Here is a 115,343-nt window from a genome sequence, read left to right on the forward strand (position 1 = left end):
CTCATCGTAGGATCACCGATCCGTCAGCCTACGAATCCGGGCATTTCTGGCACTTCTGGGCCCAGTTCGGCCGGTTTCGTGGGCTGAGGGCCCGATCAGCGGGCGATCGCGCCGATCACCCGCAGAATCGTGCTCATGTCGTCGGCGGCAGCGTCGTCGTTCGCCGGCGCGAACGAGCAGATGCCCGCCCCCACCAGGTCGAATCGGGCCCGAAGTGCCTGGATAGTTGCGATCAGCGTTGCTGGCTCGAGGCCGAACGGTTGTGGGTCGAGGAGTCCGGCGAAGGCAGCGGGGTCGAGCACGTCGAGGTCGACGTGGATGTAGACGGAGGTCGCACCGGTGGCAGCGACAGCCTCGACGACCTCCTCGGGGACCAGGTCGAACGCGCCGACGGAACGCATGCCGGTGGCCTCGACGTAGGAGTCTTCGGCCTCGTCGAAGCTTCGGGCGCCCGCGAGCACGACTCGATCGGCCGAGAGTTGCACGCGCGGCGGATCGATCCCGATCGAGGCGAGCTCGATGTCGGCGCGACCGAGTAGTGCCCCGAGCACCATCCCGCTGAACGCTCCGCTTTCGCTCGTCTCGGGCGAGTGCACGTCGGGGTGGGCGTCGAACCAGACCACCGCGGTGTCGTCACGGAGAACGGTGCGCACCGCGGCGAATTCGATGCCGCAGTCACCGCCCACGACCAACGCTGGGTCGTCGCTACGGGAGAGCTCGTCGGCGAGAGCCCGAGCGACCGCGGACACGGCCGAGAGACGGTGGATGCTCGTGCCCACACCGTCGCCAGCACCGGGCGGTACCTCGATCACCGACGTGACTTTGGCGGGCAGATCGCCGAGGATGGCGTTCGCTCCATCGACCAGCCTCATGGCTCGCGACGACGGTGAACCCTGCCATTGCGGAACTGCGACGAACCTCATGCGGCCAGTGTGGCACGGTGCCCTCGGACGAGCCGAGTCCGGCTCGACCGAGGCACAGAGAAATTCAGGATCCGAGCGGCTTGCTCTCCCAGTGCTCGACCGGGGCGGCGCCACCACCGAGCTTGAGCTGCGCGAGTCGCGCCTCCACCTCAGTCTCGGCGCCGAGGTCGTCGAGGCTCTCGAACTGCGCGTCGAGGCTCGACGCCTGCAGCTCTTGTTGGCCCATCACCTTCGCCTCTTCGCGACGGATCTTGTCTTCGAACCGCCCCAGGTCGCTGGTGGGATCCATCACGTTGATGCTGCCGATAGCGTCGTTGACCTTGCCCTGTGCTTCGGCCATCTTCGAGCGAGCCACGAGCTCGTTGCGCTTGTTGCTCAGGTCGCGGAGCTTCTCTTCCATCTGCGTGAGGCCGGTCTTGAGCTTGGCCACGACCTCCGTCTGCTGCGCGATGGTGGGCTCGGCGTCTTTGGCCTCTCTCTCTGCCGACATCTGGCGCCCGATGGCGACCTTGGCGAGGTTGTCGAACTTGTCGGCTTCGGTCGAGTTGCCCGAGGTGCGGAGCTCGTCGCCCTTTTTGCTGGCGGCGAGGGCCTTCGTGCCCCAGTTGGCAGCCGCTTCGACGTCTTCGGTGTGATCCTGCTCGAGGAGACGCAGGTTGCCGATGGTCTCGGCGACGGCGCTCTTCGCGTCGGCGATGCTGTTCGTGTAGTCGCGAACGAGCTGGTCAAGCATCAGCTTGGGATCTTCAGCCTGGTCGATGAGGTTGTTGATGTTGGCCTTCGTGAGCTGCGCGATGCGCCCGAAGATCGACTGCTTTGCCATCCTGGTTCCCTTTCGTGGTGCCTCGCGATCGCGAGGCCGTTTGTAGTGTCGCTTGCTTTACTTTTGGCAGTGCTGGGTCTGGGAGTGTGTGGTCTGTCGGTGCCGGGAGTGTGGGCGCCCGGTCAGAAGCGACCTCCGCTGGATTCGCGGCCGCCGCCGCCGCCGCCTCCGCCGAAGCCGCCACCACCCCCGCCAAAGCCGCCGCCGCCTCCGCCGAACCCGCCGCCCCCGAACCCGCCGCCGCCACCGTTCAGCAGCCCGCCGATGATCACGCCCGTGAGGATGCCGCCGAGGTTGGCTCCGCCGCCGCCGCGACCGCCGAGGAGGCCTCCGCCTCCGCCCAGCATGCCCTGCTGATAGCTGCCGACCTCGGCGTCGGCGTCTCTCACTGCCGCGTCGGCCATCGCGGAGGCCTGTTGCGCCTCCGCCACGGCTGCCTGTGGGTTGGCGGGTGCCTGCGAGACCGCACTCGACAGGTGACGCTCGGCCTCCGAGAGTCGGGTTCGCGGCCCGGCGCTGATTGCACCGCGCCGGGTCTCGATGAAGTCTCGGGCGGCGCTGACCTGGCTGCGGGCGGCGAGGAGAGCCTGGTCGAGAGTGGCCTGCACCCGCTGCTGCGCGACCGCGGTCTCACGGATCTGCGCCATGGCCGCGTCGATTCGGGTGTTCGCCGTCGTAAGTCGATCGAGCACGGCAAGAGGGTCGTCACGAGTCGCCTCGGCGTAGCCGAGAGCCTCCTTGACGTCGGCGACCGCTCCGGGCAGGTCGACAGCGGAGCTCGTCGGGCCATTAGGCACCGTGGCGGCCAGCTGGAGGTCGGATCGCAGGTCGGCGCTGGCAGCATCAATGGTCGACTGTGCCGTTCGCAACGTCTCGCCGGCGGTGTCGATCGCTGTGAGCAGCTGGTCGATCTGGGCGAGTGCCTGCCGGCCGGCCTGCACCGAGCCGACGGCCTCACCGGGGTTGCCGGCAGCGATGGATGCCTCGGCCTTGGTTGCGGTGTCGGCGACGAACTCGAGCAGGCGGTCGGCCTGATCGGGGTTGCCGGCGATGCTCGAGACGGCGCGGGCGCTGTACGTCGTCGAGAGCGCGGACAGCGTCGTCTCGGCTGCCTGGGCACGATCCCGGAGTGCCGCGGCGTCGGTGCGGAGTCGCGCGGTGTCTTCGGTGACGGTCGCCTCCGAGGCACGGAGCTTGTCGTACGCCGCCGACTGCGCCTCGATGTCGGCGTGGGCGCTTTCACAGAGCTCGATGATCTGTGTGGTCCACTCGCGCTTCTGCTCCGGAGTGTCGGGCACCTCGTCGTCGAGCTTCTGTCGCAGCTCGAACGCCTGCGCCGCCTTGGCCTTGGCCGACTGCACCGCCTCGGCGAACGGCTGGGCCGCCGAGTCGCCGAACTGGGCCGCCGCGAAACCGACCTCCTGCGACGCCTGGGTGATCTGATCGTCGATACCGACGAGCAGGTCGCCGGCGCGCCGGTCGAGGGCCGTCTGCTCGGCCTGCTGCTTCGCGCCGAGGGCCTTGGCTGACCGTCGACGACGAATCAGCACGAAGACCACGATGGCGGCGATAACAAGCACAACGATGAGGAGCGCAATTGGGATCCAGCTGAGATCGGCTGGGCCTTCCGATTTGTCGATGCCATTCGCCATCGCAACGGCGGCTGCGGCCCACTCGCCGCTTCGGAGCTGGGGCACGAGGTCATTGGTCTCGATGTCGCCGAGCTTTGCATCAGTCAGGGTCGAATTGGAGTCTTTCGAGACGTCATAGAGCTTGTCGTCGACCGCGACCGACAGCAGGATGTCGTTCTCTCCGAGGGAGTTCTGCTGCGCTGTTGCGGCCCCCCATTCGACGCGGTCGGTGGGGCTGGTGAACTCGGGCACGAAGGCGACGAGTAGGTTGATGCCCGTGTCGGCCTGCAGCTTGTCGACGGCCGCCGTGATCTCGCTGGTATCGGCGGAGCTGAGCACCCCGGCCTCGTCGACGACGTAGGCGCCGTTGAAGTCGACCGGAGCGGTCGCCTCAGCCGCGAGGGCCGGGCCCAGTGCTACACCGAACACGCCGAGCACGAGGCCGACAGCGACCAAGGGCACTAAACGGCCGGTACGACGACCCCGACCGAGACGAAGACCGGTGCTGCTGCTGGTGGTACCGAACACGTGACTCCCCGTGGGTCAGACCGCCCGGCACACGAAAAGAGCCGTGCGCGGGCAGTCACTTCGTTGTAAACATGCCGCTTTTCGGAGTCTAGCGACGCCCCCCGACGCCGGTATGCGTTAATTGACAGGTGCCCCGCGTACCCGCTCCACTGCTCGCGGTGACCGCGATTTTTTCCGTCCAATTCGGCAGCGCGGTGGCGCGCACCCACTTCGACGAGGTGGGCCCGACCGGCGCGGCAGCCCTTCGTCTGGGCTTCGCGGCGGTCATCCTTTTGATCGTCGTCCGGCCTCGAGTTCGGCACTGGTCGGGCACGCAGTGGCTGGCGGCGATCGTGCTCGGGATCGCCCTCGCGGGCATGAACTCGCTCATCTACCTTGCCCTCGACCGGATCCCGCTGGGAGTCGCGGTCACGCTCGAGTTCACCGGGCCGCTCGTGCTCGCCCTCGTGCAGACGCGCAGGATCCGCGACGCCGCATGGGCGCTCATCGCCTTCTGCGGCGTGCTGCTGCTGGGGCTCGGCTCCTCGGGCAGCGTCGCTCTCGGGGGAGTCGTGCTGGCCTTCGGCGCCGCCGCCTTCTGGGCCCTCTACATCGTCGCCAACAGTCGCGCCGGCAAAGCTATCGCGGGAATCGACGGACTCGTGGTGGCGGTCGTCGTGGCTGCAGTCGTCGTCATTCCCTTCGGCGCGGGTCGAGCCGCGACGGCCATTGCCTCGGATCCTCGTCTCGTTCCGATCTTCATCGGGGTCGCCGTGCTCACCTCGGCCCTGCCCTACGCGCTCGAGATGATCGCCCTTCGGGCGCTGCCCACTCGCGTGTTCGGCGTGCTGTCGAGCCTCGGCCCGGCAGTGGCGGCCCTGGCCGGTTTCGCCGTCATCGGGCAGGCCCTCACTCCGCGTGAGATAGTGGCGATCGCGCTCGTGACGATTGCCAGCGTCGGCGTCACCCTCACCGTGAGGCGAGTCGGGCCACCGGTCCCGCCCCCAACCAGCCCTTGACGGAGTGCCCAGCGCGAATTGTCACCCGAATCCCGCCCATACACAGCGTTTTCCGTGGAGATCCGTAGAGCTGTGTACCCCGGCTCGGGAGTAGCCTTAGCCATAGACGGTCCTGCAGAACACGGGACGGACAACGTTGTTGAAGGGAACACCATGGGAGCTGTTCTGGAACGCACATCATCCGCCGAGGTAGTTCCGCTCGGCGAGGGGTACAGCCGGGTGTCGACGCCGACAGCCGGAGTCATCGGATTCATTCGGGAGAACGATGGTCGCTTCGAAGTGCTTCGGGGTCGAGTTCGCAGTGCGACACGAGCCGAGGGTGCCTACGGGAGCCTCGACGTCGCCGTGATCGCTCTGACGTACAGCTGATCTGAATCGCTCTACCCCACGAACGGCCCTCGCTTCGGCGGCGGGTCGTTCGTCGTTTAACCCCGGGCCGCGCCAATTTGCGAGCGATTCGCCTCGACGCGCCGAGGCCGATGGTGCTGGGAGCCCGGATCGCTCGCAAATCGGCGCCCGGTGCGCGAGTGCCCGCCCCGGAACTGCTAACGTTGTCCACGCTCCTGGCCCCCATAGCTCAGGGGATAGAGCACTGCCCTCCGGAGGCAGGGGCGCTGGTTCGAATCCAGCTGGGGGCACCACCTCGTGTTCTCGGTGTTTGTTCGCTGGCGCTCACTCCCAGCGACGAAGCGGTGCGTGCTTGTTCGCGCGTGTCGTTCCGCCACGCGGCGCTAGCCAGGCCATGCGGGTCGTTCCTCCACGCAGCGCTTGCCAACCGCGAGGGTGTTGGCTCGACGCATGACCACCGACGACACCCCCTCCATTCGCCAGCTGCTCAAAAGGGCCAAGAAGTCTTCCCCTGATGTGGCCGGGCTGGATCCTGAATCCGTTCCCGAATCGCCGATGGACCTGTTCGTCGACTGGCTCGAGACGGCAGTCGAGGGGGGCGTGACCGAACCGCAGGCGATGACGCTCTCGACCGTCGACCACGCCGGGACGGTCAGCGCCCGAACCCTCCTGCTGAAAGACGTCGACGACGCGTTCTGGTTCGCCAGCTCATCGCTGAGCCCGAAGGGGCGGCAGATCCGCGAGAACCCCCGGGTCGCATTGACTCTGTACTGGCGGGAGCAGGGGCGGCAGGTCAGGATCCTGGGCGATGCCGGCCCCGGCCCTCGCGAGACGTCGGTCGCCGACTTCACCGCGAGACACCCCGACTCGCGCGCGGTCGCCATTGCCATGCCGCAGAGCACCCCCGTCGACGACGACGACAAAGCCCAGCAGGCTCTCGACGCCGCAAAGGCCCGCATCGCCGACGACGACGAGTTCGCCCCCGACGACTGGACGGCCTTCCGGGTGGTGCCGACCTGCATCGAGTTCTGGCAGGCGACGACGGGACGCGACCAGGTACGAGTGCGCTACGACCGGACCGCGCCCACGACCTGGACCCGCAGCCGCCTCTGGCCCTGAGCCGCCCCCTCTGCCAGCCAGGGCCGTTCCGAATTTGAAGGAAAAACGGGCGAGCGGCAACGAAGTCATGCGGATCCGGCCGGGTACGCCTGCACTTTCTCCTTCAAATTCGGTGGGCGCCCAAACTTGGCGGGCGACGCACCAGCGCCCCAGGCGTAACAGGACGACACACCCGCGACACGAGCGCCGCCCCTGTCGCAGAGTGGAGCCATGAACACGCTCGCCGTCATCGAGGTCACGCGCTTCCGGCCGCACGCGCCGGAATACCACGCGTACGTCGACACGCTGAACGGTCGCGTGCAGGGTCTCGCCGCGGTCACCGGCTGGGAGGCGACGCGCTACGGCGCCGCCGACCTGGGCGAATCGACGCTCCTGCAGCTGACCGACAGCGCCGACGCCGTCGTGCTGATGGGCGGCGAAGACCTCGCCCCCGAGTGGTACGGCGGCGAGAGCGGTTACCGGCGCGAGGGTCGCCACTACGAAGAGGCGGATGCCGCGCAGATCGCGCTCGTGCACCGCGCCCTCGATCGTGGCACTCCACTGCTCGGCATCTGCCGCGGGCACCAGCTGATCAACGTCGCGCTGGGCGGCACGCTGATCCAGCACCTCGACGGCGACTCGGCGCACCTGAACACAGGAGCCCCGGTCGAGGAGCTCATGACGACGCACCGGGTCGAGCTCGAGTCGTCGAGCGGGTTGGCCCGGATCCTCGGCGATTCGGTCGACGTGCAGAGCGCCCACCACCAGGCCATCGACGTGCTGGCGAACGGCCTCGGCATCGTGGGGCGAGCGGTCGACGGCGTGATCGAAGCCGTGGAGCACCGCGACGCACCGATCACCGGCGTGCAGTGGCACCCCGAAGACCGCAAGGCCCCGCCCGGTCAGCTGCTGCGCCTGCTCGACGGGCTTGCGCCCACTGCACGCCCGGAGCGCGTCGCCGCCTGACACCGTCTCCCGAGACGGCAGAGACCACTCGGCCAAGACCACACAGCAGACATCCCACGGCGAAGACCAGACCCGAGGATCCGGCCCGACCTACTTCAACCCGGCAATTGCCGCGTCGACCAGCGGCTCGGCCCCGCCGGGTTCGCCGAACACGGCGTCGTCAGACGTCGCGACTATCCAGTACGACCCGGTGAAGGCCTCGGCCGTGCCGACCCCGTCGATGAGGTCGAAGTAGCCTTCGCCGTCGTACGTGGGCACGGCGTTGCTCGACGTGATCAGGCTGTTCTTGAGCCGGGTGAGGCTGTCGTCGTCGAATCGGCCGACGGCAAGGGTCATCGAGCTGCCGGTCGTGCTGGTCCAGCCGCAGACGGTGCCGTCGTAGCCGCCGATGACCGCGGCGTCGCTGGCCTTCGGGGGAGTGGGCTTCTCCTCGGGCGTCATGCCGGGGTACGCGGCGCTGACCGTGGCGTCGGGGGCGATCGTCTGGCAGTCGACGGTCAGCGGCGTGGCCGTGAGGGCTCCCGCTCCGCCCGTCGGGGTCGCCGAGGCGCGGGGCGCGGTGGGGGAGCTCGACGCGGCGGGCGCCGCGCCGGTACAGCCGGCGAGGAGGAGCACCGCGAGGGCAGCGGGCAGGGTGCGGGCAGCGAGGAGACGCGGGGCCGTGAGCATGGTCTCCATCTTCGCGGCATTCACCTTGGTGGGAGATTCGGATCGCCGTCGGCGGCCCCGGAAGAGGCGGGCGACGGCCCGGTAAGCTTGACGACCGTGACTCCCGCCGAACTCTCCGCCTCTCTGCTCGCCATCGTCCAGGGGATCGCCGAGCGACGCCGAGCAACCGCGACCGCCGACGACGGAGCCGCAGCGGCACCGGTCGAGATCACCCTCGCCGACGCCGTGCTCGAGCGCCCCCGCAACCGCGACCACGGCGACTGGGCCTCGAACATCGCCATGAAGTTCGCCAAGCGCCTCGGGTCCAACCCGCGCGAGCTCGCGACCGAGATCGCGGGCGAGCTGACCGAGACCGACGGCGTCGCGAGCGTCGACATCGCTGGGCCGGGCTTCATCAACATCACACTCGAAGCGGCTGCGGCCGGGGCCCTCGCGAAGGCCATCGTCGAGAGCGGCGGGGCCTACGGCAACGGCGACTACTACGCGGGTGTCACCATCAATCTCGAGTTCGTCTCGGCGAACCCGACCGGCCCCATCCACATCGGCGGTGTCCGCTGGGCTGCCGTCGGCGATAGCCTCGCCCGCATCTTCCAGGCGGTCGGCGGTGTCGTGACGCGGGAGTACTACTTCAACGACCACGGCGCGCAGATCGACCGCTTCGCCCGCAGCCTGATCGCCTCGGCGCTCGGCGAGCCCACACCGGAAGACGGCTACGGCGGCGTCTATATCTCCGAGATCGCGGCGCGCGTCATCGAGACCTTCGACGGCGACGTCCGAGACCTGCCGCGCGACGAGGCGCAGGAGCTCTTCCGCGCGGTCGGAGTCGACTTCATGTTCGCCGACATCAAGAAGTCGCTGCACGACTTCGGCGTCGACTTCGACGTCTACTTCCACGAGAACTCTTTGCACGAGTCAAAGGCCGTCGAGCGCGCCATCGCCCGGCTGCGCGAGCTCGGACACGTCTACGAGGCCGACAACGCGACCTGGCTGCGCACGACCGACTTCGGCGACGACCGCGATCGCGTGATCATCAAGAGCGACGGCGAGGCCGCGTACATCGCGGGCGACCTCGCCTACTACCTCGACAAGCGCGAGCGCGGATTCGAGCGGAACATCATCATGCTCGGCGCCGACCACCACGGCTACATCGGCCGCATGATGGCGATGTGTGCGGCGTTCGGAGACACTCCGGGCGTCAACCTCGAGATCCTCATCGGCCAGCTGGTCAACCTCATGCGCGACGGCGAGCCCGTGCGCATGTCGAAGCGCAACGGCACCGTCGTCTCCATGGAAGACCTCGTCGATGCGGTCGGCGTCGACGCGGGGCGCTACTCGCTCGTGCGGTTCTCCGCCGACTCGATGATCGACATCGACCTCGACCTCCTCACCAAGCGGAGCAACGACAACCCGGTCTTCTACGTGCAGTACGCGCACGCCCGCACCCAGGCCGTCGCCCGCAACGCGAGTGCCTCCGGCGTCGACCGCAGCGAGTTCGACGCCTCCCTGCTGACCCACACGACCGAGGCATCGCTGCTCGGAGCCCTCTCCGAACTGCCGCGAGTCGTCCAGCAGGCGGCCGAGCTGCGCGAGCCGCACCGCGTCGCCCGCTATATCGAAGAGGTCGCTGGCACCTATCACCGCTGGTACGACGCGTGCCGCGTGACGCCCCTCGGCGATGAAGAGGTCACCGACCTCCACCGCACACGCCTCTGGCTGAACGATGCCGCTGGGCAGGTGATTCGCAACGGCCTCGGCCTCCTCGGCGTGTCCGCACCTGACAGGATGTAGGGCATGAGCGTCTCGAAACCCGACGATCTCGACGCCTTCCTCGAGCCGAACCACAACGTCAAGAAGCGCCGCGGGTTCACGATCTTCATGATCGTGCTGATCTCGCTAGTGGTGATCGGCGCGATCCTCGCTGTGGTCGCTGACATCGTTGCGCGCAACTACGCCGAAGGTCGTGCGGCAGAAGAGATCGAGTCGTCTCTGCCGGCCGGGTCGTCCGGTCAGGTCGATGTCAAGATCCACGGTCTCTCGGTGATCCTGCAGGCACTCAGCGGTTCGCTCGACGACGTGACTCTCTCGTCGTCGAACCTCGTGGTGCAGAAGATCCCCCTCACCTTCACCGCCGATGTCAGTGACGTCCCCCTCAAGGTGGGCGGCACGACGGGCCCGGTCGAGGCGTCGATCCACGTGACCGAGAAAGCCGTCAACGAGACCAAGGCTGTCAACGGTCTGGGCGGTTCGATCTCTCTCGGTTCGGGCGACTTCGCGTTCGACAAGACGCTGACGGTTCTCGGCCAGTCCATCGCGACCCAGATCACGGCGACCCCGAAGCTGGCAGCGGGGGGTTCGAAGTTGTCTGTCGTGCCGAAGAGCGCCTCGGTCAACGGTGCCGCACTGCCGGCCGTCTTCGCGCCGGCCCTTCGAGCAGCGACGCAGACCGTCTGCCTGGCTGGCTACGTTCCGAAGAATGCCCGGGTGACCTCGCTGACGGTCAAGCCCTCCGGCGTCACGATCGATTTGCGCTCGGCCGGTCTGCCATTGACGAAGACCGGCCTCACCGCAACAGGGAGCTGCTCATGACGACCACTGCCAACCCGCTCGCACCCGCCTGGCTCGACGTTCCCGTCGATGCGAATGACCTCGTCGCAAGCATCTGGCCGTCCTCGGCGGGTCGTGACGATGACGGCGCGCTGACTTTCGGCGGCGTGTCGGCCACCGAACTCGCGGCTCGGTTCGACACCCCCCTCTACGTCGTCGACGAGGCCGACTTCCGCGCGCGTGCCGTCGGCGCCCACGACGCCTTCGCCGCCGAGGCCGCTCGCATCGGCACCCGAGCCAAGGTCTACTACGCGGGCAAGGCCTTCTTGTCGGTCGAGATCGCGCGCTGGGTGAGCGACGCGGGCCTCTTCGTCGACGTCTGCACCGGGGGCGAGCTCGCCGTGGCCTTGGCCGCGGGCGTCGCACCCGAGCGGATGGGCTTCCACGGCAACAACAAGTCTCGGGCCGAGATCGACCGGGCGGTTTCGCTCGGCGTGGGCGCAGTCGTGATCGACAGCCTCCTCGAGATCGACCGCGTCGCCGAGGCGGCAGAGCGCCACGGCACGGTTCAGAACGTCAGGATCCGAGTCAACAGCGGAGTGCACGCCTCGACCCACGACTATCTCGCCACCGCGAGAGAAGACCAGAAGTTCGGCATTCCCCTCGCCGACACCCCGGCCGCGGTCGCAGCCATCCGTTCGCATGCGGGTCTCCGGCTGCTCGGCCTCCACAGCCACATCGGCTCGCAGATCTTCGGCACCGACGGCTTCGCCGAGGCTGCGCGTCGACTGCTCGAGGTGCATGCGAGCCTCCTGGCGGGCGGCGACCTGCCCGAGTTGAACCTCGGCGGCGGGTTCGGCGTCAACTACACCCGGGTCGACGACGCCGCGCCGATCACCGAACTCGCCGCGGGGATCGCCGACGTCGTCGCGGCGGAGTGCGCCCGACTCGACATCCCGATTCCGGTACTCGCGGTCGAGCCCGGCCGGGTGATCGCCGGGCCCGCCGGCGTCACTCTCTACACGGTCGGCACCATCAAAGACGTCGAGGTGTCGCTCGACGGCGGAGATACCAGCGCCGACGGGCCCTCGAGCGCCGTCCGCCGCTACGTGAGCGTCGACGGCGGGATGAGCGACAACGCGCGCACAGCGCTCTACGCGGCCGACTACTCGGTCCGGCTCGCCTCGAGGGTCTCCGCGTCGGATCCTCGTCTCGTCCGCCTCGCGGGCAAGCACTGCGAGTCGGGCGACCTCGTCGTTCTCGCCGACTACCTTCCGGGCGACGTGGCACCCGACGATCTCGTCGCCGTTCCCGTGACCGGTGCCTACTGCTGGAGTCTCGCCAGCAACTATAACCACGTGGGCCGCCCGCCGGTCGTCGCGGTGCGCGACGGTGTCGCCCGCGTGATCGTCCACGGCGAGACCATCGACGACCTCCTGGCACGTGACACGGGGTTCGACCCGCAGCACGACGCTCGACCACACGAAGCAGAGAGAACCGCATGATCGAATACCGCAACGTCCGCGTCGCCCTTCTGGGTGCCGGGTCCGTCGGAAGCCAGGTGGCCAGGCTCCTGCTCGAGCAGGCTGACGAGCTGGCCGGCCGGGCCGGGGCCGGCCTCGAACTCGTCGGCATCGCCGTGCGCGACCTCGACGCCGAGCGCGACGTCGACCTGCCGAAAGAGCTGTTCACCACCGATGCCGAGTCGCTCATTCTCGGCGCCGACATCGTCGTCGAGCTCATCGGCGGCATCGAGCCCGCCAAGACGCTGATCCTCCAGGCGCTCTCGTCGGGGGCCGATGTGATCACGGGCAATAAGGCGCTGCTCGCGAGCCACGGCCCAGAGCTCTTCGAGGCGGCCGAGCAGGTCGGCGCTCAGCTCTACTACGAGGCCGCTGTAGCCGGGGCGATCCCGATCATCCGTCCCCTGCGCGAGAGCCTCGCGGGCGACACCATCGTGCGGGTGATGGGCATCGTGAACGGCACGACGAACTTCATCCTCGACCGTATGGACACCCTCGGCGAGTCACTCGACGATGCTCTGTCTATCGCGACCGATCTCGGTTACGCCGAGGCCGACCCGACCGCCGACATTGAGGGCTACGACGCGGCGCAGAAGGCAGCGATCCTCGCGAGCCTCGCCTTCCACACCAGCGTTCCGCTCGTCGCGGTGCACCGCGAAGGCATCACGGGGGTGAGCCACGAACAGGTCGAGGCCGCCCGGAAGGCCGGATACGTCGTCAAACTCCTGGCGATCTGCGAGCGGATCTCGGACGACGACGGCAAGCTCGGGGTGGCAGCGCGGGTCCATCCCGCTCTCGTGCCGCTCGGTCACCCTCTGGCTGCCGTCCACGGCGCCAAGAACGCCGTCTTCGTCGAGGCCGAGGCCGCCGGCGATCTCATGTTCTACGGCGCCGGTGCCGGGGGAGTCGAGACCGCGTCCGCAGTGCTCGGCGACCTCGTGTCGGCGGCACGGCGCCACGTGATCGGCGGGCCCGGTCTCGCTGAGTCGAACCACGCCGACCTCCGCGTGCTGCCCCTCGGCAGTGTCTCGACGAGCTATCAGATCACGCTCGACGTGGCCGATCAGCCCGGGGTGCTCGCGACGGTCGCCGGGATCCTTGCCCAGCACGGCGTCAGTGTCGAGACCGTGCAGCAGACCGCGGGCGTCACACGCGGCGACGAGGGGCCGGCCACCGCTACGCTGATCATCGGAACGCACCGTGCCCGCGAGTCTTCGCTCGCCGCCACGGTCGACGCTCTCACCAACGCCGCAGTCGTGAACTCCGTCACGAGCGTGCTCAGAATCGAAGGAGCCTGATGGCCCACCAGTGGCAGGGTGTCCTGCGCGAATACGCCGACCGTCTCGATGTCACGGAGGCGACGCCGATCGTCACCCTAGGTGAGGGCGGCACACCGCTGATCCCGGCGCGAGCTCTCTCCGAGCGCACCGGTGCCAACGTCTACGTGAAGTACGAGGGCATCAACCCGACCGGCTCGTTCAAAGACCGCGGCATGACCATGGCGATCTCGAAAGCCGTCGAGCACGGCGCAAAGGCCGTCATCTGCGCGTCGACCGGCAACACGTCGGCGTCGGCCGCCGCCTACGCCGCTCACGCCGGCATCACCGCCGCGGTGCTCGTGCCCGAGGGCAAGATCGCCATGGGCAAGCTCAGTCAGGCTGTTGCCCACAACGGCCAGCTGCTGCAGATCCAGGGCAACTTCGACGACTGTCTCGACATCGCACGCGACCTCGCCAAGAACTACCCGGTGCACTTGGTCAACTCAGTCAACAACGACCGCATCGAGGGCCAGAAGACCGCCGCCTTCGAGGTCGTCGACGTGCTGGGCGACGCCCCCGACTTCCATTTCCTGCCGGTCGGCAACGCGGGCAACTACACCGCGTACACCCGCGGCTACCGTGAAGACCTCGTCGTAGGCCGCACGACAAAGCTGCCGCGCATGTTCGGGTTCCAGGCCGCGGGCAGCGCCCCGATCGTCGGCGGCTCGGTCGTCAAGCACCCCGAGACGATCGCCAGCGCGATCCGCATCGGCAACCCGGCCTCGTGGCAGTTCGCCCTCGAGGCGCGCGAGCTCACCGACGGCTACTTCGGTGCCATCGACGACGCCAAGATCCTCGAGGCGCAGCGCATCCTCTCCGCCGAGGTGGGCATCTTCGTCGAGCCCGCGTCGGCCATCAGCGTCGCCGGTCTCCTGGAGCGCGCCGAAGCCGGTCAGGTGCCGAAGGGCGCCACGATCGTGCTCACGGTCACCGGTCACGGTCTGAAAGACCCGCAGTGGGCCCTCAAGACCCCCGAGGGTGGCGAGGTCACCCCGACGGTGGTCGGCGTCGACACCGACGAGGTCGCCGGAGTCCTCGGACTGGTGCGAGCGTCGGCGTGACAGCAGAGCACGCCTCGCTCGCGGGGCGTTCCGTGCTGGTAAAGGTGCCCGCCACCTCCGCCAATCTCGGGCCAGGGTTCGACACGCTGGGAATCGCGCTGTCGCTGTACGACGAGTTGATCGTCACGGCGCGCGCGGATCCTGGTGTCTCGGTCCACGTGACCGGTGTCGGCGCCGGTGAGGTGCCGACCGACGAGACCAATCTGGTCGTCCGAGCCATCGCGTTCGCTTTCGAGCAACTCGGGCAGCCCCTACCCGGGCTGACCCTGTCGGCGACGAACGTCATTCCCCACGGGCGCGGATTAGGATCCAGCGCAGCCGCGATTGTCTCGGGCATCATGGCCGCCAAGGGCCTGCTCGACGGCGTCGTCGAGGTCGATTCACCGACGCTGCTGCGACTCGCCACCGAGCTCGAGGGGCATCCCGACAACGTCGCGCCGGCCCTGTTCGGTGGTCTAACGATCGCCTGGACCACGAAGGACGGCCCGGCGCACAAGCGGCTTCTGGTGCACCGGGGTGTGTCACCGGTGGTCTTCGTGCCTGAGACAACCCTGTCGACGAAGCTCGCCCGGAGCCTCCAGCCGGCCTCCGTGCCGCACGAAGACGCCACGTTCAACGTGTCGCGCTCCGCCCTGCTGGTCGCCGCGCTCATTCAGAGCCCCGAGCTCCTGCTCGCCGCGACCGAGGATCGTCTGCACCAGAGCTACCGCGCGAGTGCCATGCCCGAGACCGACACGCTGATCCGCATGCTCCGCGACGCTGGGCTGGCCGCAGTCGTCTCGGGTGCAGGTCCGTCGCTCCTCGTTCTCGGAAGCGACCCCGCCCAGAGGCTGTTCGCCGCGGATCTCGTCGGGGAGCATTCCGTCACGACATGGCGCGCGCTCATGCTGGCCGTCGATCTCAAGGGTGCTACAGTGGTGCCGCACCCGGTAGAAACTCCGCTTCTTTAGAGGCGGTTGCCTGTTTCGGCAGTGACCTCGTCACGGCAGGAGCGGATTCCCGGGTTGCACGTAGTTCCCATCAGTGCTTCTGCAATCAGTGCTCTTACCCCGCGCATCTCGCCTCCGTGCTGTGCATCCGTACACGTCCGGAGAGAGTCCTCTGCGCAGGCCGTTGCCCAAGGCACGGCCAGCTCACCCCCGCCTATCTGTGCGGGGGAGCGAAAGGAAACCATCCCCGTGACCGACATCACCTCCGATCCCTCCGCAGACCTCTCGGCTCTGCGTCTTCCGGCGCTCCAGGCTCTCGCCTCCTCGCTCGGAATCTCCGGCATCTCGAAGCTCCGCAAGGGCGACCTCGTCGCCGCTATTGCTTCCGCGCAGGCGGCAGCGCCGGCCGAGACCGCTGCCGCCGCGCCGGTTGCCGAGGCTCCCGTCGCCGACGACGCCCAGTCCGCTGTCGTCGACGCGCCTACCGCCGAGGCCGTGCAGCCCGAACTCGCCCTCGAGCCCGAGCCTGCAGCTCCGGTCCGCGCCAAGCGCGCACCGCGCCGCGCTTCCGCCGCAGCCGCCGCCCCGAAGGCCGCCGACGCCCACGCCAACCAGGGTGCCTCCGGCGTCCTCGAGATCCCCACCGAGACGCCGAAGACCGAGACCGCCGCCGCCGCGCCGGTCGAGGTCGCATCGACCGAGACATCGTCGACTGAGGCAGCGTCGACCGAGGCTGCCGCACCCACCGAGACCCCGACGGAGCAGTCGGAGCCTCGGGAGGGTGGCAGCCGCCGTCGCCGAGGATCCCGTCGCGCGAGTGACAAGGGCGGCGCACCCGCCGACGTCACCCCCGAGACCACGACCGAGGCGCCGGCCGAGAAGCAGGCTGACAAGCAGGGTGAGAAGTCGGGTCGCTCCGAGCTCACCATCGACCTCCCGCCGCGCCAGTCGCGTGCCGACCGCACCCGTGCCGAGCAGGCCCGCCTGCGCGCCGAGCGCGACGCCGCCGCACCGGCCGCCGACGAGGCCGCTGCGGCTCCCACCTCCGCGGCCGAGCCGACCGAGCAGGGCGACTCCGGCAAAGACGAGCAGGGCCAGAACGACCAGTCGCAGCAGCAGGGCGGCGGCCGTCGTGGTCGCAACCGCAACCGCGGCGACCGCCAGAACCGCGAGCAGAACGGCAACGGCCAAAACGGCAACGGTCAAAACGGCAACGGCCAGCAGCGCGACGGCCAGGCGACCGTCGTTGAGAACGGCAGCGCCCAGCAGCGCGAGAACCAGCAGGCGAACGCCCAGCAGTCGAATAACCAGCCCTCCGGCGGCAACGACCGTCGCAACGAGGCCGACCGCCAGAGCGACTTCGACGACGACCGTCAGAAGCAGGGCGGTGGCCAGCAGGGCAGCCAGGCCCAGCAGCAGCGCGACGACAGCGAGAACGGGCGTGGGCGCAACCGCCAGCGCGACCGCAAGCGCGGGCGCGGCAACCAGAACGACGAGTTTGAGCCCGAGATCACCGAAGACGACGTGCTGATTCCGGTTGCCGGGATCCTCGACGTCCTCGACAACTACGCGTTCGTCCGCACCACCGGCTACCTGCCCGGTGCGAGCGACGTCTACGTCTCGCTCGGCCAGGTCAAGAAGTACCACCTGCGCAAGGGCGACGCCGTGGTCGGTGCCATCCGTCAGCCGCGTGAGGGCGACAACCAGCAGGGTCGCCAGAAGTACAACGCGATCGTCAAGATCGACTCGATCAACGGTCAGACGATCGACGAGGCGGCCAAGCGTGTCGAGTTCAGCAAGCTCACGCCGTTGTACCCGCAGGAGCGCCTGCGTCTCGAGACCGAGTCGTCGAAGCTCTCGACCCGCATCATCGACCTCGTGTCGCCGATCGGCAAGGGCCAGCGCGGACTGATCGTGTCGCCGCCGAAGGCCGGCAAGACGATGGTGCTGCAGTCGATCGCCAACGCCATTGCCCAGAACAACCCCGAGGTCCACCTCATGGTCGTGCTGGTCGACGAGCGCCCCGAAGAAGTCACTGACATGCAGCGCACGGTGAAGGGCGAGGTCATCGCCTCGACCTTCGACCGCCCCGCCGAAGACCACACCACGGTCGCCGAGCTCGCCATCGAGCGCGCGAAGCGCCTGGTCGAGCTGGGCCACGACGTCGTCGTGCTGCTCGACTCCATCACACGACTCGGGCGCGCCTACAACCTGGCCACCCCGGCGTCGGGCCGGATCCTCTCCGGTGGTGTCGACTCGTCGGCGCTCTACCCGCCGAAGCGCTTCTTCGGTGCCGCTCGCAATATCGAGAACGGCGGATCGCTCACGATCCTCGCCACTGCCCTGGTCGAGACCGGCTCCAAGATGGACGAAGTGATCTTCGAGGAGTTCAAGGGCACCGGCAACATGGAGCTCCGCCTGTCGCGCCACCTGGCCGACAAGCGCATCTTCCCGGCGGTCGACGTCAACGCGTCGGGCACCCGTCGCGAAGAGATGCTCCTCAGCCCCGACGAGGTCAAGATCACCTGGCGTCTGCGTCGGGCCCTCGCGGGCCTCGACCAGCAGCAGGCTCTCGAGATCGTGCTGCGCAACCTCAAAGAGACGCAGTCGAACGTCGAGTTCCTGGTGCAGGTGCAGAAGTCCGTGCCGGCCACCGGCCACAAAGAAGACTGATCATGTTCGAGTCGGTAAGCGTGCTGCTGGCTGAGCACGACGAACTGCAGGTTCAGCTCTCCGACCCTGCAGTCCACGCGGATGCGGCCCGAGCGAAGAAGATCAACCGCCGCTACGCCGAGCTCAGCCGCATCGTGGCTGCCTACTCGGCGTGGAAGCAGGGAGAAGACGACCTCGAGGCCGCGCGCGAACTCGCGGGTGAAGACGCGGCGTTCGCCGACGAGGTACCCGCACTCGAAGAGACGCTCGACCTCGCCCAAGAGAAGCTGCGCCGTCTGCTGATCCCGCGCGACCCCGACGACGGGCGCGACGTGATCATGGAGATCAAGGGCGGCGAGGGCGGAGCCGAGAGCGCGCTTTTCGCGGCCGACCTCCTGCGCATGTACTCGCACTACGCCGAGTCGAAGGGCTGGAAGACCGAGCTGCTAGACCGCGACGAATCCGACCTGGGCGGCTACAAGAACGTCCAGGTGGCGATCAAGTCGAATTCCTCCGACCCGGCACAGGGCGTCTGGGCACACCTGAAGTACGAGGGCGGCGTGCACCGGGTTCAGCGGGTGCCCGCCACCGAGTCGCAGGGGCGCATCCACACCTCGACCACCGGCGTGCTGGTGTTCCCCGAGGTCGACGAGCCCGAAGAGGTCGAGATCAATCAGAACGACCTCAAGATCGACGTGTACCGCTCGTCAGGGCCGGGCGGCCAGTCGGTCAACACGACTGACTCCGCCGTGCGCATCACCCACCTCCCGACCGGCATCGTCGTGGCCATGCAGAACGAAAAGTCGCAGTTGCAGAACCGCGAGGCCGGAATGCGGGTGCTTCGTGCGCGCATCCTGGCTCGTCAGGCCGAAGAGCAGGCTGCTGTTGCCTCCGACGCCCGCAAGAGCCAGATCCGCGGCATGGACCGCTCCGAGCGGATCCGCACGTACAACTTCCCCGAGAACCGCATCGCCGACCACCGCACCGGGTACAAGTCGTACAACCTCGACGCGGTGATGGACGGAGCCCTCGAGCCGGTAATCGAGTCGTGCATCCAGGCCGACGAAGAGGCGCGGCTCGCCGACATCGGTGACACGGGCGAGTGACGCGGTCGATCGCTGACGCTCTCGACGAGGGGCGCAGGATCCTCGTGGCCGGCGGCGTACCCGACCCGGCCGTCGATATCGAGTTGTTGCTTGCGCACGTGCTCGACATCGGCCGCGGCGAGGTCGCGGTGAAGGCGATCACCGGGGGAGTCCTTGACGAATCTCTCGGCGTTCGCTTCGACGAGCTCGTCGCGCGCCGAGCCGAGCGTGAGCCGCTCCAGCACCTGACCGGACTCGCACCGTTCCGCTCACTCGAGTTGCACGTGGGCCCCGGGGTGTTCGTCCCGCGTCCCGAGACCGAGGGCGTGGCGCAGATAGCCATCGACGCGCTCGACGCCCGAGCCGACGAGTCGCCGATCGCAGTTGACCTCGGCACCGGAAGCGGCGCTCTCGCTTTGGCCCTGGCCACCGAGGTGCAGGGGTCGCGGGTGTACGCCGTCGAGCTGTCGCCCGAAGCCGCCCTCTGGACGCGCCGCAACATCGAATTGACCGGAGCACACGTCACTCTCGTGATCGGCGACATGACCGATGCACTCCCCGAGCTCGACGGCACCGTCTCGGTTGTCGTGTCGAACCCTCCCTACATCCCGACCGGGATGATCCCGCGCGACCCCGAGGTGCGCCTGTTCGATCCGGCCCTCGCGCTCTACGGAGGGGAAGACGGCCTCGACCTCGTGCGGGCGCTCTCACAGAGGGCACTCGCACTTCTCGTACCGGGCGGAACGCTCGTGATCGAGCACGGCGAAGAGCAGGGGGCGGCGATCCGGGAGCTGCTCGCGCACGACGGCTGGCGCGGGCCCGCGACGCATGAAGACCTGACGCGTCGCGACCGGGCGACGACCGCGACTCGCTGAGCCGTCGGATCCTGCGGGCGCGGCGTCGAGACCCCTCAGGGCGTCGCACTACAATCGGTGAGTCATGGCCTCCCTCTACGACTGCGCGAGCGACGCAGAACTCCTCACCGGTATGCGCTTGGCGCGCGCCGCACTCGGGCGCGGTGAGCTCGTCGTCGTGCCGACCGACACCGTGTACGGCATCGCCTGCGACGCGTTCGACCCCGAGGCCGTTCAGCGCCTGCTCGATGCGAAGGGACGCACGCGCCAGTCGCCGCCACCCGTGCTCGTGAAGTCGCAAGAGACCCTCGCCGCCCTCGCCGAGAGCGTCCCCGACCTGATCAGACCGCTCCTCGACGAGTTCTGGCCCGGTGGGCTGACCGTGATTCTGCGCGCTCAACCATCGCTGGCGTGGGATCTCGGCGAGACACGGGGCACTGTCGCCCTCCGTCAGCCCGACAACAAGCTTCTGCTCGAACTGCTCGAAGAGACCGGCCCGCTGGCCGTGTCGAGTGCGAACCTGACCGGCAAACCCGCCGCCATGAGCGCGATGGATGCCCTCGAGATGCTCGGCGACAGCGTCGAGGTCTATCTCGACGGCGGCCCGGCGGGCACGGCGTACGAGCCCCGTCCCGGGGCGAACAGTGGGTCGACCATCGTCGATGCGACGGCCGCGGCCGACGGGGTGCTCCGCATCGTCCGTCACGGGGTCATCTCCGACGACGAGATCCGTCGCGTCGTGGGCGACGACGTGGTCGTCTGAGGCTCGCGCGATGAGGTATTACCTGCTGGCCGCGGCCGTCTCGGCCGTCGTCAGCTTCGCCTTCTCGGTGCTCGCCTGGCGCCTCGGCACGAAGTACAAGCTGGCCCCCAAGATCCGCGACCGCGACGTGCACACGAACCCCACGCCGCGGCTCGGGGGAGTGGCGATGTTCATCGGCGTCGTCGTGGCCCTGCTGTCGGCGTGGTTGATCTTCCCGTTGATATCGGGAGTCGACTACTTCCGTCTCGTCTTCTCGGAGCCCGGCCACATCCTCGCCATCTTGGCTGCCGCGTTCATCATCGTTGTAGTCGGCGTGATCGACGACCTCTACGACCTCGACTGGATGACCAAGCTCGCGGCCCAGATCATCGCGGCGGGTGTGCTGGCCTGGCAGGGCGTGGCTCTCGTCTCCCTGCCGATCGGTGGTCGCACGGTCGGGTCGAGCTACATGTCGCTGATCCTGACCGTCCTGGCCGTCGTCCTGGTGATGAACGCCGTCAACTTTATCGACGGTCTCGACGGCCTCGTGGCGGGTGTCACGATCATCGCCAACGGCGTCTTCTTCATCTACAGCTTCGTACTCGCCAGCGGCACCGAGGGCGTGGAGTACTTCAACCTGGCAGCTCTCGTGTCGGCGGTGCTGATCGGGGCCGCCGTGGGCTTCCTCCCGCTGAACTGGCACCCGGCACGCATGTTCATGGGCGATGCCGGCGCGCTCCTGACCGGCCTTCTGATGGCCGTCAGCGCGATCTCGGTCACGGGCAACATCGACCCGACGACGACCGACCGCAGCACGCTCCTCCCGGCGTTCATCCCCATCGTCCTGCCGTTCGCGATCCTCATCGTGCCGCTGCTTGACTTCGGTCTCGCCGTGCTTCGGCGGGTCAGTGCCGGCAAATCGCCGTTCAGCGCCGACCGCAAGCACCTCCACCACCGCCTGCTCGACATGGGGCACTCGCACTTCCACGCCGTGCTGATCCTCTACGGCTGGACGGCCGTCGTCTCGATCGGCTGCCTGCTGTTCTACTTCCCGATCCCGACGAACTGGGTGATCATCTTCCTGGTGGTGGGGCTCGTCGTGTGCGCGGCCCTCACCCTGTCGCCGCTCAGCCGCCGCAAGCGGGTCGAGATCGCCGTCCAGAGCGCCCCCTCCGCCAGCGCAGCCGACGCCGGGGTCGAGCGCTTCGACGCCCTCGATCAGGCCGGTCGCTCCGTGGTCGGCGCGCCGAAGCCGACGGCCGCCGAAGAGCGCTCCGCAGTCGAGGGCTTGCGCGGCACCGTGTCGTCGCACCGGACGCCCAAACCGGGATCAGCCCTCGGTCTGAGCGCCGTAGAGCCCTCTGCGAACGCGCCCCGCGACTCGAGCGCGACCGGGCCTTCGCCCTCGACTCCCACAGGATCCACCGCCTCGCGGCCCGCAGAACCAGCCCGCCCCACCGAGACAGAACGGCACGCATGAACCCCGAGAACAACCGGATCTACACCAGGATCCTTCGCTACGGTGCGTTGCTGGCTCTGGCCATCGCCGTTATCGGCTGCCTCGTCGGCGGCCTCACCGTGGGTCCGACCGGTGTGGCCGGCGCCCTGGTCGGCACCGGCCTGGCGTTGCTCTTCACCGGAATGACGGCCGCAAGCATTTTGCTCGCATTCAAGGCGTCGGGCGGCAACATGATCAGTGGAGCGTTCTTCGGCATTGTGCTCGGCGGATGGCTGCTCAAGTTCATCATCTTCATCGTTCTGGTCGTGCTGTTGAAAGATGTCGAGTGGGTCAACCGCTACGTGCTGTTCTTCGCCCTGGTCGCAGGCGTCGTGGGCTCGCTCGTCGTCGATGTCGTCGTCGTGATGCGATCGAGGCTGCCGTACGTGAGTGACATCCAGCTTCCCGGTGCACGAGACGCAAATTCCGACAAATAAGCGGCGTGACGGCCCGGAATGGTTCGTCCGGCGGCCAATCTGTTGATAGGCTGAACTTGTTCGTGTCCCCGGCCTGTTTAGTGCCGAAGGGTCGCTTCCCCACAGATCATCGCCGCGTCTCGCGGTGGCGGGCGGGGCTGTTGCACGACAGGCGTTGTCTTAATTGGCTCGTCGGTCGCGCCGTGGTTTCGTTCGGCGCCGAGTGTCCGCGTCCCGAATCAGGAGATAGCGCTGTTAGCTAACGCCATCACCCTGTTGCATCCTCTCGCCGCAGCGAGTGATAGCAGCGGAGGTTTCCAGGGCCCATCGATCGACGAATTCTTCCCGTCGGTCCTTCTCTTCGAGGGCACTCCTTTCGAGATCACCCGCATCACGCTGGCACGATTCTTCGTGGTCATCGTCCTCTTCCTGATCTTCTGGATCGGCACCCGGCGCATGAAACTCGTGCCCGGTCGCTTCCAGAGCGTCGTCGAGATGGGTCTCGACCTCGTCCGAGTCAACGTCGCCGAAGATCTGCTCGGCAAGAAAGACGGCCGTCGCTTCCTGCCGTTGCTGACGACGATTTTCTTCATGGTGCTGTTCATGAACCTCACGGGCATCATTCCCGGGTTCAACATCGCCGGAACGTCCGTCATCGGCATTCCGCTGATCCTCGCGGTCGTCGCGTATGTCGCCTTCATCTATGCGGGCCTCAAGAAGCATCCGGGTACGTTCCTGCGCAATGCGCTGTTCCCGCCCGGTGTGCCGTGGCCGCTCTACATCATCGTGTTCCCGATCGAGCTCGTCTCGACGTTCGTGCTCCGGCCGATCACGCTGACTCTCCGGCTGCTGATGAACATGGTCGTCGGGCACCTTCTTCTGGTCCTCTTCTTCACGGCGACGTCGTTCTTCTTCTTCGAGTCGGGCAACCTCTTCGCCCTCTTCGGAATCGGCACGATCGCCTTCGGCTTCGTCTTCACCCTGTTCGAGATCCTCGTGGCCGTTCTTCAGGCCTACGTCTTCTCGCTGCTCACCGCTGTTTACGTTCAGCTCGCTCTGAACGACGAACACTAATAACGGCCCGGGCATCCGCCCAAGCCGCCATCACGGAAGGAAACACACGTGGACGCAACAACCGTTCTTGCTGAGATCAGCGGAAACATCGCGACGGTCGGTTATGGCCTCGCGGCAATCGGCCCCGCCATCGGCGTCGGTATCGTCGTCGGCAAGACCATCGAGTCGGTCGCCCGCCAGCCCGAGCTGCAGGGTCGCCTCACGGTGCTCATGTACATCGGTATCGCCTTCACCGAGGCGCTGGCGTTCATCGGCATCGCTACGTACTTCATCTTCACCAACTAAGGAAGACGCATGAACAGCGCACAAATGATCGTTGCGGCGGGTGAGGAACACAACCCGTTGCTGCCCGCGACACCCGACCTCGTTTGGGGTGCTGTGTGCTTCATCGCGATCCTCCTGATCTTCTGGCGCCTCGTGCTTCCTCGCATGAAGGCGACGCTCGACGAGCGTGCCGAGGTCATCGAAGGCGGCATCAAGAAGGCCGAGAACGCTCAGGCTGAAGCGGCTGCCGCCCTCGAGGAGTACAACAAGCAGCTGGCCGACGCCCGCTCCGAGGCTGCCAAGATCCGCGAGCAGGCGCGCACCGACGCGACCCGCATCGCCAACGATGTGAAGGCTCAGGCGCAGACCGATGCCGACCGCATCACGGCGAATGCGACCGCTCAGATCGAGGCAGAGCGTCAGAGTGCTCTGGTCTCGCTGCGGAGCGAGGTCGGATCGCTCGCGATCGACCTGGCCTCCGGTGTCATCGGCGAGAGCCTCAGCGACGACGCCAAGGCCTCGGCCATCGTCGACCGCTTCCTGGCCGATCTCGAGGCCGACGAACAGTCGAAGGCAGGCAAGTAACCGTGGGTTCGATGTCGAGAGAGGCACTCGCGTCCGCGCGAGGCGTGCTCGCCGACCTCGGCGACGCGGCAGACCTCACCACGGGTGAGCAGTTGCTCAACGCGGGTCGCATCATCGGCGGCTCCTCGAAGCTTCTCGCCTACCTGGCCGATCCGGCTGAAGACGTGGTCGGCAAGAAGGCGTTCCTCGATCGAGTGTTCGGCGAGTTCACGCAGTCGGCTCGCGCGCTTCTCACCTCGATCGTCGGCAGCCGCTGGTCGTCTCATGGCGACCTGCTCGCCGGCATCGAAGAGATCGGCATCCGGACGATCGCGAAGAGCGCTCCTGTCGGTCTTTCGATCGAGGGTGAGTTGTTCGCCTTCGGCGAGGTTGTCGCCTCTGACGCCGGGCTCGAACTGGCTGTCGGCACCAAGTTGAGCGACGGGCCCGCGAAGTCGGGTCTCGTCGAGCGGCTCCTCGCCGGCAAGGCCTCGCAGCAGACGATCTCGATCGTCTCGCAGCTCGTCCAGCAGCCTCGTGGCCGCCGGATCGGCGAGCTCATCCGCAACGCAAGCGCCATCGTGGCCGACCAGTCCGATGAACTGGTGGCAGTCGTCACGAGCGCAGCACCCATCGCTCAGGAGCAAGTGGCCCGACTCGAAGCCGGTCTCGCCCGGCAGTTCGGTCGTAGCCTTCGAGTCAATCTGGTCATCGACCCGTCCATTCTGGGCGGTCTTCGGGTGCAGGTCGGCGACGAGGTCATCGACGGGACCGTCTCGACGCGTCTCAGCGATCTCCGACTGCAGCTGGCCGGCTAGGCACCACCGACGCAACGGCTCGCCGCACACACCAGCGGGCTCACCCACCGACTCGAGGCGAGTGCCTCGGTTACTGTGACAAGACATAACGACAAAGGAATCCCAATGGCAGACATCAAGATCAGCCCTGATGAGATTCGCGACGCCCTCAAAGACTTCGTCTCGGCGTACGAGCCCTCGCAGACGTCAACAACCGAGGTCGGCCACGTCATCGACGCCGCCGACGGTATCGCCCACGTCGAGGGTCTCCCCGGCGTCATGGCCAACGAGCTCATCCGCTTCGACAACGGCGTTCTGGGCCTCGCCCAGAACCTCGACGAAGACGAGATCGGTGTCATCGTCCTCGGCGAGTTCAGCGGCATCGAAGAGGGCATGGAGGTCACCCGCACGGGTGAGGTCCTCTCCGTTCCCGTGGGCGAGGGCTACCTCGGTCGCGTCGTCGACCCGCTCGGAAACCCGATCGACGGTCTCGGCGAGATCGAGACCTCTGGCCGTCGCGCCCTCGAGCTCCAGGCTCCCGGTGTCATGCAGCGCAAGTCGGTGCACGAGCCCATGCAGACCGGCATCAAGGCAATCGACGCCATGATCCCGATCGGCCGTGGCCAGCGTCAGCTCATCATCGGTGACCGCCAGACCGGTAAGACGGCCATCGCGATCGACACGATCATCAACCAGAAGGCCAACTGGGAGTCCGGCGACACCAACAAGCAGGTTCGCTGCGTGTACGTCGCCATCGGTCAGAAGGGTTCCACGATCGCTTCGGTCAAGGGCGCCCTCGAAGACGCCGGGGCCATGGAGTACACGACGATCGTCGCGTCCCCGGCTTCCGACCCCGCCGGCTTCAAGTACCTCGCTCCGTACACCGGCTCGGCCATCGGTCAGCAGTGGATGTACGAGGGCAAGCACGTCCTCATCGTGTTCGATGACCTGTCGAAGCAGGCGGAGGCCTACCGCGCCGTTTCGCTGCTTCTTCGCCGCCCGCCGGGACGCGAGGCATACCCGGGTGACGTCTTCTACCTGCACTCTCGTCTGCTCGAGCGTTGCGCGAAGCTGTCCGACGAGCTCGGCGCCGGCTCGATGACGGGTCTTCCCATCATCGAGACCAAGGCGAACGACGTCTCGGCGTACATCCCGACCAACGTGATCTCGATCACCGACGGCCAGATCTTCCTGCAGTCCGACCTCTTCAACGCCAACCAGCGCCCTGCTGTCGACGTCGGAATCTCGGTCTCGCGAGTCGGCGGTGACGCGCAGGTCAAGTCGATCAAGAAGGTTTCCGGCACGCTGAAGCTCGAGCTCGCTCAGTACCGCTCGCTCGAAGCCTTCGCCATGTTCGCTTCCGACCTCGACCAGGCCAGCCGCCGCCAGCTCGCTCGTGGTGCTCGCCTGACCGAGCTGCTCAAGCAGCCCCAGTACTCGCCGTTCCCCGTCGAGAAGCAGGTCGTCTCGATCTGGGCTGGTACCAACGGAAAGCTCGACGAAGTTCCCGTCGCCGACATCCTGCGCTTCGAGGCCGAGCTGCACGACTACCTCGACCGCAACGGCGATGTCCTGACGACCCTTCGCGAGAAGAACGTCCTCTCCGACGAGATCGTCGCCGAGCTCGACTCCTCGATCGACTCCTTCAAGAAGGAGTTCCAGACCGGCGAGGGCAAGCCTCTTGCCTCGGTCGGACGCGAAGAGTTCACGGCCACAGACGCCGAAGACGTCAACCAGGAAAAGATCGTCAAGTCGCGCTAGCGGCTGACCGACCTTATCCTCACACGACACCAACAGGAGACACATGGGAGCGCAACTTCGGGTCTACCGACAGCGCATTCGCTCTGCCCAGACGACCAAAAAGGTCACCCGGGCCATGGAGCTCATCTCGGCCTCGCGGATCCAGAAGGCCCAGGCGCGCATGGTCGCGTCCGGTCCGTATTCGCGTGCGGTCACCCGCGCCGTGTCAGCCGTGGCGACGTTCTCGAACGTCGACCACGTGCTGACCACCGAGCCCGAGTCCATCGACCGAGCCGCCATCGTCCTCTTCACCTCCGACCGGGGCCTCAACGGGGCCTTCTCGTCGAACGTGCTGAAGGCGGGCGAAGAGTTGGCCACGTTGCTCCGGAGCCAGGGCAAGGAGGTCGTCTACTACCTCGTGGGTCGGAAGGCGGCCAGCTACTTCGCCTTCCGCCAGCGTGACGCCGAGCAGGGATGGACGGGCAACACCGACCAGCCCCAGTTCTCGACAGCCAAGGAGATCGGCGACGCCGTCGTTTCCAAGTTCTTGACCGACTCGGCCGAGGGCGGCGTCGACGAGATCCACGTCGTCTACAACCGCTTCGTGAGCATGGTGACGCAGACCCCCGAGGTCGTCCGACTCCTGCCTCTTGAAGTCGTGGAGGGTGTCGAAGAGCCCGAAGAGAACGCGATTCTGCCTCTCTACGAGTTCGAGCCCGATGCGGAGAACGTCCTCGACGCGCTCCTCCCGGTGTACATCGAGAGTCGCCTGTTCAACGCGATGCTGCAGTCGGCCGCTTCCGAGCACGCCGCTCGCCAGAAGGCGATGAAGTCCGCGAGCGACAACGCCGACACCCTGATCCGCGACTACACGCGTCTTGCCAACAATGCGCGCCAGAGCGAGATCACGCAGCAGATCTCCGAGATCGTGGGCGGCGCAGACGCCCTGAGCTCGGCCAAGTAGCCTGCCTTCCACAGAGGCAATGAGAAGAGAGAAAAATGACTGACATCGCCACCGCGCCAGTCGAGGCCGACAAGGCTCCCGGTGTCGGGCGTATCGCCCGCGTCACCGGTCCTGTCGTCGACATCGAGTTCCCGCACGATGCCATCCCCGGCGTCTACAACGCGCTCAAGACGTCGATCACCATTGGTGACCAGCACGTCGACCTCGTCCTCGAGGTCGCACAGCACCTCGGCGACGACCTGGTCCGCGCCATTGCCCTGAAGCCGACCGACGGACTCGTCCGCGGCCAGGAGGTCACCGACACCGGAGCGCCGATTTCGGTCCCGGTCGGAGACGTCACCAAGGGCAAGGTGTTTAACGTCACCGGCGACATCCTCAACGGTGCCCCCGGCGAGACGGTGGAGATCACCGAGCGCTGGCCGATCCACCGTCAGCCGCCGGCGTTCGACCAGCTCGAGTCGAAGACTCAGCTGTTCGAGACGGGTATCAAGGTCATCGACCTCCTCACGCCTTATGTTCAGGGTGGAAAGATCGGCCTCTTCGGCGGTGCGGGCGTCGGAAAGACCGTCCTCATCCAGGAGATGATCCAGCGCGTTGCGCAGGATCACGGTGGTGTCTCGGTCTTCGCCGGCGTCGGTGAGCGCACCCGTGAGGGCAACGACCTCATCATGGAAATGGAAGAGGCGGGCGTCTTCGACAAGACCGCCCTCGTCTTCGGCCAGATGGACGAGCCGCCGGGAACGCGTCTGCGCGTGGCCCTGTCGGCACTGACGATGGCGGAGTACTTCCGCGACGTGCAGAAGCAAGACGTGTTGCTCTTCATTGACAACATCTTCCGCTTCACGCAGGCGGGTTCCGAGGTCTCCACGCTGCTCGGCCGTATGCCGTCCGCCGTTGGGTACCAGCCGAACCTCGCCGACGAGATGGGTGTGCTCCAGGAGCGCATCACCTCGACCCGCGGTCACTCGATCACCTCTCTGCAGGCGATCTACGTTCCCGCCGACGACTACACCGACCCGGCTCCCGCGACGACGTTCGCCCACCTCGACGCAACGACCGAGCTGTCGCGCGAAATCGCGTCGCAGGGTCTCTACCCGGCCGTCGACCCGCTGTCTTCGACAAGCCGTATTCTCGACCCGCGGTACCTGGGCGAGGACCACTACAACACGGCCATCCGCGTCAAGGCGATCCTTCAGAAGAACAAAGAGCTCCAGGAGATCATCGCGATCCTGGGTGTCGACGAGCTCTCCGAGGAAGACAAGATCACCGTTTCGCGTGCGCGCCGCATTCAGCAGTTCCTCTCGCAGAACACCTACATGGCGAAGAAGTTCACCGGTGTCGAGGGTTCGACCGTGCCGTTGAAAGACACGATCGAGTCGTTCACCGCTATCGCCAACGGCGAGTTCGACCACGTCGCAACGCAGGCATTCTTCAACGTCGGTTCCATTTCTGACGTCGAAGAGAAGTGGGCACAGATCCAGAAGGAGAACGGCTGATCATGGCCGCTCTCACAGTGAACGTCGTTTCCGCGGATCAGCAGATCTGGACGGGCGAAGCCGCGCAGGTCACGGCTCGCACCACCGAGGGTGAGATCGGAATCCTTCCGGGTCACGAGCCAGTTCTGGCGATCCTTGCTTCCGGGCAGGTTCGCGTCCGCCAGGCAAGTGGTGCCACGGTTGAGGCTACGGCCGAAGACGGGTTCCTCTCTGTGGAGAACGACACGGTCACGATCGTCGCCCGGAACGCCTCGCTGGTCTGATCGTTCCAACCCAGCCGTAAAAGCCCGGGCGGGTAGTGCACTCTGCACTTCCCGCCCGGGCTTTCGTCTGTCCGGGGTCGGTCGCCCCGGCTCCTCACCCATGTCCACGTGATGTGCGACGACGAGTCGTCGCTTGCTTTCGAGATGCTGATGCCCCTCCTTTTTCTTCTTCCGCCGTCCGAGACGAAGCGCGACGGAGGATCACCCGACTCCGTTCTCGACTTCGCAGCGCTGTCCTTTCCCGGTCTCGACCGGCAGCGGCGCTCGGTCACGGCTGCGCTGCATCGCCTGAGCCGCGACCCCGAGGCAACCATGGCAGCTCTGAAGATCGGCCCTCGTCTCGCGACCGAAGTCGAGCGCAACCGTCTCGTGAAGAAGTCACCCACCCTGCGGGCCCTCGAGAGGTACACCGGAGTCGCCTACGATCCCATTGGTGCGTCGGAGCTTCCGCCGGAGGCATGGGCCTGGGCTGGCGAGCACCTCGCCATTCATTCCGCCCTCTTCGGCCTGGTGGGGGCGACGGACCCCATTCCGGCGTACCGCCTCTCTCATGACTCGCGCCTGCCGGGAGTGGCGCTCAAGGCGCACTGGTCACGCGCGGTCGCCCGGGTGTTGGTGGATGCCGCAAGACCGGTGATCGACCTCCGAAGTGAGGGCTACGCCGAGCTCGGCCCGGCGCCCGCCGGCAGTGCCTTCGTTCGCATCGTGTCCGACGAAGGCGGTCGACGGCGCGCGCTCAACCACTTCAACAAAAAGACCAAGGGCGTGCTCGTTGCACGGCTCCTGGCTTCGCGCCCGAGGCTCGAGTCGATCGAGGATTTCGTGGGGTGGGCACGAGATGACGGCATCGTCGTCGACACTTCGGGCGCTGAGCTCGAGATCGTGTCGGAGTCCGTCCTTCGCGGGTGACCAGTGGGATCCTCGGGGCCCGTTTAGAAGGCGCAAAACCCGTGACGGTCGTGCCGGCGTGGGCACGGCGACCGGGCACGCGTCAGGCGAATGCCTCCTGCTCGTGTCGGAGCAGCCAGCGTTTCGTCTCGATGCCCTCGCCGGGTGTGTAGCCGGTGATACGACCATCGGAACCCACGACACGGTGGCACGGGATCAGGATGGCGATGCGGTTTGCGCTGATGGCGCCGCCGACGGCACGGGCGCCGTTCTCACGACCCACGCGGTGCCCGAGCTCTCCGTAGCTGATGGTCTCACCGCACGCGACGCGGAGGAGTGCGCCCCAGACCTCGTCTTGAAACGGAGTGCCGATCTGCAGAAGCGGGAGGTCGAATCGATCTCGCCTGCCGGCGAAGTAGTCGTCGAACTGCCGACGCGCCTCGTCGTGGAGAGCGGTGGGGCACTCGTCAAGACCCTCTCCGGGGAGGACGCCGCCTCGGGCGATGTCGACGCGGATGATGCTGCCGGATCGGGTGTGGATGCCCAAGGCCCCAACGGGGGAGTCGTGGCGGACGAAGGAGGTGGGAAAGAGGCGTGTTTTCTGCATGGGGCGACGCTAGAAGGAAGCGCAACAACCGCGGGGGCGCTTTCCACAGGCCTAACAGGGGGCGACGAAAGAGCGGGGAGCACCGGGACTGTCGACGATTGGTAGCGTGATCCCATCCGCCGACCGGCGGTCGATCGAGGAGGGCCCGTGGCGATGCTCAGCCCCCAGCGATTTCATCGCGTTCGGATCGGCTCCGAGGCGGTGGAGCTCACCGCCCCGGTAATAGTGGGTCGTCGTCCTTCTCCGCCCCGGGTGGTACGAGGAGTCACGCCGATATTGCTGACCACTCCGTCGCCCCGGCGCGAAGTCTCGTCCACCCACGTCGAGATCAGGCAGGAGGGCAGTGCCGTCGTGGTCACCGACCTCCGCTCGACCAATGGAACGCGTGTGACCATTCCGGGGCGGCATCCGGTCGCTCTTCGGCAAGGCGAGTCGATCGTCGTGCTCGTCGGCACCACAATTGACATCGGAGACGGTAACCGTCTCGAGATCCTGCCCAGTACGCGCATCACTCCTCAGGAAGACTTCACTCCGTGACAGAGATCGGCCGCCCGACGACCGCCCACAGCATTCGCTTCGACGAGGGGTCGACCGTCGTGCTCGACTGGGCGGGCGCTACCAACGTCGGCAAGCGTCGCGCCCACAACGAAGACAGCTTCATCGCCCGGGCACCGCTCTTCGTGGTCGCCGACGGGATGGGCGGGCACAGCGCCGGCGACGTTGCGAGTGACGCGGTCGTCACCCGTCTCGACCAGGCCGCCGACGGTGACTTCTTCGACACCGAGGCCCTCGAAGAAGCCCTTCGCACAGCGACCGACGACATCGAGATCGCCGCCATCGGCACCGAGCTGGGCGTGGGCACCACGGTCACGGGAGCGATTCTCACGCGGGAGGGCGAGGGGGCGTTCTTCACCATCTTCAACGTCGGGGACTCGCGCGTCTACATGCTCGACTCCGGTGTACTCCGCCAGGTCACCGTCGACCACTCTGTGGTGCAGGAGATGGTCCAGGCGGGCATGCTGCACCCCGATGACGCCGAGAATCACCCCGACAGCAATGTGATCACCAAGGCGATCGGCTTCGGGGCGGAGCCGAGCCCCGACTACTGGAGAGTCCCTGCCCGGCCGGGGCTCCGGATCCTCGTCTGCTCCGACGGTCTCACCAAAGAGTTGAACCCGCGAGCGATCGCCACGCTGCTCGATGCGAATCCCGAGTCGAACGCGGCTGCTCAGGCTCTCGTCTCCGCGGCCGTCGAGGCGGGCGGGCGCGACAACGTGACGGCCGTGGTCGTCGACGTGCGCGGTGCCGAGCATCCGGGTGACATCGAGGCGACCGTTCCCACGGGACAGCTGCCCCGCAACTGATTCGCGGCGGCACACATCGGGTCTCAGAGCCTGGCACCCCCCCGAAATGGGGTGTCCCCGGTTGTCCCCAGATGCACCCCCGAGACGAGAGGGGTATCGGCGGCTCCGCTTACAATGACGGACATCGGCAATTCGTCGGGGCTTGCAGAGCATCAGCCCCTGGCGGAGATAAACGGGCACACCCAACGCCCTGCGAATGCTGATCCGCACGCACTCGAGGAGGGGGCGACATGGCACGACGCCTCCCTTCTCAACCCCCGGTCCTCCCGGGTTTCTCGCACATGCACGTGCTCGGCTCGGGTGGTTTCGCCGATGTGTTCCTGTATGAGCAGAACATGCCGAGGCGTCAGGTCGCTGTCAAGGTCATGCTGAGCGAGGTCGTCAACGACCAGGTTCGTCAGATGTTCCAGGCCGAGGCCAATCTGATGGCGCAGCTGAGCGCTCACCCCTCAATCCTCACCGTCTACCAGGCGAGTGTGTCGGCCGATGGGCGTCCGTATCTCGTGATGGAGCTGTGCTCGTCGTCGTTGAGCGAGCGGTATCGGCGCGAGCGCATTCCCGTCGCCGACGTCCTCCGCATCGCCGTTAAAATCGGCAGCGCCCTCGAGACGGCCCATCGGCAGGGTGTTCTGCATCGCGATGTGAAGCCGTCGAACATCCTGATGACCGCCTACGGCCATCCCGTGCTCTCCGACTTCGGCATCGCCGCCTCGCTCGGTGAGAGCGAACCGAGCGAAGTCGTGGGGCTTTCGATCCCGTGGTCGGCCCCGGAGGTCTTGCGTGACGACAGCTCGGGCACGATCGCTTCGGAGGTCTGGTCGCTCGGCGCCACGGTGTACTCGCTTCTCGCAGGTCGCAGCCCGTTCGAGGTGATGGGGGGATCAAACACCTCGAGCGACCTCATGGCTCGAATCGAAAAGGGTCGATTCCAGGCGATCGGCCGAACAGACGTGCCGTCCGGGCTGGAGGCGACACTCGCGCGAGCGCTCTCGCACCGACCCGAAAACCGCCAGGGTTCGATTCTGGAGCTGATCCGGGAGTTCCAGCAGGTCGAATCCGAGATCGGAGTCGCCCAGACCGCCATAGAGGTGGCGGTCGACGATTGGGCGCTGGCCACCGTCGCCGATCTCGAAGACCGCACCCGGGTGCGCGGCTCCGAGACGCCGACCTCGGGCTCGTCGAATCGACGGCGACGTCGTCGACCCGCTGCCTCGTCGACGCCTGTTTCACGCACGCTCGACACCGGGGCGCGCAACTCGAACGCCATTCCCCGGTCGACGGGCACGCGCCCGGCCGGGCCGGTACGGCGTCGCCAGTACGTGTGGTGGGGTGTCATCGCGGCGGCGGCCGTGCTCATCGCCCTCGGGGGCGTCGCCACGCTCTTCCTCGTGCGATCGACGTCGACCGACATTCCACGGGTCAGCGACATCCAGGCGACGACCAAGGGATCATCGATCGAATTCAGCTGGGCGGATCCGGGCATCCGGAGCGGCGACTCGTACCTCGTGACGCAGGGCACCGACTCGAGCACCCAAACCTCCTCGACGTTCCTCGCGCCCGTCGACTCCGGTCAGCAGGTCTGCATCACGGTCACCGTCACCCGCGAGGGCAAACCCGGGCAGGTCAGCGCCGAGAAGTGCGCTTCGCCGGAGGAGACCGGGTGAGGCGGCTCCTCTCATATCTGTCGACTCACCGATCGTTTACCGCGACCGGTCTGGGTGTCGTGCTTCTGGCGGCCGTGGCGGCCACCATCGGCCTGACGAGCCCCGGCTACCAGGCCCAAAAGCTCAACCTCGACGACGGAACCGTCTGGGTGACGAACCAATCGCTCTCGGCCGTCGGGCGGGCCAATCCCGGTGTGCTCGAGCTGAACTCGGCCGTCCGTTCGAGTAGCTCCGACATCTCCGTGGTGCAAGATCCCCAGCATGTCCTGCTGGTGAACCGGAGCGACGCCACGGTTGGCGTGGTCGACACGGCCACGGCCGAACTCGGTCAGACCGTGCCCCTTCCGCCCGACTCTCCCGACGTGCTGCTGGCGGGCGACACGGCAGTCGTTCTCTCGCAGAAGACCGGGCAGTTCTGGACGACGCCGGTCGACACTCTGGCCTCGTTCGACGCGCAGACCCAGGCCGAGCTCAGCCTCGGGTCGACCGTGACGACGGGCATGAGCCCCGCCGGCCGTCTCTCCGCCTACTCGGCCGATACCGGCGAGCTCTCTATCGTCTCGTCGGTCACCCGGTTCGGGGTCACCGACCGTGCGCGCCTGAGTCTGCCCAAGCGCGATGCCTTCCAGGTCGCGACCGTCGGATCCCACTGGGCGGTTCTCGACCGGACCACCAAGACGCTCGTGGTCGACGGTCGCGCGGTGGAGCTCTCGGGCGAGATAACAGGCCGCGCGACGCTGCAGCGATCGGCGGATGCCGGATCCTCGATCTTGGTAGCGGGCTCGTCGGGCCTCGTCTCGGTGTCGTTCGGCGGCACGGTGACGAACCGGGTCGCCGATCGATCGGGAACACCGGCACGACCGGTCGTCGTCGGCGGCTGTTCCTACGCCGCATGGACCGACGGCGCGTCGTGGACCGACTGCCCGGGCGCAGGGGCGGCGGGCACGGGCGTGACCGAGCTGGCCTCGGTGCCGTCGTCGGCGGCGCTGGCCTTCGCCGTAACGGGTTCTCGGGTCGTGCTCAACGACACGGCCGGGGGACGGGCGTGGGCGATTCAGCGGGAGGGCCAGCTCATCGACAACTGGGGCGACCTGATCGACGATCAGCGCGACCAGCAGAACGACGAGACACCCGTCACCGACGACAAAGAGAAGCTCGAGGTGCAGCAGAAGCCTCCCGTGGCGACTGCCGATGACCTCGGTGCCCGGGCTGGGCGGGCCACCCTGCTTCCGGTGCTTCTCAACGACTACGACCCCAACGGCGATCCGATCTCGATCGACTCGGTGACCGACCCCACGTCGGCAGGCGCGACAGTGCAGGTCGTGTCGAACCGGCAGCAGATCATGCTGACCCTCCCCGCGGGGGCGACAGGATCGGTGACGTTCGGCTACACGATCTCGGACGGCCGCGGTGGCACCTCGACGGCGCGGGTGACGGTCGGAATCCACGGCGATGCCCTCAACGGCGCTCCCAAGCAGGTGCGGGCTCTCCGCGACGTCGTCTCGTCGTCGGGGCGGGTGACGGTCGACACTTTGGGATCGTTCGTCGACCCGGATGGCGATCCGTTCTACTTGACCGGCGCATCGGGTGGCGACGGGGGCACGGTCACGTTCAAGCCGACCGGCGAGGTCGTCTACCAGGATGCCGGCGACGGGCCGTCGACCCAAGAGATCGTGCTCTCGCTCTCGGACGGCCGCTCGACGGGCCGTGGCACCCTGCAGATCACCGTCGACGCCGCTGGCGCCACACCCCTCCGCGCCGAGTCGTTCTCCGTCCAGGCCGACGAGAACCGAACGACCACCATCAATCCGCTCCGCTATGCCTCCGGCGGTTCCGGCACGATCAAGCTGAACAGCGTCCCCGCAAAATCGGGCGTGACCATCACGCCGAGCTATTCGACGGGCACGTTCACCTTCGTCTCAGGCAACGTCGGCTCGCACCAGCTCGAGTACACGGTGACAGACGGTCAGAAGACCGCCACCGGCACGATCCGGGTCGACGTCCGCAGCCCTCCCGACCCGAACACGGCTCCGATCACGACACCGAAGTCCGTCTTCGTGCAGACGCTGAGCTCGCAGTCGGTCGACATCACGGCGACCGACATCGACCCGGCGGGCAACGTGCTCATGGTCACGGCCGTCGATGCTCCGGCGTCTTCATCGGGGGTCCAGGTGCAGACCCTGGAGCAGCGCTACCTTCGGATCACGCTGGCGCAGCCAATCGAGGCCCCCGTCTCGTTCACCTACACGGTCTCGAACGGGCTCGCGTCGTCGACGGGCACGGTCACCGTGGTCGAGATCCCGAAGCCGTCGCAACTCCAACCGCCGATCGCGACCAACGACCAGGTCACCGCCCGCGCCGGCCAAGCGGTCGACATCGACGTCCTCGCCAACGACGAGCAGCCCGACGGCGAAGACATCGTGCTCGAACCGAAACTCGTCTCGAACGTCTCGTCGGGAGGAGGGCTGCTGTTCGTGTCGGGGGAGCAGCTGCGGTACCTCGCACCCACCACACCAGGAAACTTCACCGCCGAGTATGCCGTCGACGGACCCGACGGTCAGAGGGCGACGGCTCAGGTCAGCATCTCGGTTCGTGAATCCGACCGCTCGACCAACCAGGCGCCGGTTCCGCAGACCGTGACGGCACGGGTTGTGGCGGGGCAGACCGTCCGGGTGCAGGTGCCCCTCGACAACATCGACCCCGACGGCGACTCGGTTCAGCTGCTCGGCGTCGACTCGAACCCCCAGAAGGGCAGCGTGTCGAGCGTCGGAGCGGGTGACATCGAATATCAGGCGGGAAGCTACTCGGCTGGCACCGACACCTTCACGTACACGGTCGTCGACGGGCTCGGCGCTCGGGCCACCGGCACCGTGCGCATCGGCATCGCCCCGCGCGCCCAGGGATCGAAAGACCCGATCGCGGTGGCCGACGCAGTCACCATGCGGCCGGGCGGAAGCATTCTGGTGCGGGTCCTGGCCAACGACTCCGACCCCGACGGGCAGGCGCTGCGGGTCACGGCGGTTCGGCCGAACGATACGTCCGTGAAGGCGACGATCCTCGCCGACGGCGTGGTGCGGGTCACGCCACCCGCCAAGACGAACACCTACGGGCTCGTCTACACGGTGGCGAATGCCAGCGGGGGCAGCAGTTCGAACTTCATCACGGTCAAGGTCGACCCCCGGGCCGAGCTCAACTACCCCGAAGCGGCCGACAGCGTGCTCACGCTCAAAGACGTGCTGGGTCGTACGACAGTCGACGTCGACGTGCTCGCGAACGTGTTCTTCGCCGACGGAAGCGTCTCGAGCCTCGGCCTGCGCCTCGTCGACGGGTACGGAGACACAGCGAGGGTTCTTTCCAACAAAAGGATCCGGGTCACCGTCACCGCCCGCAGCCAGATAATCCCCTTCGCCGTCTCTCATCCCGACGACTCGCGCATCACGACCTACGCCTTCATCCGCGTGCCGGGCTCCGACGAGACGCTCCCGCAGATCGACGAGACGGCGCCCGGGCTCTCCGTGGTCAGCGGCGCCACCCTCGACATCGACCTCAACGACCACGTCGTGGCGACAGGATCCAACGGGGTCCGGGTCACCGACAGCAGCACCGTTCGGGCGACGCACTCCGACGGAGCGAAGCTCGTGGTCGGCCCGAGTCGGCTTCGATTCACCTCGGCAGCGGGGTTCTTCGGTCAGGCGTCGATCTCGTTCCAGGTCACCGACGGCACCTCGGCCGACGACCCGAACGGCCACGTCGCGACGCTCGTGCTGCCCATCACCGTCACTGCTAGGCAGAATCAGCCGCCGGTCTTCCAGGCCTCGTCGATCGATTTGGAGCCGGGGGAGTCCCGGACACTCGACCTCCGACGTCTCACCACCTACAACTACCCGAACGACCTCGGGCAGCTCCGCTACGCCCTCACCACGTCGAGCGTGCCCGGCTTCCGGGTGGAGCTGACCGGCTCGAACCTCACCGTCTCGGCGACCTCGAGCGCCGCCACGGGCGACACGGGCCGGATCGGCGTCACCGTTCGAGACCGCACCTCGGCTGCGCAGGCCGGATCCGTCTCGATGACCGTCGTCCGTTCGACGAGGCCGTTGGCGATCGCCGCCGCCGACACCGCGATCGTCAAGCGCGGTTCGACAACGGTCGTCGACGTCCTCGCCAACGATCGGGCCGCGAACCCGTTCCCGGGTCAGGCGCTGCGCGTGATCGCGATCCGCGGCCTCGGCGGCAACTCCCTGCCGAAGGGGGTGTCGGTAAAGCCTTCCGCCGACAAGAGCCGCCTGACCGTCACGGTGTCCGCGTCAGCGAGGCCGACGAACTCGAACCTGCAGTACCAGATCGCTGACGTCACCGGCGATCCGTCCCGCTACGTCTGGGGCAACGTGACGATCTCGGTGCAGGACGTCCCCGACGCACCGGCGGCACCCACGCGCTCGGGTACCTTCGTGGGCGGCGAACTGACCCTCGCCTACCAGGCGTCGGTGGCCAACAACTCCGCGATCACGTCGTACCGGCTCACGAGCACCTCCGGCTCCGCGACGTACGTCAAAGACTGCGGTACCTCCACCCTGTGCACGCTCACCGACCTCGAGCCCGGCGTGCGCTACCAGTTCTCCGTCCAGGCGATCAACGCCGTCGGAGCGTCGCAACCGAGTGCCCTGAGCTCGGCGTATAGCGCCGACTTCGTCCCTTCGGCCCCGACCGGGGTGACAGTCACGCCGTCATCGACGACTCCGGGTGCGCTCGTGATCGCGTGGAATGCCGTGCCGAAACCGGCCCGAGGCACGTCTGTCGCCAGCTACGTGGTCGAGATCGCCGGCGACGGTGCCCCCGGATCGCAGACCGTACCCGCTTCGTCGACCTCGACCACGATCGGCGGGCTCACCCCGGGTGCGCAGTATTCGGTGCGGGTGTACGCCAAGAACGCCGCGGAGGTCGACAGCTCCGACGACTGGGCTCGTAGCGGTGCGGTCACGGGTTCACCCGTCGGCACGCCGGCGCCGGTCACGGGCATCACCGCATCGAGCGACCGAAACGGCGCGATCACGGTGAGCTGGACGGCCGCGGGGAGCAACGGGGGCAGCGCCGTGAACTATGTGGTGGGGCGCGATACCGCCGGATCCTCGACTCCCGCTTGCAGTGCCACCAGCAAGCCCGGCGCGATCTCGGGGGCTCTGCAGACGACGTCCTACGTCGACTCCAACGCGTCGGACGGCAAGTCGTACACGTACTTCGTCTACGCCGACAACGGCTACTTCTGCTCGGCGGCGAAGTCGGACGGCGTGCAGAGCCTGGCGGCTCCGGGGCAGGCCTCGGCGTCAATAGCCGTAGCGCCCAGCACGACCTCGGTCTTCTCCGATGTCACAGTCGGCGATCTGTCTGTCGCCAGCGGCACGGCCGTGCTTTACCAGGTGCGGAGCTCGGGCGTCTGGACGACCGTGCAGCGCGGAGACCAGCTGACCAGCTCTCAAGATCGAAGTGTGTACGGGTCGCCTCAGACCTATACCGTTCGCGGCTGCCGCGATGCCGCTGCGACAGTGTGCGGGCCCGCCGGAACGAGCAATTCGGCCACACCCGTCAGCACCGATGTCGGAGCGACCTACACGGGGCCGACAGACCTCACCCTCACCGGCAGCTACGCGTTCAACTACGACCCGGCTGCGAACCCCGGCTATAGCAAGCTCGAATTCCGCTGTGTCGGCGGCGACTGGCAGGATGCGGTCAGCGGTGCGAACTCCTGCACGGTCGACGGAGGGGGTCTTCTTGCGCCGAGCCTCGATATCAGAGTGACCGCCAACGGGCAGACTTACGAGCACACGTTCTCCGACCCGGCTACGCCCTGAGCCCCCACGCCAAGATCGTCACCCACACCGAAGGAACCCCCCGAGCATGAGCATGACGCCTGAGCAGGCCACCTGGTTCGCCGATATCTTCGCGCGCCTCGTCGGCAACGTCGACAAGGTGCTGCTCGGCAAGTCGTTCGTGATCAAGCTGTCGTTCACGGCCCTTCTGAGCGAAGGCCATCTTCTGCTCGAAGACTTCCCTGGCACGGGCAAGACGTCACTCGCCCGAGCCGTCGCGCAGACCGTGCAGAGCGAGAGCTCCAGGATCCAGTTCACCCCCGACCTCCTGCCCGGCGACATTACCGGCGTGAGCATCTACGACCAGAAGACGAGCGAGTTCGAGTTCCACCGCGGACCGATCTTCGCGAACATCGTGCTCGCCGATGAGATCAACAGGGCGAGCCCGAAGACCCAGTCCGCGCTTCTCGAAGTCATGGAGGAGTCGCGCGTCACGGTCGACGGGGTGACGCACGAGGTGGGGTCGCCGTTCATGGTGATCGCTACCCAGAACCCCATCGAGCAGGCGGGCACCTACCGCCTGCCCGAGGCGCAGCTCGACCGGTTCCTGATGAAGACCTCCATCGGGTATCCCGACCATGCGGCAACCCTGCGGATCCTCGAAGACTCCGCGGTTCGCGTGCACGAGGGCAGCCTGTCGCCGATCGTCGAAGCGGGAGTCATCGGCGAAATGTCTCGCCTCGCCCGAACCGTGCACGTCGATCCGGTCGTCGCCGACTACGTCGCCCGGATCGTCGAGGGCACCCGAACGGCTCCCGAAGTGCGTCTCGGTGTGAGCGTCCGCGGCGCCCTGGCTCTCGTGCGCGTCGCCAAGACGTACGCGGCGTCGACCGGTCGGCACTACGTGACACCCGACGACGTCAAGTTGCTCGCCGAGCCCGTTCTCGCCCACCGGATCGTGCTCGATCCCGAAGCGGAGTTCGACGGAGTCACCGCCAGCAGCGTCATCAGCCAGCTGCTGATCGAGATCGCGCCGCCCGCCGAGAGGGTCTCCGCGTGACCTGTGCGGCGGCGTACGCGTGACGCCGCCGGGAGAACGCGCTCGAACCGAGGGCTCGCGGGTGCAGGGATCGCCGGCGCAGCGGTCCCGCGCTGGGCGGCCGGGCCCTGACCGAGCGCGCGGCGAGAGCACGCGAAACGCCACCGCAGACTCGCACTACGGAACTAGCACGCAGGGGCTTACGAACGCCCGCACCCGGATCGTAGGAGACAGACAGGGTTTCAGCGCCGACATCGTCGTGCTGATCGTGCGGCTCGGTCGCCGGCTCGCTCTCGTCCTCAGCCGGGGAGTCGAGGTGGCCTCGAGCGTGGTCACCCCGGTCGGCTGGGCACTGCTGATCCTCACCCCCGCGTGCCTAGTGGCGGGCTATGCGCTCGGCTGGGTCGAGCTCGTCACGGTCGGATTCGCGCTCGTCGTCATCCTGATCCTGGCGGTCGTCACGGCCATCGGTCGCAGCGTCTTCACGATCGCTCTCGATCTGCCTCACAGCCGGGTGGCTGTGGGCGATGAGGCTTCCGGTCGCGTGACGGTGAGCAATCCGACGAGGCGCCGCGTGCTCGGGATCACCGTCGAGATTCCGATCGGCGCCGGTCTCGTGGAGCTCACCCTCCCGGGCCTGCGCGGTGGTGAATCGGTCGACGAGACCTTCGAGGTGCCGACGAACAAGCGCGGGGTCATTCCCGTGGGGCCGGTTCGCACGGTTCGCGGAGATCCGATCGGCCTCGTCCGCCGCGAGCTCGACTGGACCGACGTCGTCGAGCTGTTCGTCCACCCGCGCACCATCGGCATTCCGTCGACGAGCACCGGGCTGATCCGCGACCTCGAGGGCAGTCCGACCCGCGACCTCTCGCCGAGCGATATCTCGTTCCATGCCCTTCGCGAATACCTTCCGGGCGACGACCGCCGACACATCCATTGGAAGTCCAGCGCCCGCGCAGGCACCTACATGGTGCGGCAATTTGAAGAGACACGTCGCAGCCACATCGTGATCGCCCTGAGCCTCGCCAACGCCGACTTCGCCACCGAGGAGGAGTTCGAGCTCGGCGTCGGCGTGGCGGCGTCACTCGGGGTGCGCGCGATTCGCGACGCCCGGGAGGTCTCGGTGGTCGTGTCGGAGCGGACCCCCGAGTTCGCGAAGCGGAAGACCCTTGCCGTCCGTCCGCTGTCGACCCTCACCCCGACCCGTCTCCTCGACGATCTCTCGCTGGTGGCCTATTCCGAGGCCGCGCTCGGAATCTCAGACGTCGCTCGGGTGACGGGGGAGCAGGTCGCCGGCATCTCGGTCGCTTTCCTCGTGGTCGGCTCGACGACGGGTATCGGTGAGTTGCGCGCAGCCGCTTCGGCGTTCCCGGCGGGCGTCGAGACGGTGGCGATCGTCTGCGATCCCGAGACGGTTCCTGGCCTTCGCCGAGTCGCCGACATGACCGTGTTGACGGTCGGCTACCTCGAAGACCTGCAGAAGTCACTCGCCCGGACGGTGGCGTCATGACCGTCATCGACCGGAGAGAAACCCCGGTGAGTGGATCGGCGGCCCGCGGGCCGGGGCTTCGCCCGCGATCCACCCGGCCGAAGATCCGCACCGGTTTCGCCCTGGCCCAGACAGGCCTCTATTTCGTTGTCATGGTGGCGGCTAGCGCCACCCTCTGGCCCATCTACCGCAGCAGCGCCTTCCTGATCCTGCTCGTCGGCGGCTTCGCGCTCGGGGCGACCATCGCTCTCGCCGGTCTCTTTCTGCGGTTGGCGAGCATCTGGATCCTCGCGCTTCTGATCGTGGCGTTCGGGGTCTTCGGGGTTGCACTCGCGGTGCCGAACCAAGCGCTCTACGGGGTGCTCCCGAGCGTCGAAGGTCTGCGTGAGCTGGTCGGGGGCGTTGCGCTCGGCTGGAAGCAGCTGCTGACCATCACGCTCCCCGTGGGTGACTACCAGGCCCTGCTGGTCCCGGCTCTTGTGCTCGTGCTCGCCGGGACGACCGTGGGGCTCAGCACGGCGTTCCGAAGCCGCCGCGCCGAGCTGGCGCTCGTGCCGCCCGTGCTGATCTATCTGGTGGGCATCGTCCTCGGTCCGCGCGAGCCCCTCCTGCCTCTGATGACCGGACTGGTGCTGCTCGCGGTGTCGGTGCTCTGGATCGTCTGGTGGAGGCTCCGCCGGCGGCGCCTGGCCATCGACCTGCTGACACGGGGAACGACTGCCGGCCGCCGGAGGCCATCCAGAGGTGAGGCTCGCGGTCGGTCCGGTCACGGCGCCGTGGCACGCCGTGCCGTCGCCGGAACGCTGCTGACTCTCGTCGTCGCGACCGCCGCGGGAGCGGCTGTGACCGGCGCAATAGGCCCGAAGTCGTCGCGCTGGGTCGCCCGCGACGCCGTGCAGACACCTTTCGATCCGCGCGACTACGTGAGCCCCCTCAGCGGATTCCGCGCCTACGAGCAATCCGCCGAGGCCGACACACCCCAGATCACGGTCACCGGTCTCGGAGCGGGCGGCTTCGTCAGGATCGCCACTCTCGACACCTACGACGGCGTGCAGTTCTCGGTCGGCAGCGACGAAGTCTCGGCCGCTTCTGGCACCTTCGCGCGCGTGCCCACGTCGATCGATCAGGCTCAGGTCAGGGGCCGTCACGTCACGATCGATGTAGCCGTCGACGGCTACACGGGTGTCTGGGTTCCGACCGTGGGCAAGCTGGAGTCGATCGATTTCAGCGGCTCGAGAAGTGCCGCTCTTCGAGACGCGTTCTTCTACAACGACACTACGGGCACCGCCGCCGTCCTCGGCGGGCTCGCACAAGATGACTCGTATCGGCTCACTGCCGTCGAGCCGCAACAGCCCTCGCGAGCGGCGCTCCAGTCGTTGACCCCCGGCGACGCCAGTGTGCCTGCGCCGACGAAGGTGCCCTCGGCACTCACGGCCGCCCTCGAGTCGTACGTCGACGGGGTTCAGGGGCAGGGCCCACGCCTGCAGGCGGCCCTCGACGGCCTGAAGAAGAACGGGTACGTGAGTCACGGCGTCGGGGCCGACGAACCCGCCAGCCTCTCCGGCCACGGAGCCGACCGACTCACCCGCCTCTTCACAGACAACCTGATGATCGGCGACGGTGAACAATACGCCGCGGCGGCCGCGCTGATGGCCGACGAACTCGGGTTCCCCGCGCGGGTGGTGCTGGGATTCGCCGGCTCGTCATCGACGGGCGGCACGGCCACCTTCACAGGTTCCGACATCACGGCTCGTATCGAGGTCGACACCGCCCAGTACGGCTGGGTCTCGCTCGACCCGAACCCGGAACCCCGCGAGATCCCGAAAGACCAGCAAGTCGATCCGAACCAGGTCTCGCGACCCCAGTCGGTAATTCAGCCGCCCCAGCAAGAGGCTGACCCGCCGAACGATCAGACCCAACCGCAGAGCCGCCAGGACAGCCCCACCGACCCACCGGCCTGGATCGCCCTCCTGCTCTCAGCCGGCCGCATCGCTGGCTGGGCCGCCCTCATAGCCGGCCTGGTGATGTCGCCGTTCCTCGCGATCGTCGCGGTCAAGGGGCGTCGACGGGTGCGGCGGCGCCGTGCCCGCGACCCTGGCGTCCGCATGACTCACGGATGGCAGGAGTACCACGACGCCGTCGTCGACCACGGCATCCCCACCCCGAGCTCCGCCACTCGAAGCGAGGTCGCGGCGGCGGTCGGCAGCACCCGCGCCGGTGTTCTCGCTCGCGTGGTCGACCGGGCCGTCTTCGCTCCCGAGCCGCCGTCCGCACCCGACGCGGATCGCGTCTGGAAGGCGGTCGGTGAGATGCGCACCCATCTCGATACGGGCCTCACTCGCTGGCAACGATTCCGGGCCGCGGTCTCGACGAGGTCGCTCCGTGGATACCATGGCCGGAAGCCTTTCAAGCGTTAGGGATCACTCACCACACATGCGTTGCCCCACCTGCTCGAGCCCGCTGCCCGACGGAGCCATGTTCTGCGGCCAGTGCGGTCGTGCCATCACCGCGGCCGACTGGGCTGCATTCCGTGCCGAGGCCCCGGTCGAGCAGGCGCCGGTGGCGGCTCAGCCTCGCCGCCCGTGGGTGTTGCAGGAGCCCCAGACCACCGCTGTTCCGGCCGGCACGCCCTGGTGGCTCGACAGCGAGCGCGCGGGCGGGGCGCCTAAGGACGGCGTTCCTGAAGACGGCGGGCCCGAAGACGGCGGGCCCGAAGACAGCGCTCTCGAAGACGGCGAGTCCGGAGACGACGAGACGCCCCGGCGCCCCGACGAGAACGGGTCGAGGATCCCACGGGGTCACCGAGACAACGAACCTCTCGCTGGCGAGGCGGGGGCTGACCGGCCTCGTGCCGCCGCATCGGCAGGCGCGGAGCGGTCTGACACGGGCGCGGTGCGCCCGGCGTCCGTGCCGCTGTGGACGGCGTCGGTGACTCCGATCGCGGTTGACCCCGCGATCAAGGGGGATGCCCGCCCCACCCCGACCACACAGGACTCGAACGACGAAGCCGACGTCGCCGCTTCGCTCCCCGCTGCCGCGCCGACCGACGATACTCCTGGGGTGGTCGATCACGCGGCCGCCGTGGAACCGCCCGCCGACGATGCCGAGGTCGCCGACGTCGCACCTGCGGTGGCGGTCGAGCCGGTGCTGGAGGATGAGCCGTCGGATCCTGAGCCCCTCGCCGCTCCGGTCGGCCCTGACGTGGTCGCCGTCGAGGGCGATACCAACGTGATCGCCCCGCTCGTTGCGCCGACAACAGCGCGCGAATCGGCCGGCGCTGTGTGCTCGGACTGCGGCGCACCCCTGCACCAGGGCGATATCTTCTGTGGCGAGTGCGGGGCCGTGGTGCAGTCTGTAGCCGCCTCCTTCACCGGACCCATCGTGCCGATCACCGGCGCTGCTGCGGCACCATCGAGCGGACGTACCCCTCCGCAACGCCCCCTGCCAGAACGCCCTCAGCCGGAACGCCCTCAGCCGGGCAGGACGCACGAGGCCCCTCCGGCCCCCCGGTCGGCCCCATTGACCCCGACACCCCTGCCGTCGCCGGTCGAGGTGTCACCGCCCTTCGTGCCTGATCCGGTTCCCGCGCCTAAGCGACGACGGCTCTTCGGTCGTCGACAGGCGAGCGAAGCGCCGCAGTTGTGGTCGTCGCCGCCAGCTGCGCCCCCGCAATCCGCGTCCGATCCTTCGGCTTCTACTGCCGCCCCCGTCGAGCCGATTCGGCACGCGGGAACTCCCACGCACTCTGCTCCGACTGCCGCGCGCCACATGCCGCCCGCCTCGTCGTCGGAGGTACCCCCTGTCCGCGTCGGCGACGTGCCCGAGGCCCTGGTCGATCGGCCCGTCAGCCCCCCGCAACCGCCTGTGCGAGCAGCCGAACCCGAGGCCCCTGCGGCGAGCCGCCCGGCGGAATCGGCAGTGCCGACCGTCGCCCCCGCTCCGCAGGCCTCGCCGTCGGCCGCGCCCTGGGCCGTGACCCTCGGCGCGCCGGCCGACGACGTCGAGAGCACTCGCATCGTGCCGCGTCGCGAGGTAGGGGAATCGTTCATCCTCCAGTTCTCGACGGGCGAGAGTTTCACCGTTCAGGGAAGCGGCCTCGTCGGACGAGCCCCGACGCCGCAGCCGGGCGAGGCGATCGAGCTGCTCGTCCGGATCCTCGACCCCGGCCGCTCGGTCTCGAAAACGCACCTCGAATTCGGCCAGGACGACGGCCACCTGTGGGTCGCCGATCGCTGGTCGGGCAACGGCACGATCGTGAAGGCGCCGTCGCAGGAGGTCCGCCGGGCCGAGCCGGGCAAGCGTGTTCGCGTGCCCCGGGGCGCGCGGGTCGAAATCGGCGAGCAGTTCTTCATCGTCAGCTGAGACGGGCTGCGAGCGCGACTCGCTGGTCACGATCACGACTTTCTGGGCACGGTCACGAGTCGCGGGGCGTCACCTCGTCTCCACAGGCGAGGATCCGAGACCGTCTCACCACAGATCCCCGCATCCACGCCTGCCGAGGTGTCGCGACGGCTTGACTCGACGTATGAGCCACGTCCACCTCACCGCACCGCAGCCTCCGCCGGGCACTCCGACGCCGTCCTTTCCCATCGTCGCTTCCGCGGCCCTGGGCCTCCTGCTTGCAGTCACTCTGGCGCTCTCGCCTCCGACGCCGATGCTCGCGGTCGGCATGGGCGTGGTCGCACTCGCCGCCGTCGCGGAGGTACTCATTCGCGGGGCGCTGCGAGAGCGGCATCGACGCGACGGGTGTGCCGCAGCGCGGCTCGACTTTGAGAGGCGTCTTGACGAGGCGATGGCCGAGGAGCTCGCCGGGCTCGTTCGGGGCTGCGATCCTCCTCGGGCGAGGAGCGCAGTCGTGGGGTCGGGAGCGGTCGTGAGCGCGGTGCAGGTCGGGGGTGAGGCGGCTCCGCGGATCCTTGAGAAGGCCCCCCTCGGTGCCCCAGCTACACGAGTGCGCCTGTTCGCGCCTCCGGCACTCAGCGCGCTGCTGCCGTCCCTGGTGCGGCTCGGGGCCGAGACTGTCGTCGAGGTCTCACCGCCGGCGGCAGCCCTCGGTCTGGCCGTGCCGCCGGAGACGGTGGATGTCTGGGTCGGGCCCGACGGCATCGCCTGCGCGCGGGCAGCGGGGGAGTGCGGTGGCGCCTGGACCGCCCTCGAGCTCGGGGCCGTCGCACAGCCCCGGGCCGACCGACCAGCTCGCCCCGACCCGTCCTGTCTCGGGAGCACCGCGTGACGCAGCCCCGCAGACCCGCAGCTCAGCAGCCCGGCAGCTCAGCAGCTCGGCAGATCAGCCGCGCAAATCGGCCTCGTGCGCCAACCGCGCAGCCTCGCGAATCAGCCGCGCATCCCCACCAGCGCCGCGCCGGCCCGGATACCACCGACCACGACGCCGCCGCCGGTCACGCGCTCCAGCGTCTGGTCGAGCACGCGATCGACGGCGTCCGATGCGACGGCCCCTTCGGCTTCGAGCAGGGTCAGTCCTGCGAGTGTGCCGGCCCGGAGGTTGCCGTCGAGCACCTTCACGGCGACGGCGAGTCCCTCACGGCTCCCCATGATCATGACTCCCTCGGCACCCAGCTTCGCGAACAGACCGGTCTCGTCAATCGTGACGGTGTTCGCGCGACCTTCGCCGTCGAGAGCCCAGGCGTCGTCGAACACGGCACGAACCAGATGGCCCGCCAAAGGGTCGTCGTCGGTGTCGGCCGACCGCACCAGACGAGCAACGGCCCCCGCGAGCCCTGTGAGCGTCGCCGCGAACACGGGTGCACCGCAGCCGTCGACACCGGCGTGATCGACCGTCTCGCCGAGGTAGTCGGCGACCGTCTCGCTGGCAGCCACCTGCAGCGGGTGGTCGAGGTCGTCGTACGAGCGCGGGTCCCAGCCGTTCTCAGCACAGGCGAGGAGAAAGCCGGCGTGCTTGCCACTGCAGTTCATGAAGATGCGTCGCTTGTCGCTCGCCGTCCGCGCGGTGTCGCGATCGTACGGCCAGTCGGGCGGGCACAGCAGGTCGTCTTCGGTGGCACCGATCCGGGCCAGCATGCCCTCGACGACGGCCTGGTGACGCGGGGTCCCGGCATGGCTGGCGGTCGAAAGCACCGCCTCCGGCCCCTCCAGTCGCACCCCCGACCGCAGCACGGCGAGAGCTTGAAAAGGCTTGAGGCACGAGCGCGGATAGATCGACGCGGCGGCATCACCGAGCGTTCGCACGATCCGCCCAGACGAGTCGACCACGGCGGCGGCGCCGATGTGGCGACTCTCGGCCATGCCGGAGCGCTGGAGCACCGCGAGCTCCACGCTTCCCGACACCTCCAGCGGATGACGCGACGTAGCGGGCTTCGGATCCTGGTGCTCGTGACTCATGAGGCCGAGTGTAACTTTGACGGCATGATCGACCACACCTACGCGCTGCACGCCGTCTGGACGGGCAATCGCGGCCGGGGAACCCGCGACTACCGCTCGTACGGGCGCGATCACACGCTGACCGTCACGGGCAAGCCCGAGATCCTCGGGTCGGCCGACAAGCCGTTCCGCGGCGACGTCGATCGCTGGAACCCCGAAGAGATGCTTCTCGCGGCCCTGTCGCAGTGCCACCTGCTGAGCTACCTGTGGGTGTGCACGACGGTCGACGTCGTCGTCACAGGCTACGTCGACGACGCCACCGGCACGATGGTGCAGACGTCCGACGGGGGCGGGCACTTCACTGAGGTCGTGCTGCACCCGACAGTTACGGTGGCCGACGAGTCGATGGTCGAGCGGGCTCGAGAGGCGCACCGTGAGGCGTCGGCGAAGTGCTTCATCGCCTCCTCGATGAACTTCCCGGTGCGCCACGAACCCACCGTCGTCGTGGCGAACGCTCAGCTTCCCGCCTGAAAGCTCAGCGACACTGGCTGGCGATGCCCAGACTCTCCGCCTTCGCCGCTCTCGCTCTCGTTCCCGCCGTCGCCGTCGCCCTGGCCGGCTGCTCAGGATCCCCGAGCACCTCTGCCACCTCGACGTCGACCCCGAACCCGTCGTCGACCGCTGCCGCCGAGACCCAGTCGTCGTGCACGGCGCCCTCCGCGGGTACTGCCTCGAAGTCGGTCAAGGTCACCGGCAAGCTCGACGCCGCTCCCACCGTGAAGTTCGACAAGGGCCTGTCGGTCACGTCGACCCAGCGGTCGACCGTGATCGAAGGATTCGGCGAGAAGGCCCTTACCGGCACCCTCCTCGACGTCGCCTTCACCATCTACGACGCCAAGACCGGCAAGAAGATCTCCACCGCCGGCTATTCGGGCTCCGCGGCCACCCAGTTCACGGTCTCGAAAGACCTCTACCTCGCAGGCCTCGTCGACGGCATGCACTGCGCCCAGGTTGGCTCCCGCACTGTGACGGTCGCCGACTCGGCCGACATGTTCGGCACGACCGGCAACGAGTCGCTCGGCGTCGCTGCCGGCGACGACATGGTGATCGTCATGGACATCTTGTCGAAGGTGCCGACGAAGGCGACCGGCACGACCGTGGCGCCGAAGAGCGGATTCCCGGCCGTGAAACTGGCAGCCGACGGCAAGCCGACCGTCACGATTCCCAAGACCACGGCGCCGAAGTCGCTCAAGCTCGAGGTGCTGAAGAAGGGCGACGGCGCCATCGTCAAGAGCGGCGCGACGGTCACCGTGCAGTACCAGGGCACGCTCTGGCGCACCGGCGAGGTGTTCGACCAGAGCTGGGGGAGCGGGCCCACCTCGTTCTCGGCCGACAAGGTGGTCGCCGGTTTCAAGAAAGCTGTCGTCGGTCAGACGATCGGATCGCAGGTCGTCGTGATCGTGCCGCCGAGCGAGGGCTACGGCTCGGCCGGAAACACGACCGCGGGCATCAAGGGAACCGACACGCTCGTCTTCGTGGTCGACATCCTCGCGCAGGGCTGATCACCTCGACCTGAGGTGCTGGCGGATTTCTCGACACCGGGTCTCGACGCGAACACCGCCCAAAGACGGTGCCGAGACCCAAAGACGGTGCCAAGACCGAAAGACGGGGCCGACCAGCCGCCCGCAATAGGCTGACTGCATGCGACGCGTCACCGTTCTCGGATCCACCGGCTCCATCGGGGTCCAGGCCCTCGAAGTCATCGAAGCCAACCCGCACCTGTTCGAGATCGTCGGTCTCTCCGCCGGCACGAACGCCGAGCTGCTGGCCGAGCAGGCGGCGAAGTTCGGCGTCGAGCACACGGCTCTGGGCACGGCCGAGTCGGTGGCTCTAGTCCACGACGTCGAGACCGACGTCGTGCTGAACGGCATCACGGGCTCGGTCGGGCTCGGTCCGACCCTGGCCGCTCTCGAATCGGGGGCGACTCTCGCCCTGGCGAACAAGGAGAGCCTCATCGTCGGCGGCGACCTCGTCAAGGCGAAGGCGGCACCCGGTCAGCTCGTTCCCGTCGACTCCGAGCACTCCGCGATCGCGCAGGCGCTCCGTTCGGGCACGCAGCAGGAGGTCCGCCGCCTGGTCTTGACGGCGTCGGGCGGCCCGTTCCGCGGAAGGACCCGCGACCAACTGAAAGACGTCACACCGCGAGAAGCCCTCGCTCACCCCACCTGGGACATGGGCCTCGTCGTCACCACCAACTCGTCCACTCTCGTCAACAAGGGTCTCGAGGTGATTGAGGCGCACCTGCTGTTCGACATCGACTACGACCGGATCGACGTCACGGTGCATCCGCAGTCGATCGTCCACTCGATGGTCGAGTTCGTCGACGGCTCCACGATCGCCCAGGCGTCGCCGCCCGACATGCGCCTGCCGATCGCTCTCGGCATGGCGTGGCCCAACCGCGTGCCGGGCGTCGGCAGGCCCCTCGACTGGACGACCGCCTCGGAGTGGACTTTTGCGCCCCTTGACTCCGCCGCGTTCCCCTCGGTCGATCTGGCCAAACAGGTCGGCCGTGCCGGGGCGACTTTCCCGGCCGTCTTCAACGCCGCCAACGAGCAGGCCGTGCTCGCCTTCCATGCCGGCCGCATCGGCTATCTCGACATCCTCGACACCATCCGGGCAGTGGTCGACCTGCACGAGCCGGCGGAGCTGACGCTTGAGGGTGTGCTCGATGCCGAGCGCTGGGCTCGAGCGGCGGCGGATCGGATCCTCGGCTCCCGCTGACTCGGGTCGCGAGATCGAAGGATCCGCCGACCCGCCGCGAGGCTCAGCGGCCTTGCGGCTCGTTCATGCCTTCCGTCCCGTACTGTGCCCTACGTGGAAACAGTCCTGCTCTATATCGTCGGCATCCTGATCGTCGTCGTCGGCCTCATCGTGTCGATCGGCCTGCACGAGATCGGCCACCTCATTCCGGCGAAGGCGTTCGGCGTGAAGGTGGGCCAGTACATGATCGGCTTCGGGCCGACGATCTTCTCGCGCAGGAAGGGCGAGACCGAGTACGGGGTCAAGGCGATCCCTCTCGGCGGCTACATCTCGATGTCGGGCATGTTCCCACCGCAAAAGACCGCCGAGGTCGCGGAAGACGCCCTCGGCGCACCTGGTGAGCAGCACCGAGTCGCGGCGGGTCGCACCGCCACGACCGGCGTCTTCCAGACTCTGGTGCAAGACGCCCGCACTGCCAGCGCCGAGACCGTCGACGAGGGGGAGGAGCAGCGCACCTTCTACCGGCTCGCAGTGCCCAAGCGCATCGTCATCATGCTCGGCGGGCCCGTCATGAACCTGCTCATCGCCATCGTGCTGTTCGCCGCCGTGCTCTGCGGCATCGGCACGCAGCAGCCGACGACCACGGTGGGGTCGGTCTCGGCGTGTGTGCTGCCGGCGGGGTCGACCGAGACGACGTGCCCCGCGGGTGCCACCCAGTCGCCCGGGGCAGCAGCTGGCATCCGGGCGGGCGACCGGATCCTGAGCATCGACGGCACGGCCGTTTCGAGCTGGGATCAGTCGACGTCGATCATCCAGAAGTCGTCCGGCAAGACGGTCGACATGGTCGTGCTTCGCGATGGCGCGCGGGAGACGCTGAAGATCACCCCGCTGTTGACGAAGCGCTACGTGACCGACGCGAACGGCAACTACGTCACCGACTCGTCGGGGGCGAAAGAGACCGAGGAGGTCGGATTCGTCGGCATCGGCTCGGTCTACGAGCGGCAGCAGTCGCCCGTGTCGGCCGTGCTGCCGGCAGTCGGCAGCAACATCGCCACTGTCGGCCACCTGATTCTGAACCTGCCGCAGCGCCTGATCGGAGTAGCGCAGGCGGCATTCGGCGGCGGAGAGCGCGACCCCAACGGCCCGGTCAGCGTCGTGGGCGTCGGCCGTATGGCCGGCGACGTGGCGAGCCTCAACTCGGTGCCCGTGCTCGACCGCGCAAGTGTGCTGGTGGGTCTGCTCGCCTCGTTGAACGTCGCGCTCTTCGTCTTCAACCTGATTCCGCTCATGCCGCTCGACGGCGGCCATGTCGCGGGGGCCATCATCGAGGGCGTGCGTCGCTTCTTCGCGAAGCTCTTCGGACGCAAGGATCCGGGGCCTGTCGATACGGCCAAGGTGATCCCCCTGACCTTCGCCGTGGTCGCCATCCTCGGTGCCATGAGCCTGCTGCTCTTCTACGCCGACATCGTCAACCCGATCTCGATCGGCTGAGGGTTCGAGAGACCGGCCTCGGCGTCGAGCCGATTGTCGGGCGCCGGGCTTACGATGTGGAACGTGCCTGCAGTCAATCTCGGAATGCCCAAAATCCCCGAAACCCTTGCCCCGCGTCGTAAGACGCGTCAGATCAAGGTCGGCAAGGTGCTCGTCGGTGGCGGCGCCCCCGTCAGCGTCCAGTCGATGTGTACGACCCCGACGACGAACATCAACGCGACGCTCCAGCAGATCGCCGAGCTGACGGCCTCCGGGTGCGACATCGTGCGTGTCGCCGTGCCGAGCCGTGACGACGCCGAAGCGCTGCCGATCATCGCGAAGAAGAGCAACATCCCGGTGATCGCCGATATCCACTTCCAGCCCAACTATGTCTACGCAGCGATCGACGCCGGGTGCGCCGCAGTTCGCGTCAACCCGGGCAACATCCGCAAGTTCGACGACCAGGTCGGCAAGATCGCCGCCGCCGCCAAGGCCGCTGGCGTCTCGATCCGCATCGGCGTCAACGCTGGTTCGCTCGAGCCGAGCCTCATGCAGAAATACGGTCGCGCGACCCCCGAGGCGCTCGTCGAGAGCGCTGTGTGGGAGGCAAGTCTCTTCGAAGAGCACGACTTCCACGACTTCAAGATCTCGGTCAAGCACAACGACCCCATCGTCATGGTCAAGGCCTACCGCCTGCTCGCCGAGCGAGGCGACTGGCCGCTTCACCTCGGTGTCACCGAGGCCGGCCCGTCGTTCCAGGGCACCATCAAGAGTGCGACCGCCTTCGGCATCCTTCTTTCGGAGGGCATCGGCGACACCATCCGCGTCTCGCTCAGCGCTCCGCCCGCCGAAGAGGTCAAGGTCGGTCTGCAGATCCTTCAGTCGCTCAACCTGCGCGAGCGCAAGCTCGAGATCGTCAGCTGCCCCAGCTGCGGTCGCGCTCAGGTCGACGTCTACAAGCTCGCCAACGACGTCACCGACGGCCTCGAGGGCATGACCGTGCCGCTCCGCGTCGCCGTCATGGGCTGCGTCGTCAACGGTCCGGGTGAGGCGCGCGACGCCGACCTCGGTGTGGCTTCGGGCAACGGCAAGGGCCAGATCTTCGTCAAGGGCGAGGTCATCGCGACGGTCCCTGAAGACCAGATCGTCGAGACGCTCATCCGCGAGGCCAACCGTCTCGCCGCCGAGATGCCCCCGGGTGAGCTCGGCTCGCCGGAGGTCATCACCGCGTGACCGACGCCGCGACTACCACTCCCGCGTCTCCGGCCGACGGGGTGACTGCTGCCGAGGCTGCTCCTGTCACGGCTGCTCCTGTCGTGGCTGCCGATCCAGCCCCCGTCAGCGCTGCCGAGCTCGAGCGCGCGGGAGCGGTCGTCGCCCGGGTGTCGAAGGCGTTCGCGGCCAAGGTCGTCGGGCAGGAGGGTCTTCGCGAGTCGCTTATGATCGCGTTGATCACGGGTGGTCACGTCCTCCTCGAAAGTGTGCCCGGCCTTGCCAAGACCACCGCCGCCCAGACACTGGCGCAGGCGGTCGACGCGAGCTTCCGGCGAATCCAGTGCACCCCCGACCTGCTCCCCAGCGACATCACGGGCACGCAGATCTACGACGCCCAGTCGTCGACGTTCGTGACTCAGCTCGGCCCCGTGCACTCCAACTTTGTGCTGCTCGACGAGATCAACCGGTCGAGCGCCAAGACGCAGAGCGCCATGCTCGAGGCCATGCAAGAGCAGCAGACGTCGATCGGCGGCACGGTCTACAAGCTCCCTAAGCCGTTCCTGGTGCTCGCGACGCAGAACCCCATCGAGCAGGAGGGCACGTACCAGCTGCCCGAGGCACAGCTCGACCGGTTCCTTCTAAAAGAGATCCTCGACTACCCGTCGCCGGCCGAAGAGGCCGAGATCATCCGCCGTATCGAGACGGGCGTGTACGACGACGCCTCGGCGGCCGAGTCGACGGGAGTCCACCTCGACGACGTGACGTTCTTGCAAGACGTCGCCAAGCGCGTCTATATCGACCAGTCGATCGTCAACTACGTCGTCCAGGTCATCTACGTCACCCGGCATCCGCACGGCTATATCCCCGGCACGATGGCCGACTACGTGCAGTTCGGGGCGAGCCCCCGCGCCAGCATTGCGTTCACCCGGGCCGCCCGTGCCCTTGCGATCCTGAATGGGCGTGACTACGTCATCCCCGAAGACGTCAAACACCTGCGGCACTCCGTTCTCCGGCACCGGTTGATCCTCGGCTACGAAGCCGCAGCTGACGAGGTGCGCCCCGAGACGATCATCGACGCCATCTTCGGCGCCGTTCAGACGCCGTAGCTTCATGGCGGGCCTCCTGTTCCGGGTGAAGACGAAGATGAGCCTCTTCGCGACTCGAAAAACCCTCGACTTGCTCGAGGGCGGCTACGCGTCGGTGCACCGGGGTCGAAGCCACGACTTCGACGATCTGCGCGCCTACGTCCCCGGCGACGAGGTCAAAGACATCGACTGGAAGGCGACCGCGCGACACGGCGAGCCCCTTGTCAAGCGCTACATCGCGTCGCGTCGGCACAGCCTCGTGCTCGTCGTCGACACCGGTCGCAATATGGCGGCCACCGCCGAGAGCGGGGAAGCGAAAAAAGATATCGCCATCATGGCGGCGGGCGCTCTGGCGTTGATCGCCACCGGTCACGGCGACGTCGTCTCGCTCGTGGTCGGCGACGAGAGCGGCGTCCAAAGTTTTCCGTCCGGCCAGAAAGACGAGCATCTCGAGCGTCTCCTGCGCTTCGTCGACGAGCGCATCACTCTCGATGCTCCCCGCAGCGACGTCCTGGGGCTGCTCGAGCACGTTGCTCGCCGACTGACCACCCGGTCGATGGTCCTCATCGTCACCGACGACGGGCGACTCACCGACGAGCACGTTTCCGCACTGCGTCGGCTTCGCGTCCGCCACGAACTCCTCTGGCTGACGATCGGGGATGCCGACCTCATGCGCCGCGCGACCACGGGCGCGCCGGTCTACGACGTGCAGGAGGTGGCGGCGCTTCCGGCGTACGTGCGCTCTAACCGATCGCTCCAGGTCCTCTTCGAGCAGACGGCGGCCACGACCGTCGAGGCGACCGAGCACGAGTTGCGTCAGCTGGGCGTCACGAGCCACCGGGTCGCATCACAGGGCGAGGTTGTCGCCGGCCTGTTCACCCTTCTCGAGAAGCAGCGCCGTGCTGGGCGATAGGGGCTTCTTCGGCCCCACCCAGTACGACCGCTGGGTGCTCTATCTCGTCGCCGGCGTTCTCCTCCTGGCGCTCGTCGCCGCCTGGTACGTCTTCGTCGTGCGCTTCTCCGCGACGAGAGTCCCTCGGCCGGTTGTCGAAAGCCCGGCACCCCGGGTCGATCTCCGTGAACTCCAGCGGAAGTACTCCGCCATGATCGATGAGGTCGGGTCGGAGTCCTCCGCAGGGCGTCTCGACGAGCGTGCCGTGCACAGCCGCCTCAGCCTGCTGCTCCGCTTCTTCGCCTCCGAGGCGGCCGGGGTTGACGCGCAGGTCATGACGCTCGACGACCTCCGTCGCACGCCGTTGCCGTCGGTGACTCGCGCAGTGGAGCGGAATTACCCGCCCGCCTTCCAGAAGCAACACCCGGGAGATCCCGATGCCGCGATCGCCGAGGCGCGTCAGGTGGTGCACTCGTGGAGCTGATCTTCTGGTGGATGCCCCTCGCGGCCATCGGTGCCGCCCTCGTCGGCGCGTTCGTCTATGTCCGCTGGCGCCGCCGCACTCGGGAGCGGCTCCACCGCGACGGAACTCCGGTCGCCCACAGCGAGCGGCTCACCGAGCTGCCGGAGTACCGCCGCGTCCTCCGTCGTTACCGAGCGCTCCTGTCAGCCCTGCTCGTCGTGGTGGTCGTCGCCTCGGGTGCGGGAGTGCTGCTTTCCTCCCGCGTGGCCAGTCGCGACGTCGTCGAGCCTCAGTCGTACAAGCGCGACATCATGCTCTGCCTCGACGTGTCCGGCTCGATGACCGACGTCGACGCGCGCATCGTCGACACCTTCGCTAGCCTGGCCAAGGGGCTCGACGGCGAGCGGATCGGCCTGACGGTTTTCGACAGTTCGGCCGTGCAGGTCTTTCCGCTCACCGACGACTACGACTACGTGCGCAGCCAGCTCACGAGCTACCGCGACTCGTTCCGGTCGCAGGGCGAGAGCGGACTTCGCTACTGGACGGGCACCGACCTCGGCCAGGGCGCCTCGCTGATCGGAGACGGTCTCGCGTCGTGCGTACTGGGGTTCGACGGCGACGACTCGGGCAAGCGCCCGAAGTCGATCGTGCTGGCCACCGACAACTACGTCAACGGAAACCCGATCCTGACGCTCACGCAGGGCGCCGCCCTCGCCAAGAAGCGCGACGTGCGCGTCTACGCGATCGATCCGGTCGACTACTCGGCCGACGGCTCGCCCGACAAAGTCGCCACAGAACTCAAGACGGCGGTCGATTCCACCGGGGGCGGCTTCTACGGGCTGTCATCGAGCGACACGGTCCCGTCGATCGTCCAGAAGATCGACGCGCAGGAGGCCGGGCTCTTCACGGGTGCCAAGCGTCTCGTCATCGCGGATCACCCGGCGCCCTTCGCCATCTCCGCTCTTCTGCTCCTGATGGGTGCGCTGGGGTTGCTCTGGAGGGTGCGCCTGTGAGCTTCCTCGTCTTCAAGCCCGTGCTTCCCTTCCCAGTGCTCGTCATCGCTGCCGTGGTCCTCCTCGGTTTCGTTGCCTGGCGCATCGTCGCCGAGCGGTCAAGTCGCCGTCTGGCGCTCGCCTGGGTCCGTCGCGGGGTGGTCGTGGCGCTCCTGATCGTCATCGCCGCACGCCCCGGGATCCCGGGCGGCACCTCGCAGGCCTCGGTGGCCGAGCTGAACGTGTTTTTCGTGGTCGACACGACGTCGAGTTCGGCTGCCGAAGACTGGAACGGCTCCAAGCCCCGCCTCGACGGGATGCGGAGCGACATCGAGGCTCTCACGGGCGAGCTCGCGGGGGCCCGTTTCTCGCTGATCACCTTCGACTCCGACGCCCTACAGCGCGTGCCCCTCACCGACGACTCGTCCGCCGTCGTCTCGACGGTGAAGTCGATGCGACAGGAGATCACGACCTATTCCCACGGGAGCACCATCTCAGTGGCCTCGTCGCTGCTGACCGAAAAGCTCGAGGCCGCTAACAAGAGCGACCCCCGACGCGCGAACGTCGTCTATTACCTCGGCGACGGCGAGCAGACGGTCGAGGCGGCACCCGGTTCGTTCGCTTCGGCGCGCGACGCCACCGACGGCGGGGGAGTCCTCGGGTACGGCACGGCGGCCGGCGGCCGCATGAAGGTCTTCGACGGCTACGGAGACCAGTACTCGCAGAAGGGGTACATCCAAGACCGGACCGCCGCCGGTTCGCCCGATGCGATCTCGAAAATCGACCAGCCCAACCTCGAGGCCATCGCCTCCGAGCTCGGCGTGCCTTATCTGCACCGCGAGTCGAGTACGTCGCTCGCCTCCGTCGTCGACGACGAGAAGAAGGGCCACGTGGTGAGTTCTGCGGGACGCACGGAGAACACCCGCGACCTGTATTGGATCCTCGCCATTCCGCTCTTCCTGCTGCTTTTCATCGAGATCGCCGTCGTCGCCCGCGCTCTCGGCGACATCCGCCCGGCCCGCGTCGGCACCAGCGCGGATTCGAGAACGCAACCGGCCGGAGGTGTTCGCCGATGAGCACGACACTTCTGCCGCAGGTCGCACCGCCCCCGCCGCCCGACGGCATCGACGACGTCTCGGAGCCGGAGGTTCCGGCCGACCTCGCCGCCTACCGTCGGCGGTATCGCCATCGACTCCTCTGGTGGTCGCTCGTTCCCGTGGCTCTGATCGTGCTGGTGGCACTCAAACTGCTCAGCCTGCCCACGTTGGCCGCGCTCTCTCAGGCGACGTACGATCGCGGTGCCTACGAGCAGACCACGACAATCAGCGACGGCCTCGCTCCCATCAACGTCATCGAGCCGTGGGTGCGCCACTTCGAGCGCGGTACCGGGCTTGCCGGGGTCGGCGTGATCGTCGATGCCCGTGGTGAGTTCGAGCGGGCTCTGCAGCTGGTGCCGGTCGCGAACGTCCGGGCGGTTTGCAAGATCCGCACCAACCTCGCGCTCGTCGTCGAGCAACAGGGTGACAGCGCGCGCCTCGATGGCGACCAGACGAGCTCGACGAAGTTCTACACCGAGGCGCTCGCACTCATCGACGCTTCGCCCGACGGCTGCTTCGACAACTCCGACGGCGCCGGAACCCCTCCCACCAAGAAGCCGCTCGACGATGAGAAGGCGCGCCTCCAACAGAAGCAGCAGGGCTCCGGCGGAGAAGACGGCGGCCAAGGGCAGGGCGGCTCGAACCAGGGCGACCAGGGGCAGGGCGACCAGAACAGCCAGGGTGACTCCGGGTCAGGGTCCAACGGTTCTGGTCAGGGCGACAGCCAAGACGGCGACGGCTCGTCTGGTAGCTCCGGCAAAGACCCGCTTGACCAGCTGCAGCAGCAGAACGGCGACGCCCAAAAGCAGCAGCAGGAGAACAACGATCGCAACCGGCAGTTCGACCAGAACGACGGCGATTACTCCGGCAAGCCCTGGTAGCGGGCGCGGTGGCCCGGTCTCGGCCTCGCTAGGCTTGGCGCGTGACCACTCGTCTTTCTCAGCTCTTCGTCCGCACGCTTCGTGAAGATCCCTCCGACGCCGAGGTGACCAGCCACCGCCTGCTCGTGCGCGCCGGATACATCCGTCGGCAGGCCCCGGGTATCTTCGCGTGGCTGCCGCTCGGTCTCAAGGTGAAGGCGAAGATCGAGGCCATCATCCGCGACGAGATGCAGGCCGCCGGCGCTCAAGAAGTGCACTTTCCCGCCCTCCTGCCCCGTGAGCCCTACGAAGCGACCGGCCGGTGGTCGGAGTACGGCGAGGGCATGTTCCGCCTGAAAGACCGCAAAGACGCCGACCTCCTGCTGGCGCCGACGCACGAAGAGGCGTTCACGCTCCTCGTCAAAGATCTCTACTCGTCGTACAAAGACCTGCCCCTGACGTTGTTCCAGATCCAAGACAAGTATCGCGACGAGGCACGCCCCCGCGCCGGTCTCCTGCGCGGCCGCGAGTTCACGATGAAAGACGCCTACTCGTTCGATGCGTCGGATGCCGGGCTCGACGCGAGCTACCAGAAGCAGCGCGACGCCTACGAGCGGATCTTCGCGCGCCTCGGGCTCGAATACGTCATCGTCAAGGCCGATGCCGGTGCCATGGGCGGTTCCCGCAGCGAGGAGTTCCTGCACCCCACCCCTGTCGGCGAAGACACGTTCGTCCGGTCGGCGGGCGGCTACGCGGCCAACGTCGAGGCCTTCACGACGATCGTCCCCGACAGCATCCCCATCGAGGGCCTCGCGCCCGCGACCGAGCTCGATCCGCACGAGACTCCCACGATCGCGACGCTCGTCGCCCACATGAACGCCGCCCACCCCCGGGCGACGGGGGAATGGTCGGCATCCGACACCCTCAAAAACGTCATCGTCGCCCTGACCCACCTCGACGGCACCCGTGAGATCGTCGCCGTCGGGCTTCCCGGCGACCGAGATGTCGACATGAAGCGCCTCGAGGTCGCCTTCCAGCCCGCCGAGGTCGAGGCGGCGGGCGACGCTGACTTCGCGAAGAACCCCCTGCTGGTCAAGGGCTACATCGGGCCGCAGGTGCTCGGGGCAGAATCCGAGAGCAAGATCCCCTACTACGTCGACCCCCGCATCGTCACGGGCAGCGCCTGGGTCACCGGAGCCAACGCCGAGGGCGTGCACGTCTCCGGCCTCGTCATGGGTCGCGACTTCGCAGCCGACGGCGTCATCGAGGCCGCCCAGGTGCGCGAGGGCGACCCCGCTCCCGATGGCTCCGGCCCGATCGAGACGGCTCGCGGCATGGAGATCGGCCACGTGTTCCAGTTGGGCCGCAAGTACGCCGAAGCGCTCGGCTTGAAGGTGCTCGACGAGAACGGCAAGCAGGTGACCGTCACGATGGGGTCGTATGGCATCGGGGTGACGCGGATCCTCGCCATCATCGCCGAGTCGAACAACGACGCCAAGGGCCTGATCTGGCCCGAGAACGTCGCACCGTTCGACGTCCACGTCGTCGCCACCGGCAAAGACGCGGTGGTCTACGAGGTCGCCGAAGAGCTGGTGTCGGCGCTCGAGGGCGCTCGACTCGACGTGCTCTTCGACGACCGTCCGAAGGTGTCGCCCGGAGTCAAGTTCGGTGACGCCGAGCTGCTGGGAGTCCCGCAGATCGTCGTCGTCGGTCGGAGCGCCGGTGAGGGCATCGTCGAGCTCTGGGATCGCCGCACGGGTGAGCGGACGCCGGTGCCGATCGCCGAGGCCGTCGCCGCGCTGACTGCGCCCCGCGCCTAGGTTCGGGCGAAGGCAGCGAAGCGCCCTTTTCGCCCTAAGCCTCTCCGCCACGGGGAGTCCGAAGGGAACGGAGCGACCCTTCAGCGTCGTGAACCCGGCCATCTGCCGTGCCCGCCGCCCTCTACTCCCGCTGTTCGGCCGTCACCCTCCAACCCGGTAGGCTGAGGTCTGCGAATCGGCCACCGCCATATTCGCGACAATTAAAAAAGGAGGCTTTCCAAGTGGATATCGACCTTGGCGTGTTGCGACTCATGGAGCGCGAACGCGAGATTCCCTTCGATGAACTGGTGCAGATCATCGAGCAGGCCATCCTCACGGCCTACCTCAAACACGAAGACCAGTCCGAGGGCGCAGACTCTCACCCGTCGACGCCCTCCGCTCGTGTCGAGCTCGACCGCAAGACCGGTCATGTCTCCGTCTTCTCGATCGAGCGCGACGAGAACGGCGAGGTCGTCGGAGAGGCGATCGAGACGCCCGACGATTTCGGCCGAATCGCTGCCTTCGCAGCGAAGCAGGTCATCAACCAGCGTCTCCGCGACATCGGTGACGACAAGGTGCTCGGTCAGTTCAAGGGGCGCGAGGGCGAGATCGTCGCCGGCGTCATCCAGCAGGGCCCGAACCCGCGGATGATCCACGTCGACCTCGGCTCGTTCGAGGCGATCCTGCCTCCCGAAGAGCAGGTGCCCGGTGAGAACTACGCGCACGGCACCCGCATTCGCGTGTACGTGACCAGCGTCTCCAAAGGCCTGAAGGGTCCGTCAGTGACGGTCTCTCGCACCCACCCCTCGCTGGTGCGGAAGCTCTTCGCACTCGAGGTCCCTGAGATCGCGTCGGGCGTCGTCGAGATTGTCTCGCTCGCTCGCGAGGCGGGCCATCGCACCAAGATGGCCGTCCGTGCGACAGAGCCCGGTGTGAACGCTAAGGGTGCCTGCATCGGCGAGCTCGGTCAGCGAGTGCGCGCGGTCACGGCCGAGCTGAACAACGAGAAGATCGACATCGTCGACTACTCGCCCGACCTGCCGACGTTCGTCGCCAGCGCTCTTTCGCCCGCCAAGGTGTCGAGCGCTTTCGTGATCGACGCCGCCACCAAGGCCGTCCGGGCCCTCGTGCCCGACTATCAGCTGTCGCTGGCCATCGGCAAGGAAGGGCAGAATGCCCGCCTGGCGGCGAAGTTGACGGGTGCGCGCATCGACATCCAGCCCGACTCGATCCTCGAAGACTAAGGCCGTCGACCGATTCGATCTGCAGATAATGGAGTTCGTTCGCCCGTGGCGTCCCTGGCGCCACGGGCTCAGGGGAGTAGTATGGATTCCGTCAGAACGTGCATCGGTACTCGAACGCGCGCTCCACGGTCCTCTCTCTTGAGGGTCGTCGCCCGGGATGGCCGCGTTATCGCAGATGCGTCGGCCACCGAACCGGGCAGGGGCGCCTGGTTGATGCCAACGATGCAGGCCTACGAGACGGCCGTCCGGCGCAAGGCTTTTCGCCGAGCGCTCCGGCTCGACGCAGAACCCGACACTGGCGACTTGCTCCTCTACCTGCAACGGCACGAGCAGAGCGTCGACAACCCCAACGAATCATCCCTCCCGTAAGAACCCTTACGACCACGCGTCCGGGCACCTCGCCCGGCCGCCGAAAGAACAGGCTGATCGGCTTATGGACAACTAATGAGCACCTCGAAATGAGTTGCGTCCAGCACTAATGGCTTCCTCCTATCCGGGTGGAGGCCCGAGACAGGAGAACAGTGGCTAAACCACGCGTACACGAGATCGCAAGCGAGCTCGGTATTGAAAGCAAGATCGCGCTCGAGAAGCTGAAAGAGATGGGCGAGTTCGTCAAGGGCCCGTCTTCCAGCATCGAGCCCCCAGTCGCACGCAAGCTCCGCGCTGCGTTCGCCGGGCAGGCCAAGCCGGCCGATGCCCCCGCCGCCAAGGCTCCGGCCGCCGCAGCGGCGACGCCCACCAAGGCTCCCGCTTCCAGCGGCCCTCGCCCGGGTGCTCCTCGCCCGGCTGCGCCGACCCCCGGCCCGGCGGCTCCCAAAGAGACCGTCGCCCCCGCCGAGGCTCCCGTTGCCGAGGCCCCTGCGGCCGACGCCGTCGTGACCCCGGCCCCGCTCACGGTCGCCGAGCGTCAAGCTCAGGCCGAGGCTGCTCGTAACGCCCCCAAGGCCGACGTCGATGCGCCGGCCGCGGCCAAGGGCGCCCCGACTCCCGGTGGGCCCCGCCCCGGCGCCCCGCGCCCCGGCAACAACCCCTACTCGTCCAACCAGGGCATGGGGCGCCCGAGCGCTCCTCGTCCGGGCGGTACCGGCGCTCCCGCGGCCGGCATGCCCCGTCCCGGCGGAGCAGCGGGCCCGCGCCCGCAGGCACCTCGCCCCGGTGCTCCCCGTCCAGGTGCTCCTCGTCCCGGCGGCCCCGCTCGACCCGGTGGCTTCGGCCAGCGTCCGGCCGGTGCCGGCGGTCGTCCCGGCGGCGGCGGTTTCCAGCGTCCCGGTGCAGCCGGTGCTGGCGCAGGTGCTGGTGCTCCCGGTGGTTTCCGTCCCGGCTTCGGCGCTCCGCGCCCTGCCGGCGGCGGTGGCGGCGGTCGTGGCCGTGGCCCCGGTGGTGGTACCGCTGGTGCATTCGGTCGCGGTGGCGGCAAGAGCAAGGCGCGCAAGTCGAAGCGGACGAAGAGGGCCGAATTCGAGATGCGTCAGGCGCCGTCGCTCGGTGGCGTCAGTGTTCCCCGCGGTGACGGCAAGACGGTAGTCCGACTGCGCCGCGGTGCGTCGATCTCCGACTTCGCCGACAAGATCGATGCCAGCCCCGGCAACTTGGTCACCGTGCTGTTCCACCTCGGTGAGATGGCGACGGCGACTGAGTCGCTCGACGAGGCCACGTTCGAGGTGCTGGGCGAAGAGCTCGGCTACTCGATCCAGGTCGTCTCGCCCGAAGACGAAGACAAGGAGCTCCTCGAGGGCTTCGACATCGACCTCGAGCAGGAGCTCGACGACGAAGACGAATCCGTTCTCGAGATCCGTCCACCCGTCGTCACGGTCATGGGTCACGTCGACCACGGTAAGACGCGCCTCCTCGATGCGATCCGCAATGCCAACGTGGTCGCCGGCGAAGCCGGTGGCATCACGCAGCACATCGGTGCTTACCAGGTGTGGGCTCCGCACGAGGGCGTCGAGCGCGCCATCACTTTCATCGACACACCGGGTCACGAGGCGTTCACCGCCATGCGTGCTCGTGGTGCCCAGGTCACCGACATCGCGATCCTCGTGGTGGCGGCCGACGACGGCATCATGCCGCAGACGGTCGAGGCCCTGAACCACGCCCAGGCGGCCGGCGTGCCGATCGTGGTCGCGGTCAACAAGATCGATAAAGACGGCGCCAACCCGGCGAAGGTCCGTCAGCAGCTGACCGAATACGGTCTGGTCGCTGAGGAGTACGGCGGAGACGTGATGTTCGTCGACGTGTCGGCTCGCGATCACAAAAACATCGACAAGCTGCTCGAGGCGGTTCTTCTCACCGCCGACGCCGGTCTCGACCTGCGTGCGAACCCCGATAAAGATGCTCGTGGTATCGCAATCGAGGCGCGACTCGACAAGGGTCGCGGTGCCGTCGCAACCGTCCTCATCCAGTCCGGTACCCTGCGGGTCGGAGACGCCATCGTGGCCGGAACGGCCTATGGCCGCGTCCGCGCCATGATGGACGAGAACGGCGACCCGGTCGACGAGGCCTACCCCTCGCGTCCGGTTCAGGTGCAGGGCCTTTCGAGCGTTCCTCGTGCCGGCGACACCTTCCTCGTCACCGAAGAAGACCGCACGGCCCGTCAGATCGCCGAGAAGCGCGAAGCCGTCGAGCGCAACGCCCAGCTGGCCAAGGCCCGCAAGCGGATCTCGCTCGAAGACTTCACCCGCGCACTCGAAGAGGGCAAGGTCGAAGCGCTCAACATCATCATCAAGGGTGACGTCTCCGGTGCCGTCGAGGCACTCGAAGAGTCGTTGCTCAAGATCGAGGTGGACGACAGCGTGCAGCTGCGCATCATCCACCGTGGTGTGGGTGCCGTCACCGAGAGCGACGTCAACCTCGCAACGGTCGACAACGCCGTCATCATCGGGTTCAACGTCCGGCCCGACACGAAGGCGCGCGAGCGTGCTGCTCGAGAAGGAGTGGACATCCGCTTCTACTCGGTCATCTACGCCGCGATCGAAGACATCGAGAACTCGCTCAAGGGCATGCTCAAGCCCGAGTTCGAAGAGGTCCAGTCGGGTGTCGCCGAGATCCGCGAGATCTTCCGCTCCTCCAAGGTCGGAAACATCGCCGGTGTCATCGTCCGGTCCGGAACGATCACGCGCAACGCCAAGGCGCGGGTCATCCGCGACGGTGTCGTTATCGCCGACGGTCTGGCCATCGACTCGCTGCGTCGCTTCAAAGACGACGTCACCGAGGTGCGGACTGACTTCGAGGCCGGTATCGGTCTCGGCAAGTTCAACGACATCCAGATCGGCGACGAGATCGAAACCACCGAGATGGTCGAGAAGCCCCGCGTCTAACGGGTGGCAGCGCCTCTCACGAGAGCAATAGAGCGGGCCCGCCGGATCCTTCGATCCAGCGGGCCCGTTCCCGGCACGAAGAAAGAAGCACACCATGGTCGACGCACAGCGCGCCAGCAAGATGGCCGATCGCATTCAGCAGATCGTCGCCCGACGTCTCGAGCGCGGAATCAAAGATCCGCGCATCGGCTTCGTCACCATCACCGACGTGAAGGTCACGGGCGATCTGCAGCACGCCTCGATCTTCTACACGGTCTACGGCAATGACGAGGAGCGGGCCGACACGGCTGCGGCTCTCAAGTCGGCAACGGGCATGTTCCGCACCGAGGTCGGCAAGAACATCACGGCTCGACTGACGCCGTCGCTCGAGTTCATCCCCGACGGCATCCCCGAGAACGCAGCGGCGATCGACGCGCTCCTGATCGAGGCACGCGAGCGCGACGCTGCGGCCCAGTCGCTGGCGTCGTCGGCGAAGTACGCGGGCGACGAAGATCCGTACGTCAAGCCGCGCGAGATCGCCGACGACGAGCCCGACGAGCGCTAGCCCGAGAGATTAGGGCACAGACCCGCACGATCGGCACAGACCCTCCGCCTAGCCGGGGTGGCTGTGCCGTTCGTGCGGGTTTTCTCATTCCGGCAGCGTGTAGCCGGTCGCTGCTGAGCCCGCCACGAGCCCGTCGCGCAGCAGGCTCGCGAGTGCTCGCGCCCGCTGCACCTCGTCGGGCCAGACGGCATCGACGTCGGCGGCCGTGACAGGGATGTCGCTGGCGCGCAGTTCACCGAGGATCCGTCCGCGCACCTGGCGATCCGATCCCTCGTACTTCTTCTGTGTGCGTCGAGCGGGCCCCTCGTGCGCCGGCTTGCCCGCCAGCACCCACGCGCACTGATCGCGCAGCGGGCAGTCATCGCAGCGCGGGTTTCGTGCCACGCAGACGAGGGCACCGAGCTCCATGACGCCGGCGTTGGTGTCGTGGGCCAGGGCCAGGTCGTCCGGGAGCTGTGACTCCATGAGGGGGAGATCGCGCTTGGCGTTCGGCGAGGCCGGCTCGGCCCGACCCTCGACGGCTCGGGCGAGCACGCGGCGAACGTTGGTGTCGACGACGGGAACACGCAGCCCGAAGGCGAAGGTGGCGATTGCCCGAGCGGTGTAGTCCCCGATGCCGGGCAGGGCGAGAAGTGCGTCGACGTCGGAGGGCACCTCCCCGCCGTGCTGATCGGTGATGGCGACGGCGCAGGCGTGCAGGTTAAGGGCGCGCCGGGGATAGCCGAGGCGGTCCCACGCGCGGACCGCCTCCGAGGCGGGGGAGGAGGCCAGTGCTGCCGGGGTGGGCCAGCGCTCCAGCCACGCTTCGAGCTTCGGGATGACGCGGACCACGGGCGTCTGCTGCAGCATGAATTCGCTGACGAGTGTGCCCCACGGAGAGAAGCCGGGCCGCCGCCACGGCAGGTCGCGGCCGTTCTCACGAAACCAGGCCACGATCGCGGGGGAGATTGTCACTCGACGAGCCTAGGCTTTGCCGCATGATCCGTTGGGCACCCGAGAAAAAAGACACCGTTCGCGCGTTGGCGGACGAGATCCTCCACAACTACGGGCGGGGGCGCACGTTCATCGCGGTCGACGGGCCCGACAGCGAGGCTGCGGCGGCGTTTGCGGACGACCTGGTCCAGGCAGTGGCCGAGGCCGGTCACGCCGGGTTCCGAGCCTCGCTGCGCGACTTCCTGCTGCCGCGCGCCGAGCGGGAGCGCCTGCAAGACGATCGCGCCGTCGATGTCTCCAAGCTCCGCCGCATGTTGATCGAGCCGTTCCGCCTCGGCGGGAGCACATCCTGGGTGCCCGCGGCGTTCGACGCGGCGGCCGACCGGGAGTTCGAACCGACCTGGGTGACGGGCCCCGACGATGCCGTCCTGATCGTCGACGACGCTCTTCGTGGTCGCGATGAATTGTCGGTGCTCTGGAACTACTCCGTTTGGGTCGAGGGCGGCGAGACCGCCGACCGGAGCCCCGCGGGTCGCCGTCGCGCGCAGGCCGTCATTGACAACACCGATCCAGAGCACCCGCGCCGCCTGTTCGACGACGCCTGCTGACCGCCTCGGGCAGCCGGTAGACTCGGGCCCCGTGAACAGCGGCATTCTTCTCGTCGACAAGCCGCAGGGCATCACCAGCCACGGCGTCGTCTCCCGGGTGCGGAAGGCGGCCGATACGCGCAAGGTCGGCCATGCCGGCACGCTCGACCCGATGGCGACAGGCCTGTTGGTCGTCGGCATCAACTCCTCGACGCGGCTCCTGACGTTCGTCGTGGGCCTCGACAAGACCTACGAGGCGACGATCCGGCTCGGTGTGTCGACCACGAGTGACGATGCCGATGGCGAGGTGATCTCGGTGTCTGGGGCTGCCGACCTGGCGAGCGATCGGATCCTTGAGGCCATGACTCCGTTGACCGGCGACATCCTGCAGGTGCCCACCACCGTCAGCGCCATCAAGGTCGACGGCAAACGTGCCTACGACCTCGCCAGGCAGGGCATCGACGTCGAGCTCAAGGCCCGACCGGTGACCGTCTCGCGCTTCGACGTCGTTGAGCGGCGAGACGCAACCCACGAGGGCACACCGGTGATCGACCTGGACGTCGTGGTGGATTGCACCTCGGGAACGTACATCAGGGCTCTGGCGCGCGACCTCGGGTCGGCTCTCGGAGTCGGTGGGCATCTGACCGCCCTGCGGCGCACGCGAATCGGCCCGTTCGGCGTCGACGGAAGCGTGGCCGTCGACGACCTCGATGCCGACGCCGTGGATGCCCGCCTGCAAAAGCCCGCAGACGTGGCCAGGATCCTGTTCGACGTCCTCCAGCTCGATGCCCAGCAGACCATCGACCTCGGCCACGGCAAGAAGCTTGAGGTCGAGCGCGACGACACGCCTGGCCCCATCGCCGCGATCACCCCCGAGGGCCGCCTTCTGGGGCTCGTCTCAGTGACTCAGGGGCGCGCCAAGCCGATCATCAACTTTCCCACCGACGAGGTACGCGCATGATCGACTGGTTCACCTGGGTGCAAGCGGGAATCGCCACCGGCGTCGCCCTCTTCTGCATCGTCATGGGGTTGGCCAAGCGCCAGCCCAACGACTACACCGTCGGCGCCATGGCGCTGATCGAGGTGCTCCTGCTGGTGCAGCTGGTGGTCGCGATCGCCGCACCGTTCGCGGGCAACCAGGCGACCGGCAGCGTCGTCGAGTTCTACATCTACCTCGTGGTCGCCCTGCTGCTTCCCCCTCTGGCGGTCGTGTGGGCGCTCGTCGACCGATCGCGCTGGAGCAACGTCGTCATGGGGGCGGGAGCGTTCGCGGTCGCCGTGATGATCGTGAGAATGCTCCAGATCTGGACTGCGTAGTCCCGCGCGACGAGGTCGCGGCCCTGCCTCGCGCCCGTCCATTAAGACTCGCGCTTGAGTCGAAAGCGCACCGGTCACCCCGAATGCCGCCGGGGCCATATCCTAGGACGTGATGGTTCAGAAGACTTCAACACGAGCAGTCGGCATCGGCCGCGTCCTTATCGCCGTCTACGCGATCCTCGCTCTGGCGGCGACCGCACGGTCGGTGTTCCAGATCAGCACGCAGTTCGACCAAGCTCCGCTCGCCTACTCGCTCAGCGCCCTCTCCGGTGTCATCTACATCATGGCGACCATCGCGCTGATCATGCCCGGGCGTCGCTGGTTCGCCATCGCGTGGGCAACGATCTCCTTCGAATTCGTCGGCGTCGTGCTCGTGGGCCTGCTGTCGATCATCGACCCGTCGGTGTTCGTTCCGAGCTCGCAGTATGCGCACTCCGATCACGCCACCGTGTGGAGCTACTTCGGCATCGGCTACGGCTTCGTGCCTCTCGTGCTCCCCATTCTCGGAATGCTCTGGCTGCGCCACACGCGCCCCGGCCACAACGCTGAGGTCGCCGCCGACGATCCGGCCGTCCAGGACGCCTGAGCGCCGTGGAGTTCTTCGCGGGCGTCGACCAAGTCCCGCCGGGGTTCGGGCCCTCGGCTGTGACGATCGGCAAGTTCGACGGGGTGCACCTGGGGCACCGCGCGGTGATCAATGCCCTCGAAGACGTCGCTCGAGCGAGAGATCTCGTCTCGGCCGTCGTGACATTCGACCGGCACCCTCTCGCCGTGCTGCACCCGGGCTCCGTTCCCGCGGCCCTCACGAGCAACCGCCAGAAGCGCGAGCTGCTCGACGGCACCGGTGTCGAGGCTACCCTCCTGCTGACCTTCGACGAGCAGCTCCGACTGCTCAGCCCGGAGCAGTTCGTCGACCGGATCCTCGTCGGCGCGCTCCAAGCCGAGGTCGTCTTGGTCGGCTCCGACTTCCGATTCGGAGTGCGGGGCAGCGGCACGGTCGACGTGCTTCGAGAGCTCGGTCGGAGTCGAGGCTTCGATGTCGAACTCATCCCCGACGTCCTCATCCCCGCTTTCACCGTCCCGGGCGATCCCGACGGGCCCGAGCGGCGGGTGTCGTCGACGTGGATCCGTGAGCTCCTCGACGAGGGCAAGATCGACCAGGCCACCGTGCTGCTCGGACGTGCTCCCTCGGTTCGCGGGGTGGTCGTGCACGGCGAAAAGCGCGGCCGCGAGCTCGGCTACCCGACGGCGAACATCGAGCCCCGCAGCGAGGGGTTCGTGCCGGCCGACGGGGTCTACGCGGCCCGGGTGATCATCGACGGAACCGTTCGCGCGGCGGCCGTCTCGGTCGGCAACAACCCGACGTTCGACGGTGTGCCCGAGAAGCAGGTCGAGGCGTACGTGCTCGACTTCGACTCCGACCTGTACGGAGCAGAGATCACCGTCGAGTTCGTGCGGTACCTGCGCGGCAATCTGCGTTTCGACGGCATGCCCGCCCTCATCGCTCAGATGGCCAACGACGTCGAGACGGTTCGCGGCCTGCTGTTGTAACCCCCGCCGCTTCGCGGCCGACCCTAGGTCATTCTGGCGTCTTCCGAGGCCCCGTGCCTGACTCCAGCCGCAGCGCAACGGCGTACCGTGAGCGAATGCCCTCACAGAACTCAGGATCCAGCGCGGTCACCGGAACGGGTCGACGCGCCCTGGTCACCGGAGCCACCGGATACATCGGCGGACGCCTCGCCCCCCGTCTCGTCGAGGCGGGCTTCGACGTGCGCGTCTTCGTGCGCAACCCGGACAAGCTCATCGGTGTTCCGTGGGCCGACACCGTCGAGGTCGCCCAGGGTGACCTGACCGAGCGCGAGTCGGTCGGTGCGGCGATGGTGGACGTCGACGTGGTCTACTACCTGGCGCACGCCATGGCTGGTCGCGGCGACTTCGAGAAGGCCGAACTCCAGGCCGCGCAGACGGTCGCCACCGCAGCCGCCGCGGCAGGTGTGAAGCGGATCGTCTACCTCGGCGGGCTCCACCCGGAGGGCGACCTGTCTCGTCATCTGGAGTCACGCAAAAAGGTGGGCGACACGCTTCTGGCGAGCGGTGTGCCGACCGTCGCCCTCCAGGCGGGAGTGGTGATCGGATCCGGCTCGGCCTCGTTCGAGATGATCCGTCACCTGACCGACGTGCTGCCCTACATGCCGGCGCCCAAGTGGGTGCGCAACTTCATCCAGCCGATCGCCGTCCGCGACGTGTTGCACTACCTGCTGGGTTCGGCCGACGCGCCGGCCGACGTCAACCGCACGTTCGACATCGGCGGCCCCGACGTGCTGCGGTACGGCCAGATGATGAACGGCTACGCGGTCGAGGCGGGTCTCAAGCAGCGGCCCATCGCCCCTCTTCCCGTGCTGACCCCGTGGCTCGCCTCGCAGTGGGTCAACCTCGTCACGCCCATTCCTCGCGCCCTTGCCGTGCCGATCATCGAGTCGCTCCAGTACGACTGCGTGGTGCGCGAGAACGACATCGAGGCCCTTATTCCGGCCCCGGAGGGCGGACTGACCGGCTACCGTCGTGCCGTGCGCCTCGCGCTCGGCAAGATGCAAGACGGCGAGGTCGAGACGAGCTGGCAGGACTCGTCGATCTACGGGGCCCCGAGCGATCCGCTTCCGAGCGACCCCGACTGGTCGGGGCACACCGTCTACACCGACGATCGTGAGCGCGACACGGTGGCCAGCCCGGAAGAACTGTGGAAGGTCATCGAGAGCATCGGTGGCGAGAACGGGTGGTACTCGTTCCCGCTCGCCTGGGCCGCCAGAGGGTGGATGGACCGGCTGGTCGGGGGAGTGGGGCTGCGGCGCGGGCGGCGGAGCGCGACCTCGTTGCGCCCGGGCGACGCCCTGGACTGGTGGCGTGTGGAGAAGATCGACCGGGACCGATTCCTCCGCCTCCGCGCCGAGATGAAGGTGCCGGGCAAGGCCTGGCTCGAGATGTTCGTCGAGGAGCGCCCCGGCGGCTCTCACTACCGCCAGCGCGCCGTGTTCTTTCCACAGGGGCTGAGCGGCAGACTGTACTGGTTCGCGATCCTGCCCTTCCACGGGGTCATCTTCTCGGGCATGCTGAATAGGATCGCCGCAACGGCCGAGCAGGGCACGGTTGCCGATGGCACCGAAGCCACTCGGGCCGATGTCGCCGCGCAGAAGGGTATTTGATGACGATGAGCGAGAAGCTGGTATTCCTCGGAGATAGTCTGACCGAGGGCGGTGACTGGCAGGCCTGGTTCCCGGGCGACGATGTCGTCAACCTCGGAGTCGGGGGCGACACGACCGCCGATGTCCAGGCGCGACTCGACGCGGTGGTCGCAGCCGACCCCGACTCGATCGTTCTCCTCATCGGCACCAACGACTTCGCCTCCAAGCGGTCGGTCGAACAGGTCGTGCGCGCCGTCGAGACGATCCTCGTGGATCTGCGTCGCATGCTGCCGGGCGTCCGGCTCCTGTTGCAGTCCATCGCGCCGCGCCAACCGGAGTTCAGCGACCGCATTCGCGACGCCAACCGACACCTGCGACAGTTCGCAGCAACCGTCCGCGCTCAGTACCTCGACCTCTGGCCCGCTCTGGCGACCGACGGGATCCTGAACCCCGACTTCACCGACGACGGCCTCCACCTGACGCAGGCCGGGTACGACGCCTGGCTCGACGAGCTCCGCCCAGGGCTCGAGCGACTGCGCGAAGAGCCGCCGATGAGCCGCCCCATCACGATCATCCGCCAGCCGTAGTCGCCGGTAGGCTGGGCCCATGCCCACACCCCAGAAGGCTGCATTCTTGCGGCCTGCCCTCGCCCCGGGGCTTCTCGCCGCCGTGGCGCTCGTGGCCGGGGCTACCCTGATCCATTCGCCGGCCTTCGTCGGGTTCCGATACGTGGTGTCGATCCTCGCGTTGATCGTGCTCGTCTTTGCCTGGCGTGGGCGAGCGTATCTCTATCTGCCATTCCTGGCCGCCATCGCCGTCGTCTGGAACCCGGTGTGGGTCATTCCCCTCACCGGCCAGCTGTGGCAGGGCCTGCAGTTCATCGCCGCGGCCGTGTTCATTGCGGCGGGCATCCGGATCAAGGTGCCGTCGCCCGAAGCGACGTCGACGGGCCCGGGCTCTCGGTCTCCGCAACCTCGCTGAGCCGGATCCTCGTCACCTTTCGGGGTGAGCGCACCACGTTCGCATCAGTAGGTGCGAATCAGAGTAAAATCGTGTGATTGCACGAACGGCCAACCCGGGCCGTCGCAAGACTGGAGTATGAATGGGCACGGAGATCGTCGACCAAGCGGAGAGTCCCCTCTTGACCCCCCGCTCGAAACCCGACGGTCGAGAGCTCACTCTCCATCGAGACGACCTCGTGATCCGCAAGGGGCAATACACGCTCCTCAACGGGCACCTGACTCCGCAGCAGTCCATGCTCGAAGACCTGGCGTTCGTCAAACGCGTGCTCGACGAGGCGCGTATTCCGCACCTCCTTGTGCGCGGCAACCACGACCGACCGGTGATTGCGCTCGAGATCACTCGTCGTGCCGAGTTTGAAGAGGCCCTTGCGGCCGCCGCCGGAACCGAGCCGTTCTACTCGAAGCCCGGAAAGCAGCGTGCCCAACTCGTCTCGACCGACGGCCTCGGCCCCGAGTCCGAGCGCGTCCTGCGCATCTACCGCCCGCGGGTCGAACCCATCGGTCGCCTCCGCTACGGTGCCGGATCCGCAATCCAGATCGAATTCTGGATCATGACCGAGACCGAGGTGCTGGCTCCGGTCGAGAACTCGCTCATGCGCCGCGAGCTACCCCGCGGTGAAGCCGTCGAAACGCCGATCGAGCGCTACGGCATGGACTGGGTGACGCTCGAGCACATGTTCGACGATCACGCCACCGACATCACTTTCGAGATCGACATGGTCTTCTCCTGGGTCGACGGCAACTCCGTCGAGTACCAGCGCGCGCGAGCCGCGCGGGCGACGAGCCACGTGGTGGGGGAGGGCGACGACTCCGTGGCCCGCTTCCGCCAGATCGACGAGCTCAAGTACGCCCTGCGATCGGTCTACATGTTCGCGCCGTGGGTGCGGAACATCTACATCGCGACTGACTCACCCGCACCCGAGTGGCTCGCCGACCACCCGCGCGTGCGCGTGGTGCGAAGCGAGGAGTTCTTCGCCGACCCCTCCGTGCTGCCGACCCACAATTCGCAGGGCGTCGAGTCGCAGCTGCACCACATCAAGGGTCTCAGCGAGCACTTCCTCTACTCGAACGACGACATGTTCTTCGGGCGTCCCGTCTCACCGGGAATGTTCTTCTCGCCGGGCTCGGTGACAAAGTTCATCGAGGCTGCGACGCGAATCGGCCTCGGGCTCAACAACGCCGAGCGCAGCGGCTTCGAGAACTCGGCGCGTGTCAACCGCGCGCTTCTGCAGCAGCGCTTCGGTCGGGTCACGACCCGGCACCTCGAGCACACGGCGGCGCCGCTTCGAAAGAGCGTGCTGACCGAGATGGAGCACGAGTTCGCCGAAGAGTTCCGGGCAACCGCGGCATCGCCGTTCCGGGCCGCCTCGAACATCTCGGTGACGAACTCGCTGTACCACTACTACGCCCTGATGACGGGCCGTGCGATCGTGCAAGAGAACGCCAAGGTCAGCTACGTCGACACCACGATGGTGTCGGGCCTTGCGTTCCTCTCGGAGCTGCTAAAGAAACGGTCGTACGACTTCTTCTGCCTCAACGACGGATCGTTCCCCGAGGTGACCGACGAAGAGCGCACCGCCGTCGTCACCGACTTCTTGGAGCGCTACTTCCCGTTCAAGGCTCCCTGGGAGGCCTGAGGGTCGGTTTCGGCGGCTACACCCGTTCTACAGGGTGCCGATCGGGCCGGTCAGCGACAGGTCGCGCGTCGGCACGACGATCTCGGCCGTCTGTTCAGCACGGTGACGCGGACGCGCCTCAGGAATTTGGATGCCGGCGGCTTCGAGCTTGGCGGCGACCTGCTCCGGGCCGACGTACTCGCCGACCGTGCGGTAGCTGCCGATCGGCACGACCGAGTTGACGATCGTCTCCGGGTAGACGTGCATCAGGTTGTACGACTGAGCACCGTCTTGACCACGCGTGGCATCGGTCGGGATGTTCAGATCAGCCGTGTAGCACGTAGCCGACGCCACCGAAACCGGAACCCCGGCGAACATCGCGTTGGTCGAGAAGTGCAGGTGACCCGCGATGATGGAGCGGACGTCGCTGCCCTCGATGACCTCGGCGAGAGCCGCCTGATCGCGGAGTTCGACCAAGACCGTGAGGTCTTTGATGCTGGGAACGGGCGGGTGGTGCATGGCGAGGATCGTGCCATCGGGAGCATTCGTCGAGAGTTCTTCGGCGAGCCAGTCGAGCTGGTCTCCGCTGAGCTCGCCGTAGTGCTTGCCGGGAACGGTGGTGTCGATGGTGATGACTCGGAGGCCATTGACGTCGTAGACGAGGTCGACCGGTCGAGAACTCGGGATCTGGCCGAAGAGCTCCTGTCGGAAAGCACCACGATCGTCGTGGTTGCCCATCGCCCAGATGATCTGCGCTCCCAGACGGGAGGCGATCGGCTCGATGAGCTGACGGAGCTTGCGGTACGCTCCCGCCTCGCCCTTGTCGGCCAGATCTCCGGTGACGACAATGGCCTCGGGCCGGGCACCGGAGTCTTCGAGCTCGGCCATGATCTGGCGGAGCCTCGATTCGCTGTCGACGTCGCCGTAGAGGTCGCCGTCACCCTCGATGAGGTGGGTGTCGCTGAGGTGAAGGAGGAAGTGGTCGGGCCGAGCATGCTCGGCCGTGCGGAGACCCATGGTTCTCACATTCGCGAATAACTTGTGTAGCAGGCTGACGTGGACGACCTTGACGCTCACGCTTGTGCAATGTGTTCGGAGACAAGTTCACCATCGGTGGGCTGGTCGTACGGTGAACGTCACCGCGCGAGTCGGTAAACCGTGCCTGAACATGTCTTGAACCCGCTCGACACTAGTCGGGCATCTTTGACGGGGCGAGGCCCCCGTTCGAGTCGTTGGCGAGTTATTACCCAACTCAATGGGTCTGGGCAAAAAGCGGACACGAAAAACGGGCCACCCGAAGGTGACCCGCTGTTCGAACTGGCGAACCGAGACTTACGCGTCGGCGCCGACGATGTTGATGACCTTGCGGCCGCCCTTGGCACCGAACTCGACGCTGCCCGCGGCGAGGGCGAACAGGGTGTCGTCGCCGCCACGGCCGACGTTGACGCCGGGGTGGAAGTGGGTGCCGCGCTGGCGGACGATGATCTCGCCGGCCGAGACGACCTGACCGCCGAAGCGCTTCACGCCGAGGCGCTGAGCGTTCGAGTCGCGGCCGTTACGGGTGGATGATGCGCCCTTTTTATGTGCCATGAGTTGTCAGCCCCTTCTTCTACTTGGTGGTGATCGCGGTGATCTTGACGCGGGTCAGGTCGGCACGGAAACCCATGCGACGCTTGTAACCGGTCTTGTTGCGGTAGTTCTGGATGACGATCTTGGGGCCGCGGAGGTCGTTCAAGACCTCGCCCTCGACGGTGACCTTGGCGAGGTCGTCGCCGGTCAGGATCGTGTCGCCGTCGACGTGCAGGACGGGGACGAACGAGACAGTGTCGGCTTCGGCGGCCTTGAGACGGTCGACGGTCAGAATCGTTCCGACCTCGACGCGCTCCTGACGACCACCGGCGCGCACGATTGCGAATGCCATGGGTACTCCAGAAAAACAGATCTGCGTGAGCAGAAGAATGAGGATGCCCGGATCGCCGGGCAACTTCGATAGTCTTTCACAAATGTCACGACCGATCAAACTTCACACCCCGCCCGCCTTCACGGCCGACATCGTGGCCGACGCCCGCGAGCGCATCGGAGAGTTTCTCGACGACCTCGCCCGGCTGACGACGGAGTACAGCTCTGACATCGAGGTCTGGGGCTCTGCGGTCACGACCGCCGGGTGGGAGATCGCCCGTCTCGGCCAGTGGCTCGGGCTCGAGGGTGAGGCCGTCCTACTCCTCGGCGGGTCGTCGTACCCCGACATCGCCGAGCACGAGGGCACGAGCGCCTCCAACGTGTACAACCGCGTCGGTAAGTCTCTGACGCTGGCTCCCTATGCCAAGGCCATAGGCGCCACAACGCGGGTGACGGCGGAGGGGCTGGAGACGGCGAGGCGTGACTATGCACTCGAGGATCCCGCGGCGGCCTCGCTCGAAGCGGACGACAGGGCCGCAGACGGCTCTCTTGCCGACCGGATTCCCCGGATCCTCGTCTCCGGCCCGGTCAAGGCGACGGCGATCGTGGCGGCCCTGCCCGACTATCGGCGGTCGAGCGTGTTGTCGACGCTGTCGATCCTGGCTCGCGAAGGCGCCGTGACCCGGGTGGGCCACGGCGTCTACGCGCTTCCGCCGCGAGAGGGCGACGAGACTGTTGAGCCCGTCTAAGCCAGGCCGAACTCGGTCAGCTCGGCGTCATCGAGCATTCTCGACCGGATCAGAAACCGCTTGCCCTCCGGGCTCTCGACACTGAAGCCGGCTCCCCGCCCCGCGACGACGTCGATCGTGAGGTGGGTGTACTTCCAGTACTCGAACTGGCTGCGCGACATGTAGACCTCGATCGGGTCGAGCCCCTCCACCTGCAGATCACCCAGATGGACGTCGACGGCACCCACTCGAAAAAACCCGACGGGATAGCACATGGGCGAGGATCCGTCGCAGCAGCCGCCCGACTGATGGAACATGAGCGGTCCGTGCTTTGCCGTCAACTCGATGAGGAAGGCGGCTGCCGCGGGTGAGACGTCGACCCGCGACAGCGCCCGCTCGGGAGGCGGCGCCTGATCAGACGCCGCCTCGGGCTCGGTGTCGATCAAAAGAACCCCATGGGCCCGTCGGCGTACGACACCAGCAGGTTCTTCGTCTGCTGGTAGTGATCGAGCATCATCTTGTGGTTCTCCCGGCCGATGCCCGACTGCTTGTAGCCGCCGAATGCCGCTCCCGCCGGGTACTGGTGATAGGTGTTCGACCAGACGCGGCCGGCCTGGATGTCACGACCGGCGCGATAGAGCTGGGCGCCGTTGCGCGACCAGACCCCGGCACCGAGGCCGTACAGGGTGTCGTTGGCGATCTTGATCGCATCGTCGTAGTCGTTGAAGCTCGTCAGTGACAGCACGGGCCCGAAGATCTCCTCCTGGAAGATTCGCATCGAGTTCTTCCCCTCGAAGATGGTCGGATTGACGTAGTACCCCTCCGTCAGGTCGCCGCCGAGATCAGCGCGATCGCCGCCCAGCAGAAGCTTCGCGCCCTCCTGCTTGCCGATATCCATGTAGCTGAGGATCTTCTCGAGCTGGTCGTTCGAGGCCTGGGCGCCGATCATCGTGTCGAGCGACAGCGGGTTGCCCTGCTTCACCTGCTTGACGCGCTCGAGGCCGTCGGCGACGAAGCCGTCGTAGATCGACTGCTGTACGAGTGCCCGTGACGGACAGGTGCAGACCTCACCCGAGTTGAGGTTGAAGAAGGTGAAGCCTTCGAGGGCCTTCGAGTAGAAGTCGTCCTTCTCGTCGGCGACGTCGGCGAAGAAGATGTTGGGGCTCTTGCCTCCGAGTTCGAGCGTGACCGGGATGAGGTTCTCGGAGGCCATCTGCATGATGAGGCGGCCCGTCGTGGTCTCGCCGGTGAACGCGATCTTGCGGATGTTGGGGTGCGACGCGAGCGGTGCCCCCGCCTCGACGCCGAAGCCGTTGACGATGTTGAGAACGCCGTCGGGGAGCAGGTCGGCGATCAACTCCATGAAGACGTGGATCGACGCGGGCGTTTGCTCGGCCGGCTTCAGCACGACGCAGTTGCCGGCGGCAAGGGCCGGGGCGAGCTTCCACACGGCCATCAGCAGCGGGAAGTTCCAGGGGATGATCTGGCCGACCACGCCGAGCGGCTCGTGGAAGTGATACGCCACCGTGTCGTTGTCGATCTCGCCGGTCGAGCCCTCCTGCGCGCGAATCGCGCCCGCGAAGTAGCGGAAGTGGTCGATAGCCAGCGGCACGTCGGCGGCCAGGGTCTCGCGAATCGGCTTGCCGTTGTCCCAGGTCTCGGCGACCGCGAGCATTTCGAGGTTCGCCTCCATGCGGTCGGCGATCTTGTTGAGAATCAAGGCACGCTGCGCGATCGTCGTCTTCTTCCACGAGTCGAACGCACGCCAGGCCGCCTCGACGGCGCGATCGATATCTGCCGCGTTGCCGCGTGCCACCTCGGTGAAGACCTTGCCGTTTACCGGCGAGGGATTCTCGAAATACTGCCCGCTCGCGGGGGCGACGTACTCGCCGCCGATGAAATGGTCGTAGCGGGGCTTGAACTGCACCTTCGCGTCGGGGGTTCCCGGAGCGGCGTAGGTGTTCGGAGGAGTCGTGACGGTCATTGTCGTATCCCTTTCGACGTCGTTGTCGTGCGGCATCCGTGGGTTCGATGCCTGGCGGGACTCTACGACGGCGAAGGTTGCAGACGGTTGCGGCGGGTGCTCGTGCTCGTGCTCCACGCCGCAGGCATCGCTGCGGTCACAGCCGGTCGAGCTGTTCCAGCCGGGCGACGATTCCGGCTCGGCGTGGCGATCGAGGCGGCAGCAGTCTGAGAGCGGCCATCAGGATCTCTCGATCGGAGTCGTCGCCCGACCTCTCGGAGAAAGTGAGGAGTACGTCGACCGACGCTCCCGTGAGGAGCGCATCACGGAGGCGCGTGGCCAGGCCGTCGCGGATGACTTCGACGCCGGGGGCCGCGGATCCTGGGAGCACCTGGCCCGAGTACGCGTCGACCGCCTGCCGGTGCGCACCGCGGTCGAGCAGGGCGTCGACACGGGCGATGTCGGTGTCGAGCGGATTCGGCAGCCGGTACGGGCGAGAGAGCGGAGCGAGCCTCGGGTCGAGCTCCTCGAGCGCGTGTCGGAGCCGCACCATCTCGGCACGGAGAGTCGTGACCGCCGAGGCGTCACCGTAGACGAGCGCTGATAACTCCTCAGCACCGATTCCGGGAGGGTGGGCCGACAAGATCGTGATGATCTCGCTGTGGCGGGCCGTGAGCGTGACGATGCGTCGGCCGTCCGAGATCATGGCGGTGTCGCGGCCGAGCGTGCTCAGGGTCGCCGACGCGCTCGGCGTTGACCGGGCCGCGCGACTGTGAGGCGGACTAGTGCGCTGTGATGCGCGAAGGCGCGACACGAGCATCTCCGACTCCATGGCGGCGGCGGTCGCCTGCAGCAGAGGCAGGGTGTGATCGGCGACGGCGCGGTCGTCACCCGTGATGTCGAGAAAGCCGAGGATCCGACGCGTCACCGGGTCGTGAATGGGCACCGCTGTGCAGCTCCATTCCTGCACGAAGACATTGAAGTGCTCCGACCCGCGGATCTGCATGCCGTGGTCGAGCACCAGAGCCGTGCCGGGAGCCGAGGTTCCTACTCGGCTCTCGGCCCAGCCCGCCCCTTCGACGAAGCGCATGCCCTCTGCCTGGCGCTTCGCCGAGCGATCCCCCTCCACCCACAGCAGGCGGCCCCGTTCGTCGCCGAGGGCCACCAGCAGCCCCGAACCCTCGATGTCGGCGAGCAACAGGGTGCGCACCACCGGCAGCAGAAGGGCCAGAGGATGGTCGCGTCGGTAGTCGCCGAGATCAGACGCGGGCAGCTCGAGGGAGGGCAGCAGTCGTTCGGGGTCGAGGCGGCGGCGGCGCGCCCGCTCCCACGACTCGGCGACGAGGCGCCCGTGGGGGTCGTGATGGTCGGGAGTGTCGCGGGAGTCGTGGGCCTTGGGAGTTGCGCCGCGTCCGCTTCGGACAGGGGCGAGCCAAGGGTTCGACCCCGGGGAGTCGGCTGCGCCGCGGCCTGTAGCCATTCCGCACCAATCGTCGTCGATTGTTCGGGCCGCGCGGGGCGTCCCGTCGTGATGGAATCAGCCTACGTCGCGTTCGGCGCCCCGGGGGCCGGTTCAGGGAACTGGCAAAACCGGGCGGATTCGGCTCAGCCCGAGGGGAAAAGAGCAGTTCTGCCAGATTTCTGAACCGACGTCACGCGGCGCAGGCGAGACAGAGCGCCGCCATCGGCCGGGCTCCCAGACGGGCGGCCGGGATCGGCAGGCCACACGAGATGCAGAAGCCGTACGTTCCGGCGTCGAGTCGAGCGAGAGCAGCCGCAGCCTCGTCAGCCCGCTGCTCGGCCGACCGACGGATCGCCTCCAATTGCGAGCGTTCGTAGGCGATCGTCGACCCCTCGGGGTCGTGCTCGTCGTCGACATTCGACGACTCGCGCGCCTCGCTGACGGCGGAGATATCGAGCGTCAGGCGGCCGGCCAGAGCGAGCGCGTCGGCGTGAATGGCGTCGAGACGATGACGGATCGCAGGATCCTTGTGGTCGCCGACAGGGTCTGTCACGAGGGCCGCTCAGCCCTTCGTGATCGCGGGCACTTCTTCACCCGGGCGGGGCGGTTCGGGCGGGGTTCCGGTGCCGAACGGTCGGCCGCCGAGGTCGTCGCGCCCGTGCGGCTCGAGCCAGCCGCTCTCGGTCGGGCCGAGGGGCACGATCTTCGTCGGATTGATGTCGCTCTGGACGATGTAGTAGTGCTTCTTGATCTGATCGAAGTCGATCGTGTCGCCGAAACCCGGGGTCTGGAAGAGGTCGCGCGCGTAGGCCCAGAGCGCGGGCATCTCGATCAGCTTGTTGCGGTTGCACTTGAAGTGGCCGTGATAGACCGCGTCGAAGCGGGCGAGGGTCGTGAAGAGGCGGATGTCGGCCTCGGTGATGGTGTCTCCGACGAGGTAGCGCTGGTCGGTGAGGCGCTCTTCGAGCCAGTCGAGGCGGTCGAACAGGCGGGCGTAGGCGCGCTCGTAGCTGCCCTGGGATCCGGCGAATCCGGCACGGTAGACGCCGTTGTTGACGTCGCGGAAGATGATCTCGGCGACGTCGTCGATTTCGTCGCGAAGGTGCTCGGGGTAGAGGTCGGGAGCGCCCTCGCGGTGAAAGCCGACCCACTCGGTGGCGAAGTCGAGGGTGATCTGCGGGAAGTTGTTGGTGACCACTTTTCCGCTCGGCACGTCGACGATGGCCGGCACTGTGATTCCGCGCGGGTAGTCGGGGGTGCGCTTGAAAAATGCCTCTTGGAGGTGTTCGATGCCGAGCACCGGATCGCGACCGCCCTCGTCGAGGTCGAAGGTCCAGGAGCGAGCGTCGTGCGTCGGCCCAGGCAGGCCGAGCGAGATGGCGTCTTCGAGGCCGAGCAGTCGCCGCGAGATGATCGAGCGGTTTGCCCAGGGGCAGGCGCGGGCGGCTACGAGCCGGTAGCGGCCCGCCTCGACCGGCCATCCGTCGACGGCGTCGCGGGTGATGCGATCCTCGATGTAGTTGGTGTCGCGGGTGTACTCCTGGCCCGGGGTGACGTAGCTGCCGGGGGTGCCCTCGTCGGTGCTCGTGCTGTTCGTGCTGTCGCTCATGTGGTTCAGCCTACGCACGGTGCCCGAGGGCGGGGTCGGCGGGTGCTCTCCGCGGGTGGGCGGGTGTTGTGGAGAGTCGGCGGGTGCTGCAGCACCCGCCGACTCCGTGAAACACCCGCCGACCCGGCCGGGCGCGATCACGGGCTGACCTGGGTCGGGCGCGATCACGGGCTGACCAGGCCGGCGTCGATACCGTCGCTGACCGAGGCATCGACCCCCTCGCCGAGCGAACCGCCAGCAACCCGCCCTGCCTGCCAGTCTCGCCAGAGCGTTTTTAAATCCCACGCGTTGTCGGCCTCGAGCGAGATGCCGCGTTCGCCGGTTCGTCTCGTGCGGCCCTGGATCAGCAGCAGCTTCGTGCCGAACAGGAGGGAGCCGGCGCGATTCTGCGCCTCTTCGAAGAAGGTCGAGTCGGAGCACCCCGACCCGTCGTCGAGGCTGATGAAGACGACGCGCTTGCCGCTGCGCATCGGCGGCGTCTGCGTGGCGATGCGGATTCCGGCAACGAGCACGGTCGTGCCGTTCCAGTTGTTCCGCAGGTCGGCGGCTCGGATCACCCCGAGGTCGTCGAGCATCGGCCGGTAGCTCTCGATGACGTGCTCGCCGACCTCGAGCGAAAGGATGTCGAGCTCCCGGCTGACCCGCTCACGGACGGAGACGTCGGGGGTGCCGATCGGCACCGACGACGATTCGTCGACGTCGAAGTCGAGCTGGTTGAGGGCGTCGGCGGCCTTCGGGCGGGAGGCCCTGCTGGTCAGCTGCCGAATTCTCGCCAGAACGTCACCCCGCGTGCGCCCCTCACCGCCGAGGGAGTCGAGGGCGCCCACCTGGCCGAGCCGCTCGAAGAGCCGTCTCGACGGGGTCGCCCGCTGGTAGAAGTCGGCGATCGAGGTGAAGGGGCGGTTCTCGAGGATCCGGGTCACCTCGGCCTCCGTGATGCCCTGCACGTCGACCAGAGAGAGACGAATGCCGAGCTCGCCGGGGTACGAGCGGGCGACGGGAGTGCGCGGGGGCTTCACCCGCTCGACGTGGAAGACGCCGCTCGACGCATTGACGTCGAGCGGCAGGACGGGGATGCCCATGCGTTTCGCCTCGGTCAGCAGCAGGCGCTTGGGGTACATGCCGGGATCGTGGGTGAGGATGCCGGCGAGGAACTCGGCCGGGTAGTGGGTCTTGAGCCAGGCGCTCTGGTAAGTGGGCAGGGCGAAGGCGGCGCCGTGCGCCTTGCAGAAGCCGAACGACCCGAAGCCCTTGAGCACACCCCAGATGCGGTCGATCTCTTTTTCGGTGAACTTCGAGCGGCCCTGCTCGTCGCGGTTGTCTCGCGTCTTCTGCCGGAACTCGTCTTCGAGGTCGTCGCGCTTCGTCATGGCGCGTCGCATCTCGTCGGCCTCGGCGAGCGAGATGCCCATGGTGGCGTTCAAAATGCGAAGCACGTGCTCGTGGTAGATCACCACCCCGTAGCTGTCTTGGAGGAACTCGGCGAACGAGGGGTGCAGATAATCGGGCTGCTGAAAACCGTGCTTGGTGTCGAGGTAGGGCGCGACCATGTTGCCCTTCATCGGGCCGGGCCGGAACAGCGAGATGTCGGCGATGAGGTCTTCGTACTGGTCGGGCTGCATCTTGCCGATCAGCTCGCGCTGCCCGGGACTCTCGATCTGGAACATGCCGAGGGTGTGGGTGGTGCGGATCGCCTCGTAGGTGGGCTCGTCGTCGTGGGGGATCGCGTCGAGTTCGATGCGGCCCTGCCGGTTGACGTAGGGCACATCGAGGGGGAGCGCACCGGCGAGGGCCGTGCGCGGGCCGTTGATGCGCTCGATCTCGTCGAGCGCGAAGGCCATCGACGACTGCATGCGCACGCCGAGCACGTCGAGTTTGAGCAGGCCCGCGTCGTTCATGTCGTGCTTGTCGAACTGGCTCATCGGAAGCCCCATGCCGCTCGGCTGCACCGGGGTCATGCTGAGCAGGTCGGAGTCGCCGAGGATCACGCCGCACGGATGCATCGAGATGTGCCGGGGGAGTCGGTCGAGTCGCTCGGTCAAGTCGACGAGCAGCTCGATCTGGTCGTTCTCGCGAGCGAGATCGGCGATCTCGCGCAACTCGGGCTTCTCGGCGAGGGCGGTGCGGAAGTCGCGGGCGTTCGATCGCCAGACGTTCTTTGCCACCAGGTCGATCTGCTCGTCGTCGAGGCCGAGAGCGAGCCCTGCGTCGCGGACGGCCCCGCGCCCGCGGTAGGTCGACTGCATCGACATCAGGGTGACCCGGTTGCTGCCGTAGCGGTCGAAGATGGCCCGGTAGATCTCGTGTCGCCTCGCCGACTCGACGTCGATGTCGATATCGGGGAGCGTCTCGCGCTTGTTGCCGAGGAACCGCTCGAACAGGAGGTCGTGCTCGAGCGGGTCGACGTTGGAGATGCGCAGCAGGTAGGTGACGAGGCTGCCGGCGCCCGACCCTCGGGCGGCATTCCGCACCCGCATGTCGCGCATCAGCTGCGAGACGTCGGCCACCGTGAGGAAGTAGCTCGCGAACCCGAACCCGGTGATGGTCTTCAGCTCGTCGCGCATGCGTCGCTCGAGCTTCTCGCGCTTCGCCATCGAGACGTCGCCGAATCGCTCGGTGATGCCCGCCTCGGAGCGACGCCAGAGCACCTGGTCGGGGTCGCCCTCGACACCGATCGCACTCAGCTCGGGAACCTTCGGGCGGCGCCAGCCGAGATCGGCGTCGGGGTCGAGGCGGCAGCGATCGGCGAGCTCTTCGGTTGCGGCCAGCATCTCTTCGGCACTGCGCCGATCGAGTGACGAGACGCTCGCGATCTGCTGTGCCAACTCGCGCATCGCCCCGGGGCCTTTCAGCCAGGCCTGGGCGTTGGGCTGCGGCTCGAACGACCCGAGGGCGGCAAGGTGCCCCGCGGCATCAAGCACGTCGGCGGTGACGGCGCCATCGGGTTCGAGGTAGCGAACCGCGTTGCTGAGGATCGCCGGAACGCGGGCGGCGTCGGCCAGTTCGAGCATGCGGGCCGCGTGCCGCAGAGAACGGCTCTCGCCGGGTTCGGTCAGGTGGCAGACGACCTCGACGACTACACCGCCCGGCAACAGGGTCTTCCAGTCGTCGAGCAGCGCCATCGCCTTCGCGTGATCACCGCGAGACACCGCCCGACCGACATCGGAGTCGGGACCGAGCAGCACGGTGCCGGCCGGACCGTCGTCGCCGAGCAGGAAGGCTCGGAGCCGTGAGCGGGCGATCGTCGCAACGCTGTTCGCGGTGCCGCTCGTCTTGCGTGTGGCTCGACCGTGCGCCGCGCTGATGAGCCGGCAGAGGGAGGCCCACCCAGCCCCCGCCGCCACACCGCCGGCGGGGGAGCCGTGGGCGAGCACCACGATGCGATCGGTGTCGGCCGCAGACCGGCCGCGTGCAGACCCGCCCTCGGCATCGGACAGGACGCCGAGCTCGACCCCGACGATCGGATCGATGCCCGCGGCCCGGCAGGCGCCGACGTGCCGGATCGCTCCGTAGAGACCGTCGCGGTCGGTGATCGCCGCCGCATCAGCCCCACTGTTTACGGCTTGCGCGACGAGATCCATCGGCGTCGCCGTGCCGAAATGAGCGCTGAACGAGGAGGCCACGTGCAGGTGCGTGAATGCCATGCGACCCCTCTCGTTCGAACGTGTGTTCGAACAGTGTAGGTCACGCGACTGACACGGATCAACGAGCTCACAGGCCGCCGTATGGCAGTCTGTCGTGATGCCTTCACCGGGAAATCGACGTGCCCTGAGACTGCTGGCGCACCCCCGGATCCTCCTCGCCGTCAAGGCGGCTCTCGCTGCAGCGCTCGCCTGGTGGATCGCGCCGCACGTGCCGGGCACTGCTGCCGACTACCCCTACTACGCGCCGCTCGGGGCCGTCGTAAGCATGTACCCGACGGTGAAGGCGTCGCTGACGCAGGGCATTCAGACACTCGCCGGGCTAGTGCTCGGTATCGGCCTCGCGGCGGTCGTCGTGGCCCTCGGCAACCCGACGGTGCTGACTGTCGCCCTGGTGATCGGCGTCGGCGTGCTGCTCGGCGGGCTGCCGCTGCTCGGGGCCGGTCGCGACTGGGTACCTATGGCCGGGCTGTTCGTGCTGCTCATCGGCGGCTCCGACAGCGAGGACTACTCGTGGGGCTATGCGGTGCAGATGCTCGTCGGCATCGTCGTGGGCGTGGTGATCAACTTCACGGTCGTGCCCCCGCTCTACTCGAGTGACGCCCGTGATCGACTGCAGCGCCTCCACTCCGAGCTGGCCGACCGGGCCGACGACCTCGCCGGAGTGTTCCGCGCCGACTGGCCGCTCGACGGCGACGAGTTCGAGAGCCGCATCGAATCCCTGCCCGTGACACTCGCCCGGGTGCGCGCGGCCGTCGACTACGGCGACGAATCGCAACGGTGGAACCCCCGCCGCCGACGCCGGATCGACCTCAGCGACGACCGCGACCGGCTCCGCATCGCCGAGCGGATCGCCTTCCACCTGCGCGACGCCGCCGAAGTGACCGGCGAGCTGGCACGACGCGGCGCCGATCCCGACCGGCGGGTCGAGAGCCCAGGATCCGCGGTCACCGAACCCCTCGCCGCGTTGTACGCCGCCCTCGCCGACGCCATCCGGGCCCATGACGATCGCGCCCGGCCGATCTCTCAGGCCGAGGCCGCCCTCGACGACGCCTGGGCCGCTCTCGACGCCGGCACGAAGCCCTCGCCGCGCCGGGTGGCGGAAGAAGCGTCGGTGGCGCTGTCGGCGTCGCGGATCCTCGTCGCCCTGGCGCGCTGACCGGGTGACACGCACTACCCGACCGATGCCGACACGATCAGGCGCGGAGCAGTACGGTTGACGCTGGCATCGTGGCCTCTCGCGCCCGTGACCGCACCCGACCTCCGCCGGGAATTCTCGCCCGACGAGCGCGTTGAGACACATGGCCCGTTTCTACGGGCTTCACTTCGGAAAGGACGTCCATGAATTCCCGCACCGCGACTCGCCCCGAGCAGACCGTCTGATGACGGAGACGAGCACACTCATCATCCTCGGCGCTTCCGGTGACCTCACCGAGCGCCTCCTCCTCCCCGGTCTCGCGAGCCTGCTCAAGAGCGACCGCGGCGTCGACGTCAAGCTGATCGGGACGGGCCGCTCCGAGCGCTCGACCGAGGAGTGGGACGACGTCGTCAAGACGGCCTTCAACGGCGACGCCGGTAGCGACCTCGCCAAGCGGACCCTCGCCTCCAGCGAGTACATCCAGGGCGACCCGACCGATCCCGAGCACCTCAAGAAGCTGTTCGCGGCCTCCGAGGGCGCGCCGGTCATGTACTTCGCGCTTCCGCCCGCCATCTCGACCAAGGTCATCAAGGCCCTAGAAGAGATCGATGTTCCCGACGGACTCCGCCTGGCACTCGAGAAGCCCTTCGGCAGCGATGAGCAGGGCGCCCGCGACCTGAACGAGGAGCTCCTCAAGGTCATCCCCGAAGAGCGCATCCACCGCACCGACCACTTCCTCGGTCGCTCGACGGTGCTCGACATCATCGGCCTCCGCTTCGCGAACCGCCTCTTCGAGCCGGTCTGGAACGGCGACAACATCGAGAAGGTCGAGATCTTCTACGACGAGGTCCTCGGCCTCGAGGGTCGCGCGCAGTACTACGACAAGGCCGGCGCCCTGATCGACATGATCCAGAGCCACCTGCTGCAGGTGCTGGCGATCATCGCCATGGACGCCCCGTCGTCGATCGACTCGATCGAGCTCCGAAGCGAGATCGCCCGCGTCCTCCGCGCCACCTGGGTGAAAGACGGCGACCCCGTCGCCTCCAGCCGCCGTGGCCAGTACTCCGCCGGCACCATCGACGGCAAAGACGTTCCCGCCTACTCCGACGAAGACGGAGTCGACAACGAGCGTCAGACCGAAACCCTCGCAGAGGTCGAGTTCGAGATCAAGACGCGTCGCTGGGCCGGCGTGCCGTTCATCCTGCGCTCCGGCAAGGGCATGACCAAGGTGCGCAAGGAGGTGCTGATCACGTTCAAGCCCGTGCCGGTGCTTCCCGCAGGCCTCAAGGGCGCCTCCAGCCCCGACACGCTGCGCATCGAGATCAGCCCCGAGACCCTCGAGCTCGGCGTCACCACCAACGGCCAGGGCAACCCGTTCTCGCTAGAGAAGTCGGTCTTCAAGACCGACCTCGGCAAGCCCGAGCTGACCCCCTACGGTGAGGTGCTCTCGGGCATCTTCCACGACGACCCGACGCTGTCGATCCGTGGCGACGTGGCCGAGCGCTGCTGGGCGATCGTGCAGCCGGTCATCGACGCGTGGCAGGCCGACGACGTGCCGCTCGAGAAGTACCCCGCGGGTTCGTCCGGGCCGGAAGGCTGGACCACCTCGAAAGAGGCGTGACCCTCGCGCGTCTGATGATGTGACGCGAATTGGCCGAAGCGACGTGGCGTGCCACGGTGCTTCGGCCGATTCGTGTTTGCAAGCGCGTGCGTCTGCGGACGCGGTCGGTCAGGCCTGACTCGCGAGCCGTCGGGCGTCGCCTCCGCGCGAGTGCTCGATCGCGGCGTCGATGGCGTCGGCCGCGCGCACGAGGGCCAGGTGAGACAGCGCCTGCGGCGTGTTGCCGACGTGACGCCCCGTGGCCACCTCGATCTCTTCGGAGAGCATTCCGACGTCGTTGGCGAATCCGACGAGGCGATCCATCAGCCGGGTCGCATCGTCGATGCGGCCGCTGCGACCGTACTGCTCGGCGAGCCAAAACGAGCACGCGAGGAACGGGTTTTCGGTGCCGGCCAGGCCATCGACACCCGACTCGGTGCGGTAGCGGAGAAGCAGTCCGTCGTGCAGGAGGTCTTCTTCGATGGCCTTGACCGTGCCGAGCATTCGCGGGTCGTGGGCGTCGACGTAACCGACCTGCGCGAGCTGCAGCAGTGACGCATCGACCTCTTTCGAACCGTAGTGCTGCACATAGCAGTTGCGTTCGGCGTCGTAGCCGTGCTCCTCGATCTCGTCGCGCACCTTCTCGCGGAGTTCGAGCCACCGGTCGACGGGGCCCTCGAGGTGGAACTGCTGCACGCCGCGGATCGCCCGATCGAGTGCCGCCCAGATCATCACCCGGGAGTGCGTGAAGTGCTGCGCCTCGCCGCGGATCTCCCAGATGCCGTTGTCGGGCCGCGACCAGTTGTCTTCGACGTACGACATGAGGGCCCGCTGCAGCGACCACGAATCAGCCCCCTCTTCGACGCCGAGCTCGCGGGCGTCGTGAAGAGCGACCATCACCTCACCGAAGACGTCGCCCTGATATTGCGTGAAGGCGCCGTTGCCGATGCGCACCGGCGCAGCCCCCTGGTAGCCCGGCAGTTCGTCGATGGTCGTCTCGGCCAGATAGCGCTCGCCCGCCAGCCCGTACATGATCTGCACGTCGGCGGGGTCGCCGGCGATAGCGCGCAGAAGCCAGTCGCGCCAGCCGGTGGCTTCGTCGGCGAAGCCGTGCAGAATGAGCGCCTGCAGAGTCATCGACGCATCGCGAAGCCAGACGTAGCGGTAATCCCAGTTGCGCTGCCCGCCGAACTGCTCGGGCAGGCTCGTGGTGGCGGCCGCGACGATACCGTTCGTGTCTTCGTGGGTGAGCGCTCGGAGCAGCAGGAGCGAGCGGTGCACCTCGGAGGAGTAGACGGCGGGGGCGTCGGAGTGGGAAGCCCATTCCTGCCACCACGAGACCGTGTCGAGGATCCGCGCCCCGACGTCGATCGGAGCGGGCGGCTCGCGGTGCGACGGATACCAGGTCAGCGACAGATCGACGGTCTCACCCTCGGAGACGTCGAAGGTGGCCTCGTGGGTGTGGTCGGAGGCGGTGAGCTTGGGGCCGCGGACGACGACGGCGTCGGGCCCGGCGATCGCGATCAGTGCGGTCGTGCCGGGCTCGCCCCGGCCAGCGGCGATGTCGGCGGAGTCGGGGATCTGCCTGATCCAGGGAACAGCGGTCGTGTAGGCGAAACGGATGCGGAGGTCTTCGTGCATCGTCACCGTGCCGCGGATGCCGCGGATTCGCCGGATGACATCGGCGCGCCTGTCGCCGTAGGGCATCAGGTCGGTCACCTCGACTTCACCGGTCGCGGTGACCCAGCGCGTGGTCAACACGAACGTGCTGTCGACGTACGAGCGGGTGGCTGTAGCGGCCTCATCGCTCGGCGCTACCAGCCAGCGACCGTTGTCGTCGTCGCCGAGAAGCGCGGCGAACATCGACGCCGAATCGAACCGGGGGAGGCACAGCCAGTCGATACTGCCGTTTCGGCCGACCAGGGCGGCGGTGTGACAGTCGCCGATCAGTGCATAGTCTTCGATCGCTAGGGGCATGGGCTCATCAAATCACTCGGGAGCTTCGAATCGGTCGAACCAGGGCGGCGTCAGGCGAACAGCTGCTGATCGACCTCGTCGTCGAAGACACCAAGCAGCAGCCACTCGTGGCTGACGGGATCTCGGGCTAGGTCGAACGTGCCGTCGACCCTCTGCGCGCCATCGGTGAGGGGAAGGGCGTCGACTCGCCAAACCGGCATCTCGATCAGGTCGGCGCCGGCCCCGCGGGGCGCTCGTTTCGCCGATGCCCACCATGCCTGCCGGGTGATCCAGTACTCGGGCGAGCTAACCACCCCGTAGACGACGCGGCGCCAGGTGAAGCGGAGGGGTAGCCCCTCATCGGTCGTCTCGACCGGTACTCGTTCGTCGATTCTCATGTGCGCCCCATTCGTTTGATTCGAAGATACGTTCGAATTCTAGAAATCGCCACCGACATTCGCGCCACCGCATCGGTGGCAACAGTGGTGGAAGCAGAGACCGGGAGTCCTCGGCTGAGCGCTCCCTACCCGAGACCCGCCGACCCGAGCAGAGTGAAGACATGAAGACGACAGGAAACACCATTCTCATCACCGGCGGCACCTCGGGACTCGGCCTGGGGCTCGCCCAGCGATTCGCCGCTGCGGGCAACAAGGTCATCGTGGCCGGCCGCCGCGCCGAGCTGCTGCGCGACATCGAGGCGAGCAACCCGGGGATCACCGGCCTCGAGCTCGACGTCGCCGATCCGACATCGATCGCGGAGGCGTTCACGAAGGTGACCGCGTCGGATCCTGAGCTCAATGTGGTGATCACCATGGCCGGGATCATGCAGCCGGAAGACCTGCACTCGGCCGGGTTCCTCGAGACCGCCGAGAAGACGATCACGACCAACCTGCTCGGGACGATCCGCACGATCGCCGCGTTCACCGAGTTCTTGCAGACCAAACCGGACGCCACGATCATGACCGTCACCTCGGGCCTCGCCTACACGCCGCTCGCCCTCACTCCGACGTACAACGCGACCAAGGCCGCCGTGGCCTCGTTCACCGACATCCTGCGCCTGCAGCTCGCCGACACGTCGGTCGAGGTGCTCGAGCTGGTCCCGCCGGCGGTTGCCACGACCCTGCTCGGTCAGGATCAGGACGACAGCGGGCGCGCCATGCCGGTCGACGAGTTTCTCGACGAGGTCATGTCGATCCTCACCGAGCGACCGGACGAGAAGCAGGTCATGGTCGAGCGCGTGAAGCCGCTGCGCTACTCCGAGGCCAACGGCAACTACGACCAGGTGATGCAGATGCTGGCCGGCAGCCACTAGGCGCTCAGTTCGGCTCGACGAGCCCCTTCTCGACCAGCTGATCCCAGATGCCGGCGCCGTCGGGCGCATAGATCCAGGGCACGTTGGTGGCGCGCTCGCGCTCCTCACTCCGGGAGCGGCCACCGGCGAACACGGCCTCGCTCGACGACAGCTGGCGGATCGCCACGCCGGCCACGTTGCTCGGATGATCGCGCAGGAACCCGCCGTAGAGATCTTCGTCGTGCTGCCCGTCGTCACCGATGAGCAGCCATTCCATGTCGGGGAACTCCTGTGCCAGGCGGGCCAGCGACTGCTGCTTGTGCTGGCGCCCCGATCGGAACCAGCGGTCGTGGGTCGGACCCCAGTCGGTCAGGAGGAGCGGACCGCGCGGGTAGAAGTTGCGGCTGAGGAACCGGTAGAGCGTCGGAGCCACGTTCCAGGCGCCGGTCGAGAGGTAGATGACCGGGCAGCCGTCGTGTGTCGCGCGGAGGCGCTCGTAGAGGACGGCCATGCCGGGCACGGGCCGTCGAGCGTGCTCGTCGAGTACGAAGGTGTTCCAGGCGGCCAGGAGCGGGCGGGGGAGTGCCGTTACCATCACGGTGTCGTCGATGTCGGACACCATGCCGAATCGCACCGACGGGTCGATGACGAAGATCTCCGCCGAGACGTCGAGGGAGCCCTCGGTGCGGAGCGTGATGGTGTTCCACCCCGGCGGCAATCCCACTTCGATTCGAGCGTCGACGACTCCGCCGCGATCGGCGGTCGCGTGATGGGTGACGCCGTCGACCACCACGTCGACGACGACCTCGTCGATCGGAACGCTGGTGAAGCTCCTCCACCCGCGCACGTGCGTGTGCCCGGTGGAGCGTTTCTCGCCGTCTTTCGTCAGGAGCACGCGGCCGAGCACGCGGAACCAGCCATCGCCCCCGTAGCCGACGAACGGGACGATCGTCGGGATCAGGCCGCGTCGCCGGGCATTCCGCTCGCGGAACTCGTGGATCGTGTCTTCCATGCGCGCAGCCCGGTGCAGCATCGGCTCGACGCCCTGCGAGACGACGTTCTGGGCCAGCTGGCTCTGGCCGAGAGGGCTCTGCCCGAGGGAGGTTTGCGCGAGGTTCTTGGCGAATCGGCTCGTCGAGTCGGATTTTCGGGCGGGTGGCGACTTTCGGGAGCCCAGCATTCGATCATTCTGGCACGCCGGCCGGTTCGCCCGTCCGCGACGATCAGTCGCCTGCGGCGCTCGTCAGCGGCTCGCCGACCTGCCCGCCCGGCACCTCTCGCACGGTCACCCGGTAGGCGTGCTGCTCGGCTTCGCCCGAGATGCCCTCGAGGAGGTCGGCGTCGCCCTCGGTGTGCGGATCGAGCCAGTCCTCCATGATCTCGGCGTCGACCAGCACGGGCATCCGCTCGTGGATCTCGGCGAGCGGCCCGACGGCCTCGCGGGTCAAAATCGTGGTGCTCAGGATCCAGCGACCGGCGTCATTCGCTGCCGCGCCCGGATTGCGCCACCACTCGTAGAGCGCACCGAAGAGCATCAGTTCGTCGTCGGGAAGGCTCACGTACACGGGGAGCTTCAATCCGTCGGCCTGCGGTACCCACTCGTAGTAGCCCGAGGCGGGGATCACGGCGCGCCTTGACACGACCGCGTCGCGGAAGGTGGGCTTCTCGGCCGCCGTCTCGATGCGGGCGTTGAAGGCTCGTGACCCTACCGAAGGGTCGTCTGCCCAGGAGGGGATGAGGCCCCATTTCGCCGAGGCCAGTCGACGGATCGGCGGCCCTCCCGCATCGTCGCCCCGGGGTGCCGCGTCGACGAGAAGACTCACCTGCGCAGTCGGGGCGATATTCCAGGAAGGCTCTGGAAGAGTGTCTCCCGTCACGTCCACGTCGAAGAGCGCCACTAGGTCGCTCGAGGCGCGCGCCATCACGATTCTTCCGCACATGACGTCCAGTCAACCGTAGGTGGACGACATCGAGGCGTCGCAACGCTTGTAAGAAGGAGAACCATTGCTCGTCACCGATGTCAATGAAGCACTGCCCGGGGGATCATCACTGCTCAGGAACGAGCCCGTGCAGGCGAGAAGCTCCGCACGGCTCACCGGGCTCCTCGACGCCGCTGCCGGCATCATCGACGAGATCGGCTTCGAGCGACTGACCACGGCCATGGTCGCCGAGCGGGCCGGAGCCTCCATCGGCACGGTCTACCGCTACTTTCCCGACCGTATCGCCGTCGTCGAGGCGCTGGCGGCGCGCAGCATCGCGCGCCTGCTCGAGCGGCTCGGGGCAGCGATCGGCGAGGCGGATTCGGCCGACTGGCATTCCGCCCTCGACCTCGCCATCACGGCCCAGGTCGAGATGTACCGCAGTGAGCCGGGCTTCCGCGCGATCCGCTTCAGCGAGACCGAGACGGCCGACCGCTCGGGCGATGCCGACGCGCGTCGATCGCTTTCCGATCAACTGACGTCTCACCTCGTCGAGATCTTCTCTCTCGAACGCACCGCCGACCTCGAGTTCGCGATCGAGGTGGCGACCGAGTTGTCGACGTCGCTCGTCGCCCGCGCGTTTCTGCACGATCCTCAGGGCGACTCGCGTTTCATCGACGAGAGCCGGGAAGTCGTGGCGGCATATCTGGAGCGCATCGCTTCGGTCTGAGGCGATTTATGACGGCCTCGTAACACTGCCACCGCAACTGTGGTTCAGTGTGACGACCTGGCGTGTGTCGATTTGTGGTGCCCACCAAGAAGGTGCCCGAAGAAACTGTCCATCGATGCCATGTCCAGCGAGAAGGGTCGCCCATGATCGAGTTCCGCTCGGTAACCAAGCAGTATCCCGACGGAACTCGTGCCGTCGAAGACTTCAGCCTCGTGATCCCCTCCCGCAAGACGACGGTCTTCGTCGGTTCCAGCGGGTGCGGTAAGACCACGATCCTCCGAATGATCAACCGAATGGTGGATCCCACCTCGGGGTCCATTCAGATCGACGGCGACGACATCGGCGGCCTCGAGCCGGTGGGTCTCCGGCGCAGCATCGGCTACGTCATGCAGAACTCCGGGCTGCTTCCGCACCGCAAGGTGGTCGACAACATCGCAACGGTGCCGCTCCTCAAGGGCGTCAAGAAGGCCGAAGCAAGGATCCGGGCACTCGAGCTCATGGACACCGTCGGTCTCGATCGCGCGTTTGCCGACCGCTACCCGAGCCAGCTCTCGGGCGGCCAGCAGCAGCGGGTCGGCGTCGCGCGGGGTCTTGCCGTCGACCCGAACATCCTGCTGATGGATGAGCCGTTCGGCGCCGTGGATCCTCTGGTTCGCTCCGACCTCCAGGAGGAACTGATCCGCCTCCAGCGCGACCTCGACAAGACGGTCGTCTTTGTCACCCACGACATCGACGAGGCCTTCTACCTGGGCGACCAGGTCGTGATCCTCAAGAAGGGCGGCCACATCGCTCAAGTCGGCTCTCCCTCCGAGATCCTCGCGAACCCGGCCGACGACTTCGTGGCGGATTTCGTCGGGGCGAACCGCGGAAAGCGGGCGCTGCACATCGAGGAGACGGCCTCGGGCTCGATCGTCGTCGATGCCGACGGTCGCCCTGCGGGCACGCTGACCGGCCGAGTTCCCGTGGCGGATCGGCCTTTGTCGTGAAGTGGGTGCTCGAGAACCTTCCTTACCTCGCCGACTCGGCGTGGGCGCACCTCCAGCTGAGCATCCCTCCCATCATCCTGTCGTTCGTATTGAGTGTGCCGCTCGGGTGGCTGGCGAACCGTTACCGACTCTTTCGCGGGCCGCTCCTCACAGTCGCCGGTCTGCTCTACGCCATCCCGTCACTGCCGTTGTTGATCGTCCTCAGCGTCGTCGTCGGCCTCGGGCTCCGCAGCCCGGTCAACGTCGTGATCGCTCTGACCCTCTACGGCATGGCGCTCATGGTGCGTTCGACCGCCGATGCGCTCGACGCGGTCGAGCCCGATGTTCGGCAGTCGGCCACAGCCATGGGATTCAGCGGCCTCGGTCGCTTCTTCTCCGTCGAATTTCCCCTCGCCGGCCCCGTGCTCTTGGCCGGGATGCGCGTGGTCGTCGTGAGCACCGTCAGTCTGGTGACCGTCGGGGGAGTGCTCGGCATCAACGGGCTGGGCCTTCTCTTCACTGACGGGCTGCAGCGCGGCATCATTGCCGAAATCGTCGCCGGTATCGTCTTGACGGTTGCCCTGGCACTGATCCTCGACAGTCTGCTCGTGCTCCTCGGACGCCTCCTCATGCCGTGGTCGCGTGCCGCCGCGGCTCCGACTCGCCGTGCCGCCCGACGGATGATGGCCACCGCATGAACTTCTTCAGCAGTGCCTTCTCGTTCATCGTCGATCCGGCCAACTGGTCGGAGGTTGCGCCAAACCCGATCGGCGACCGCCTCGCCGAGCACCTCTGGTACACGCTCGTGGCCCTCGTCATCTCGGCGGTCATCGCCATTCCGATCGGTCTCGCCATCGGTCACACCGGACGCGGACGCTCAGCCGCGGTGCTCATCTCGGGTGGTGCGCGTGCCCTACCGACCTTCGGTGTTATCACGCTTCTGGCAGTTCTTCTCGGCATCGGTCTCCGCGCACCGCTCATCTCGTTTGTGATCCTGGCTATCCCGTCGATTCTCGCAGGGGCCTACTCGGGCCTCGAAGCGGTCGACCGCAAGACGATCGACGCGGCGCGCGCGATGGGCATGACCGAGTGGCAGATCCTTCGACAGGTCGAGGTGCCTCTCGGACTCCCACTCATCATCGGCGGCCTCCGCTCCGCAACACTGCAGATCGTGGCGACGGCCACCCTCGCCAACTATGTCGGTGCTGGCGGCCTCGGGGTCTTCATTTTCCTCGGCCTCGGCAACAACGACTTCTCCACAATCCTCGTCGGCGCGATCCTCGTGCTCGTGCTCGCCATCGTCCTGGAGATCGTCTTCTCGATCATCCAGCGCCTCGTCGTCCCCGCGGGTGTCCGCGCAGGACGCACTCAAAACGACCGCCCGGGAGCAACCCGTTCCCGCGCGGTAGTGGGATCCCCACTCCAGGAAGGAAGCAAGTGATGTTCACAGCGAAGAAAGGCCGGCTCGCCCTAGTGGGCGCAGTCGCGATCGGGGCTATGGTCGCCCTGGCAGGGTGCTCGTCAAGCGACCCGCTCAAGTCGGGATCGGATGCCACGGCGTCCGGTGACACGATCGTGATCGGCTCGCAGCAGTACTACTCGAACGAGATCGTCGCCGAGGCGTACGCCCAGGCGCTCGAGAACGCCGGGTTCAAGGTCGACCGCCAGTTCAACATCGGTCAGCGCAACGTCTACCTGCCCGAGCTCGAAAAGGGCACGATCGACGTCATGGCCGACTACAGCGGAAGCCTGCTGCAGTACTACGACGCCAAGACCACCGCGAAGAGCGAGGACGACATCGTCGCTGCTCTGCCGGATGCACTGCCGGACGGATTGCGGATCCTCAAGGCCGCCGAGGCGACCGACCAAGACACGTACACCGTCACCAAGAAGTTCTCGGAAGACAACTCGATCACGAGCCTCGCCGACCTGAAGGACTACTCGGGCAAGCTCGTCGTCGGAGCGAACGCCGAGTTCCAGACCCGTCCGTACGGCATCACCGGCCTCAAGTCGGTCTACGGCGCGACGGCGACCCTCAAGACCATCAGCGACTCCGGCGGAGCGAACACCGTCGCCGCGCTGAAGAACGGTCAGGTCCAGCTCGCCGACATCTACTCGGCCAGCCCGGCGATCAAGGCGAACGACTTCGTCAGCCTCGAAGATCCCGAGAACATGATCCTGCCGCAGCACGTGATTCCCGTGGTCGACGACAAGGTCGACTCGAAGGCTGCCGGCATCATCGAGGACGTCAACGCGAAGCTCACGCAGGCCACGCTGATCGACCTCAACACCACGAGCGTCGACGACAAGTCGTCGGCCGCCGTCATCGCGAAGAAGTTCCTGAGCGATTCCGGGCTCGTCAAGTAAAGTCGCAGCACCCCGGAAGAGCCGTCGTTCGAGTCAGAGGCACTCGAACGGCGGCCCTTCTTTTATGCCATGCGCGCTCGTGACAGCAGTCTCTCGGGATCGAGCGTTCCCCGGCGTGATCAGGCTTTTCGCAGGTGAGACGGTCCGATTGGGGCCCGCCTGACTCCTAGGGTTTAAGTGTCCCCAGGAAGTCGCAACGACGAGACGACCACCCCTCGGAATGACAAGAGGCACCCGTGAACCACCCGGTGAGCACCACATGAACGAGCTACTCGATCCGCTCCTTCTTTCGAGATGGCAGTTCGGCCTCACGACCATCTACCACTTCTTGTTCGTGCCTCTCACGATCGGCATGGGCTTCACCGTCGCCGTCTTCCAGACCGCCTGGTACCGCACGGGCCGTGCCCACTACCTCCAGCTGACGAAGTTCTTCGGCCGCATCTTTTTGATCAACTTCGCCATGGGCGTCGTGACCGGAATCGTGCAGGAGTTCCAGTTCGGCATGAACTGGTCGGAATACTCCCGCTTCGTCGGCGACGTGTTCGGCGCTCCGCTCGCCCTCGAGGGCCTCCTCGCGTTCTTCCTCGAGGCGACGTTCCTCGGCGTCTGGATCTTCGGATGGGACCGCGTGCCCAAGGGCCTGCACCTCACCTCGATCTGGGGTGCGACCATCGGCAGCATCGCGTCGGCCTACTTCATCATCTGCGCCAACTCGTTCATGCAGCACCCGGTCGGCTACGCCATCAACGAAGAGAAGGGGCGTGCCGAGCTCACGAGCCTCTGGGAGGTGCTGACCAACAAGGTCGCCCTGGCGGCGTTCCCGCACACGCTCTTCGCCTGCTTCATGGTCTCGGCCGCCGTCATCATTTCGGTCGCCGCTTGGCACCTGCACCGCAACCAGCACCTCGAGACCATGCGCCCGGCCCTACGGTTCGGCATGTGGATGATGCTCGCCGCGGGCGCCCTCACCGTGCTCTCGGGCGATCAGCTCGGCCTCGCCATGGTCGAGACTCAGCCGATGAAGATGGCTGCGGCCGAGGCGCTCTACAAGACGTCGACCGGCTTCGATGCGTCGTTCTCGGTCTTCACTCTCGGTACTCCCGACGGTGTGAGCGAGCTCTTCAGCATCCGCATCCCGTACCTGCTGTCGTTCCTGTCGACGCACACGTTCACCGGTACGGTCGAGGGCATCAACAACCTCCAGGCGCAGTACGTCTCGGCTTACGGCCCGGGCGACTACACGCCGATCATCTGGGTGACCTACTGGGCCTTCCGCTGGATGATCGCCCTCGGCATCGTCGCGATCATGATCGCGGCCGTGGGCCTCTGGATCACCCGCAAGGGTTGCATGCCGCAGAACAAGTGGGTTTGGCGCGCAGCGACCTGGAGCTTCCCGCTCCCGCTCGCCGCCATGGTGATCGGCTGGATCTTCACCGAGATGGGTCGACAGCCCTGGCTCGTCTTCGGGTTGCTCAAGACGAGTGACGGCGTCTCGCCCGGCACCACCGGCGTCGAGGTGCTGATCTCGCTGCTCGCCTTCACCGCGATCTACGGGACGCTCATGGTCGTCGAGTTCCGCCTCATTCTGAAGGCGGCACAGAAGGGGCCCGACGCCCCGACCAAGGTCGACGAGACCACCGGCAAGCTGATGCACGAAGCGACGGTCTATTGATGAGTCTCCCCGACATCTGGTTCCTGCTGATCGGCCTGTTCTTCACGGGGTACTTCGTGCTCGACGGCTTCGACTTCGGCGTCGGAATGTCGCTGCCGTTCCTCGGCCGCGACGACACCGACCGCCGCGTGCTCATCAACACCATCGGCCCCGTGTGGGATCTCAACGAGACCTGGGTGATCGTCGCCGGCGCCGCCCTCTTCGCGGCGTTCCCCGAGTGGTACGCGACCGTGTTCAGCGGCTTCTACTTGATCATGCTCATGATCCTGCTCGCCCTGATCCTGCGCGGAGTCTCGTTCGAATACCGGCACCAGCGGCCCGACCACAAGTGGAAGCGCAACTTCGACCGGATGATCTTCATCGGTTCTGTGGTGCCAGCGTTCCTCTGGGGTGTCGTCTTCGCCAACATCGTCCGCGGCCTCGCGCTCGATGCGAACTTCGACTACATCGGATCCTTCGCCGACCTCTTTAACTGGTACTCGGTCGTCGGCGGCCTGGCCACCCTGCTGCTGTTCTTCACGCACGGGCTCATCTTCGTGTCGCTCAAGACCGATGGTGAGATCAGGATCCGGGCGCGCCACCTGGCCACCCGCGTCGGTGTCGCCACCATCGTCGTGGCCGGCGGGTTCCTCCTCGCCACCAGCCTCGCTCACGGTCGCCCACTTTCGATCGCCCTCTCCGGTGTCGCGGTCGTCACCCTCGTCACCTCGTTCGTCGCGAACCTCCGCGGCCGCGAGGGGGTCTCGTTCGCCTTCATGGCGGCGACGATCGCTGTGACGGTCGCGAGCCTGTTCGCCGCCCTCTTTCCGAACGTGCTCGTGGCGACGAACGACCCGGCCAACACGATGACGATCGTGAACTCGTCGAGCGGCGAGTACACCCTGTCGATCATGAGCTGGATCTCGTTGATCTTCGTGCCGCTGATCCTCGGCTACCAGGGGTTCACGTATTGGATCTTCCGCAAGCGCGTCACCCGTTCGCTCATCACCGCGTCGGCGCACTGACGGTCGCGCCGTGAAGCCCCTCGATCCGCGCCTGCTGCGCTACACCTCGTCCGTCCGCTCGTTCCTGGTGGCGGGTGCGGCCCTCGGCGTGGTGCAGACGGCCGCGACCGTCGCCTTCGCCTGGTTCGTCTCGCAGGCGGTCGTCGCGGTCGTTGCGGGGCGTTCGGGTGAGCTGCCGCCGCTTCTCTTCGGGCTCGGGGCGACCCTAGTCGTTCGTTCGGCGCTGCTGTGGGGACTGGAGGCCCTGTCTGCGCGAACGGCCGTTCGCGTCAAGAGCCAGCTGCGGTCGCGACTCGTCGCGGTAATCGCCGGTCAGGGTCGCGCGTGGGTGGCCGCTCACGGATCGGCCCGACTCGCCACCCTGGTGGGGCCGGGTCTCGACGCACTCGACGAGTATTTCGCCAAATATCTGCCGCAGCTGATCTTGACGGCGCTGGCGACCCCGCTGCTCGTAGTCGTCCTCTTCACCCAGGACGCCCTCACCGGCATCATCGTCGTCGTGACTCTACCGCTGATCCCGGTCTTCATGATCTTGATCGGCTGGACGACCCGCTCCGCCCAGGCCCGCCAGTGGGAGCGCCTGGCCGGCCTCGCCACGGCGTTCCTCGACGCGGTCGGGGGCCTCTCGACACTGAAGGTCTTCGGTCGCGACCGGAGACAGGTGCGACGGATCGGCGCCCTCACCGACGAGTACCGCACCGAGACGATGAAGGTCTTGCGGGTGTCGTTCCTCTCCGGGTTCGCCCTCGAGATGGCCGCCTCGCTCTCGGTCGCTCTGGTCGCGGTCGCCATCGGGCTCCGGCTCGTCTCCGGGTCGATCGAGCTGCCGGTCGGCCTGTTCCTGCTGCTCCTCACCCCCGAGGCCTATCTGCCGCTGCGCCAGGTCGGGGCGAACTACCACGCGGCAGCCGACGGTGTGGCCGCTGCCGACGAGGTGTTCGGGGTGCTCGACCAGGAGGTCGGTGCGGCTCCGGCGAGAGCTTCGGGCGGCTCCGCGGATCCTTCGTCTTCTGAACCGGTCGGGCACGCCGACGTGTTAAAGGTACGGGCGCTCAGCGTGGCCTTCGATGGGCGGCGCGTCTTCGACCCGGTCGATCTCGACCTTCCGGTCGGTCTCGTGACGTCGATCTCAGGATCCAGCGGGGTCGGCAAGTCGACACTGCTCGCCGCCCTCCTCGGAACAGCGCCGCACGAGGGTACGGTGCGCTGGCACACGGCCGACCGTGCACCGCTCGCGACCGACATCGCCTGGTCGGGTCAGCGTCCGGCGCTGTCGGCCGGCACGATCGCCTCGAACGTCGCGCTCGGCGACCGTGTCGACCTTCTCGCGGTCAGAGAGGCTCTTGAGACCGCCGGAGTGGGCGACATCGAGGCCGAATCGCTCCTCGGGGCCGGCGGAACAGGGCTCTCGGGTGGCCAGTCCCAGCGGGTTGCGCTCGCTCGAGCCATCTATCGGGTGCGCCGCCGCGGGTGCCGGCTGCTGCTCGTCGACGAACCGACGTCGGCTCTCGACGCCGAGTCCGAGGCCGTGCTCGTCACCGGGCTGCGGGTCATTGCCGCGACCGGCGTGGCCGTGCTCGTCGTGACACACCGCCCCGCGGTCGCCGAGGCCGCCGATGTCGCCTTGACGCTGATGCCCTCGGGCCTGGTTCCTCGTGCTGAGGCTCCCGTTCGAGAGGTGACGGCATGACGAATTCGATCCTTCGAACCGCACAGCCGTCGCTCCGCCGCAGCTGGCCGGGCCTCGCCGCGGGGGTGCTGAGCGCCCTCAGCGGTGTTGCGCTCCTCGCGATGAGCGCCTACCTCATCACCCGCGCCGCCGAACAGCCTCCGATCCTCTACCTGTCGATCGCCATCGTGTCGGTGCGACTCTTCGCGCTGACTCGAGCGGTCTTCCGCTACCTCGAGCGCGTTGCGAGCCACGATGCCGCGTTCCGCCAGCTCGCCGTGGTGCGGACGGGCCTCTACCGGCGGCTCGTGCGGATCGCCCCCGCCGGCCTCGGCCGGACGGATCGCGGTGATCTGCTCAGCCGGGTCGTGAGCGACGTCGACGCGCTACAAGATCTGCCGTTACGGGTCGTGCAGCCTCTCGTCATCTCGGGTGTCTCGGCGCTCGCGGCGGTCGTCGCGGTGTTCATCGTCGCGCCCCGGGCGGGGCTCGTGCTGCTCGTCGGCCTCCTCGTGGCGTTCGTCGTGGGTTGCCTTCTCGCCTCCTGGCTCGCGCGAACGTCGGAGGTCGATCTGGCCGAGCGTCGCGGTGCCCTGTCGGCGGCTGTGCTCGACACCGTCCAGAATCTCGATGTCTTGATCGCCTTCGGGGCGATCGACGGTCAGCTCGATCGGGTCGACGCCCTGGACGCCGATCTTCGCAGCGCGTCGTTGCGACGGGCTTCGAGCGCTGGCATCGTCGCCGGGCTGATCGCCCTCGTCTCGGGTGCCGCGGTGTTGTTCTCGATCCTCGCCGCCGCGCCCTCGCTTGGCCATGGTCTCACCGGCCCCGAATTCGCTCTCGTCGCGCTCGTGCCGCTGGCCGTCTTCGAGGTCATTGGAGCCGTGCCCGTCGCCGTGCTCGCCTGGCGGAAGGTCGCCGCAAGCTCCCGCCGGGTCGACGAGGCCGCCCCGTCGAGCTCCCCGGTCGGTGTGGTGATCGACGACGAGCCCGACGACGCTCCCGCCGGCCTGGCCGTGGAGCTCGGGCCTGTGGGATCGCCAGCGCTGACGCTTGCAGGAGTGGTCGCGTCCTGGCCTGAACCCGACCCCGGTGCGTCGTCGTCGCCGGCTCTCTCCGACGTCACTCTCGAGGTGGCGGTCGGTGATCGCGTGCTCATCGAAGGGCCGAGCGGTGCCGGCAAGACGACCCTCGCGCAGGTGCTGGTGCGCTTTCTCGACCACTCGGGCTCGTACCGGGTCGGGGGAGTGGCCGACGCCGAACTCCGCGCCGCTGACGTGCGTGCGACCGTAGGGCTAATCGAGCAGACGCCGTACCTCTTCGATGAGAACGTCCGGCAGAATCTCCTGTTCGCGCGCGACACGGCAACCGACGACGAGCTCACCGCGGTGCTCGAGCGGGTGGGGCTCGGCGAATGGCTTCGAGAGCGCGGCGGGTTGACGGCGCGACTCGGCGAACGGGGCGAGCTGGTCTCGGGCGGTCAGGCCCAGCGGATCTCGCTGGCCAGGGCCCTGCTCCGCGGTTTCCCGATCCTGGTGCTCGACGAGCCCGCGGCGGGGGTCGACCCCGCTGTCGCCGACGAGCTCCTGCGCGACCTTCTGACAGCCGCGGCTGCCGACGGCACCACCGTGATCCTGATCTCGCACGTGCCGGTGGCAGCGTCTCTCGTGACGCGGCGGGTGCGGTTGGCTGGTGGTCATTTGGCGTAATTGCGCCGTTCGGGAGTGCAGGGCCGCGGGCTTCGAGTGTCGCCGAATGATGCCCCGTGGGCGTGCAGCGCGGCATTTGGCGGCACTCGGCACCTGAACCTGAGCTGGGGCCGCGAGCCACCTATCGCGAGTGTCGCCGAATGCCGGCCCGAGGGCGCGCCGCACGGCATACAGCGGCACTCGGCGTCGCGCGGCCGCTAGGCCACCGGGCGCCTGAGCGCGTCCAACCGGGCACGCCACGCCCGCAGCCGCCCGGGCTGAGCGGCCAGCGCCGGGCCGCCCACCCACTTCGTCGCGATCCGCGGCCCGTGCAGCGACGCAAGCGACCACACCTCGTGGCCCTCCAGGTCGGAGGGCTCGACCAGCTCGGGAACGATCTCGACCCCGAGTGCTGTCGCCAGGGTCACCAGGGCGCTCTCGGTGATGCTCGGCAGGCGTGCGAGCGACTCGTCGACAATGCAGAGCGAATCGCCGCGCCACCAGACGATCGACGAGTAGTTGCCCTCGACGACCAGCCCATCGGGGGAGAGGATCACCGCCTCGTCCGCTCCAGCGCGGGATGCTGCCGACCGGAGGGCGTCTAAGCGTGCGAGGTCGGGCCCCTTTACGAGCGGCGTCGTGCGCGGGTCGCCGGACGCGGTCGCAAGCACGAGCGACTCCGACCCGGTGGGCGCCGGGCGCGGTGACACCTCGAAGGTCGGCGCCGAGCTCCCCTCCGGCAGGCCCCACGAGATGCGCGGAAACCAGCGACCGTCCGACGGCACAGCGGCGACCGAGTCGTCCCAGAACGAACCCCCCTCCTCGGCGACATCGGCATCGTGCTCGGCCACCGACGTGACGAACCGCGACCGGTGGGCCGCCGCGGCGAGAATTCGCCCGCCGTCAACCAGGAACGAGTCGACCACCAGAGTTCGCGCCGCGCCGGGTTTCATACAATCAACCCTATGCGGCAGTTGCTTCCCGGCTGGATCGCCGCCGAGACGGTGGTCAGGCGCTTCGGCGACTCCGGCGAGGTCGTGTGGCTCGACGCCGGAGCCGCGAGCGACCCGGCGGGTGGCCTGCCTCTGGCCGGACATCCGACGACGACTCTGGTCGGCTGGGGAGACCGCAGGATCCTCGCCCACGCCTCCGAGCCCGGCGCCGTCGCGGGCGCCCTCCGCGATCTCGACACCGCCCTCGCCGCGGGGACCAGCATGGCGGAAGCGCCCCTCGGCTGGTGGGGCCTCGTCGGCTACGGCGTGGCGGCCGAGCTCCTGGCGCCGGGAGACCCGGCGTGGGCGGCGGCCCTCGCCGACGACGCCCACCCCGATCTCGCGCTGCTCGAAATCGATCGGGCCCTCGTCTTCGACCACGTGCGGGGCACCGTCGAGCTGGTGACCCGGGGCGATCACGCCGACTGGGTCGAAGCGCTGATCGGCTGGTGGAATGGTGACCCGGTGGCGGCAGCCCCGGATCCTGCGCTCGGGTCTCCCGACACGGCTCGACCCGCTGACCCGGTGTGGCGCGACGACGACGCCGGGTACGTCGAGCTGGTGGATAGGTGTCGGGCCACAATTCACGAGGGTGACGCGTTCGTGCTCTGCCTAACGACCGCCGTCTCGGTGCCGACCGTGGCGGTCGACCTCGATCTCTACGCTCTTCTGCGGCGGCATTCACCGGCACCACGAGCATCGTTCGTCCGCATCGGCGAACTCGCGCTGATCGGGGCGAGCCCGGAGTCGTTCCTGCAAATCGACACTGACGGGCGAGTGTCGACGTCACCGATCAAAGGAACGAGGATCCGCGACTCCGACCCCGAGGTCGATGCCGAGAGCGCGGCAGAGCTCCGTGGCAACGCGAAGGAGCGCGCCGAGAACCTCATGATCGTCGACCTGATGCGGAACGACCTCGGGCGGGTGTGCGAGCCGGGTTCGGTCGAGGTGCCGGAGCTGTTCGCGGTGCGCTCGTACGAGCACGTGCACCAACTGGTCAGCACGGTCACGGGCCGCGTGCGTCGGGGGCTGAGCTGCGTGGATGTGCTGCGCGCGACGTTTCCGCCCGGATCGATGACCGGCGCTCCGAAGCACAGCTCGGTGGCGCTGCTGCAGTCGTTCGAGGGGCATCCCCGCGGGGTGTATTCGGGCGTCGTCGGCCGATTCGGCTACGACGGCACCACCGATCTCGCCGTCGTGATCCGCTCGATCGCGCTCGATCTCGCCTCGGGCACCGCGCGCGTCGGCGTCGGTGCCGGCATCACCGAGGGATCGGTGCCGACCGACGAGCTGACCGAGGTGCACGCCAAGGCCGCCCCGCTGCTGCAGGTGCTCGGCGCGGCGAGTCGCTAATCTAGATCGTCGGGCCTGCAACCGCCTTGCAGCCCTGCCCCCAAGACCTGAAGCGAGAACCTCAGTGGCACACGAGCACGACCAGAACAGCGCACCCCACGACGACCAGTTCGGAGTGGGCGGCTACGACTTCGCGAGCCTTCAGACGAAGTGGCAGGCCATCTGGGAGGAACGCCAACCCTTCACGGTCAGCGACGCTGGCGACAAGCGCCCGCGCAAGTACGTGATGGACATGTTCTCGTACCCCTCCGGCGACCTGCACATGGGTCACGCCGAGGCCTTCGCGTTCGGCGACGTGGTCGCCCGCTACTGGTGGCAGCAGGGCTTCCAGGTGCTGCACCCCGTCGGCTGGGATTCGTTCGGCCTCCCCGCCGAGAACGCCGCCATCAAGCGCGGCACCGACCCGCGCGAGTGGACCTACGCGAACATCGACCAGCAGCGTGCCGCGATGAAGGCGTACGGTGTCTCGGTCGACTGGACCCGCGAGATCCACACCTCCGACCCCGAGTACTACAAGTGGAACCAGTGGCTGTTCCTGAAGATGTACGAGAAGGGCCTCGCGTACCGCAAAGACAGCTGGGTCAACTGGGATCCGGTCGACCAGACAGTTCTCGCGAACGAGCAGGTGCTGGCCGACGGCACCTCCGACCGCTCGGGTGCCGTCGTGGTCAAGAAGAAGCTCACGCAGTGGTACTTCAAGATCACCGACTACGCCGACCGGCTTCTCGACGACCTCAACCAGCTCGAGGGCCGCTGGCCGTCGAAGGTGCTGGCCATGCAGCGCAACTGGATCGGCCGCTCGACCGGCGCCGACGTCGACTTCGTCGTCGAGGGTCGCTCCGAGAAGATCACGGTCTTCACGACGCGCCCCGACACCCTGTTCGGCGTGACGTTCATGGTGGTCGCCCCCGAGTCCGACCTCGCCGCCGAGCTCGTCGCGGGGCAAGACGACGCGCAGATTCGCGCGGTGTTCCAGGACTTCCTCACCGAGGTGCAGAAGTCCAGCGAGATCGAGCGGATGACGGCCGACCGCCCGAAGAACGGCGTGTTCCTCGGCCGGTACGCGAAGAACCCGATCACGGGGGAGCGGATCCCGGTCTGGGCCGCCGACTACGTGCTGCCCGACTACGGTCACGGCGCCGTCATGGCCGTGCCCGCGCACGATCAGCGCGACCTCGACTTCGCGCTCAAGTACGACCTGCCCGTTCGGGTGGTCGTTGACGTGAACGCGCCCGTCACCGGTGTGATCCCGGCTCTCGAGCTCGACGAGAACGGTCTGGCGATCCTGCCCGACGACCTCGAGCCGTCCAACCCCGCCGAGACCGGCGAGGCGCTGACCGGCGAGGGCCGCCTGCTCAACTCGGGTGTCTTCACCGGCTTGTCGAAGTCGACCGGCATCAAGAAGATCATCGAGGCGCTCGAGACGTCGGGAGACGGCCGCGCCGCGAAGACGTACCGCCTGCGCGACTGGCTCATCTCGCGCCAGCGTTTCTGGGGCACCCCCATCCCGATCATCCACGGCGCCGACGGCACCGAGGTTCCTGTGCCGTACGACCAGCTCCCTGTCGAGCTGCCGTCCACCGAGGGTCTCGACCTGAAGCCGAAGGGCCAGTCGCCCCTCGGCGCCGCCACCGACTGGGTCTCCGTGAAAGATCCCCGCGACGGCTCCGACGCCCTCCGAGACCCCGACACGATGGACACCTTCGTCGACTCGTCGTGGTACTACCTGCGCTACCTCAACCCGAACGACCCCGACAAGGCGTTCGACCCGAAGGAGGCCGACAAGTGGGCCCCCGTCGACCAGTACGTCGGTGGAGTCGAGCACGCGATTCTGCACCTGCTCTACGCGCGTTTCATCACCAAGGTCCTGTTCGACCTCGGCTACGTCGGATTCACCGAGCCCTTCAGCGCCCTGCTGAACCAGGGCATGGTGCTGTCGGGCGGCGCGAAGATGTCGAAGTCGAAGGGCGGGGTCAACCTCTCCGACGAACTCGCTCTCCACGGCGTCGACGCGATCCGGCTGACGATGGCCTTTGCCGGCCCGCCCGAAGACGACATCAACTGGGAAGACGTGTCGCCGGCCGGTGCCGCGAAGTTTCTTGCGCGCGCCTACCGCCTCGCGAAAGACGTGACCTCGGCCCCGGACGCCGTGTGGTCCGAGGGCGATCAGAACCTCCGCCGGGTGACACACCGCTTCCTCTCGGAGTCACCCGGTCTCGTCGAGGCCTTCAAGTTCAACGTCGTCGTCGCGCGCCTGATGGAGCTCGTCAACGCGATCCGCAAGGTCGTTGACTCCGGCGCGGGGGCAGCCGACCCGGCTGTTCGCGAGGCCACCGAGACCGTGGCGCTCGCCCTGTCGCTCTTCTCGCCGTTCGTGGCATCTGAGATGTGGGAGATGCTCGGCTATGACTCCGACGTCGCCACCTTCGGCTGGCGCAAGGCCGACCCGACCCTCCTCGTCGAGACGAGCATCACGGCCATCATCCAGGTCAACGGCAAGGTGCGCGACCGCATCGAGGTGTCGCCGAAGATCGCCTCCGACGAGCTCGAGAAGCTCGCCCGCGCCTCTGAGGCCGTCATTCGTGCCGTCGGCGACAAGGAGATCGTGAACGTGATCGTCCGTGCGCCGCGCGTGGTGAATATCGCCGTTCGCTGACTGTTCGCGCGAACCACGCCTCCCCAGAGCGGGCGCGGGGCCGTCCTGTCCACAGGGCGGCCCCTCATGCGTATCGCGTGCGGCCTGCATCCCTAGCGTCGGGGGATGTCCACTGAGCGCCGCACACCTGAGCCCCGCCCACCCGACTTCCGCGAGCCCGGTTCCGCGCCGCGCTGGCGAATCGGCGTCGGCGCGGCGGTCGTCGCAGCCCTCGTCCTCTTCGGAGTGCTCGTCGTAGTCTCGGCGTTGAGGTCGGGCGGCGCAGCTGTCTCCGACGTCCCCCTCACATCCGGCTCGACTGCCGCCACGAGCCGCTCCACCGCCTCTGCCTCTGCTCCGGCCGGGCCGACCGTCTTCGTTCACATCCTCGGCCGAGTCCGCAAACCCGGGCTCTACGAGGTACCGAGCACGGCACGGGCCGTCGACGTTGTCGCCGCTGCCGGCGGCTTCCAGAACGACGCCGACCAGGCCGCTCTGAACCTCGCCCGTACCGTCACCGACGGCGAGCAGATCGTCGTTCCGCGGGTGGGCGAGTCACCGCCTCCTCTTCCTCCCGCAGGATCCGACAGCCCGGCTTCGGGCACCGGCACCGCGCTCGTCGACCTGAATACCGCCGATGAGGCCGCCCTGGAGACCCTCACCGGGGTGGGTCCAGCGACCGCGGCCGCGATAATCGCGTGGCGTGACGAGCACGGCCGCTTCGAGTCGGTCGACGACCTCCTCGACGTCACGGGCATCGGCGAGAAGAAACTCGAGAAGCTTCGCGACGGGGTGGTGGTGCGGTGACGGCGCTTTCACCCGACCCTGAGTAAGTTCGTCTGTGTCGTGTCGCTCGGATTCGATCGAAGTGCCGGATACCGGTTCGAGGGAGAACACCATGAAGGTCGTCGTCACAGGATCCCGCGGCAAAGTCGGTCGGGCCGCGGTCGAGGCGTTCGTCGCCGCCGGTCACGATGTGCTCGGAGTCGATCTGGTGCGTCCGGTGTTCGACGCCGGCGTCACCGTACCGGGGCGCTACATGATGGCCGACCTCACCGACGCCGGCTCCGCGTACGCGGTCGTCGACGGGGCCGATGTGGTCGTCCACGTTGCGGCCATCCCGCAGCCGACCGGCAACCCGCCGCATGTCGTCTTCCAGACCAACCTCATGTCGACGTTCAACCTGATCGAGGCGGCCGTCCGCTTCGGTGTCACGCGTTTCGTCAACGTGTCGAGCGAGAGCATCGTCGGCAACTTCTTTCCGGAGCGGCCCTTCTTGCCCGACTATGCGCCCGTCGACGAAGACCACCCGCTGTACCCGCAGGATCCTTATGCTCTGTCGAAGTCGTTCGGTGAGCAGCTCATGGATGCTGCAGTGCGCCGCTCCGACATTCGCGCGATCTCGATCCGGCCGAGCACGGTGCACAACGAAGACAATTACGAGGAGAACCTCGGCAAGCAGGTGCGAGACCCCTCGAACCTCAGCGCGAATCTGTGGAGCTACATCGACGTCTACGACCTCGCCGACGCCCTCGTCCTGTCGGCCGAGTCCGATCTTCCCGGCCATGAGGTGTTCTACATCGCCTCTCCCGACAATGCGGGCGGGCACGACTTCGCTGCGCTTCTCCACGAGCACTACGGAGACCAGATCGAGCTGCGCCCCCTCGACCGAGTCGACGCCTCCGGTATTTCGATCGCCAAGGCCCGCCGACTGCTCGGCTGGAATCCCACTCGGTCATGGCGTGACTACCTCGACGAGCAGGGGCACGCGCTCTAAGAATCGCCGACACGGTCTCCACAGGCCGACCCGACAACGACTTATCCACGTAAAGCTCGCGGGCTTGTCGCGCTCGTCGTCGCCTTCTCTACCGTCGAGGCATGCCCTCCGCACACGACTGCTCCGCCCGACGTAGCCCACCCTCCGCTGCCCGCGGCTGGAGCAGGGCTGCGCCGTGATCGACGTGCGGTTGGGCGCCCCGGCAGCGCTGGGCTGGGCGGCCCTGGCGGGAGTGCTGCCTCAGCCGGGCGCGCTGGGGCCCACTGCAGCGGTCTGTGGGGGAGTCGGGGTGGCGGCGCTCGGATCCTGCGCTCTGGTCGCCCGGCGATGGCGTTCGACGCTCGCGTCGGTGTCGCTGGCGCTGCTGGTCGTCGCCCTCCTGGCCGCGATCGCGGTGCTCCAGACACCCGCCCGCGCCCCAGAACGACTGGTCGCACTGGCCGACCGATCGGCCACGGTCGAGGTGACCGGCCGGGTCGTCGGAGTGCCCACCGCAGACCGGGTGGCGCTGGCGGTCACCGAGGTGCACGCACGGGGTGTGCCGGTCGTGTCGGGAGCGAACGTGCCGATGCTCGTGCTGGGGCTGGAGGCCGAGCGCTTACCCGGCGCGGACGACCGCGTGTTACTCACCGGGCGTCTCGGCGCGGCCGATCCGGGCGGCAGCGTCGCCTTTCTGCTTCGACCCGCCGGCGACATCGAGGTCATGTCGCGCGCCACCGGCGTCCACGCCGTCGCGGCCACCCTGCGGGAGTCGTTCGCTCGCACATCCCAGGGCCTCACCGGCGACGGCGGAGACCTGCTGCCGGGCCTCACGATCGGCGATACTTCCCGCGTCGACGAAGGCCTCGACGCCGCGATGAAAGCCTCGTCGCTGGCACATCTCACCGCCGTCAGCGGAGCGAACTGCGCCGTGCTCGTCGCGCTGATCCTCGCGATCGGGGCCTTTCTCAGAGCGCCGAGGATCCTGGTGTCGTCACTCGCCATCGTCGTCCTCGCCGGCTTCGTCGTGCTGGTCACCCCCGAGCCCAGCGTCGTCCGCGCCGCCGTGATGGCCGTTCTCGCTCTGGTCGCTCAGGCCGCGGGTCGCCCCGTGCGCGGTCTGCCACTCGTCTCGCTCGCGGTCGTGATCCTCCTCGTCACCGACCCGTGGCTGGCCCGGTCGTACGCCTTCGCGCTCTCCGTTCTCGCCACCGCGGGGCTCGTCGTGCTCACGAGGCCGCTCGTTGCGCTCCTGGCGCGGGTGATACCCGAGCCGCTGGCCCTTGCCCTCGCGGTGCCGGTTGCCGCACAGGCCGCAGTGCAACCGCTGCTGCTGAGCCTCGACCCGGGCATCGCCGTTCTGGGGGTGCCGGCGAACGTGCTCGCGGATCCTGCGGCACCGCTCGCCACCGTGCTCGGCCTGATGGCCTGCCTCCTGGGGCCGGTGTGGCCGTTCGGCGCGGGCGTCGCTGCCGCGGCCGCGTGGGCCCCCGCCTCATGGATCGCCCTCGTCGCCCGCGGCGCCGCCGCGCTCCCGTCGATGAGGCTGGAGACCGACGGTTCCCTTCTTGCCACCGGGGTCTGCGTCGTAGCGACCGCACTCGCGGGTGTGGCGATTCTGCTGCCGTCGCGCCGCCGGAGCCGGCTCGTCACCACGCTCGTGCTGGCGGGCCTCCTGCTGCCGCTCTGCGCCGTCGCGGCTGGCGGCACACTCGGGCGACGCGCCACCCTGCCTCCCGACTGGCAGATCGCACAGTGCGACGTCGGTCAGGGCGACGCGGTGCTGCTTCGGTCGGCGGGGCACGTCGCGCTGATTGACACCGGCGACGACGCCACGCTTTTGCGGTCGTGTCTCGACCTCCTGGCGATCGAGCGGTTGGATCTGCTCGTCCTCACGCACTTCGACGCCGACCACGTCGGGGCCGCCACATCGCTCACCGGCCGCGTCCAGTCTCTGCTCGTCGGCCCGGCTGATGGGCCGCGTGATGAACGGCTCGTTGCGACTCTTCGCCGCGGTGGAGCCACCGTGATCGACGCTCGGCCGAAAGAGTCGCTCGACCTAGGCGATCTGTCGCTCGAGGTGCTCTGGCCCCCTGAGAAGACGGAGGCGGGTAACGGGGCCAGCGTGGCCCTGCGGGTGGAGCCCCGGGTCGGGTGTGCCGGATCCTGCCTGTCTGCCGTCCTCCTCGGCGACCTCGACGAGACCGCCCAGCGTCGCCTGCTCGGGCGCGGTCTCGGCGTCGGTCCGGTCGACGTCGTGAAAGTGTCGCATCACGGATCGCGCGACCAGAGCCCCGAGCTGTACCGTTCGCTCGGAGCTCGGGTCGCGCTCATCGGAGTCGGAGCCGGCAACACCTACGGGCACCCCGTACCCGCGACGGTTCGCCTTCTCGAGCGAACCGGGGCGAGGGTCGTCCGGTCAGACCGTGACGGGACGGTGGCCCTGACGGGAACCGCCGATGGCCGTATCTCGCTGTGGCAGAGCGGGGCGCGCCCGGCGTCGGCGGGTGCCCCTAGGCTTGACGACGAGCCGAACCCGGTCGGGGCGGCGGGGCTGAGCGAAGGACGAAAATGGCGCGCGCGACGGGCAAGGCCACCACCGCGAAGGCCAAGATCGAGCAGTTGCCGTGGCACGGAATCCGGCCTGCGCGAGTGATCCTCGTCTCGGGGCCCGAGCAGTTCTTGGCCGACCGGTCGATCAGGCAGCTCCGCGACCAGCTCGTGGCCGAAGACCCACGGCTCGAGATCAACGACATCGAGGCCGACCACTACGCACCGGGGCAGCTGCTCACGGTGGCGAGCCCGTCGTTATTCGCCGAACCCCGCCTCATCCGCGTCTCGAACGTCGAGAAATGCACCGACGCCTTTCTGCTCGAAACGCTCGACTACATCGAGAACCCCGCCGACGACACCTATCTTGTGCTGCGACACGGCGGGGGAGTCCGGGGCAAGAAACTGCTCGACGCGCTTCGCGGAGGAGCCGGGGGTGCGATCGAGGTCATCTGCCTCGAACTGAAGAAAGACACCGAGAAGCTCGACTTCGCCGCCGCCGAGTTCGCGGCCGAGGGCCGTCGGGTCAGCGCGGGCGCACTTCGGGCACTCGTGCAGGCCTTCCAAGACGACCTCGCCGAGCTGGCCGCCGCATGCCAACAGCTACTTGCCGACGGCGACGCGCAGATCACCGAGGCCACCGTCGAGAAATACTACGCGGGCCGGGTCGAGACCACCGCGTTCAAGGTCGCCGACTCGGCGATCGCGGGCCGGCACGGCGAGGCGCTGATCCTGCTCCGTCACGCCCTCGCGTCCGGCCAAGATCCGGTGCCGATCGTGGCCGCGTTCGCCAACAAGCTACGCACGATGGCGAAGGTGAGCGGTAGTCGCGCGTCGTCCGGCGAGCTCGCCTCGCGCTTCGGTATGGCTCCGTGGCAGGTGCAGAAAGCACAGCGCGACGTCAGCTCCTGGTCTGACGAGGGGCTCGGCAACGCCATCGACCTCCTGGCCACGACCGACGCCGCGGTCAAAGGCGCCGAACGCGATGCCGTCTATGCGCTCGAACGCATGGTCAGCGTGATCAGTCGTCGGGGCGACCTGCGCTGAGGCTCGCGCCAATTCGGCGACGGCCGCGCGTTAGAGGTGCCTGCCGATCGCGGAGATCGCAGTTGTGGTCGGGTGCACTCGACCACGAGTGCGATCTCGCGGGGGCTGGCCTACCCGGGGCCGGGGCCGGCGTCGCTGCGCGAGATGGCCGAATCGACGTCGAAACGCCCCACAACGGCGTAGATCAGGCCATCTGGCGCGCGACGAGCACCCACCCGCGGCGCACACGACGAAGGCCCCGCCTCCCAGTGGGAGAGCGGGGCCTTCGTACGAGCGCGACGCTCCGGGCGAGAGCCGCCCGAAAGACGCGGCTTAAAGCGCGCTGACCTGCTTGGCGATGGCCGACTTGCGGTT

General features: G+C 67.6%; 100 protein-coding genes and 1 tRNA gene (1 of these 101 cut by a window edge). 79 read left to right on the plus strand and 22 right to left on the minus strand.

What is annotated here, in order from left to right; translation table 11 throughout:
* Positions 1 to 95: 95 nt before the first annotated feature.
* The 3 genes from ITJ49_RS08810 to ITJ49_RS17875 all read right to left on the minus strand — a co-directional run bounded on the left by ITJ49_RS08810 (position 96) and on the right by ITJ49_RS17875 (position 3,839).
* Complete coding sequence (locus tag ITJ49_RS08810) at positions 96 to 923, minus strand: arginase family protein (RefSeq protein WP_194604174.1); 828 nt, start codon at positions 921 to 923, stop codon at positions 96 to 98.
* A 64-nt stretch (positions 924 to 987) separates the two neighbouring features.
* Positions 988 to 1,746, minus strand: coding sequence for a PspA/IM30 family protein (locus ITJ49_RS08815; protein ID WP_194604177.1), 759 nt, complete (start codon positions 1,744 to 1,746; stop codon positions 988 to 990).
* A gap of 122 nt (positions 1,747 to 1,868) precedes the next feature.
* On the minus strand, positions 1,869 to 3,839 hold the full coding sequence (locus ITJ49_RS17875) for a TPM domain-containing protein (protein ID WP_194604180.1): 1,971 nt from the start codon (positions 3,837 to 3,839) through the stop codon (positions 1,869 to 1,871).
* Between the two features lie 224 nt (positions 3,840 to 4,063).
* On the opposite strand from ITJ49_RS17875, the gene ITJ49_RS08825 reads away from it, so the two are divergent.
* From ITJ49_RS08825 to ITJ49_RS08845, 5 genes are all read left to right on the plus strand, one after another.
* Positions 4,064 to 4,903, plus strand: coding sequence for a DMT family transporter (locus ITJ49_RS08825; protein WP_370544435.1), 840 nt, complete (start codon positions 4,064 to 4,066; stop codon positions 4,901 to 4,903).
* 153 nt (positions 4,904 to 5,056) lie between these two features.
* Positions 5,057 to 5,272: a hypothetical protein gene (locus tag ITJ49_RS08830; protein WP_123944763.1), complete on the plus strand. Its 216-nt coding sequence runs from the start codon at positions 5,057 to 5,059 to the stop codon at positions 5,270 to 5,272.
* 197 nt (positions 5,273 to 5,469) lie between these two features.
* A tRNA-Arg gene (locus ITJ49_RS08835) sits at positions 5,470 to 5,544 on the plus strand.
* Between the two features lie 157 nt (positions 5,545 to 5,701).
* Positions 5,702 to 6,370, plus strand: a complete 669-nt coding sequence (locus tag ITJ49_RS08840; RefSeq protein ID WP_194604185.1) for a pyridoxal 5'-phosphate synthase — start codon at positions 5,702 to 5,704, stop codon at positions 6,368 to 6,370.
* Positions 6,371 to 6,580: 210 nt separating this feature from the next.
* Positions 6,581 to 7,315, plus strand: coding sequence for a gamma-glutamyl-gamma-aminobutyrate hydrolase family protein (locus ITJ49_RS08845; protein WP_194604188.1), 735 nt, complete (start codon positions 6,581 to 6,583; stop codon positions 7,313 to 7,315).
* Between the two features lie 90 nt (positions 7,316 to 7,405).
* On the opposite strand, the gene ITJ49_RS08850 is transcribed toward ITJ49_RS08845, so the two are convergent.
* Positions 7,406 to 7,984 (minus strand): hypothetical protein, encoded by a 579-nt coding sequence (locus ITJ49_RS08850; protein WP_194604190.1) that lies wholly within the window; start codon positions 7,982 to 7,984, stop codon positions 7,406 to 7,408.
* Between the two features lie 96 nt (positions 7,985 to 8,080).
* Between ITJ49_RS08850 and argS the strand changes: the two genes are divergently transcribed.
* The 21 genes from argS (at position 8,081) to ITJ49_RS08955 (ending at position 30,678) form a co-directional block, all read left to right on the plus strand.
* Entirely contained in the window at positions 8,081 to 9,772 is a 1,692-nt protein-coding gene (argS, locus tag ITJ49_RS08855; protein ID WP_194604192.1) for an arginine--tRNA ligase, read from the plus strand.
* A 3-nt stretch (positions 9,773 to 9,775) separates the two neighbouring features.
* Positions 9,776 to 10,570 (plus strand): DUF2993 domain-containing protein, encoded by a 795-nt coding sequence (locus ITJ49_RS08860; protein WP_194604194.1) that lies wholly within the window; start codon positions 9,776 to 9,778, stop codon positions 10,568 to 10,570.
* A complete protein-coding gene (gene lysA / locus ITJ49_RS08865; RefSeq protein WP_194604196.1) occupies positions 10,567 to 12,033 on the plus strand; it encodes a diaminopimelate decarboxylase in 1,467 nt (488 codons plus the stop codon). The genes ITJ49_RS08860 and lysA overlap by 4 nt, the downstream gene beginning before the upstream one ends.
* A complete protein-coding gene (locus ITJ49_RS08870; RefSeq protein ID WP_194604198.1) occupies positions 12,030 to 13,349 on the plus strand; it encodes a homoserine dehydrogenase in 1,320 nt (439 codons plus the stop codon). The genes lysA and ITJ49_RS08870 overlap by 4 nt, the downstream gene beginning before the upstream one ends.
* Positions 13,349 to 14,431 (plus strand): threonine synthase, encoded by a 1,083-nt coding sequence (thrC, locus tag ITJ49_RS08875; RefSeq protein ID WP_194604200.1) that lies wholly within the window; start codon positions 13,349 to 13,351, stop codon positions 14,429 to 14,431. Before ITJ49_RS08870 ends, thrC begins: the two co-directional genes overlap by 1 nt.
* Entirely contained in the window at positions 14,428 to 15,381 is a 954-nt protein-coding gene (thrB, locus tag ITJ49_RS08880; protein WP_194604202.1) for a homoserine kinase, read from the plus strand. The genes thrC and thrB overlap by 4 nt, the downstream gene beginning before the upstream one ends.
* A 228-nt stretch (positions 15,382 to 15,609) precedes the next feature.
* On the plus strand, positions 15,610 to 18,033 hold the full coding sequence (gene rho / locus ITJ49_RS08885; protein WP_194604204.1) for a transcription termination factor Rho: 2,424 nt from the start codon (positions 15,610 to 15,612) through the stop codon (positions 18,031 to 18,033).
* Positions 18,034 to 18,035: 2 nt separating this feature from the next.
* Positions 18,036 to 19,118 (plus strand): peptide chain release factor 1, encoded by a 1,083-nt coding sequence (prfA, locus tag ITJ49_RS08890; RefSeq protein WP_194604206.1) that lies wholly within the window; start codon positions 18,036 to 18,038, stop codon positions 19,116 to 19,118.
* Positions 19,115 to 19,972, plus strand: coding sequence for a peptide chain release factor N(5)-glutamine methyltransferase (gene prmC / locus ITJ49_RS08895; protein WP_194604209.1), 858 nt, complete (start codon positions 19,115 to 19,117; stop codon positions 19,970 to 19,972). Before prfA ends, prmC begins: the two co-directional genes overlap by 4 nt.
* Before the next feature lie 64 nt (positions 19,973 to 20,036).
* Positions 20,037 to 20,714 carry an L-threonylcarbamoyladenylate synthase gene (locus tag ITJ49_RS08900; protein WP_194604211.1) on the plus strand — a complete coding sequence of 226 codons (678 nt, stop codon included), beginning with the start codon at positions 20,037 to 20,039 and terminating at the stop codon, positions 20,712 to 20,714.
* 10 nt (positions 20,715 to 20,724) lie between these two features.
* Positions 20,725 to 22,173 carry an MraY family glycosyltransferase gene (locus tag ITJ49_RS08905; RefSeq protein ID WP_228514288.1) on the plus strand — a complete coding sequence of 483 codons (1,449 nt, stop codon included), beginning with the start codon at positions 20,725 to 20,727 and terminating at the stop codon, positions 22,171 to 22,173.
* The gene (locus tag ITJ49_RS08910; protein ID WP_194604214.1) at positions 22,170 to 22,628 is read left to right on the plus strand and encodes a hypothetical protein; all 459 of its coding nucleotides are present in this window, start codon (positions 22,170 to 22,172) and stop codon (positions 22,626 to 22,628) included. The genes ITJ49_RS08905 and ITJ49_RS08910 overlap by 4 nt, the downstream gene beginning before the upstream one ends.
* A gap of 252 nt (positions 22,629 to 22,880) precedes the next feature.
* On the plus strand, positions 22,881 to 23,681 hold the full coding sequence (gene atpB / locus ITJ49_RS08915) for a F0F1 ATP synthase subunit A (protein WP_370544456.1): 801 nt from the start codon (positions 22,881 to 22,883) through the stop codon (positions 23,679 to 23,681).
* Positions 23,682 to 23,729: 48 nt separating this feature from the next.
* Entirely contained in the window at positions 23,730 to 23,966 is a 237-nt protein-coding gene (atpE, locus tag ITJ49_RS08920) for an ATP synthase F0 subunit C (protein ID WP_055958547.1), read from the plus strand.
* A gap of 9 nt (positions 23,967 to 23,975) precedes the next feature.
* Positions 23,976 to 24,530, plus strand: a complete 555-nt coding sequence (locus ITJ49_RS08925) for a F0F1 ATP synthase subunit B (protein ID WP_055958545.1) — start codon at positions 23,976 to 23,978, stop codon at positions 24,528 to 24,530.
* Between the two features lie 2 nt (positions 24,531 to 24,532).
* Positions 24,533 to 25,327, plus strand: a complete 795-nt coding sequence (locus ITJ49_RS08930) for a F0F1 ATP synthase subunit delta (RefSeq protein WP_194604217.1) — start codon at positions 24,533 to 24,535, stop codon at positions 25,325 to 25,327.
* A 105-nt stretch (positions 25,328 to 25,432) separates the two neighbouring features.
* Positions 25,433 to 27,067 (plus strand): F0F1 ATP synthase subunit alpha, encoded by a 1,635-nt coding sequence (gene atpA, locus ITJ49_RS08935; RefSeq protein WP_055958542.1) that lies wholly within the window; start codon positions 25,433 to 25,435, stop codon positions 27,065 to 27,067.
* Between the two features lie 43 nt (positions 27,068 to 27,110).
* The gene (locus ITJ49_RS08940; protein WP_055958539.1) at positions 27,111 to 28,010 is read left to right on the plus strand and encodes a F0F1 ATP synthase subunit gamma; all 900 of its coding nucleotides are present in this window, start codon (positions 27,111 to 27,113) and stop codon (positions 28,008 to 28,010) included.
* Positions 28,011 to 28,045: 35 nt separating this feature from the next.
* Positions 28,046 to 29,506 (plus strand): F0F1 ATP synthase subunit beta, encoded by a 1,461-nt coding sequence (gene atpD, locus ITJ49_RS08945; RefSeq protein ID WP_055958535.1) that lies wholly within the window; start codon positions 28,046 to 28,048, stop codon positions 29,504 to 29,506.
* A gap of 2 nt (positions 29,507 to 29,508) precedes the next feature.
* Positions 29,509 to 29,769 (plus strand): F0F1 ATP synthase subunit epsilon, encoded by a 261-nt coding sequence (locus ITJ49_RS08950; protein WP_055958533.1) that lies wholly within the window; start codon positions 29,509 to 29,511, stop codon positions 29,767 to 29,769.
* Between the two features lie 150 nt (positions 29,770 to 29,919).
* Positions 29,920 to 30,678 carry a YaaA family protein gene (locus ITJ49_RS08955; RefSeq protein ID WP_194604220.1) on the plus strand — a complete coding sequence of 253 codons (759 nt, stop codon included), beginning with the start codon at positions 29,920 to 29,922 and terminating at the stop codon, positions 30,676 to 30,678.
* A gap of 82 nt (positions 30,679 to 30,760) precedes the next feature.
* Here ITJ49_RS08955 and ITJ49_RS08960 read toward each other — a convergent pair whose 3' ends face one another.
* A complete protein-coding gene (locus ITJ49_RS08960) occupies positions 30,761 to 31,264 on the minus strand; it encodes a methylated-DNA--[protein]-cysteine S-methyltransferase (RefSeq protein WP_194604223.1) in 504 nt (167 codons plus the stop codon).
* 276 nt (positions 31,265 to 31,540) lie between these two features.
* Here ITJ49_RS08960 and ITJ49_RS08965 point away from each other — a divergent pair, with 276 nt between their 5' ends.
* The 9 genes from ITJ49_RS08965 to ITJ49_RS09005 all read left to right on the plus strand — a co-directional run bounded on the left by ITJ49_RS08965 (position 31,541) and on the right by ITJ49_RS09005 (position 47,857).
* Entirely contained in the window at positions 31,541 to 31,801 is a 261-nt protein-coding gene (locus ITJ49_RS08965) for an FHA domain-containing protein (RefSeq protein ID WP_370544436.1), read from the plus strand.
* Positions 31,798 to 32,628, plus strand: coding sequence for a PP2C family serine/threonine-protein phosphatase (locus tag ITJ49_RS08970; RefSeq protein WP_370544437.1), 831 nt, complete (start codon positions 31,798 to 31,800; stop codon positions 32,626 to 32,628). Before ITJ49_RS08965 ends, ITJ49_RS08970 begins: the two co-directional genes overlap by 4 nt.
* Positions 32,629 to 32,858: 230 nt before the next feature.
* Positions 32,859 to 34,292 carry a serine/threonine-protein kinase gene (locus tag ITJ49_RS08975; RefSeq protein WP_194604226.1) on the plus strand — a complete coding sequence of 478 codons (1,434 nt, stop codon included), beginning with the start codon at positions 32,859 to 32,861 and terminating at the stop codon, positions 34,290 to 34,292.
* A complete protein-coding gene (locus tag ITJ49_RS08980; RefSeq protein ID WP_194604229.1) occupies positions 34,289 to 40,138 on the plus strand; it encodes an Ig-like domain-containing protein in 5,850 nt (1,949 codons plus the stop codon). The genes ITJ49_RS08975 and ITJ49_RS08980 overlap by 4 nt, the downstream gene beginning before the upstream one ends.
* Before the next feature lie 46 nt (positions 40,139 to 40,184).
* The gene (locus ITJ49_RS08985) at positions 40,185 to 41,156 is read left to right on the plus strand and encodes a MoxR family ATPase (RefSeq protein ID WP_194604234.1); all 972 of its coding nucleotides are present in this window, start codon (positions 40,185 to 40,187) and stop codon (positions 41,154 to 41,156) included.
* 238 nt (positions 41,157 to 41,394) lie between these two features.
* Positions 41,395 to 42,645 carry a DUF58 domain-containing protein gene (locus ITJ49_RS08990; protein WP_370544438.1) on the plus strand — a complete coding sequence of 417 codons (1,251 nt, stop codon included), beginning with the start codon at positions 41,395 to 41,397 and terminating at the stop codon, positions 42,643 to 42,645.
* Positions 42,642 to 45,041 (plus strand): transglutaminaseTgpA domain-containing protein, encoded by a 2,400-nt coding sequence (locus ITJ49_RS08995; RefSeq protein ID WP_194604241.1) that lies wholly within the window; start codon positions 42,642 to 42,644, stop codon positions 45,039 to 45,041. The genes ITJ49_RS08990 and ITJ49_RS08995 overlap by 4 nt, the downstream gene beginning before the upstream one ends.
* 16 nt (positions 45,042 to 45,057) lie before the next feature.
* Complete coding sequence (locus ITJ49_RS09000) at positions 45,058 to 46,986, plus strand: zinc-ribbon domain-containing protein (RefSeq protein ID WP_194604243.1); 1,929 nt, start codon at positions 45,058 to 45,060, stop codon at positions 46,984 to 46,986.
* A gap of 163 nt (positions 46,987 to 47,149) precedes the next feature.
* Entirely contained in the window at positions 47,150 to 47,857 is a 708-nt protein-coding gene (locus ITJ49_RS09005) for a hypothetical protein (protein ID WP_194604246.1), read from the plus strand.
* Positions 47,858 to 47,958: 101 nt separating this feature from the next.
* On the opposite strand, the gene ITJ49_RS09010 is transcribed toward ITJ49_RS09005, so the two are convergent.
* Positions 47,959 to 48,984, minus strand: coding sequence for an asparaginase (locus tag ITJ49_RS09010; protein WP_194604249.1), 1,026 nt, complete (start codon positions 48,982 to 48,984; stop codon positions 47,959 to 47,961).
* A gap of 24 nt (positions 48,985 to 49,008) precedes the next feature.
* Between ITJ49_RS09010 and ITJ49_RS09015 the strand changes: the two genes are divergently transcribed.
* The 16 genes from ITJ49_RS09015 to rbfA all read left to right on the plus strand — a co-directional run bounded on the left by ITJ49_RS09015 (position 49,009) and on the right by rbfA (position 66,701).
* Entirely contained in the window at positions 49,009 to 49,494 is a 486-nt protein-coding gene (locus ITJ49_RS09015) for an OsmC family protein (protein WP_194604251.1), read from the plus strand.
* 23 nt (positions 49,495 to 49,517) lie between these two features.
* Positions 49,518 to 50,525 (plus strand): FKBP-type peptidyl-prolyl cis-trans isomerase, encoded by a 1,008-nt coding sequence (locus ITJ49_RS09020; RefSeq protein ID WP_194604255.1) that lies wholly within the window; start codon positions 49,518 to 49,520, stop codon positions 50,523 to 50,525.
* A gap of 139 nt (positions 50,526 to 50,664) precedes the next feature.
* The gene (gene dxr, locus ITJ49_RS09025; protein WP_194604257.1) at positions 50,665 to 51,744 is read left to right on the plus strand and encodes a 1-deoxy-D-xylulose-5-phosphate reductoisomerase; all 1,080 of its coding nucleotides are present in this window, start codon (positions 50,665 to 50,667) and stop codon (positions 51,742 to 51,744) included.
* A 93-nt stretch (positions 51,745 to 51,837) separates the two neighbouring features.
* Complete coding sequence (locus ITJ49_RS09030; protein WP_194604260.1) at positions 51,838 to 53,214, plus strand: site-2 protease family protein; 1,377 nt, start codon at positions 51,838 to 51,840, stop codon at positions 53,212 to 53,214.
* 63 nt (positions 53,215 to 53,277) lie between these two features.
* Positions 53,278 to 54,426: a flavodoxin-dependent (E)-4-hydroxy-3-methylbut-2-enyl-diphosphate synthase gene (ispG, locus tag ITJ49_RS09035; protein WP_194604263.1), complete on the plus strand. Its 1,149-nt coding sequence runs from the start codon at positions 53,278 to 53,280 to the stop codon at positions 54,424 to 54,426.
* Positions 54,427 to 54,467: 41 nt separating this feature from the next.
* Complete coding sequence (locus ITJ49_RS09040) at positions 54,468 to 55,514, plus strand: AAA family ATPase (RefSeq protein ID WP_370544457.1); 1,047 nt, start codon at positions 54,468 to 54,470, stop codon at positions 55,512 to 55,514.
* A gap of 4 nt (positions 55,515 to 55,518) precedes the next feature.
* Positions 55,519 to 56,406, plus strand: a complete 888-nt coding sequence (locus ITJ49_RS09045) for a DUF58 domain-containing protein (RefSeq protein WP_194604266.1) — start codon at positions 55,519 to 55,521, stop codon at positions 56,404 to 56,406.
* The gene (locus tag ITJ49_RS09050) at positions 56,393 to 56,869 is read left to right on the plus strand and encodes a hypothetical protein (RefSeq protein ID WP_194604271.1); all 477 of its coding nucleotides are present in this window, start codon (positions 56,393 to 56,395) and stop codon (positions 56,867 to 56,869) included. The genes ITJ49_RS09045 and ITJ49_RS09050 overlap by 14 nt, the downstream gene beginning before the upstream one ends.
* Positions 56,860 to 57,861, plus strand: a complete 1,002-nt coding sequence (locus ITJ49_RS09055) for a VWA domain-containing protein (protein ID WP_194604274.1) — start codon at positions 56,860 to 56,862, stop codon at positions 57,859 to 57,861. Before ITJ49_RS09050 ends, ITJ49_RS09055 begins: the two co-directional genes overlap by 10 nt.
* Positions 57,858 to 58,916: a VWA domain-containing protein gene (locus tag ITJ49_RS09060; RefSeq protein WP_194604277.1), complete on the plus strand. Its 1,059-nt coding sequence runs from the start codon at positions 57,858 to 57,860 to the stop codon at positions 58,914 to 58,916. The genes ITJ49_RS09055 and ITJ49_RS09060 overlap by 4 nt, the downstream gene beginning before the upstream one ends.
* Positions 58,913 to 59,818 (plus strand): hypothetical protein, encoded by a 906-nt coding sequence (locus ITJ49_RS09065; RefSeq protein ID WP_194604280.1) that lies wholly within the window; start codon positions 58,913 to 58,915, stop codon positions 59,816 to 59,818. Before ITJ49_RS09060 ends, ITJ49_RS09065 begins: the two co-directional genes overlap by 4 nt.
* A gap of 41 nt (positions 59,819 to 59,859) precedes the next feature.
* Positions 59,860 to 61,617: a proline--tRNA ligase gene (locus ITJ49_RS09070; protein ID WP_194604284.1), complete on the plus strand. Its 1,758-nt coding sequence runs from the start codon at positions 59,860 to 59,862 to the stop codon at positions 61,615 to 61,617.
* Positions 61,618 to 61,838: 221 nt separating this feature from the next.
* On the plus strand, positions 61,839 to 62,840 hold the full coding sequence (gene nusA / locus ITJ49_RS09075; RefSeq protein WP_055958477.1) for a transcription termination factor NusA: 1,002 nt from the start codon (positions 61,839 to 61,841) through the stop codon (positions 62,838 to 62,840).
* Between the two features lie 81 nt (positions 62,841 to 62,921).
* Positions 62,922 to 63,209, plus strand: a complete 288-nt coding sequence (locus tag ITJ49_RS09080) for a YlxR family protein (RefSeq protein WP_194604286.1) — start codon at positions 62,922 to 62,924, stop codon at positions 63,207 to 63,209.
* A 152-nt stretch (positions 63,210 to 63,361) separates the two neighbouring features.
* Complete coding sequence (gene infB / locus ITJ49_RS09085; RefSeq protein ID WP_055958474.1) at positions 63,362 to 66,157, plus strand: translation initiation factor IF-2; 2,796 nt, start codon at positions 63,362 to 63,364, stop codon at positions 66,155 to 66,157.
* 94 nt (positions 66,158 to 66,251) lie between these two features.
* Positions 66,252 to 66,701, plus strand: coding sequence for a 30S ribosome-binding factor RbfA (rbfA, locus tag ITJ49_RS09090; protein WP_194604289.1), 450 nt, complete (start codon positions 66,252 to 66,254; stop codon positions 66,699 to 66,701).
* An 84-nt stretch (positions 66,702 to 66,785) separates the two neighbouring features.
* On the opposite strand, the gene ITJ49_RS09095 is transcribed toward rbfA, so the two are convergent.
* Positions 66,786 to 67,655, minus strand: coding sequence for an A/G-specific adenine glycosylase (locus ITJ49_RS09095; RefSeq protein WP_370544439.1), 870 nt, complete (start codon positions 67,653 to 67,655; stop codon positions 66,786 to 66,788).
* A 23-nt stretch (positions 67,656 to 67,678) separates the two neighbouring features.
* On the opposite strand from ITJ49_RS09095, the gene ITJ49_RS17595 reads away from it, so the two are divergent.
* The 9 genes from ITJ49_RS17595 to ITJ49_RS09135 all read left to right on the plus strand — a co-directional run bounded on the left by ITJ49_RS17595 (position 67,679) and on the right by ITJ49_RS09135 (position 75,376).
* A complete protein-coding gene (locus ITJ49_RS17595) occupies positions 67,679 to 68,242 on the plus strand; it encodes a hypothetical protein (RefSeq protein WP_228514292.1) in 564 nt (187 codons plus the stop codon).
* 31 nt (positions 68,243 to 68,273) lie between these two features.
* Entirely contained in the window at positions 68,274 to 69,182 is a 909-nt protein-coding gene (truB, locus tag ITJ49_RS09100; RefSeq protein ID WP_370544440.1) for a tRNA pseudouridine(55) synthase TruB, read from the plus strand.
* Entirely contained in the window at positions 69,179 to 69,538 is a 360-nt protein-coding gene (locus tag ITJ49_RS09105; protein WP_194604295.1) for a hypothetical protein, read from the plus strand. The genes truB and ITJ49_RS09105 overlap by 4 nt, the downstream gene beginning before the upstream one ends.
* A 112-nt stretch (positions 69,539 to 69,650) precedes the next feature.
* Positions 69,651 to 70,124 (plus strand): hypothetical protein, encoded by a 474-nt coding sequence (locus tag ITJ49_RS09110; protein WP_194604298.1) that lies wholly within the window; start codon positions 69,651 to 69,653, stop codon positions 70,122 to 70,124.
* Positions 70,125 to 70,129: 5 nt separating this feature from the next.
* Complete coding sequence (locus ITJ49_RS09115; RefSeq protein WP_194604301.1) at positions 70,130 to 71,089, plus strand: bifunctional riboflavin kinase/FAD synthetase; 960 nt, start codon at positions 70,130 to 70,132, stop codon at positions 71,087 to 71,089.
* Between the two features lie 95 nt (positions 71,090 to 71,184).
* On the plus strand, positions 71,185 to 72,738 hold the full coding sequence (locus ITJ49_RS09120) for an SDR family oxidoreductase (protein WP_194604304.1): 1,554 nt from the start codon (positions 71,185 to 71,187) through the stop codon (positions 72,736 to 72,738).
* On the plus strand, positions 72,738 to 73,304 hold the full coding sequence (locus ITJ49_RS09125; protein WP_055958446.1) for a GDSL-type esterase/lipase family protein: 567 nt from the start codon (positions 72,738 to 72,740) through the stop codon (positions 73,302 to 73,304). Before ITJ49_RS09120 ends, ITJ49_RS09125 begins: the two co-directional genes overlap by 1 nt.
* A gap of 19 nt (positions 73,305 to 73,323) precedes the next feature.
* Complete coding sequence (locus tag ITJ49_RS09130) at positions 73,324 to 73,698, plus strand: DUF6804 family protein (RefSeq protein ID WP_055958443.1); 375 nt, start codon at positions 73,324 to 73,326, stop codon at positions 73,696 to 73,698.
* A gap of 121 nt (positions 73,699 to 73,819) precedes the next feature.
* On the plus strand, positions 73,820 to 75,376 hold the full coding sequence (locus tag ITJ49_RS09135; protein WP_055958440.1) for a stealth conserved region 3 domain-containing protein: 1,557 nt from the start codon (positions 73,820 to 73,822) through the stop codon (positions 75,374 to 75,376).
* A gap of 27 nt (positions 75,377 to 75,403) precedes the next feature.
* Here ITJ49_RS09135 and ITJ49_RS09140 read toward each other — a convergent pair whose 3' ends face one another.
* The 3 genes from ITJ49_RS09140 to rplU all read right to left on the minus strand — a co-directional run bounded on the left by ITJ49_RS09140 (position 75,404) and on the right by rplU (position 77,276).
* Positions 75,404 to 76,372 carry a phosphodiesterase gene (locus ITJ49_RS09140; RefSeq protein ID WP_123944845.1) on the minus strand — a complete coding sequence of 323 codons (969 nt, stop codon included), beginning with the start codon at positions 76,370 to 76,372 and terminating at the stop codon, positions 75,404 to 75,406.
* A 315-nt stretch (positions 76,373 to 76,687) separates the two neighbouring features.
* Positions 76,688 to 76,945 carry a 50S ribosomal protein L27 gene (gene rpmA / locus ITJ49_RS09145; RefSeq protein WP_123942584.1) on the minus strand — a complete coding sequence of 86 codons (258 nt, stop codon included), beginning with the start codon at positions 76,943 to 76,945 and terminating at the stop codon, positions 76,688 to 76,690.
* A gap of 19 nt (positions 76,946 to 76,964) precedes the next feature.
* Complete coding sequence (gene rplU, locus ITJ49_RS09150) at positions 76,965 to 77,276, minus strand: 50S ribosomal protein L21 (RefSeq protein ID WP_123942586.1); 312 nt, start codon at positions 77,274 to 77,276, stop codon at positions 76,965 to 76,967.
* A gap of 82 nt (positions 77,277 to 77,358) precedes the next feature.
* Here rplU and ITJ49_RS09155 point away from each other — a divergent pair, with 82 nt between their 5' ends.
* Positions 77,359 to 78,003, plus strand: a complete 645-nt coding sequence (locus ITJ49_RS09155) for a hypothetical protein (protein WP_194604308.1) — start codon at positions 77,359 to 77,361, stop codon at positions 78,001 to 78,003.
* Here ITJ49_RS09155 and ITJ49_RS09160 read toward each other — a convergent pair.
* From ITJ49_RS09160 to ITJ49_RS09185, 6 genes are all read right to left on the minus strand, one after another.
* The gene (locus ITJ49_RS09160) at positions 78,000 to 78,425 is read right to left on the minus strand and encodes a DUF779 domain-containing protein (RefSeq protein WP_370544458.1); all 426 of its coding nucleotides are present in this window, start codon (positions 78,423 to 78,425) and stop codon (positions 78,000 to 78,002) included. The two genes, ITJ49_RS09155 and ITJ49_RS09160, sit on opposite strands and share 4 nt — an antisense overlap.
* Positions 78,425 to 79,966: an aldehyde dehydrogenase family protein gene (locus ITJ49_RS09165; RefSeq protein WP_194604311.1), complete on the minus strand. Its 1,542-nt coding sequence runs from the start codon at positions 79,964 to 79,966 to the stop codon at positions 78,425 to 78,427. Before ITJ49_RS09165 ends, ITJ49_RS09160 begins: the two co-directional genes overlap by 1 nt.
* A gap of 136 nt (positions 79,967 to 80,102) precedes the next feature.
* The gene (locus tag ITJ49_RS09170) at positions 80,103 to 81,425 is read right to left on the minus strand and encodes a GAF domain-containing protein (RefSeq protein ID WP_194604314.1); all 1,323 of its coding nucleotides are present in this window, start codon (positions 81,423 to 81,425) and stop codon (positions 80,103 to 80,105) included.
* A gap of 172 nt (positions 81,426 to 81,597) precedes the next feature.
* A complete protein-coding gene (locus ITJ49_RS09175) occupies positions 81,598 to 81,960 on the minus strand; it encodes a TraR/DksA family transcriptional regulator (RefSeq protein ID WP_370544441.1) in 363 nt (120 codons plus the stop codon).
* A 9-nt stretch (positions 81,961 to 81,969) separates the two neighbouring features.
* Positions 81,970 to 83,016 (minus strand): glutathione S-transferase family protein, encoded by a 1,047-nt coding sequence (locus ITJ49_RS09180; RefSeq protein ID WP_194604317.1) that lies wholly within the window; start codon positions 83,014 to 83,016, stop codon positions 81,970 to 81,972.
* A 164-nt stretch (positions 83,017 to 83,180) separates the two neighbouring features.
* A complete protein-coding gene (locus ITJ49_RS09185; protein ID WP_194604320.1) occupies positions 83,181 to 86,660 on the minus strand; it encodes a DNA polymerase III subunit alpha in 3,480 nt (1,159 codons plus the stop codon).
* A 97-nt stretch (positions 86,661 to 86,757) separates the two neighbouring features.
* On the opposite strand from ITJ49_RS09185, the gene ITJ49_RS09190 reads away from it, so the two are divergent.
* Entirely contained in the window at positions 86,758 to 87,816 is a 1,059-nt protein-coding gene (locus tag ITJ49_RS09190) for an FUSC family protein (RefSeq protein WP_194604323.1), read from the plus strand.
* Between the two features lie 223 nt (positions 87,817 to 88,039).
* On the plus strand, positions 88,040 to 89,416 hold the full coding sequence (locus ITJ49_RS09195) for a glucose-6-phosphate dehydrogenase (protein WP_194604326.1): 1,377 nt from the start codon (positions 88,040 to 88,042) through the stop codon (positions 89,414 to 89,416).
* A gap of 108 nt (positions 89,417 to 89,524) precedes the next feature.
* Here the strand turns inward: ITJ49_RS09195 and ITJ49_RS09200 are convergent, their stop codons facing one another.
* Positions 89,525 to 91,372, minus strand: coding sequence for a glycoside hydrolase family 15 protein (locus ITJ49_RS09200; RefSeq protein ID WP_194604329.1), 1,848 nt, complete (start codon positions 91,370 to 91,372; stop codon positions 89,525 to 89,527).
* A 50-nt stretch (positions 91,373 to 91,422) separates the two neighbouring features.
* Entirely contained in the window at positions 91,423 to 91,749 is a 327-nt protein-coding gene (locus ITJ49_RS09205) for a DUF6504 family protein (protein WP_055958420.1), read from the minus strand.
* A 161-nt stretch (positions 91,750 to 91,910) separates the two neighbouring features.
* Between ITJ49_RS09205 and ITJ49_RS09210 the strand changes: the two genes are divergently transcribed.
* The gene (locus tag ITJ49_RS09210) at positions 91,911 to 92,663 is read left to right on the plus strand and encodes an SDR family oxidoreductase (protein WP_123944180.1); all 753 of its coding nucleotides are present in this window, start codon (positions 91,911 to 91,913) and stop codon (positions 92,661 to 92,663) included.
* A 4-nt stretch (positions 92,664 to 92,667) separates the two neighbouring features.
* Here the strand turns inward: ITJ49_RS09210 and ITJ49_RS09215 are convergent, their stop codons facing one another.
* Both ITJ49_RS09215 and ITJ49_RS09220 read right to left on the minus strand, forming a co-directional pair.
* Positions 92,668 to 93,675: an App1 family protein gene (locus ITJ49_RS09215; RefSeq protein WP_194604857.1), complete on the minus strand. Its 1,008-nt coding sequence runs from the start codon at positions 93,673 to 93,675 to the stop codon at positions 92,668 to 92,670.
* A gap of 190 nt (positions 93,676 to 93,865) precedes the next feature.
* Entirely contained in the window at positions 93,866 to 94,582 is a 717-nt protein-coding gene (locus ITJ49_RS09220) for an SOS response-associated peptidase (RefSeq protein WP_194604333.1), read from the minus strand.
* Positions 94,583 to 94,646: 64 nt separating this feature from the next.
* Between ITJ49_RS09220 and ITJ49_RS09225 the strand changes: the two genes are divergently transcribed.
* The 9 genes from ITJ49_RS09225 (at position 94,647) to cydC (ending at position 104,677) form a co-directional block, all read left to right on the plus strand.
* Positions 94,647 to 95,291 carry a TetR/AcrR family transcriptional regulator gene (locus ITJ49_RS09225; protein WP_194604335.1) on the plus strand — a complete coding sequence of 215 codons (645 nt, stop codon included), beginning with the start codon at positions 94,647 to 94,649 and terminating at the stop codon, positions 95,289 to 95,291.
* A 143-nt stretch (positions 95,292 to 95,434) separates the two neighbouring features.
* A complete protein-coding gene (locus ITJ49_RS09230) occupies positions 95,435 to 96,277 on the plus strand; it encodes an ABC transporter ATP-binding protein (RefSeq protein ID WP_194604339.1) in 843 nt (280 codons plus the stop codon).
* Positions 96,274 to 96,954, plus strand: coding sequence for an ABC transporter permease subunit (locus ITJ49_RS09235; protein ID WP_194604343.1), 681 nt, complete (start codon positions 96,274 to 96,276; stop codon positions 96,952 to 96,954). Before ITJ49_RS09230 ends, ITJ49_RS09235 begins: the two co-directional genes overlap by 4 nt.
* Positions 96,951 to 97,697, plus strand: coding sequence for an ABC transporter permease (locus ITJ49_RS09240; protein WP_194604347.1), 747 nt, complete (start codon positions 96,951 to 96,953; stop codon positions 97,695 to 97,697). The genes ITJ49_RS09235 and ITJ49_RS09240 overlap by 4 nt, the downstream gene beginning before the upstream one ends.
* Positions 97,697 to 98,623: an ABC transporter substrate-binding protein gene (locus ITJ49_RS09245; protein ID WP_194604350.1), complete on the plus strand. Its 927-nt coding sequence runs from the start codon at positions 97,697 to 97,699 to the stop codon at positions 98,621 to 98,623. The genes ITJ49_RS09240 and ITJ49_RS09245 overlap by 1 nt, the downstream gene beginning before the upstream one ends.
* Before the next feature lie 259 nt (positions 98,624 to 98,882).
* Positions 98,883 to 100,295, plus strand: a complete 1,413-nt coding sequence (locus ITJ49_RS09250) for a cytochrome ubiquinol oxidase subunit I (protein ID WP_194604354.1) — start codon at positions 98,883 to 98,885, stop codon at positions 100,293 to 100,295.
* Positions 100,295 to 101,299 carry a cytochrome d ubiquinol oxidase subunit II gene (cydB, locus tag ITJ49_RS09255; RefSeq protein WP_194604358.1) on the plus strand — a complete coding sequence of 335 codons (1,005 nt, stop codon included), beginning with the start codon at positions 100,295 to 100,297 and terminating at the stop codon, positions 101,297 to 101,299. Before ITJ49_RS09250 ends, cydB begins: the two co-directional genes overlap by 1 nt.
* A 10-nt stretch (positions 101,300 to 101,309) precedes the next feature.
* A complete protein-coding gene (cydD, locus tag ITJ49_RS09260; RefSeq protein ID WP_194604362.1) occupies positions 101,310 to 102,989 on the plus strand; it encodes a thiol reductant ABC exporter subunit CydD in 1,680 nt (559 codons plus the stop codon).
* Positions 102,986 to 104,677, plus strand: coding sequence for a thiol reductant ABC exporter subunit CydC (gene cydC / locus ITJ49_RS09265; RefSeq protein ID WP_194604365.1), 1,692 nt, complete (start codon positions 102,986 to 102,988; stop codon positions 104,675 to 104,677). Before cydD ends, cydC begins: the two co-directional genes overlap by 4 nt.
* Positions 104,678 to 104,874: 197 nt before the next feature.
* On the opposite strand, the gene ITJ49_RS09270 is transcribed toward cydC, so the two are convergent.
* Positions 104,875 to 105,609, minus strand: a complete 735-nt coding sequence (locus ITJ49_RS09270; RefSeq protein ID WP_194604370.1) for an aminotransferase class IV — start codon at positions 105,607 to 105,609, stop codon at positions 104,875 to 104,877.
* 12 nt (positions 105,610 to 105,621) lie between these two features.
* Here ITJ49_RS09270 and ITJ49_RS09275 point away from each other — a divergent pair, with 12 nt between their 5' ends.
* The 6 genes from ITJ49_RS09275 to holA all read left to right on the plus strand — a co-directional run bounded on the left by ITJ49_RS09275 (position 105,622) and on the right by holA (position 114,989).
* A complete protein-coding gene (locus ITJ49_RS09275) occupies positions 105,622 to 107,001 on the plus strand; it encodes an anthranilate synthase component I family protein (protein ID WP_194604373.1) in 1,380 nt (459 codons plus the stop codon).
* 115 nt (positions 107,002 to 107,116) lie between these two features.
* On the plus strand, positions 107,117 to 109,657 hold the full coding sequence (gene leuS, locus ITJ49_RS09280) for a leucine--tRNA ligase (protein WP_194604860.1): 2,541 nt from the start codon (positions 107,117 to 107,119) through the stop codon (positions 109,655 to 109,657).
* 105 nt (positions 109,658 to 109,762) lie between these two features.
* On the plus strand, positions 109,763 to 110,443 hold the full coding sequence (locus ITJ49_RS09285; RefSeq protein WP_194604376.1) for a helix-hairpin-helix domain-containing protein: 681 nt from the start codon (positions 109,763 to 109,765) through the stop codon (positions 110,441 to 110,443).
* 91 nt (positions 110,444 to 110,534) lie between these two features.
* A complete protein-coding gene (locus ITJ49_RS09290; protein ID WP_194604379.1) occupies positions 110,535 to 111,413 on the plus strand; it encodes an NAD(P)-dependent oxidoreductase in 879 nt (292 codons plus the stop codon).
* 175 nt (positions 111,414 to 111,588) lie between these two features.
* On the plus strand, positions 111,589 to 114,048 hold the full coding sequence (locus tag ITJ49_RS09295; protein ID WP_194604382.1) for a ComEC/Rec2 family competence protein: 2,460 nt from the start codon (positions 111,589 to 111,591) through the stop codon (positions 114,046 to 114,048).
* Positions 113,964 to 114,989, plus strand: a complete 1,026-nt coding sequence (holA, locus tag ITJ49_RS09300) for a DNA polymerase III subunit delta (RefSeq protein ID WP_194604386.1) — start codon at positions 113,964 to 113,966, stop codon at positions 114,987 to 114,989. The genes ITJ49_RS09295 and holA overlap by 85 nt, the downstream gene beginning before the upstream one ends.
* Positions 114,990 to 115,301: 312 nt before the next feature.
* Here holA and rpsT read toward each other — a convergent pair whose 3' ends face one another.
* On the minus strand, positions 115,302 to 115,343 hold the final stretch of the coding sequence (gene rpsT, locus ITJ49_RS09305; protein ID WP_055958372.1) for a 30S ribosomal protein S20. Its footprint extends 219 nt past the window's final position; 42 of the gene's 261 nt are visible here — the last part of the coding sequence; its start codon lies beyond the right edge, outside the window; its stop codon occupies positions 115,302 to 115,304.

The sequence above is a fragment of the Frondihabitans sp. VKM Ac-2883 genome (assembly GCF_015350875.1).
Classification (GTDB): Bacteria; Actinomycetota; Actinomycetes; order Actinomycetales; family Microbacteriaceae; genus Frondihabitans.

Bases quoted from the DNA above. Each gene is read 5' to 3' on its own strand.
- ITJ49_RS08955 (WP_194604220.1), top strand. From the start codon at position 29,920: ATGCCCCTCCTTTTTCTTCTTCCGCCGTCCGAGACGAAGCGCGACGGA.
- ITJ49_RS09020 (WP_194604255.1), top strand. From the start codon at position 49,518: ATGCCCAGACTCTCCGCCTTCGCCGCTCTCGCTCTCGTTCCCGCCGTC.
- ITJ49_RS08870 (WP_194604198.1), top strand. From the start codon at position 12,030: ATGATCGAATACCGCAACGTCCGCGTCGCCCTTCTGGGTGCCGGGTCC.
- ITJ49_RS09170 (WP_194604314.1), bottom strand. From the start codon at position 81,425: ATGGCTACAGGCCGCGGCGCAGCCGACTCCCCGGGGTCGAACCCTTGG.
- rpmA (WP_123942584.1), bottom strand. From the start codon at position 76,945: ATGGCACATAAAAAGGGCGCATCATCCACCCGTAACGGCCGCGACTCG.
- ITJ49_RS09005 (WP_194604246.1), top strand. From the start codon at position 47,150: ATGAGCCACGTCCACCTCACCGCACCGCAGCCTCCGCCGGGCACTCCG.
- ITJ49_RS09245 (WP_194604350.1), top strand. From the start codon at position 97,697: ATGTTCACAGCGAAGAAAGGCCGGCTCGCCCTAGTGGGCGCAGTCGCG.
- ITJ49_RS09165 (WP_194604311.1), bottom strand. From the start codon at position 79,966: ATGACCGTCACGACTCCTCCGAACACCTACGCCGCTCCGGGAACCCCC.
- ITJ49_RS09155 (WP_194604308.1), top strand. From the start codon at position 77,359: ATGTCACGACCGATCAAACTTCACACCCCGCCCGCCTTCACGGCCGAC.
- ITJ49_RS08975 (WP_194604226.1), top strand. From the start codon at position 32,859: ATGGCACGACGCCTCCCTTCTCAACCCCCGGTCCTCCCGGGTTTCTCG.
- ITJ49_RS09045 (WP_194604266.1), top strand. From the start codon at position 55,519: ATGGCGGGCCTCCTGTTCCGGGTGAAGACGAAGATGAGCCTCTTCGCG.
- ITJ49_RS08960 (WP_194604223.1), bottom strand. From the start codon at position 31,264: ATGCAGAAAACACGCCTCTTTCCCACCTCCTTCGTCCGCCACGACTCC.
- holA (WP_194604386.1), top strand. From the start codon at position 113,964: ATGGCGCGCGCGACGGGCAAGGCCACCACCGCGAAGGCCAAGATCGAG.
- cydC (WP_194604365.1), top strand. From the start codon at position 102,986: ATGACGAATTCGATCCTTCGAACCGCACAGCCGTCGCTCCGCCGCAGC.
- ITJ49_RS09130 (WP_055958443.1), top strand. From the start codon at position 73,324: ATGCCCACACCCCAGAAGGCTGCATTCTTGCGGCCTGCCCTCGCCCCG.
- ITJ49_RS09185 (WP_194604320.1), bottom strand. From the start codon at position 86,660: ATGGCATTCACGCACCTGCACGTGGCCTCCTCGTTCAGCGCTCATTTC.
- ITJ49_RS09205 (WP_055958420.1), bottom strand. From the start codon at position 91,749: ATGAGAATCGACGAACGAGTACCGGTCGAGACGACCGATGAGGGGCTA.
- ITJ49_RS09285 (WP_194604376.1), top strand. From the start codon at position 109,763: ATGTCCACTGAGCGCCGCACACCTGAGCCCCGCCCACCCGACTTCCGC.
- ITJ49_RS08850 (WP_194604190.1), bottom strand. From the start codon at position 7,984: ATGCTCACGGCCCCGCGTCTCCTCGCTGCCCGCACCCTGCCCGCTGCC.
- prfA (WP_194604206.1), top strand. From the start codon at position 18,036: ATGTTCGAGTCGGTAAGCGTGCTGCTGGCTGAGCACGACGAACTGCAG.
- ITJ49_RS08900 (WP_194604211.1), top strand. From the start codon at position 20,037: ATGGCCTCCCTCTACGACTGCGCGAGCGACGCAGAACTCCTCACCGGT.
- ITJ49_RS09240 (WP_194604347.1), top strand. From the start codon at position 96,951: ATGAACTTCTTCAGCAGTGCCTTCTCGTTCATCGTCGATCCGGCCAAC.
- ITJ49_RS09200 (WP_194604329.1), bottom strand. From the start codon at position 91,372: ATGCCCCTAGCGATCGAAGACTATGCACTGATCGGCGACTGTCACACC.
- ITJ49_RS09270 (WP_194604370.1), bottom strand. From the start codon at position 105,609: ATGAAACCCGGCGCGGCGCGAACTCTGGTGGTCGACTCGTTCCTGGTT.
- rplU (WP_123942586.1), bottom strand. From the start codon at position 77,276: ATGGCATTCGCAATCGTGCGCGCCGGTGGTCGTCAGGAGCGCGTCGAG.
- ITJ49_RS08925 (WP_055958545.1), top strand. From the start codon at position 23,976: ATGAACAGCGCACAAATGATCGTTGCGGCGGGTGAGGAACACAACCCG.
- cydB (WP_194604358.1), top strand. From the start codon at position 100,295: ATGAGTCTCCCCGACATCTGGTTCCTGCTGATCGGCCTGTTCTTCACG.
- ITJ49_RS08815 (WP_194604177.1), bottom strand. From the start codon at position 1,746: ATGGCAAAGCAGTCGATCTTCGGGCGCATCGCGCAGCTCACGAAGGCC.
- ITJ49_RS09195 (WP_194604326.1), top strand. From the start codon at position 88,040: ATGACGGAGACGAGCACACTCATCATCCTCGGCGCTTCCGGTGACCTC.
- dxr (WP_194604257.1), top strand. From the start codon at position 50,665: ATGCGACGCGTCACCGTTCTCGGATCCACCGGCTCCATCGGGGTCCAG.
- ITJ49_RS08950 (WP_055958533.1), top strand. From the start codon at position 29,509: ATGGCCGCTCTCACAGTGAACGTCGTTTCCGCGGATCAGCAGATCTGG.
- ITJ49_RS09140 (WP_123944845.1), bottom strand. From the start codon at position 76,372: ATGGGTCTCCGCACGGCCGAGCATGCTCGGCCCGACCACTTCCTCCTT.
- ITJ49_RS09215 (WP_194604857.1), bottom strand. From the start codon at position 93,675: ATGCTGCACCGGGCTGCGCGCATGGAAGACACGATCCACGAGTTCCGC.
- ITJ49_RS09290 (WP_194604379.1), top strand. From the start codon at position 110,535: ATGAAGGTCGTCGTCACAGGATCCCGCGGCAAAGTCGGTCGGGCCGCG.
- ITJ49_RS08860 (WP_194604194.1), top strand. From the start codon at position 9,776: ATGAGCGTCTCGAAACCCGACGATCTCGACGCCTTCCTCGAGCCGAAC.
- thrC (WP_194604200.1), top strand. From the start codon at position 13,349: ATGGCCCACCAGTGGCAGGGTGTCCTGCGCGAATACGCCGACCGTCTC.
- ITJ49_RS08905 (WP_228514288.1), top strand. From the start codon at position 20,725: ATGAGGTATTACCTGCTGGCCGCGGCCGTCTCGGCCGTCGTCAGCTTC.
- ITJ49_RS09180 (WP_194604317.1), bottom strand. From the start codon at position 83,016: ATGAGCGACAGCACGAACAGCACGAGCACCGACGAGGGCACCCCCGGC.
- ITJ49_RS08910 (WP_194604214.1), top strand. From the start codon at position 22,170: ATGAACCCCGAGAACAACCGGATCTACACCAGGATCCTTCGCTACGGT.
- ITJ49_RS09015 (WP_194604251.1), top strand. From the start codon at position 49,009: ATGATCGACCACACCTACGCGCTGCACGCCGTCTGGACGGGCAATCGC.
- atpD (WP_055958535.1), top strand. From the start codon at position 28,046: ATGACTGACATCGCCACCGCGCCAGTCGAGGCCGACAAGGCTCCCGGT.
- atpA (WP_055958542.1), top strand. From the start codon at position 25,433: ATGGCAGACATCAAGATCAGCCCTGATGAGATTCGCGACGCCCTCAAA.
- ITJ49_RS08995 (WP_194604241.1), top strand. From the start codon at position 42,642: ATGACCGTCATCGACCGGAGAGAAACCCCGGTGAGTGGATCGGCGGCC.
- lysA (WP_194604196.1), top strand. From the start codon at position 10,567: ATGACGACCACTGCCAACCCGCTCGCACCCGCCTGGCTCGACGTTCCC.
- ITJ49_RS09120 (WP_194604304.1), top strand. From the start codon at position 71,185: ATGCCCTCACAGAACTCAGGATCCAGCGCGGTCACCGGAACGGGTCGA.
- ITJ49_RS08840 (WP_194604185.1), top strand. From the start codon at position 5,702: ATGACCACCGACGACACCCCCTCCATTCGCCAGCTGCTCAAAAGGGCC.
- ITJ49_RS17595 (WP_228514292.1), top strand. From the start codon at position 67,679: ATGATCCGTTGGGCACCCGAGAAAAAAGACACCGTTCGCGCGTTGGCG.
- ITJ49_RS09080 (WP_194604286.1), top strand. From the start codon at position 62,922: ATGGATTCCGTCAGAACGTGCATCGGTACTCGAACGCGCGCTCCACGG.
- ITJ49_RS09125 (WP_055958446.1), top strand. From the start codon at position 72,738: ATGACGATGAGCGAGAAGCTGGTATTCCTCGGAGATAGTCTGACCGAG.
- ITJ49_RS09010 (WP_194604249.1), bottom strand. From the start codon at position 48,984: ATGAGTCACGAGCACCAGGATCCGAAGCCCGCTACGTCGCGTCATCCG.
- ITJ49_RS08940 (WP_055958539.1), top strand. From the start codon at position 27,111: ATGGGAGCGCAACTTCGGGTCTACCGACAGCGCATTCGCTCTGCCCAG.
- ITJ49_RS09210 (WP_123944180.1), top strand. From the start codon at position 91,911: ATGAAGACGACAGGAAACACCATTCTCATCACCGGCGGCACCTCGGGA.
- ITJ49_RS09220 (WP_194604333.1), bottom strand. From the start codon at position 94,582: ATGTGCGGAAGAATCGTGATGGCGCGCGCCTCGAGCGACCTAGTGGCG.
- ITJ49_RS09110 (WP_194604298.1), top strand. From the start codon at position 69,651: ATGGTTCAGAAGACTTCAACACGAGCAGTCGGCATCGGCCGCGTCCTT.
- ITJ49_RS09000 (WP_194604243.1), top strand. From the start codon at position 45,058: ATGCGTTGCCCCACCTGCTCGAGCCCGCTGCCCGACGGAGCCATGTTC.
- ITJ49_RS08845 (WP_194604188.1), top strand. From the start codon at position 6,581: ATGAACACGCTCGCCGTCATCGAGGTCACGCGCTTCCGGCCGCACGCG.
- rbfA (WP_194604289.1), top strand. From the start codon at position 66,252: ATGGTCGACGCACAGCGCGCCAGCAAGATGGCCGATCGCATTCAGCAG.
- ITJ49_RS08830 (WP_123944763.1), top strand. From the start codon at position 5,057: ATGGGAGCTGTTCTGGAACGCACATCATCCGCCGAGGTAGTTCCGCTC.
- ITJ49_RS09250 (WP_194604354.1), top strand. From the start codon at position 98,883: ATGAACGAGCTACTCGATCCGCTCCTTCTTTCGAGATGGCAGTTCGGC.
- ITJ49_RS09065 (WP_194604280.1), top strand. From the start codon at position 58,913: ATGAGCACGACACTTCTGCCGCAGGTCGCACCGCCCCCGCCGCCCGAC.
- ITJ49_RS09230 (WP_194604339.1), top strand. From the start codon at position 95,435: ATGATCGAGTTCCGCTCGGTAACCAAGCAGTATCCCGACGGAACTCGT.
- ITJ49_RS09275 (WP_194604373.1), top strand. From the start codon at position 105,622: ATGCGGCAGTTGCTTCCCGGCTGGATCGCCGCCGAGACGGTGGTCAGG.
- ITJ49_RS09190 (WP_194604323.1), top strand. From the start codon at position 86,758: ATGCCTTCACCGGGAAATCGACGTGCCCTGAGACTGCTGGCGCACCCC.
- ITJ49_RS09135 (WP_055958440.1), top strand. From the start codon at position 73,820: ATGGGCACGGAGATCGTCGACCAAGCGGAGAGTCCCCTCTTGACCCCC.
- ITJ49_RS08810 (WP_194604174.1), bottom strand. From the start codon at position 923: ATGAGGTTCGTCGCAGTTCCGCAATGGCAGGGTTCACCGTCGTCGCGA.
- ITJ49_RS09105 (WP_194604295.1), top strand. From the start codon at position 69,179: ATGATCGACTGGTTCACCTGGGTGCAAGCGGGAATCGCCACCGGCGTC.
- ITJ49_RS08985 (WP_194604234.1), top strand. From the start codon at position 40,185: ATGAGCATGACGCCTGAGCAGGCCACCTGGTTCGCCGATATCTTCGCG.